114 protein-coding genes, 1 tRNA gene and 1 pseudogene (2 of these 116 cut by a window edge) are annotated in these 111,376 nt (G+C 65.7%); 57 read left to right on the top strand and 59 right to left on the bottom strand.

Annotated features, from left to right (window positions below; genetic code table 11):
- The 4 genes from ugpC to EN786_RS18015 form a co-directional block, all read right to left on the bottom strand.
- A protein-coding gene (ugpC, locus tag EN786_RS18030; protein ID WP_127311733.1) for a sn-glycerol-3-phosphate ABC transporter ATP-binding protein UgpC crosses the window boundary here: on the bottom strand, positions 1–967 show its 5' portion. The gene continues 119 nt to the left of window position 1, outside the view; only the first 967 of its 1,086 coding nucleotides appear in the window; its start codon is at positions 965–967; its stop codon lies beyond the left edge, outside the window.
- Positions 968–977: 10 nt separating this feature from the next.
- Entirely contained in the window at positions 978–1,814 is an 837-nt protein-coding gene (locus EN786_RS18025) for a carbohydrate ABC transporter permease (RefSeq protein WP_135908700.1), read from the bottom strand.
- Positions 1,811–2,671, bottom strand: coding sequence for a sugar ABC transporter permease (locus EN786_RS18020; RefSeq protein ID WP_126057345.1), 861 nt, complete (start codon positions 2,669–2,671; stop codon positions 1,811–1,813). The genes EN786_RS18025 and EN786_RS18020 overlap by 4 nt, the downstream gene beginning before the upstream one ends.
- Before the next feature lie 320 nt (positions 2,672–2,991).
- Positions 2,992–4,260, bottom strand: coding sequence for an ABC transporter substrate-binding protein (locus EN786_RS18015; RefSeq protein WP_127286635.1), 1,269 nt, complete (start codon positions 4,258–4,260; stop codon positions 2,992–2,994).
- A 106-nt stretch (positions 4,261–4,366) separates the two neighbouring features.
- On the opposite strand from EN786_RS18015, the gene EN786_RS18010 reads away from it, so the two are divergent.
- Complete coding sequence (locus EN786_RS18010) at positions 4,367–5,233, top strand: helix-turn-helix domain-containing protein (protein ID WP_127309155.1); 867 nt, start codon at positions 4,367–4,369, stop codon at positions 5,231–5,233.
- Positions 5,234–5,265: 32 nt separating this feature from the next.
- Here the strand turns inward: EN786_RS18010 and doeB are convergent, their stop codons facing one another.
- The 10 genes from doeB to EN786_RS17960 all read right to left on the bottom strand — a co-directional run bounded on the left by doeB (position 5,266) and on the right by EN786_RS17960 (position 15,061).
- Positions 5,266–6,267, bottom strand: coding sequence for a N(2)-acetyl-L-2,4-diaminobutanoate deacetylase DoeB (gene doeB, locus EN786_RS18005; RefSeq protein WP_127309137.1), 1,002 nt, complete (start codon positions 6,265–6,267; stop codon positions 5,266–5,268).
- 5 nt (positions 6,268–6,272) lie between these two features.
- A complete protein-coding gene (doeA, locus tag EN786_RS18000) occupies positions 6,273–7,451 on the bottom strand; it encodes an ectoine hydrolase DoeA (protein ID WP_127309138.1) in 1,179 nt (392 codons plus the stop codon).
- Between the two features lie 83 nt (positions 7,452–7,534).
- Positions 7,535–8,527, bottom strand: a complete 993-nt coding sequence (locus tag EN786_RS17995) for a cyclodeaminase (protein WP_127309139.1) — start codon at positions 8,525–8,527, stop codon at positions 7,535–7,537.
- A complete protein-coding gene (eutB, locus tag EN786_RS17990; RefSeq protein WP_189340251.1) occupies positions 8,524–9,519 on the bottom strand; it encodes a hydroxyectoine utilization dehydratase EutB in 996 nt (331 codons plus the stop codon). The genes EN786_RS17995 and eutB overlap by 4 nt, the downstream gene beginning before the upstream one ends.
- Positions 9,516–10,295 (bottom strand): ectoine utilization protein EutA, encoded by a 780-nt coding sequence (eutA, locus tag EN786_RS17985; protein WP_127309140.1) that lies wholly within the window; start codon positions 10,293–10,295, stop codon positions 9,516–9,518. The genes eutB and eutA overlap by 4 nt, the downstream gene beginning before the upstream one ends.
- Before the next feature lie 5 nt (positions 10,296–10,300).
- Positions 10,301–10,960, bottom strand: coding sequence for an ectoine/hydroxyectoine ABC transporter permease subunit EhuD (gene ehuD, locus EN786_RS17980; protein WP_127286487.1), 660 nt, complete (start codon positions 10,958–10,960; stop codon positions 10,301–10,303).
- Entirely contained in the window at positions 10,960–11,619 is a 660-nt protein-coding gene (ehuC, locus tag EN786_RS17975) for an ectoine/hydroxyectoine ABC transporter permease subunit EhuC (protein ID WP_127309141.1), read from the bottom strand. Before ehuC ends, ehuD begins: the two co-directional genes overlap by 1 nt.
- 165 nt (positions 11,620–11,784) lie before the next feature.
- The gene (gene ehuB / locus EN786_RS17970; protein ID WP_127309142.1) at positions 11,785–12,636 is read right to left on the bottom strand and encodes an ectoine/hydroxyectoine ABC transporter substrate-binding protein EhuB; all 852 of its coding nucleotides are present in this window, start codon (positions 12,634–12,636) and stop codon (positions 11,785–11,787) included.
- A gap of 117 nt (positions 12,637–12,753) precedes the next feature.
- Positions 12,754–13,539 (bottom strand): ectoine/hydroxyectoine ABC transporter ATP-binding protein EhuA, encoded by a 786-nt coding sequence (gene ehuA / locus EN786_RS17965; RefSeq protein ID WP_127286484.1) that lies wholly within the window; start codon positions 13,537–13,539, stop codon positions 12,754–12,756.
- A gap of 136 nt (positions 13,540–13,675) precedes the next feature.
- Positions 13,676–15,061, bottom strand: coding sequence for a PLP-dependent aminotransferase family protein (locus tag EN786_RS17960; RefSeq protein ID WP_127309143.1), 1,386 nt, complete (start codon positions 15,059–15,061; stop codon positions 13,676–13,678).
- 82 nt (positions 15,062–15,143) lie between these two features.
- Between EN786_RS17960 and EN786_RS17955 the strand changes: the two genes are divergently transcribed.
- The 8 genes from EN786_RS17955 (at position 15,144) to EN786_RS17920 (ending at position 25,072) form a co-directional block, all read left to right on the top strand.
- Positions 15,144–15,635, top strand: coding sequence for an Lrp/AsnC family transcriptional regulator (locus EN786_RS17955; RefSeq protein ID WP_127309144.1), 492 nt, complete (start codon positions 15,144–15,146; stop codon positions 15,633–15,635).
- Between the two features lie 245 nt (positions 15,636–15,880).
- Positions 15,881–17,374 carry an NAD-dependent succinate-semialdehyde dehydrogenase gene (locus tag EN786_RS17950; protein WP_127284797.1) on the top strand — a complete coding sequence of 498 codons (1,494 nt, stop codon included), beginning with the start codon at positions 15,881–15,883 and terminating at the stop codon, positions 17,372–17,374.
- A gap of 179 nt (positions 17,375–17,553) precedes the next feature.
- Positions 17,554–18,933 carry an aspartate aminotransferase family protein gene (locus EN786_RS17945; protein WP_127309145.1) on the top strand — a complete coding sequence of 460 codons (1,380 nt, stop codon included), beginning with the start codon at positions 17,554–17,556 and terminating at the stop codon, positions 18,931–18,933.
- Between the two features lie 166 nt (positions 18,934–19,099).
- On the top strand, positions 19,100–20,194 hold the full coding sequence (locus EN786_RS17940; RefSeq protein WP_127309146.1) for an alcohol dehydrogenase family protein: 1,095 nt from the start codon (positions 19,100–19,102) through the stop codon (positions 20,192–20,194).
- Positions 20,195–20,388: 194 nt separating this feature from the next.
- A complete protein-coding gene (locus EN786_RS17935) occupies positions 20,389–21,360 on the top strand; it encodes a sugar ABC transporter substrate-binding protein (protein WP_127284794.1) in 972 nt (323 codons plus the stop codon).
- A gap of 142 nt (positions 21,361–21,502) precedes the next feature.
- Entirely contained in the window at positions 21,503–23,005 is a 1,503-nt protein-coding gene (locus EN786_RS17930) for a sugar ABC transporter ATP-binding protein (RefSeq protein WP_127284793.1), read from the top strand.
- The gene (locus EN786_RS17925; RefSeq protein ID WP_127284792.1) at positions 23,002–24,018 is read left to right on the top strand and encodes an ABC transporter permease; all 1,017 of its coding nucleotides are present in this window, start codon (positions 23,002–23,004) and stop codon (positions 24,016–24,018) included. The genes EN786_RS17930 and EN786_RS17925 overlap by 4 nt, the downstream gene beginning before the upstream one ends.
- 52 nt (positions 24,019–24,070) lie before the next feature.
- Positions 24,071–25,072, top strand: coding sequence for a substrate-binding domain-containing protein (locus EN786_RS17920; RefSeq protein ID WP_127284791.1), 1,002 nt, complete (start codon positions 24,071–24,073; stop codon positions 25,070–25,072).
- Between the two features lie 282 nt (positions 25,073–25,354).
- Here EN786_RS17920 and EN786_RS17915 read toward each other — a convergent pair whose 3' ends face one another.
- Positions 25,355–26,413 carry an ornithine cyclodeaminase gene (locus EN786_RS17915; protein ID WP_127284790.1) on the bottom strand — a complete coding sequence of 353 codons (1,059 nt, stop codon included), beginning with the start codon at positions 26,411–26,413 and terminating at the stop codon, positions 25,355–25,357.
- 2 nt (positions 26,414–26,415) lie between these two features.
- Complete coding sequence (gene rocF, locus EN786_RS17910) at positions 26,416–27,348, bottom strand: arginase (protein ID WP_135908698.1); 933 nt, start codon at positions 27,346–27,348, stop codon at positions 26,416–26,418.
- 131 nt (positions 27,349–27,479) lie between these two features.
- Between rocF and EN786_RS17905 the strand changes: the two genes are divergently transcribed.
- Entirely contained in the window at positions 27,480–27,920 is a 441-nt protein-coding gene (locus tag EN786_RS17905; protein WP_127309148.1) for an Lrp/AsnC family transcriptional regulator, read from the top strand.
- A gap of 16 nt (positions 27,921–27,936) precedes the next feature.
- Here EN786_RS17905 and EN786_RS17900 read toward each other — a convergent pair whose 3' ends face one another.
- A complete protein-coding gene (locus EN786_RS17900) occupies positions 27,937–28,473 on the bottom strand; it encodes a hypothetical protein (protein WP_127309149.1) in 537 nt (178 codons plus the stop codon).
- Positions 28,474–28,748: 275 nt separating this feature from the next.
- On the opposite strand from EN786_RS17900, the gene EN786_RS17895 reads away from it, so the two are divergent.
- Positions 28,749–29,042: a hypothetical protein gene (locus EN786_RS17895; protein ID WP_127309150.1), complete on the top strand. Its 294-nt coding sequence runs from the start codon at positions 28,749–28,751 to the stop codon at positions 29,040–29,042.
- Between the two features lie 68 nt (positions 29,043–29,110).
- On the opposite strand, the gene EN786_RS17890 is transcribed toward EN786_RS17895, so the two are convergent.
- Positions 29,111–29,185 (bottom strand) — tRNA-Gly (locus EN786_RS17890).
- A gap of 226 nt (positions 29,186–29,411) precedes the next feature.
- Here EN786_RS17890 and EN786_RS17885 point away from each other — a divergent pair.
- The 4 genes from EN786_RS17885 to EN786_RS17870 all read left to right on the top strand — a co-directional run bounded on the left by EN786_RS17885 (position 29,412) and on the right by EN786_RS17870 (position 32,315).
- Positions 29,412–29,909, top strand: coding sequence for a prolyl-tRNA synthetase associated domain-containing protein (locus EN786_RS17885; RefSeq protein WP_127309151.1), 498 nt, complete (start codon positions 29,412–29,414; stop codon positions 29,907–29,909).
- An 85-nt stretch (positions 29,910–29,994) separates the two neighbouring features.
- On the top strand, positions 29,995–30,966 hold the full coding sequence (gene trxA / locus EN786_RS17880; protein ID WP_127309152.1) for a thioredoxin: 972 nt from the start codon (positions 29,995–29,997) through the stop codon (positions 30,964–30,966).
- 188 nt (positions 30,967–31,154) lie between these two features.
- Complete coding sequence (locus tag EN786_RS17875) at positions 31,155–31,826, top strand: LON peptidase substrate-binding domain-containing protein (RefSeq protein ID WP_127309153.1); 672 nt, start codon at positions 31,155–31,157, stop codon at positions 31,824–31,826.
- A 246-nt stretch (positions 31,827–32,072) separates the two neighbouring features.
- On the top strand, positions 32,073–32,315 hold the full coding sequence (locus EN786_RS17870) for a Trm112 family protein (protein ID WP_127309154.1): 243 nt from the start codon (positions 32,073–32,075) through the stop codon (positions 32,313–32,315).
- A 452-nt stretch (positions 32,316–32,767) separates the two neighbouring features.
- Here EN786_RS17870 and EN786_RS17860 read toward each other — a convergent pair whose 3' ends face one another.
- The 4 genes from EN786_RS17860 to EN786_RS17845 all read right to left on the bottom strand — a co-directional run bounded on the left by EN786_RS17860 (position 32,768) and on the right by EN786_RS17845 (position 39,267).
- A complete protein-coding gene (locus EN786_RS17860; RefSeq protein ID WP_127308901.1) occupies positions 32,768–36,046 on the bottom strand; it encodes an error-prone DNA polymerase in 3,279 nt (1,092 codons plus the stop codon).
- Positions 36,043–37,518: a DUF6504 family protein gene (locus EN786_RS17855; RefSeq protein ID WP_127308902.1), complete on the bottom strand. Its 1,476-nt coding sequence runs from the start codon at positions 37,516–37,518 to the stop codon at positions 36,043–36,045. Before EN786_RS17855 ends, EN786_RS17860 begins: the two co-directional genes overlap by 4 nt.
- Positions 37,460–38,470, bottom strand: coding sequence for a hypothetical protein (locus EN786_RS38665; protein WP_127286467.1), 1,011 nt, complete (start codon positions 38,468–38,470; stop codon positions 37,460–37,462). The genes EN786_RS17855 and EN786_RS38665 overlap by 59 nt, the downstream gene beginning before the upstream one ends.
- Before the next feature lie 164 nt (positions 38,471–38,634).
- Positions 38,635–39,267, bottom strand: a complete 633-nt coding sequence (locus EN786_RS17845) for a LysE family translocator (protein ID WP_127286466.1) — start codon at positions 39,265–39,267, stop codon at positions 38,635–38,637.
- A gap of 135 nt (positions 39,268–39,402) precedes the next feature.
- Between EN786_RS17845 and EN786_RS17840 the strand changes: the two genes are divergently transcribed.
- A complete protein-coding gene (locus tag EN786_RS17840; RefSeq protein ID WP_127286465.1) occupies positions 39,403–39,834 on the top strand; it encodes a metallopeptidase family protein in 432 nt (143 codons plus the stop codon).
- A 264-nt stretch (positions 39,835–40,098) separates the two neighbouring features.
- Here EN786_RS17840 and EN786_RS17830 read toward each other — a convergent pair whose 3' ends face one another.
- Together EN786_RS17830 and EN786_RS17825 are read right to left on the bottom strand one after the other, a co-directional pair.
- Positions 40,099–40,305, bottom strand: coding sequence for a DUF1737 domain-containing protein (locus EN786_RS17830; RefSeq protein ID WP_127286464.1), 207 nt, complete (start codon positions 40,303–40,305; stop codon positions 40,099–40,101).
- Between the two features lie 37 nt (positions 40,306–40,342).
- On the bottom strand, positions 40,343–41,218 hold the full coding sequence (locus tag EN786_RS17825; protein ID WP_127286463.1) for a CoA ester lyase: 876 nt from the start codon (positions 41,216–41,218) through the stop codon (positions 40,343–40,345).
- A 534-nt stretch (positions 41,219–41,752) separates the two neighbouring features.
- Here EN786_RS17825 and EN786_RS17815 point away from each other — a divergent pair.
- Genes EN786_RS17815 through EN786_RS17800 form a run of 4 tightly spaced genes read left to right on the top strand, consistent with a single transcriptional unit; the run spans position 41,753 to position 46,779 of the window.
- Entirely contained in the window at positions 41,753–43,306 is a 1,554-nt protein-coding gene (locus EN786_RS17815) for a DUF4173 domain-containing protein (protein ID WP_127308904.1), read from the top strand.
- 3 nt (positions 43,307–43,309) lie between these two features.
- Positions 43,310–44,002, top strand: a complete 693-nt coding sequence (locus EN786_RS17810) for a response regulator transcription factor (RefSeq protein ID WP_127308905.1) — start codon at positions 43,310–43,312, stop codon at positions 44,000–44,002.
- The gene (locus EN786_RS17805) at positions 43,990–45,582 is read left to right on the top strand and encodes an ATP-binding protein (RefSeq protein ID WP_127308906.1); all 1,593 of its coding nucleotides are present in this window, start codon (positions 43,990–43,992) and stop codon (positions 45,580–45,582) included. Before EN786_RS17810 ends, EN786_RS17805 begins: the two co-directional genes overlap by 13 nt.
- Positions 45,583–45,612: 30 nt before the next feature.
- Complete coding sequence (locus EN786_RS17800) at positions 45,613–46,779, top strand: FAD-binding oxidoreductase (RefSeq protein WP_127308907.1); 1,167 nt, start codon at positions 45,613–45,615, stop codon at positions 46,777–46,779.
- A gap of 245 nt (positions 46,780–47,024) precedes the next feature.
- Here EN786_RS17800 and EN786_RS17795 read toward each other — a convergent pair whose 3' ends face one another.
- Entirely contained in the window at positions 47,025–47,450 is a 426-nt protein-coding gene (locus EN786_RS17795) for a GNAT family N-acetyltransferase (protein ID WP_127285505.1), read from the bottom strand.
- A 146-nt stretch (positions 47,451–47,596) separates the two neighbouring features.
- Here EN786_RS17795 and leuD point away from each other — a divergent pair, with 146 nt between their 5' ends.
- The 6 genes from leuD (at position 47,597) to EN786_RS17760 (ending at position 52,450) form a co-directional block, all read left to right on the top strand.
- Entirely contained in the window at positions 47,597–48,202 is a 606-nt protein-coding gene (leuD, locus tag EN786_RS17790; RefSeq protein ID WP_127285506.1) for a 3-isopropylmalate dehydratase small subunit, read from the top strand.
- A gap of 73 nt (positions 48,203–48,275) precedes the next feature.
- Positions 48,276–49,211: a hypothetical protein gene (locus EN786_RS17785; RefSeq protein ID WP_127308908.1), complete on the top strand. Its 936-nt coding sequence runs from the start codon at positions 48,276–48,278 to the stop codon at positions 49,209–49,211.
- 314 nt (positions 49,212–49,525) lie between these two features.
- Positions 49,526–49,909 carry a RidA family protein gene (locus EN786_RS17775; protein ID WP_127308909.1) on the top strand — a complete coding sequence of 128 codons (384 nt, stop codon included), beginning with the start codon at positions 49,526–49,528 and terminating at the stop codon, positions 49,907–49,909.
- A gap of 56 nt (positions 49,910–49,965) precedes the next feature.
- Entirely contained in the window at positions 49,966–50,316 is a 351-nt protein-coding gene (locus EN786_RS17770) for a VOC family protein (protein WP_127308928.1), read from the top strand.
- Positions 50,317–50,856: 540 nt separating this feature from the next.
- Positions 50,857–51,960, top strand: coding sequence for a 3-isopropylmalate dehydrogenase (gene leuB, locus EN786_RS17765; protein WP_127308910.1), 1,104 nt, complete (start codon positions 50,857–50,859; stop codon positions 51,958–51,960).
- A gap of 4 nt (positions 51,961–51,964) precedes the next feature.
- Positions 51,965–52,450, top strand: coding sequence for a GNAT family N-acetyltransferase (locus EN786_RS17760; RefSeq protein WP_127308911.1), 486 nt, complete (start codon positions 51,965–51,967; stop codon positions 52,448–52,450).
- Here the strand turns inward: EN786_RS17760 and EN786_RS17755 are convergent.
- Both EN786_RS17755 and EN786_RS17745 read right to left on the bottom strand, forming a co-directional pair.
- Positions 52,440–53,150: a DUF805 domain-containing protein gene (locus tag EN786_RS17755; RefSeq protein WP_127308912.1), complete on the bottom strand. Its 711-nt coding sequence runs from the start codon at positions 53,148–53,150 to the stop codon at positions 52,440–52,442. The genes EN786_RS17760 and EN786_RS17755 overlap by 11 nt on opposite strands.
- 377 nt (positions 53,151–53,527) lie before the next feature.
- Entirely contained in the window at positions 53,528–55,396 is a 1,869-nt protein-coding gene (locus EN786_RS17745; RefSeq protein WP_135908696.1) for a DEAD/DEAH box helicase, read from the bottom strand.
- Between the two features lie 646 nt (positions 55,397–56,042).
- Here EN786_RS17745 and EN786_RS17740 point away from each other — a divergent pair.
- Entirely contained in the window at positions 56,043–57,077 is a 1,035-nt protein-coding gene (locus tag EN786_RS17740) for an aspartate-semialdehyde dehydrogenase (RefSeq protein ID WP_127283946.1), read from the top strand.
- A 304-nt stretch (positions 57,078–57,381) separates the two neighbouring features.
- Here EN786_RS17740 and EN786_RS17735 read toward each other — a convergent pair whose 3' ends face one another.
- Positions 57,382–57,789: an ACT domain-containing protein gene (locus EN786_RS17735; protein WP_127308914.1), complete on the bottom strand. Its 408-nt coding sequence runs from the start codon at positions 57,787–57,789 to the stop codon at positions 57,382–57,384.
- Between the two features lie 186 nt (positions 57,790–57,975).
- On the opposite strand from EN786_RS17735, the gene EN786_RS17730 reads away from it, so the two are divergent.
- The 6 genes from EN786_RS17730 to EN786_RS17705 all read left to right on the top strand — a co-directional run bounded on the left by EN786_RS17730 (position 57,976) and on the right by EN786_RS17705 (position 61,421).
- Positions 57,976–58,881 carry a bestrophin family ion channel gene (locus EN786_RS17730; protein WP_127308915.1) on the top strand — a complete coding sequence of 302 codons (906 nt, stop codon included), beginning with the start codon at positions 57,976–57,978 and terminating at the stop codon, positions 58,879–58,881.
- A 139-nt stretch (positions 58,882–59,020) separates the two neighbouring features.
- Positions 59,021–59,368 carry a metalloregulator ArsR/SmtB family transcription factor gene (locus EN786_RS17725; RefSeq protein ID WP_127283949.1) on the top strand — a complete coding sequence of 116 codons (348 nt, stop codon included), beginning with the start codon at positions 59,021–59,023 and terminating at the stop codon, positions 59,366–59,368.
- Between the two features lie 55 nt (positions 59,369–59,423).
- Complete coding sequence (locus EN786_RS17720; RefSeq protein WP_127308916.1) at positions 59,424–59,915, top strand: SRPBCC domain-containing protein; 492 nt, start codon at positions 59,424–59,426, stop codon at positions 59,913–59,915.
- A gap of 139 nt (positions 59,916–60,054) precedes the next feature.
- On the top strand, positions 60,055–60,465 hold the full coding sequence (locus EN786_RS17715; protein WP_135908694.1) for a DoxX family protein: 411 nt from the start codon (positions 60,055–60,057) through the stop codon (positions 60,463–60,465).
- Positions 60,466–60,486: 21 nt separating this feature from the next.
- On the top strand, positions 60,487–61,011 hold the full coding sequence (locus tag EN786_RS17710; RefSeq protein WP_127308918.1) for an SRPBCC family protein: 525 nt from the start codon (positions 60,487–60,489) through the stop codon (positions 61,009–61,011).
- Positions 61,012–61,157: 146 nt separating this feature from the next.
- Entirely contained in the window at positions 61,158–61,421 is a 264-nt protein-coding gene (locus EN786_RS17705; protein WP_126086823.1) for a glycine zipper domain-containing protein, read from the top strand.
- Positions 61,422–61,492: 71 nt separating this feature from the next.
- Here the strand turns inward: EN786_RS17705 and rpsP are convergent, their stop codons facing one another.
- The 8 genes from rpsP to EN786_RS17665 form a co-directional block, all read right to left on the bottom strand.
- The gene (rpsP, locus tag EN786_RS17700) at positions 61,493–61,894 is read right to left on the bottom strand and encodes a 30S ribosomal protein S16 (protein WP_127283954.1); all 402 of its coding nucleotides are present in this window, start codon (positions 61,892–61,894) and stop codon (positions 61,493–61,495) included.
- Between the two features lie 49 nt (positions 61,895–61,943).
- Positions 61,944–62,270 carry a chorismate mutase gene (locus tag EN786_RS17695; protein ID WP_127283955.1) on the bottom strand — a complete coding sequence of 109 codons (327 nt, stop codon included), beginning with the start codon at positions 62,268–62,270 and terminating at the stop codon, positions 61,944–61,946.
- Positions 62,271–62,277: 7 nt separating this feature from the next.
- On the bottom strand, positions 62,278–63,888 hold the full coding sequence (ffh, locus tag EN786_RS17690; protein WP_127308919.1) for a signal recognition particle protein: 1,611 nt from the start codon (positions 63,886–63,888) through the stop codon (positions 62,278–62,280).
- Between the two features lie 280 nt (positions 63,889–64,168).
- The gene (locus EN786_RS17685) at positions 64,169–65,110 is read right to left on the bottom strand and encodes a glycosyltransferase (RefSeq protein ID WP_127308920.1); all 942 of its coding nucleotides are present in this window, start codon (positions 65,108–65,110) and stop codon (positions 64,169–64,171) included.
- On the bottom strand, positions 65,110–66,051 hold the full coding sequence (locus tag EN786_RS17680; protein WP_127308921.1) for a type II CAAX endopeptidase family protein: 942 nt from the start codon (positions 66,049–66,051) through the stop codon (positions 65,110–65,112). The genes EN786_RS17685 and EN786_RS17680 overlap by 1 nt, the downstream gene beginning before the upstream one ends.
- Before the next feature lie 168 nt (positions 66,052–66,219).
- A complete protein-coding gene (locus EN786_RS17675) occupies positions 66,220–66,822 on the bottom strand; it encodes a DUF1236 domain-containing protein (protein WP_127283959.1) in 603 nt (200 codons plus the stop codon).
- A gap of 64 nt (positions 66,823–66,886) precedes the next feature.
- Positions 66,887–67,984: a putative zinc-binding metallopeptidase gene (locus tag EN786_RS17670; protein ID WP_127308922.1), complete on the bottom strand. Its 1,098-nt coding sequence runs from the start codon at positions 67,982–67,984 to the stop codon at positions 66,887–66,889.
- An 84-nt stretch (positions 67,985–68,068) separates the two neighbouring features.
- Positions 68,069–69,316, bottom strand: a complete 1,248-nt coding sequence (locus EN786_RS17665; RefSeq protein WP_127283961.1) for an NAD(P)/FAD-dependent oxidoreductase — start codon at positions 69,314–69,316, stop codon at positions 68,069–68,071.
- Between the two features lie 163 nt (positions 69,317–69,479).
- Here EN786_RS17665 and EN786_RS17660 point away from each other — a divergent pair, with 163 nt between their 5' ends.
- Entirely contained in the window at positions 69,480–70,277 is a 798-nt protein-coding gene (locus EN786_RS17660) for a lytic transglycosylase domain-containing protein (protein WP_127283962.1), read from the top strand.
- Between the two features lie 96 nt (positions 70,278–70,373).
- Here the strand turns inward: EN786_RS17660 and EN786_RS17655 are convergent, their stop codons facing one another.
- The 3 genes from EN786_RS17655 to EN786_RS17645 form a co-directional block, all read right to left on the bottom strand.
- A complete protein-coding gene (locus EN786_RS17655; protein ID WP_127308930.1) occupies positions 70,374–70,841 on the bottom strand; it encodes a hypothetical protein in 468 nt (155 codons plus the stop codon).
- 167 nt (positions 70,842–71,008) lie between these two features.
- Positions 71,009–71,587 carry a hypothetical protein gene (locus EN786_RS17650; protein WP_245478114.1) on the bottom strand — a complete coding sequence of 193 codons (579 nt, stop codon included), beginning with the start codon at positions 71,585–71,587 and terminating at the stop codon, positions 71,009–71,011.
- Positions 71,588–71,775: 188 nt separating this feature from the next.
- On the bottom strand, positions 71,776–72,999 hold the full coding sequence (locus tag EN786_RS17645) for an argininosuccinate synthase (protein WP_127283964.1): 1,224 nt from the start codon (positions 72,997–72,999) through the stop codon (positions 71,776–71,778).
- 185 nt (positions 73,000–73,184) lie between these two features.
- On the opposite strand from EN786_RS17645, the gene EN786_RS17640 reads away from it, so the two are divergent.
- Positions 73,185–73,826 (top strand): LysE family translocator, encoded by a 642-nt coding sequence (locus EN786_RS17640; RefSeq protein WP_127308924.1) that lies wholly within the window; start codon positions 73,185–73,187, stop codon positions 73,824–73,826.
- On the opposite strand, the gene EN786_RS17635 is transcribed toward EN786_RS17640, so the two are convergent.
- Both EN786_RS17635 and rlmN read right to left on the bottom strand, forming a co-directional pair.
- Positions 73,798–74,274, bottom strand: a complete 477-nt coding sequence (locus EN786_RS17635) for a hypothetical protein (protein ID WP_127283966.1) — start codon at positions 74,272–74,274, stop codon at positions 73,798–73,800. The two genes, EN786_RS17640 and EN786_RS17635, sit on opposite strands and share 29 nt — an antisense overlap.
- Positions 74,271–75,506 (bottom strand): 23S rRNA (adenine(2503)-C(2))-methyltransferase RlmN, encoded by a 1,236-nt coding sequence (gene rlmN / locus EN786_RS17630; protein WP_127308925.1) that lies wholly within the window; start codon positions 75,504–75,506, stop codon positions 74,271–74,273. Before rlmN ends, EN786_RS17635 begins: the two co-directional genes overlap by 4 nt.
- Positions 75,507–75,772: 266 nt before the next feature.
- On the opposite strand from rlmN, the gene EN786_RS17625 reads away from it, so the two are divergent.
- On the top strand, positions 75,773–76,072 hold the full coding sequence (locus EN786_RS17625) for a hypothetical protein (RefSeq protein WP_127286660.1): 300 nt from the start codon (positions 75,773–75,775) through the stop codon (positions 76,070–76,072).
- A 172-nt stretch (positions 76,073–76,244) separates the two neighbouring features.
- A pseudogene (locus EN786_RS17620) lies at positions 76,245–77,592 on the top strand (chloride channel protein).
- 1 nt (position 77,593) lies between these two features.
- Here the strand turns inward: EN786_RS17620 and EN786_RS17615 are convergent.
- The 4 genes from EN786_RS17615 to EN786_RS17600 form a co-directional block, all read right to left on the bottom strand.
- Positions 77,594–77,842 carry a hypothetical protein gene (locus EN786_RS17615; protein ID WP_127286661.1) on the bottom strand — a complete coding sequence of 83 codons (249 nt, stop codon included), beginning with the start codon at positions 77,840–77,842 and terminating at the stop codon, positions 77,594–77,596.
- 12 nt (positions 77,843–77,854) lie between these two features.
- Positions 77,855–78,358 (bottom strand): invasion associated locus B family protein, encoded by a 504-nt coding sequence (locus EN786_RS17610; protein WP_126057419.1) that lies wholly within the window; start codon positions 78,356–78,358, stop codon positions 77,855–77,857.
- A gap of 249 nt (positions 78,359–78,607) precedes the next feature.
- Positions 78,608–78,970: a YkvA family protein gene (locus EN786_RS17605; RefSeq protein ID WP_127286662.1), complete on the bottom strand. Its 363-nt coding sequence runs from the start codon at positions 78,968–78,970 to the stop codon at positions 78,608–78,610.
- 85 nt (positions 78,971–79,055) lie between these two features.
- Positions 79,056–79,352: a 4a-hydroxytetrahydrobiopterin dehydratase gene (locus EN786_RS17600; RefSeq protein ID WP_127286663.1), complete on the bottom strand. Its 297-nt coding sequence runs from the start codon at positions 79,350–79,352 to the stop codon at positions 79,056–79,058.
- A 107-nt stretch (positions 79,353–79,459) separates the two neighbouring features.
- Here EN786_RS17600 and EN786_RS17595 point away from each other — a divergent pair, with 107 nt between their 5' ends.
- On the top strand, positions 79,460–79,978 hold the full coding sequence (locus tag EN786_RS17595) for a low molecular weight protein-tyrosine-phosphatase (RefSeq protein WP_127286667.1): 519 nt from the start codon (positions 79,460–79,462) through the stop codon (positions 79,976–79,978).
- Here the strand turns inward: EN786_RS17595 and thpR are convergent.
- Positions 79,882–80,478 (bottom strand): RNA 2',3'-cyclic phosphodiesterase, encoded by a 597-nt coding sequence (gene thpR / locus EN786_RS17590; protein ID WP_127286664.1) that lies wholly within the window; start codon positions 80,476–80,478, stop codon positions 79,882–79,884. The two genes, EN786_RS17595 and thpR, sit on opposite strands and share 97 nt — an antisense overlap.
- A gap of 118 nt (positions 80,479–80,596) precedes the next feature.
- Complete coding sequence (locus EN786_RS17585) at positions 80,597–81,241, bottom strand: arylesterase (RefSeq protein WP_127311025.1); 645 nt, start codon at positions 81,239–81,241, stop codon at positions 80,597–80,599.
- A gap of 131 nt (positions 81,242–81,372) precedes the next feature.
- Between EN786_RS17585 and EN786_RS17580 the strand changes: the two genes are divergently transcribed.
- From EN786_RS17580 to EN786_RS17565, 4 genes are all read left to right on the top strand, one after another.
- A complete protein-coding gene (locus EN786_RS17580; RefSeq protein ID WP_127311026.1) occupies positions 81,373–82,071 on the top strand; it encodes an ABC transporter ATP-binding protein in 699 nt (232 codons plus the stop codon).
- Positions 82,071–84,620: an ABC transporter permease gene (locus EN786_RS17575; protein ID WP_127311027.1), complete on the top strand. Its 2,550-nt coding sequence runs from the start codon at positions 82,071–82,073 to the stop codon at positions 84,618–84,620. Before EN786_RS17580 ends, EN786_RS17575 begins: the two co-directional genes overlap by 1 nt.
- A 230-nt stretch (positions 84,621–84,850) precedes the next feature.
- A complete protein-coding gene (locus EN786_RS17570; protein WP_127286705.1) occupies positions 84,851–85,630 on the top strand; it encodes a Bax inhibitor-1/YccA family protein in 780 nt (259 codons plus the stop codon).
- 105 nt (positions 85,631–85,735) lie between these two features.
- A complete protein-coding gene (locus EN786_RS17565) occupies positions 85,736–86,314 on the top strand; it encodes a GNAT family N-acetyltransferase (RefSeq protein ID WP_127286706.1) in 579 nt (192 codons plus the stop codon).
- Between the two features lie 120 nt (positions 86,315–86,434).
- Here the strand turns inward: EN786_RS17565 and EN786_RS17560 are convergent, their stop codons facing one another.
- Entirely contained in the window at positions 86,435–86,824 is a 390-nt protein-coding gene (locus tag EN786_RS17560) for a DUF2794 domain-containing protein (protein WP_126057429.1), read from the bottom strand.
- Positions 86,825–87,405: 581 nt separating this feature from the next.
- Between EN786_RS17560 and EN786_RS17555 the strand changes: the two genes are divergently transcribed.
- A complete protein-coding gene (locus EN786_RS17555; RefSeq protein ID WP_127311028.1) occupies positions 87,406–88,077 on the top strand; it encodes a DUF938 domain-containing protein in 672 nt (223 codons plus the stop codon).
- 133 nt (positions 88,078–88,210) lie between these two features.
- Here EN786_RS17555 and EN786_RS17550 read toward each other — a convergent pair whose 3' ends face one another.
- On the bottom strand, positions 88,211–88,999 hold the full coding sequence (locus EN786_RS17550; RefSeq protein WP_127311029.1) for a thioredoxin family protein: 789 nt from the start codon (positions 88,997–88,999) through the stop codon (positions 88,211–88,213).
- Positions 89,000–89,465: 466 nt separating this feature from the next.
- The gene (acnA, locus tag EN786_RS17540; protein ID WP_127285881.1) at positions 89,466–92,156 is read right to left on the bottom strand and encodes an aconitate hydratase AcnA; all 2,691 of its coding nucleotides are present in this window, start codon (positions 92,154–92,156) and stop codon (positions 89,466–89,468) included.
- Between the two features lie 284 nt (positions 92,157–92,440).
- Here acnA and ccmA point away from each other — a divergent pair, with 284 nt between their 5' ends.
- From ccmA to EN786_RS17515, 4 genes are all read left to right on the top strand, one after another.
- A complete protein-coding gene (gene ccmA / locus EN786_RS17535) occupies positions 92,441–93,049 on the top strand; it encodes a heme ABC exporter ATP-binding protein CcmA (protein WP_127285882.1) in 609 nt (202 codons plus the stop codon).
- Positions 93,050–93,245: 196 nt separating this feature from the next.
- On the top strand, positions 93,246–93,911 hold the full coding sequence (gene ccmB / locus EN786_RS17525; RefSeq protein ID WP_127285880.1) for a heme exporter protein CcmB: 666 nt from the start codon (positions 93,246–93,248) through the stop codon (positions 93,909–93,911).
- A gap of 113 nt (positions 93,912–94,024) precedes the next feature.
- Positions 94,025–94,216 carry a heme exporter protein CcmD gene (ccmD, locus tag EN786_RS17520; RefSeq protein ID WP_127285879.1) on the top strand — a complete coding sequence of 64 codons (192 nt, stop codon included), beginning with the start codon at positions 94,025–94,027 and terminating at the stop codon, positions 94,214–94,216.
- Complete coding sequence (locus EN786_RS17515; RefSeq protein WP_127285878.1) at positions 94,213–94,797, top strand: DsbE family thiol:disulfide interchange protein; 585 nt, start codon at positions 94,213–94,215, stop codon at positions 94,795–94,797. Before ccmD ends, EN786_RS17515 begins: the two co-directional genes overlap by 4 nt.
- A gap of 161 nt (positions 94,798–94,958) precedes the next feature.
- Here EN786_RS17515 and EN786_RS17510 read toward each other — a convergent pair whose 3' ends face one another.
- Positions 94,959–95,126 carry a hypothetical protein gene (locus EN786_RS17510; RefSeq protein ID WP_127285877.1) on the bottom strand — a complete coding sequence of 56 codons (168 nt, stop codon included), beginning with the start codon at positions 95,124–95,126 and terminating at the stop codon, positions 94,959–94,961.
- Positions 95,127–95,397: 271 nt separating this feature from the next.
- Here EN786_RS17510 and EN786_RS17500 point away from each other — a divergent pair, with 271 nt between their 5' ends.
- Positions 95,398–96,318 carry an SMP-30/gluconolactonase/LRE family protein gene (locus tag EN786_RS17500; RefSeq protein ID WP_127285875.1) on the top strand — a complete coding sequence of 307 codons (921 nt, stop codon included), beginning with the start codon at positions 95,398–95,400 and terminating at the stop codon, positions 96,316–96,318.
- A gap of 143 nt (positions 96,319–96,461) precedes the next feature.
- Here the strand turns inward: EN786_RS17500 and EN786_RS17495 are convergent, their stop codons facing one another.
- Genes EN786_RS17495 through dapF form a run of 6 tightly spaced genes read right to left on the bottom strand, consistent with a single transcriptional unit; the run spans position 96,462 to position 102,479 of the window.
- Positions 96,462–96,998 carry an NADPH-dependent FMN reductase gene (locus EN786_RS17495; RefSeq protein ID WP_127310856.1) on the bottom strand — a complete coding sequence of 179 codons (537 nt, stop codon included), beginning with the start codon at positions 96,996–96,998 and terminating at the stop codon, positions 96,462–96,464.
- A gap of 32 nt (positions 96,999–97,030) precedes the next feature.
- Entirely contained in the window at positions 97,031–97,651 is a 621-nt protein-coding gene (locus EN786_RS17490; protein WP_127285873.1) for a pyridoxamine 5'-phosphate oxidase family protein, read from the bottom strand.
- 19 nt (positions 97,652–97,670) lie between these two features.
- Positions 97,671–98,336 carry a septation protein A gene (locus tag EN786_RS17485; RefSeq protein WP_127285872.1) on the bottom strand — a complete coding sequence of 222 codons (666 nt, stop codon included), beginning with the start codon at positions 98,334–98,336 and terminating at the stop codon, positions 97,671–97,673.
- 42 nt (positions 98,337–98,378) lie between these two features.
- Positions 98,379–100,298, bottom strand: coding sequence for a signal recognition particle-docking protein FtsY (gene ftsY / locus EN786_RS17480; RefSeq protein ID WP_135908691.1), 1,920 nt, complete (start codon positions 100,296–100,298; stop codon positions 98,379–98,381).
- A gap of 13 nt (positions 100,299–100,311) precedes the next feature.
- Positions 100,312–101,595 carry a tRNA (N(6)-L-threonylcarbamoyladenosine(37)-C(2))-methylthiotransferase MtaB gene (gene mtaB / locus EN786_RS17475; RefSeq protein ID WP_127282105.1) on the bottom strand — a complete coding sequence of 428 codons (1,284 nt, stop codon included), beginning with the start codon at positions 101,593–101,595 and terminating at the stop codon, positions 100,312–100,314.
- Positions 101,595–102,479: a diaminopimelate epimerase gene (gene dapF / locus EN786_RS17470; RefSeq protein WP_127282104.1), complete on the bottom strand. Its 885-nt coding sequence runs from the start codon at positions 102,477–102,479 to the stop codon at positions 101,595–101,597. The genes mtaB and dapF overlap by 1 nt, the downstream gene beginning before the upstream one ends.
- 15 nt (positions 102,480–102,494) lie before the next feature.
- Between dapF and EN786_RS17465 the strand changes: the two genes are divergently transcribed.
- Positions 102,495–102,704: a hypothetical protein gene (locus EN786_RS17465; RefSeq protein WP_127282103.1), complete on the top strand. Its 210-nt coding sequence runs from the start codon at positions 102,495–102,497 to the stop codon at positions 102,702–102,704.
- Here the strand turns inward: EN786_RS17465 and EN786_RS17460 are convergent.
- Entirely contained in the window at positions 102,697–102,858 is a 162-nt protein-coding gene (locus tag EN786_RS17460) for a DUF1328 family protein (protein ID WP_135908689.1), read from the bottom strand. The two genes, EN786_RS17465 and EN786_RS17460, sit on opposite strands and share 8 nt — an antisense overlap.
- Positions 102,859–102,939: 81 nt before the next feature.
- Complete coding sequence (locus EN786_RS17455) at positions 102,940–103,950, bottom strand: MBL fold metallo-hydrolase (protein ID WP_127282102.1); 1,011 nt, start codon at positions 103,948–103,950, stop codon at positions 102,940–102,942.
- 44 nt (positions 103,951–103,994) lie between these two features.
- Between EN786_RS17455 and EN786_RS17450 the strand changes: the two genes are divergently transcribed.
- From EN786_RS17450 to EN786_RS17415, 8 genes are all read left to right on the top strand, one after another.
- Positions 103,995–105,536: a hypothetical protein gene (locus EN786_RS17450; protein WP_127282101.1), complete on the top strand. Its 1,542-nt coding sequence runs from the start codon at positions 103,995–103,997 to the stop codon at positions 105,534–105,536.
- Positions 105,537–105,578: 42 nt separating this feature from the next.
- Positions 105,579–106,022 carry a VOC family protein gene (locus EN786_RS17445; protein ID WP_127282100.1) on the top strand — a complete coding sequence of 148 codons (444 nt, stop codon included), beginning with the start codon at positions 105,579–105,581 and terminating at the stop codon, positions 106,020–106,022.
- A gap of 215 nt (positions 106,023–106,237) precedes the next feature.
- Positions 106,238–106,777: an AprI/Inh family metalloprotease inhibitor gene (locus EN786_RS17440; RefSeq protein ID WP_127282099.1), complete on the top strand. Its 540-nt coding sequence runs from the start codon at positions 106,238–106,240 to the stop codon at positions 106,775–106,777.
- Between the two features lie 113 nt (positions 106,778–106,890).
- On the top strand, positions 106,891–108,090 hold the full coding sequence (gene zapE / locus EN786_RS17435; RefSeq protein WP_127282098.1) for a cell division protein ZapE: 1,200 nt from the start codon (positions 106,891–106,893) through the stop codon (positions 108,088–108,090).
- A gap of 396 nt (positions 108,091–108,486) precedes the next feature.
- Positions 108,487–109,455, top strand: a complete 969-nt coding sequence (gene mdh, locus EN786_RS17430; protein ID WP_126057450.1) for a malate dehydrogenase — start codon at positions 108,487–108,489, stop codon at positions 109,453–109,455.
- A 29-nt stretch (positions 109,456–109,484) separates the two neighbouring features.
- Positions 109,485–110,678, top strand: coding sequence for an ADP-forming succinate--CoA ligase subunit beta (gene sucC / locus EN786_RS17425; protein WP_127311017.1), 1,194 nt, complete (start codon positions 109,485–109,487; stop codon positions 110,676–110,678).
- A gap of 4 nt (positions 110,679–110,682) precedes the next feature.
- The gene (locus EN786_RS17420) at positions 110,683–111,054 is read left to right on the top strand and encodes a cupin domain-containing protein (protein ID WP_127282096.1); all 372 of its coding nucleotides are present in this window, start codon (positions 110,683–110,685) and stop codon (positions 111,052–111,054) included.
- Positions 111,055–111,056: 2 nt separating this feature from the next.
- A protein-coding gene (locus EN786_RS17415) for a DUF1579 family protein (protein ID WP_127282095.1) crosses the window boundary here: on the top strand, positions 111,057–111,376 show its 5' portion. The gene runs 175 nt beyond the window's last position; only the first 320 of its 495 coding nucleotides appear in the window; it begins with the start codon at positions 111,057–111,059; its stop codon lies off the right edge, out of view.

The following is a 111,376-nucleotide window of genomic DNA, read 5'->3' as shown; positions in this document are numbered from 1 at the left end:
CGTCTCCGGCACCGGCGTAGACGTAGCTCACCGATCCGAGATGCTCGGCGACATCGGCCTTGACGGCGATGTCGCATTCGCCTTTGCCGGCATCGAAGAAGTGTTCCGGCCTGACCCCGAGCACGACCTCGGCGCCGACAGCCGGAGGCGCGCTCTGGAGCGGCTTGCTCAGCCGCGCGCCGGCGTGATTGACGAGCTCGACCGTCGCCGCGCCCTGCCCGGTCTCGACCACCTTCGCCGGCATGAAATTCATCTTCGGCGAGCCGATGAAGCCGGCAACGAAGCGGTTGGCCGGGTCGTCATAGAGATCGAGCGGCGCGCCGATCTGCTCGACATTGCCGGCCTTGAGCACGACGATCCGGTCGGCCAGCGTCATCGCTTCGGTCTGGTCGTGCGTCACATAGATCATGGTGACGCCGAGCTCCTTGTGCAGCCTGGATATCTCGACCCGCATCTGGACGCGCAGCTCCGCATCGAGATTGCTGAGCGGCTCGTCGAACAGGAACACTTGCGGCTCGCGCACAATGGCGCGGCCGATGGCGACGCGCTGGCGCTGGCCGCCCGACAATTGCTTCGGCCGCCGGTGCATCAGCTCGTCGATGCGGAGAATCTCGGCGGCGCGCCTCACCCGCCGCTCGGTGTCGGCCTTGGGGTTGCCGTTCATGCGCAGGCCGAAGCTCAGGTTCTGCTCCACCGTCATGTGCGGGTAGAGCGCGTAGGACTGGAACACCATGGCGATGCCGCGCTCGGCCGCCTCGACATCGTTCACCACCTTGCCGCCGATGGCGATCTCGCCGGCGCTGATGTCCTCCAGCCCGGCGATCATGCGCAGCAGCGTGGACTTGCCGCAGCCGGACGGGCCGACGAAGACGACGAACTCGCCATCGGCGATGTCGATGTTGGCGCCATGGACGACGCCGAAGCCGCCGAAGCGCTTGACGACATTGGTAAGTGTGACCGCTGCCATATCGCCTTTCCTACTTGACCGCGCCGGCGGCGATGCCGGCAATGAAATGACGCTGCAGGAGCACGAAGACGACGAGCATCGGCACGGTCAGCATGACGGCGCCGGCCATGATGCCGCCCCAGGAGACCTTGGTCAGGCCGATCAGCGTGCCGAGCGCCACCGGCGCGGTCATCGAACCGGGCTGGCTGTTGATCAGCAGCGGCCAGAGATAATTGTTCCACGAGGCGAGGAAGAGGATGATGGCGAGCGCGGCCAGCATCGGCCGTGCCAAAGGCAGCGCGACGAACAGGAAGATGCGCCACTCCTTGACGCCCTCGACGCGGGCGGCGTCGAACAGATCGGCCGGCATCATCGAGAAGGCCTGCCGCATGAACAGCACGCCGAGCGAATTGAACAGCGGCGGCACGATCAGCGCGATCCAGGTGTTGGCGAGCTGGAAGTCGCGCGCCACCATGATGAACTGCGGGATCAGCACCACCGAATAGGGCAGCGTGATGGTGCCGAGGATGATCGCCACCACCGCGCCCTTGCCGACGAACTGATAGCGCGCCAGCGCCCAGCCGGCCATCGAGGTGAGCAGAACCGACAGGAAGGTGTAGGTCCCCGCCACCGAAACCGAGATGCCGATGGCGCCGACGAAATTGGTGTCGCGCTGCAGATTGTTGAAATTGTCGACGAAATTGTCGTGCGGCAGAAGCTCGATGCCGGGGCTGAAGATGCCGTTGTCGGGCATGGTCGAGAACACCACCATCATCCACAGCGGAAACAGCCAGATCACCGCCAGGGGCGTCAGGAACAGATGCAGCGCGATTGCGCGGCCGAGCCGGCTTTGCGAGCGCGAGGTCATTTCGGGTCTCTCGTCAGCCAGAGCTGCACCAGGGTGATGGCGATCGCCAGCCCCGCCATGGTGTAGGCGACGGCCGAGGCATAGCCGAAATTGAGCGAGCGGAAGCCCTGGCGGTAGAGCAGCAGGCCGAGCGTCTCGGTGCCGCCGCCGGGGCCGCCGCGTTCGGTGATCAGGAACGGCTCGGTGAACAGCTGCATGGTGCCGATGATCGACAGCACGGCGCAGAAGACGATGATCGGCTTCAACAGCGGCAGGGTGATGTAGAAGAACTGCTTGACCTTGCTGACGCGGTCGAGCGTGGCCGCCTCATAGACGTCGTCCGGGATGGACTGCAGGCCGGCAAGCAGGATGATGGCGTTGTAGCCGGCCCAGCGCCAGGTCACCGCGATCATGATCAGCGCCATTGCCGGCGTGACGTTGGAGAACCAGTCGACGCTGGGCAGGCCGACGCTGTTCAAGAGCTTGTTGATAATGCCGAAGTTCAGATTGAACATCAGCCGGAACACCGCCGAATAGGCAACCTCGCCGACCACCACCGGGGCGAAGAAAGCAAAGCGGTAGAGGCCGCGGACTTTCAGCAGCGGCGAGTTCAACAGCACCGCCATGACGATGGCCAGCGAGATCATCACCGGCACCTGGATGACGAGGATGAGCAGCGTGTTCTTCAGCGCGTTGTAGAAGGCCGGGTCGCCGATCAGCCGGCCCCAGTTGAAGGTCGGCGCGAAGCGCCACGGCACGGTGCGCGTCGCCTGGAAGGAGATCAGGAACGAGCTGATGATCGGCCAGACCCAGAAGATGGAAAAGATCAGCAGATAGGGCGTGAGGAAACGATAGGCCGTGGCGTTCTGATGGCGCATCGTTTCCTCCTTCGATCGGTTGCCGCCTGTTGTGGCGGGCAGTGTTGATATGGATGCAGCCGGTGGGGGCAGCATGATTTGGCCAGGTCAGCGCCGCCCCTCATCCCCTTGCCGGGACCTTCTCCCCGTATAGTGACGGGGAGAAGGGGCTAGCCGCGGCCTTGGCATCCTGCTTTGCAACGCTGGCGATTGGCGAAATCGCTGGCGGCAGCGTCCCTCTCCTCGTCACTATACGGGGAGAGGATGCCGGCAGGCAGGTGAGGGGCAGCGCCAACAGTCCGGCAAGGTGCCCTATATCTGGCCCACCAGCATCTCTGCCTTCACTTCACCGGCAACCCAGTCGCCGAGGCGATCTGGCTGGCGGCGTCGTCGAGCGCCGCCTTGGCGTCCGGATAGCCGCCGCCCAGATATTTGGTCTGCACGGCGCGCATGATGAGCTCGGCATCGCTCTGGAACTGCGTGCCGCGGCTCGGCACGACCTTGGGCAGGGTGGCCAGGATATCCTTCCACACCGCCTGGCCGCCCCAGTAAGGCAGGCCCTGCGAGACATAGGGGTCGTCGAGCGCCGAGATCAGCGACGGCACCAGGCCGAAATCCTTCAGCATGGTGATCTGGCCTTCATTGGTCTCCAGCGTGTATTTCAGGTAGGCGTAGGCCGCTTCCTTGTTCTTCGAGGCCGAGGTGATGGCCAGCGACGAGCCGCCGAGATTAGCGGCGCGCGGGCCGTCGGCGGTCAGGCTCGGCATCGGATAGACGCCCCACTTGCCGTTTTCGCCGGCCGATTCGGTGCGGATGGTGCCCTCATACCAGCCGCCATAGACCTGGGTGGCGACGGCGCCGGCGGTGTTGTTGGTGATCTTGGTGCCCCAGTCGGCCGAGGCCATGATGCCGGCGTCCTTCATCTCCTTGATCTTGGTCAGCGTGTCGACGCATTTGGGCTGGTTGACCGTGATCGACTGGCCGTCCTCGGCGAAATAGCCGCAGCCCTGCTCGTTGGCGATCATGCGGAAGAATTCGGTGTCGCCGTTGAAATCGGCGTTGGTCATGGTGACGCCGGGATTGGCGGCCTGGATCTTCTTGCCGGCGGCGATGAAATCGTCCCAGGTCTTGATCGAGGCGGGGTCGACACCGGCCTTCTCGTAGAAGTCGCGGCGGTAGAAGGAGGCGACCGGGCCGGAATCCCAAGGCATCGCATAGGCCTTCTCGCCGACCTCGAGCTCGGTGCGCTTGAAATCGGGGAATTTCTTCTGGTCCTCGGCGGTGTAGCCCAGCGTATGCAGGTCGACGAAGCAGTCGGGGAACTGGCTCCAGTAGTTCTCGGCCTCGCCATTCTCGATCGAAACGATGTCCGGCAGACCGACGCCGCCGGCGGCGCAGCCGGCAATCGACTTGTCATAGGTTGGCTGGTTGCCGAGATCCTCGACGGTCACCTTGATGTCGGGGTATTTCTTGTTGAAGCCGGCGACGGTGGCCTTCAGCGACGAAGCCGCGATGTTCCAGCTCCAGATCGTGATTTCGCCGGATTGCGCCATGGCCGGGCCGGAGCCCAGGGCAAGCGCGAGCGCGGCGCAGGTCAGTGTGGTGCGCATTGAACTCCTCCCATTTCATTTGCTCTCTCACAGTGAGCGTGGCTAGATTATGCAGCGCGGAAGGCTTGTCCCGGACAAAGGGAAAAGAAAATTGGCGGAAAGTAAGATGCCGGAACGGCCGTTCTACCAGCCTGGCGCCAGCAGCGTGGAAGGCATGCCGCTGATGCTGCAGATGTTCCACACACAGCCGCTGGTTATGCTCAAGCCGCATTGGCACGCGCAGGTGGAAGTCAATTTCATCGTGCGCGGCAGCGTGCACTATTTGATGAATGATCACGAGATCTCGCTGTCGGCCGGCGAGATGTGCCTGTTCTGGGGCGGCCTGCCGCACCAGATGGACGATCTCAGTGACGATGCCGTCTATGCCGGGGCGCATCTGCCGCTGGTGCATTTCTTCCGGCTGCATCTGCCCACCGATGTCCGGCACCGGCTGATGACGGGCGCCACGCTGGTGACGTCGGCCACCGACCAGGCCGACAACCACAATTTCGAGCGCTGGAACAGCTACGCCCGCTCGGGCGACGCGGCCAAAGCCGAGCACGCGGTGAACGAGCTGCTGCTTCGGCTGGAGCGGGTGAGGTTCGAACCCTACCGGCTTGTTTCGAGGGCTCCCGCCGCACATTCGGCGGGCAGCCCCTTCGACCAGCAGTCCTCGCGCAATGTCGGACGCATGTGCGACTTCATCGCCGAGAATTTCCTCTATGAGATCGACTGCGTCGACATAGCGGCTGTCGTCGACATCCACCCGAAATACGCCATGAGCATCTTCAAGAAGTCGACCGGGATGACGCTCAACGAGTATGTCAACCTGCTGCGGCTGAGCTATGCGCAGGCGCTCTTGATGCATGAAGACGCCAATGTGCTGCGCGTCGCCATGGATTCGGGCTTCGGCTCGCTCAGCGCCTTCAACAAGTCGTTCCGCAAGCTTGCCGGCATGTCGCCCTCCGACTTCCGCCGGGCCGGCGTCAAATAGCCGAGGATCACTTCATGGGTGCGCGCGTCGCGTCACCCCACCTCGACCGCCACCACCGAAACGCAGTCGCCGGCCTTGACCAGGCCTGGAAAATGCCGCGCCGCGAGCAGGCCCGACATTTTCGCCCCGATCTCCTGCGGCGCGACGCCGGTGCGGCCGATGCCATGAATGCGAGCGACGACCTGTCCCTCCTCGACGGGCTCGCCGAGATCGACCATCGTCTCGATCATGCCGTCGTCCTCGGCGAAGGCGAAGCAGTCGCCGGAAGGCATGTCGAGCCAGCGGGTCTTTGCCAACTCGACCGCACCGGCGACGATGCCGGCATGCTTGAGCACGTTGCGCACGCCGCGGCGCGCGATGCGCACCGTCTCGGCGCGGGAGGTGCCGCCGCCGCCGAGCTCGGTGGTGATGAACAGCTTGCCCATCTCCTCGGCAGCGGTGTCGAACATGCCGACGGCGTCGATCTCCAGCATCTTCATCGACCACGGCGCCGAGAACGCCTCGACCGCGTCGAAGCCCTTCGCTTCCAGGTCCTTGTCCGGCCTTATGTGGGCGGCGCAGAACGGCACGAAGTCGAGCGTCCTGCCGCCGGAGTGGAAGTCGAGCGCGATGTCGGTGCGCGGCAGGAGCTCACGCTGGAAATAGTCGGCTATCTTTTCCGTCACCGTGCCGTCGGGGCGGCCGGGGAAGCTGCGGTTGAGATTGCCCTTGTCGATCGGCGAGGTGCGGGTGCCGGCGCGGAAGGCCGGGTAGTTCATCGCCGGCACGATGATGACGGTGCCAGAGACGTCCCTGGGATCGAGCGTGCGGGCAAGGTCGTAGAGCGCCAGCGGCCCCTCATACTCGTCGCCGTGGTTGCCGCCGGTGAGCAGCGCCGTCGGCCCGTTGCCGTTGCGGATGACGCAGACCGGGATCATCACCGAGCCCCAGGCCGAATCGTCGCGGCTGTAGGGCAGGCGCAGGAAACCGTGCTGGACGCCGTCCTTGTCGAAATCGACGGTCGGGGCGATCGGTGAGGGACGCAAGGCCGGCATCGCGATCAATCCTTCGCGACCAGCTTGCGCGGCACATTGGCCAGGCACTCGACGCCGGTCTCGGTGATGAGAATGGATTCGGTGATCTCCAGCCCCATCGTCTCCAGCCAGAGGCCCGTCATGAAATGGAAGGTCATGCCGGGCTTGAGCTCGGTGCGGTCGCCGGGGCGCAGGCTCATGGTGCGCTCGCCCCAGTCCGGCGGATAGGAGATGCCGATCGGATATCCGGTGCGGTTGTCCTTGACGATGCCGTATTTCTTCAAGACGGCGAAGAAGGCGTTGGCGATGTCCTCGCATGTGTTGCCGGGCCTGGCGGCGGCAAGACCTGCCTCCATGCCTTCCAGCGTCGCCTTCTCGGCATCGAGGAAGGCCTGCGTCGGCTTGCCGAGGAAGACGGTGCGCGACAGCGGGCAATGGTAGCGGTTGTAGCAGCCGGCGATCTCGAAGAAGGTGCCCTCGCCGGCCTGCATCGGCCGGTCGTCCCAGGTCAGATGCGGCGCCGAGGCATCGGCGCCCGACGGCAGCAGCGGCACGATCGCCGGATAGTCGCCGCCGATCCCATCGACGCCGCGCGTGCCGGCATCGTAGATCTCGGCGACCAGATCGCATTTGCGCATGCCGACCTCTATTTTGTCGACGATGCGCTGGTGCATGGCCTCGACGATGCGGGCGGCCTTGCGCATGTAGTCGATCTCGGTCGGGCTCTTCACCGCCCGCTGCCAGTTGACCAGCGCGGTGGCGTCGACGAACCGGGCGTTGGGCAGGTGCTTCTGCAGGGCGGCGAAGGCGGCGGCCGAGAACCAGTAATTGTCCATCTCGACGCCGATGGTGAGCTTCTCCCAGCCGCGATCGGAAAGCACGCTGGACAAGAAGTCCATCGGGTGGCGCTCGGTCGACTGCACGTAGCGGTCGGCGTAGCCGATGATGTTGTCATGGGCGAGATAGGCGGTGCGTTTGGCGCCGTTGGCGTCCTGGCCGCGGCCATACCAGACCGGCTCGCCGGAGGGCGGCACGATGACCGCCTGATGGACATAGAACGACCAGCCGTCATAGCCCGTCAGCCAGGCCATGTTGGAGGGATCGCTGACGATCAGCAGATCGACCCCCTTGGCCGCCATGGCCTTCCGCGTCTTGGCGAGGCGCTCCGCATATTCGCCGCGCGTGAATTTCAAATTCGGCTGCATTGTTCTTGGTCCTCGTTTGTTGGGCCTTGCGGCCTTTTCGGAAAGCAGGTTTCCACCTTTCCGGATCACGCCTTGGCCAGGCATCAGCTTTCGAAAATGGTCCCGGCATTGGCCGCTTGGGCGCGGTCCCGGGCCAAGGTGGCGATCGCCGTGTCCTGCACGCCGGTGCCGGTGAGGTCGGCGATGGTGATGTCGCTGTCCGAGCGCCGTCCGTGCTTGTCGCCGGCGATGATCTGGCCGAGTTCGGTAACGTCGGCGTCGGCCGTCATCACCCCGGTCGCGATGGCATGATGCAGTTCGCCGAGCCGCTTGGTTTGCCTGGCGCTGTCGGCGACATAGAGATCGGCCATGCGCAGGATCGCCGGCGCGATCTCGTTCTTGTGCTCGGCATCCGAGCCCATGGCGGTGATGTGCTGGCCGGCCACGACGAAGCCGGCCTTGATCAGCGGTTCGGTCGACGGCGTCGTGGTGACGATGATGTCGGCGCCGGCGGCCGCCTTCGCCGCGTCCGGCTCGGCGCGCACCATGATGCCGAACTTCTCGCGCAAGCGGGCAGCGGTGGCGTCTGCCTTGGCGGCATCGCGCGCCCAGATGCGGGCTTCCCCGATCGGCCGCACCAGGCGCAGCGCCTCGAGCTGCAGCCCGGCCTGAAGGCCGGCGCCGAAGATCGCGGCGACGGCCGAGTCCGGCCGCGACAGGTGTCTGGCCGCGACCGCGCCGGCGGCGGCGGTGCGGATGTCGGTCAGATAGCCATTGTCGAGCAACAGCGCCTCGACCTGCCCGGTCTTGGCCGAGAGCAGCACCATCATGCCGCCGCCGCTGGGCAGGCCGAGCTTCGGATTGTCGAAGAAGCCGGAGCTGATCTTGACGGCGAAGCCGTCGATGCCAGGTACATAGGCGGATTTGACGTCGACCTCGCCGTGATGCTCGGGAATGTCGAGGCGCAGGATCGGCGGCATCGCCACCGGCAGCGTGGCCAGCGCGCGAAAGGCGTTCTCGACGCAGGCCACGGCATCGAGATCCAGGGCAACGATCTGGCGCAGCTCGGCCTCGGTGAGGATCATCATCCGGCTCATGCGGCACGCTCCACGGTTGATGGCGCCTCGCCGCAGACGATTCTTCTGTGCAGCGCCATGTCGATGTTGCGGCCGGACAGGATGAGCACGGCAGGCCCGGCCGTCTTGACCTTGCCGGCAAGCAGCGCGGCGATGCCGACCGCGCCGGCGCCCTCGACGATCTCGCGCTCCTCTTCATAGGCATGACGGATGCCGGCGGCGATCTCGCCCTCGGAAAGCAGGATAACATCGTCGAGCAGGTCGCGGCACATGCCAAAGGTCAGCCGGTTGTCAAGGCCGATGCCGCCGCCGAGCGAATCCGCCAGCGTCGGCAGTTCCTCCACCTCGACTGGCCGGCCGGCGTCGAGGCTCGCCTTCATCGCGGCGCCCCGCGCCATGGTGACGCCGATGACTTTAGTGTTCGGGCTGACGCCCGTGACGGCGGCGGCGACGCCCGAAGCCAGCCCGCCGCCGGACAGCGGCACCAGCACGCTTGCTGCGTCCGGCACCTGCTCGATGATCTCCAGACCGAGCGTGCCCTGGCCGGCAATGATGTCGGGGTGGTCGAAGGGCGGCAGCATGACCAAGCCCTGTTCGGCGACCAGTTTCTCGACCTCCTTCTGCGCATCATCCTGACTGTTGCCGACGATGCGGATCTCGGCGCCGAGCCGACGGATCGCGTCGAGCTTGTTGTCGGGCACCAGCCGCGACATGCAGATCACGGCGCGGATGCCGTCGAGCCGCGCCGCATGCGCCAGCGCGCGGCCGTGATTGCCGGTCGAGGCGGCGACCACGCCGCGCGTCTTATCCTCAGGGCTTAGTGAAGCGATCGCGTTCGAGGCGCCGCGCAATTTGAAGGCGCCGGTGGTCTGATGGTGTTCGAGCTTGAGGTGGACGGGGTGGCCGATGCGATCCGTAAGGCTTTGCGACTGCACGTTCGGCGTGCGCTCGACCTTGCCGGCGATGCGCTCGCGGGCGGCGCGGATGTCGGCGAGGGTGATGGCGCTCGTCATGATTGGCTCAGCGACTTCGTCATCAGCCGGCCGAACTGAGGCCGCGCCGTGTCGTCGCCACACAGCCGCAGGCAATTCCAGGCCGTGGCCTGGTTGCTGGTGACGACCGGGCGGCCGATCGCCTGCTCCATGCCGGCGACCGCGAGCGCCGAGCGCAGCGCGGTGCAGGACACGAACAGCGCATCAGCCTCGGCATCGGTTGCCTTGCCGGCCAGTTCGACGAGCGCGGCCGGCGGGATGCGCGCCATCTCACGGTCGTCCTCGAAGCCGAGGCAGGTGAAGCTCACGATCTCGAAGCCGCGCTCGGCGAAATAGGCCGCCATCGGCCGGCTGGTCTCGACCGTGTAGGGGGTGAGGATGCTGATCCGTCTCGCGCCCAGCGCCTTCAGCCCGTCGACGCCGGCCATCGGCGGCGTCACCACGGCAACGCCGGGCCTGGCGGCCCGTATCGCCGCCTCGATCTCGGCGTCGCCGATCACCACCGAGGCCGAGGTGCAGGAATAGCAGATGGCGTCGAGCGGCTCGTCCGGCAGGATGAGCGCGGCGGCGGCCTCAAGCTCAGGCTGCATCCTGCGCAGATTCTCCGGCGTGGTCGGGTTCTTGTAGGGGATGCGGGCGACATAGACGCCGATCCGCTCGCTCGCCACCATGCGGCGGAAATCCGGCTCGCTGGTGTGGTCGGTGGCAAGGATGATCAGGCCGACGCGCTTTTCCAGCGGGCGCGCATCGAGGGCCGGCCTTGTCGGCAACAGCCTGATTTCGGGCAGCGGTTGCATCAAAACTACCTTTCGATCTTGCCGTAGCGGTGTTCCAGCCAGCGCAGCAGCACGACCGAGAAAAGGCTGATGATCAGGAAGAAGGCGCCGACCAGCGTCATCGGCTCGACGTAGCGGTAATAGGTGTTGGCGACGCTCTTGGCTTGGTTCATCAGCTCCAGCACGGTGATCGCCGAGAGCAGCGGCGTCTCCTTGAACATGGCGATGAAGTAATTGGCCAGGGCCGGGATCATCGGCGGGATCGCCTGCGGCAGGATGATGTGCGTCCAGGTCTGGCCGGCGCCGAGATTGCAGGCCTTGGCGGCTTCCCACTGGCCGCGCGGCACGTTGTCGATGCCGGCGCGGTAGACCTCTGCCGTGTAGGTGCCGTAGTGCAAGCCGAGCCCGATGACGCCAGCCACCAGCGGCGGCAACAGGATGCCGAAGTCGGGCAGCACGTAGAAGATGAAATAGAGCTGCACCAGCAGCGGCGTGCCGCGGATGAATTCGGCGAGGAAGCCGACGGTGCGCGACACGGCCCGGTTCTCCGAACGCCGCGCCAGCGCGATGGCCAGGCCGACGATCGCCGCCAGCACCGAGCCGAGCAGCGTCGCCAGGATGGTGATCTTCACCCCCTGGATCAGCGTCGGCAGGATCTCCCTGACGAAATTCCAATCCCAGTCCATCAGACGCGCACTCCGTCGATGCCGCGCGCCATGCGGCGTTCCAGCGAGCGCACGCCCCAGGAGATGACCAGCGCAAGCACGAAATAGATGACCAGGATGGTGGTGAATGGCATCAGCGTGTTGCCGGTCTGCGAGCGCACCACCTGCGCCTGGAAGGTGAGATCGGCGAGCGAGATCAGCGAGACCACCGAGGTCGCCTTGAGCAGTTCGATGGCGTTGTTGCCGAAGGTCGGCAGCATGACCAGCAGCGCCTGCGGCAGGATGACATGGCGCATGCCTTGCCAGCGGCCGAGATTGAGCGCGGTGCAGGCCTCGTACTGCTCGCGGCCGATCGACTGGATGGCGCCGCGCACTACTTCCGCCGCGTAGGCGCCGACATTCAGGCCCAGCGCCAGCACGCCGGCCTGCAGCGGCGTCAGCGAAATGCCGGCAAGGGGCAGCACGAAGTAGGCCCAGAACAGCTGCACGAAGATCGAGGTGCCGCGGAAGAACTCGATATAGGCGGTGGCCAACGCGCGCACGATGAAGAAGCGCGACAGCCGCCCCATGCCGGCCAGGAAGGCCATGATCAGCGCCAGCACCGACCCCATCAGCGTCAGCTCGATGGTGACAAGCGCTCCCTGCAATATCAGGCCGAGATAGCCGGACCACTGGGTCATCTGGGTTCCAACGTTGGCGGTTAGCTTTCTTCTCCCCGTTCTACGGGGAGAAGATGCCGGCAGGCAGATGAGGGGCGGAGCCACCTTCTGATATCTTGGCGCTGCCCCTCATCCGGCCCTTCGGGCCACCTTCTCCCCGTGAACGGGGAGAAGGAAGAAAGCGCCCTACTTCGCCGCGCAGAGCTTTTCGCGCGTTGTCGACATCGCGGCGGCCGCCGAGAAGCCGTAGGGCTCGATGATCTTGGCGAACTCGCCCGACTTCTTCAGCTTGGCGAGCTCGACATCGTAGGCATCGCGCAGCGCCTCGTCGCCCTTCTTGAAGGCGGCGCCGTCGCAATAGACCGGCGCGCCCATCACCGGAGCGATGACTTCGAGATTCGGATCGTTGGCCTTCTTGACCAGGTCGTTGATCGACAGCACGGGCAGCGAATAGGCGTCGATGCGGCCGTCCTGCAGCATCTTCAGGCCGCTCTGGCCGTCCGGCACGACGATGACGCGATCGCGCGGCACGCCGGCATTGAGCGCCAGCTTCTCCTCGGTGCCGCCGCCCGGCGCGCCGATGGTGGCGGAGCTATCCTTGGCGACGTCCTCATAGCTCTTGAAACCCTTCGGATTGCCCTTCTTGACCAGCATCGCCTCGGCGTCGCACAGCACCGGCTCGGAATAGGCGACCGCCGCGCAGCGTTCCGGCTTCATGAACAGGCCGGCGGTGACGACGTCGAAGCGGCCGGCCTGCAGGCCGGGGATCATGGCGCCATATTCGGAGATCGAGGCGACGATGTCATTGACACCCAGGCGCTTGAAGATCTCGCGCGCCACGTCGGGCGCGGCGCCCGAGACCTTGCCGTCGGCGGCGACCGCCGTGTAGGGCGGCTCGTTGGCGATGGCGACGCGGGCGAAGCCCTGCCCCTTCAATTGCTCGAGCTTGGCGTCGTCGGCCGAGCGCGCGCCGGAGGCAAGCAGCATCGTGGTCACCGCGAGGCCGGCGACGCCGGCCAGAATGGCAAGTTTCTTCATTGTTCCCAACTCCTTGTTGTTATCCTGGTTTGCGTTGTTTCAGGACGACTGCGTCGCCCGTCTAGGATGGTCTCGTCGCTTCGGGCTTCGTCGCCCGCGGGACGACTTCGTGGCCCGTTAGACGCGGTGTCCGGCCGCGATGATCTTTTTCAGGAAGCCTTGCGTGCGCTCCTGCTTGGGGTGGCGGAAAATCTCGTCGGGCTTGCCTTCCTCGACGATGCGGCCGCGGTCGAAGAACAGCACGCGATCGGCGAAATCGTGGGCGAAGCCCATCTCGTGGGTGACGAGCAGCATCGTCATGTCGGTCTCGGCGGCGAGCTTGCGCATGACGTTAAGCACCTCCTCGACCAGCTCCGGGTCGAGCGCCGAGGTGACCTCGTCGAACAGCATGATCTTCGGCGACAAAGCGAGTGCCCGGGCGATCGCCACGCGCTGCTTCTGGCCGCCGGAAAGCTGCGCCGGCATCGCCTTGGCCTTGTCGGCCATGCCGACCATGTCGAGCAGTTCCATCGCCCGCTTTTCGGCTGCGGCGCGCGCCACGCCCTTGGTCAGCATCGGCGCCAGCGTCACGTTGTCCATGACGCATTTGTGCGGAAACAGATTGAACAGCTGGAAGACCATGCCGATCTTCTGGCGCATTTTCGCCAGATGGCGCTCGTCGGCGGGCAGGAGCTGGCCGTTGCGCTCCATGTGGTAGAGATGCTCGCCATCGACCTGGATGTGACCGCCGTCGATCTTCTCCAGCGTCATCAGGATGCGCAGGATCGTCGTCTTGCCGGAGCCGGACGGGCCGATCAGCGCCAGCTTCTCGCCGGGCATGACCTGCATCGACAGGCCGTCCAGCACCTTGAAGGCGCCGAAGCTTTTGGAAATGGCGTCGACCTTGATGATGGGCGCGGGCAATCAATTTCCCCGTTCTGGAGAAGCCTATGCCCTTAACGATGCGGAACGCGCTAAATCATGTCAATTAGGAAAATAATATCATGACAATATTTCCGACGCGGCACAATTTCAGGGCAATCTGAACTCCGCTTGTGCATCAGATGGCGAGCAGGAGATGCTCCGGATCGCCAAGCAGCAGCTTGGCGACAACGCTCAAGCCGGCGCGCAGTTCCGCCTCGGCGGTCGAACCCAGCGAAATGCGCACCGCGGGATGCCAGGATGCCTCGGCGATGCGGAAAGAGCTGCCGGGCGCGATCGCCACGCCGCGCAGGCGGGCCTGCGACACAAAACTCTCCTCGGCGCGGTCGCCGGGAAGCTCGAGCCACAGGTGCAGCCCGTCGCGGTGGACGCGGTAGTCGATGCCGGCCAGCACCTCCGCGGCGATGTCCTGGCGCCGCCTGAGCGCGGCGCGCTGCCAGTGGACCAGCTCCATCGCCGTGCCGTCGGTGACCCAGCGCGTGGCGATCTCGGCCACCATCGGCGTCGCCATCCAGTTCGAGACGAGGTGACGGTTGGCCACCGCCGCGACATAGCGGTCGGGCGCGGCGAGGTAGCCGATGCGCAGGCCGGGCACGGTGATCTTGGTGAAGGAGGTGACGTAGAGCGTGCGCTCCGGCGCGAAGGCGGCGACCGGCGGCGGCCGGTCCTCGACCAGCGGGCCGAGCACGTCGTTCTCGATGATGGCGATGTCGTGCTTGCGCGCCACGGCCGCGATCTCCTCGCGCCGCCTGGCATCCATCAGCGTCGCCGTCGGGTTGATCACCGAGGGCTGCACGAAGACGGCGCGGATGTCGGAGTGCCGGCAGGCCTCATCGAGCGCCTGCGGGATCAGCCCGTTCTCGTCGATCGGCAGGCCTTCGAGGTTGAAGCCGAGATAGCGGGCGAGCGGCACCAGCGTGTGGTGGCCGATGGCCTCGGTGGCGACCGTCGAGCCGGGGGGCGCCACGCTCATCAGCGCCACCGTCATGCCGGCGGTGGCGCCGTTGGTCAGGCTGATGTTCTGCGGCGAGGCGTCGAGGCCGCAAAGCCGCAGCCATTCGACCGCCACGGCGCGGTGGCGCGGAAACACCATGTTCGGGCGGAAGGACAGCGCCGAGCTCGACGGGAGGTTTTCGGCCAGCCAGCCCAGCGCCTGCCTCAGCCGCTCCAGATGCATCGGTTCGCAGACCGGCTTCAGGATCGAGAGGTCGATGACCTCGCCCAGGCGCTCGGGAATGTAAGGCGGATCCTCCTCGCGGCGCTGCGTCTGGACGAAGCTGCCGCGGCCGATCTCGCCGGAAATCAGGCCGCGCCGGATCAGTTCCTCATAGGCGCGGCTCACCGTCTGCACCGACAAATTCAGGTCCTCGGCGAGCCTGCGGTGCGTCGGCAGCCGGGCGCCATTGGCGAGCCGTCCGTCATGGATGGCGCGGGCGAACTGGTCGGCCAGCGACTGGTAGGCCGGGCGGCGAATGAGGGTGGGATCTGGCTGCCACAATGTCATGACTTATTAGAGATCGAAATCAGTGCAATTGACAATCGAAATCATGCGCCCCCATGGTGGCGGCAGCAAAAAGTGGACGCCCATGACCGCGGTGAAACTCGACCCGATCGACCTCAAGATCCTCGACGCGATCCAGCGCGACGGGCGCATCACCAAGCTGGCGCTGGCCGACAAGGTCGGCCTGTCGCCGACACCGTGCTGGATGCGGCTGCGCAAGCTGGAGAAGGCGGGCATCGTCTCGGGCTATCATGCCTCGGTCGCCATGCGAGCGGTGGCGCCGGTGGCGACCGTGCTGGTGGAGGTGACGCTGGCCAGCCACCGCCAGGCCGATTTCGACCGTTTCGAGCGCGTCATCCGCGACATTCGCGAGATCGTCGCCTGCTGGTCGGTGGGTGGCGGCGTCGACTACGTGCTGAAGGTGATGGCGCGCGACATCGACGCCTATCAGCGGCTGGTCGACAGCCTGCTCGAGCGCGAGATCGGCATCGACCGCTACTTCACCTACATCGTCACCAAGACGGTGAAGGAGGAGACGGTGCTGCCGGTGGCGGATCTGCTGCCGGGGCAAGGTTGAGTCGGTCTCGCGATCAGCTTGGAGATTGGCCGAACGTCCGCTGCTTCGCCCCAGGGTGACGAAGCGGAGGAGGCTCGGCCAGTTTTCACGGTTCGGGCTGACCGCCGGCCGTCGCGCTAGAGAGATCATCTGCGCCCAAGGGTCATTAGAGACAATCTCTCTACCTGCGGCTGCCGAAACAGCCTCTCTGTCTCGACCGCGCGGCTAGTCTCTCCGTATCGCCTCGGCACCGGGAGACCTGATCGATGTCCGCGCATCTTGCCCGCACGAACCGCCATGAAGCCCTCGACGGCCTTTCCGACCGCCGGCTGCTGCGGGCGCTCGCCTATGTCGACAGCCACTGGACGGCGAGCGAGGCGGCGGAAAGTTTCGCGGTCACCGATCCGGCGACTGGCTCAGCGATCGCCTTCGTTGCCGCGCTCGATGCAGGGCAGACCACGAAGGCGATCGATGCCGCGTCCCGCGCCTTTCCGGCGTGGCGGGCGCTGCTGCCGCAGGAGCGCTCGAAGATCTTGCGAAAATGGTTCGAGCTGATCATCGCCGCCAAGGACGATCTGGCGCTGCTGATGACGCTGGAGCAGGGCAAGCCGCTGAAGGAATCGCTGGGTGAGATCGACTACGCCGCATCCTTCGTCGAATGGTATGCCGAAGAAGCCAAACGCCTCAACGCCGAGAGCGTCAGCAGCCATCTGCCGAATGCCGAGATGACCGTGCGGCGCGAGCCGCTCGGGGTCGTCGGCGTCGTCACGCCGTGGAATTTTCCCTCGGCGATGCTGACCCGCAAGGCGGCGGCGGCGCTTGCCGCCGGCTGCACCATCGTCGCGCATCCATCCTCGGAAACGCCGCTCTCGGCGCTGGCGCTGGCCGAGCTCGGCGAGCGCGCCGGGCTTCCCACCGGCGTGTTCAACGTCGTCACCGGCGAGGCGCGCAAAATCGTCGGCGCGATGTGCGCGGATGCCCGCGTCCGCGCCATGAGCTTCACCGGCTCGACCGAAGTCGGCCGGCTGATCGCGGCGCAGAGCGCGCCGACGATGAAGCGGCTGGTGATGGAGCTCGGCGGCCATGCGCCGCTGATCGTGTTCGACGATGCCGACATCGACAGGGCTGTGACGATTGCGCTCGACGCCAAATTCGCCACCTCAGGCCAGGATTGCCTCGCCGCCAACCGCATCTATGTGCAGCGGCCGATCTACGAGCGGTTCTGCGCCGCCTTTGCCCGCCGCATCGAGGCGCTGAAAACCGGCAATGGGCTTTCCGGCGATGCCGACATCGGGCCGCTGATGCACGAGCGCGCCGTCCAGAAGGTGGAGGAGCAGGTCGCCGACGCGCTCGCCCGCGGCGCGCGCTGCCTGGGCGGCGGCGGGCGCCATGCCGCCGGGCCGCTGTTCTATCAGCCGACGCTGCTCGTCGATGTGCCCGACGAAGCGCTGATCATGCGCGAGGAGACGTTTGGCCCGGTCGCGGCGGTGACGCCCTTCGACGACGAGGCGGAGGTTGTCGCCCGCGCCAACGCCACCGAATACGGCCTGGTCGCCTATGTCGTGACCGAAAATGGCGCCCGGCAGGCGCGCATGGGCCGCGCGCTGGACTACGGCATGGTCGCCATCAACCGGGTGAAGATCACCGGCGCGCCAATCCCGTTCGGCGGCGTCAAGCAATCCGGGATCGGCCGCGAAGGTTCGCGCCACGGGCTCGAAGCCTTTACGGACCTCAAATATCTTTGCCTGGACGTGGCGTAAGGCGCGTCGATATTCAGGTGATGCCGGCCTGCAAATGGCGGCTTCCTGCGCTTCCGGTGCTCACGTACCAAAGGTACGCTCCGCTCCGGTTCTCGGAATCCACCATTTTCGACTCGGCCTGACCTGAATCTCGACGCACCTTGGGCCGCGCAAGGCGATCTTTCTCAAGGAGTCAAAAAATGCTTGAACAGTCCAACGAACTTGCCGCCTGGGATCGCGACCACTTCTTCCATCCCTCGACGCATATGGGCACCCACGCGCGGGGCGAGTCGCCGGCGCGCGTCATGGCCGGCGGTGAGGGCGTCACCGTCTGGGACAATACCGGCAGGAAGAGCATCGACGCCTTCGCCGGCCTCTATTGCGTCAATGTCGGTTACGGCCGCCAGAAGATATCGGATGCGATCGCCGAGCAGGCGAAGAACCTCGCCTATTACCACGCCTATGTCGGGCACGGCACCGAGGCCTCGATCACGCTCGCCAAGATGATCGTCGACCGTGCGCCCGAGGGCATGTCGAGGGTCTACTTCGGGCTCTCCGGCTCGGACGCCAACGAGACCAACATCAAGCTGATCTGGTATTACAACAACGTGCTCGGCCGGCCGGAGAAGAAGAAGATCATCTCGCGCTGGCGCGGCTATCACGGCTCCGGCGTGATGACGGGCTCACTGACCGGGCTCGACCTGTTCCACAATGCCTTCGACCTGCCGCGCGCGCCGATCCTGCACACCGAGGCACCCTATTATTTCCGCCGCGCCGACCGCGCGCAGAGCGAGGAGCAGTTCTCGCAACATTGCGCCGACAGGCTGGAAGAGATGATCCTCGCCGAAGGGCCGGACTCGGTCGCCGCCTTCATCGGCGAGCCGATCCTGGGCACCGGCGGCATCGTGCCGCCGCCGGCCGGCTATTGGGAAAAAATCCAAGGTGTGCTGAGGAAGTACGATGTGCTGCTGGTCGCCGACGAGGTGGTGACCGGCTTCGGCCGTCTCGGCACCATGTTCGGCTCCGACCATTACGGCATCAAGCCGGACCTGATCACCATCGCCAAGGGGCTGACCTCGGCCTATGCGCCGCTTTCCGGCGTCATCGTCTCCGACAAGGTCTGGCAGGTGCTGGTCAAGGGCGCCGACAAGCTCGGCTCGCTCGGCCATGGCTGGACCTATTCGGCGCATCCGATCTGCGTTGCCGCGGGTGTGGCCAACCTTGAACTGATCGACGAGATGGACCTGGTCACGAACGCCGGCGAGACCGGCGCCTATTTCCGCGCCGAGCTGGCCAGGGCCGTCGGCGGCCACAGACATGTCGGCGAGGTGCGCGGTGACGGCATGCTGGCGGCGGTCGAGTTCGTCAAGGATCGCGACGACCGCGTGTTCTTCGATCCGGCGCTGAAGGTGGGGCCGCAGATAGCCACGGCGCTCGCGGCCAGCGGCGTCCTCGGCCGCGCCATGCCGCAGGGCGACATCCTCGGCTTCGCACCGCCGCTCTGCCTGACGCGCGAGGAAGCCGACACGGTGGTGGCGAAGACGGCCGACGCGGTGAACAGCGTGTTCGCCGGACTCTAATTTGACCGTCGCCGCCGCCCCTCATCCGCCTGCCGGCACCTTCTCCCCGTATAGTGACGGGGAGGGGGGAGAAGCTTCGACGCTGGAGCCCCCTCTCCCCGTCCTTCACGGGGAGAGGGTAGGGTGAGGGGCAGCGCCAACCTATATTGAGTTGGAGCCAACATTCATGACATCCCATCTCCCCATTCCAGCCACCATGGCCGCCGTGCAGCTCACCGGCCATGGCGGTCCGGAAAAGCTCGTCTACCGCACCGATGTGAAGGTGCCCGCGCCGGCCGCCGGCGAAGTGCTGGTCAAGGTCAGCGCCTGCGGCATGAACAACACCGATGTCTGGGTGCGCCAGGGCGCCTATGGCACGGAAGAGGACGCGGCGGCGGTGTCGACCTGGCGCCGGCAAGGCAACACGCTTGTCTTCCCGCGCATCCAGGGCACCGACACGGTGGGAACGATCGCCGCCGTCGGCGACGGCGTGTCTGCCGACCGCATCGGCGAGCGGGTGATGGTCGACTTTTCCATCTACAACCGCGACGACGATTCGCTGGCCGACATCGACTATATGGGCCACGGCCGCGATGGCGGGTACGCCGAGTATCAGACCCTGCCGGCCGAGAACGCGCATGTCGTCGACACCGATATGAGCGACGTCGAGCTCGCCACCTTCTGCTGCGCCTATCTCACCGGCGAGCAGATGCTGGAGCGCGCGGCTTTGAAGGCCGGGGAGCGGGTGCTGGTCACCGGCGCTTCGGGCGGCGTCGGCTCGGGCATCGTGCAGCTGGCGCGGGCGCGCGGCGCCATCCCCTATGCCATTGTCGGCAAGGGCAAGGAGCAAGCGGTGCTCGATATCGGCGCCGAGAGGGTGATTACGCGCGGCGTCGCGGATCTGCCGGCCGCCGTCACCGAGGCGACCGGCGGGCAACCCATCGATGTCGTCGCCGACCTGGTCGGCGGCGCGATCTTCAACGATTTGCTGCGCATTCTTCGGCCGGAAGGGCGCTACACGACGGCGGGCGCCATCGCCGGGCCGGTGGTGCAGCTCGACCTCCGGACGATGTACCTCAAGCAGTTGCAGCTCAACGGCTCCAGCCAGGGCACGCGGGCGGACTTCCGCCGCATCGTGCGCTACATCGAGGACAGGAAGATCAAGCCGCTGGTCGGCGGTGTCTACAGGCTGTCGGACTTCCACCGCGCCCAAGCCGATTTCATCGCCAAGGATTTCGTCGGCAAGCTGGTGGTGGTGCCGGACGCGATGTGGGCTCGCTGAGCGCGAGCCGCCCGTCGCCCGACCGCTTGCCGGCGCATAGGCGCGCCCTAGATGCCGCCCCTAGCTACGGGGGCGGCCGGCAAGAGATGCCTCAAGCCTCCATGCTGATATTGACATCGGTCAAAGTTGCACACTAAACCTTGCTGCGTAATCGGTTACGTAACCGATTACGGATCAATCAAGTGGAGGAAAGCATGAGCAAGGATCCAAACGCGTCCGGTCTCGATCTAGGCCAGTTCTCGCGCCGTCAGTTCCTCAAGACCAGCGCATTGGCGGCCGGCGCCCTGGCGCTGCCGTTCGGGCGGGCGCTCGCCGCCGACAAGCCGAAGGTCGGCCTGGTCATGAAGTCGCTCGCCAACGAGTTCTTCAAGCAGATGCAGGCCGGCGCCGAAGAGTACGCGGCCAAGAACAAGGACAAGTTCGATTTCGCCGCCGTCGGCATGAAGGACGAGCGCGACTTTGCCGCGCAGGTCGACGCCATCGAGAACTTCATCACCCAGAACTTCAACGTCATCGTGGTCGCGCCGGCCGATTCGAAGGCCATGGTGACGCCGATCGCCAAGGCGCTGAAGGCTGGCATCAAGGTCATCAACATCGACGTCTCGCTCGATACCGAGGCCAAGAAGAAGGCCGGCATCGACCTCGCCTTCTTCGGTCCGGACAACCGCGCCGGCGCCAAGCTCGCCGGCGATGCGCTCGGCAAGGCGCTGGGCAAAGGCGGCAAGGTCGTCATCCTCGAGGGCAATCCCGAGGCCGACAACGCCAAGGAACGCAAGCTCGGCTTCGACGATGCGGTGAAGGAACACGGCCTCGACCTGCTCGATTCGAAGACCGCGCATTGGGAGACCGAGGAAGCCAACACGCTGATGACCAACTTCATGACCCAGCACCCCGACATCCAGGGCGTGATGGCGGCCAATGATTCGATGGCGCTCGGCGTCGTCAAGGCGATCGACGCGGCCGGCAAGTCCGGCCAGATCAAGGTGGTCGGCTTCGACAACATCCCGGCGGTCGGGCCGCTGCTGAAGGAAGGCAAGATGCTGGCCACCGTCGAGCAGTATGGCGCGCAGATGGCCGCCCTCGGCATCGACTACGGCCTGCGCGAGCTCGCCGGCGAGAAGTTCTCCGGCTGGGTCAAGACCGACATCAAGCTGGTCACCGGCTGAGGCGGGCGAAGAGGCACCGGGCATTTAATGGCTGGTGCCATCGCTGCGCTTACCTCATCATCGCCGCCGGCAATTCCGGCGGCGGTGACGGCGCGCCGACGCCGCCTTGGCGGCCGAACGGCGCAATCCAGGATTTTGCTGCATGGATGACGCGATTCTTTCCCTTCAAGGGGTCGGGAAGATCTTTCCCGGCGCCGTCGCGTTGAGCGACGTCTCGCTGTCGATCGCGCGCGGCGAAACCCATATCGTGCTCGGCGAGAACGGCGCCGGCAAGTCGACGCTGATCAAGCTGCTCGCCGGCATCCACCAGCCGGACAGCGGCGCGATCGCCTTCAACGGCCAGCCCTACCAGCCCAAGACGCCGCATGACGCGCATCAGACCGGCATCCGCATCGTGCATCAGGAGCTAAACCTGCTCCCCTATCTCAGCATCGCCGAGAATCTGATGCTGGAAAGCCTGCCGCGCCGCCGTTTCGGCATCGTCGACGGCAAGGCGCTCAACCGGCGCGCCCTGGCGCTGCTGAAGGAGGTCGGGCTCGACATCGATCCGCGGACGCGCGTCGAGGCGCTCGGCGTTGCCCAGATGCAGCTGGTCGAGATCGCCAAGGCGCTGAGCTACGACAGCAAGCTTCTGGTGCTCGACGAGCCGACGGCGACGCTGACGCCGCCCGAGATCGAGCGCCTGTTCGCCATCATCAAGCGGCTGAAGGCCAAAGGCGTCACCATCATCTACATCTCGCACCGCCTGCACGAGGTGTTCGAGATCGGCGACCGGGTGACGGTCCTGCGCAACGGCAGGCTGGTCGCCACCCGCGACCTGCACGGCCTCACCGTGCCCGACCTGGTGCGCATGATGATCGGCCGCGACATCGCCGACGAATACGGTTTCGACACTTCGATCGTGCCGGGCGAGGTCGCGCTCAGCGTGGCGAACCTGAAGCGCGACGCCACGACACCGGCGATTTCCTTCGATGTGCGGCATGGCGAGATCCTCGGCGTCGCCGGGCTGGTCGGCAGCGGCCGGACGGAAGCCATGCGCGCCCTGTTCGGGGCCGATCCGAAACTCGATGGCGTCGTCGCCATTGACGGCAGGCCGGTGGCGATCACGGCGCCCAAGGACGCGGTCCGGCATGGCTTGAGCCTGCTGACCGAGGACCGCAAGGGGCAGGGCCTGCTGCTCGACCTGCCGGTGGACAAGAACATCACCATCACCGATCTCGGCAAGGTCTCGCGCCACGGGCTGGTCAACCGCAAGGCGGAGGCGGTGGCGGCGACCGACCTGGTCGGCCAGCTGCGCGTCAAGGCAAGCTCGATCGAGCAGGCGGTGCGCAACCTGTCCGGCGGCAACCAGCAGAAGGTGGTGTTGGCCAAATGGCTGTTCCGCGGCACCTCGACGCTGATCCTCGACGAGCCGACACGCGGCGTCGACATCGGCGCGCGGCGCGAGATCTACCAGCTCTTGTGGATGCTGGCGGCGGCTAAGAAGGGCATCATCATGGTGTCGTCCGACCTGCCCGAGCTGATGGGCATGTGCCACCGCATCGTCGTCTTTTCAAAAAACAGAATTGTCGGCGAGGTGCCGCGCGCCGAATTCGACCAGGAGCGCATCCTGTCGCTCGCCTATCAGGAGTATGTGCGACCATGAGCGAGACGTCCGAAGCAACCGTGTCGGCGCCTGTTTCCCCCGGCCGGGCGAAATTCCTGCGCTTCCTCATCCGCGATGCCGGCGTGCTCCTGGCGCTGGTGCTGATCACCGTGTTCTTCTCGGCCAGCGCGCCCTATTTCGCGACGCCCGGCAACGCGCTGAAGATCTTCGTGCAGATCGCCATCAACACGGTGCTGGCGGCCGGCATGACCTTCGTCATCCTCACCGGCGGCATCGACCTGTCGGTCGGCTCGGTGCTGGCGCTGTGCACGGTGGTGGGCGCCACCATCATGATCAACGAGAGCCTGTCGCCGGCGGTGGCGATCACGCTGGCGCTGCTGGCCTGCATGGCGACGGGTGCCGCCTGCGGACTGCTCAACGGCTGGATCTCGACGCGCTGGAAGATCCCCTCCTTCATCGTCACGCTCGGCATGCTCAACATGGCCGCAGGCGCGGCGCGCGTGGTCAGCGACAATTCGACCATCACCGGCCTGCCGCAGAGCTTCGTCGATTTCGGCAATCTGATCATCGGCGGCTTCCTGCCCTCGATCTTCCTGGTCGCGGTGCTGGTGATCGCGGTCGGCTGGTTCGTGCTGCGCTTCACCGTCTTCGGCCGCATGATCTTCGCCGTCGGCACCAATGACGAGGCGGTGCGGCTCTCGGGCCACAATCCGGATTTCTACAAGGTCGCGGCCTTCACCATCAGCGGCCTGACCGCCGGCATCGCGGCCATGGTCTATCTGCTGCGCCTCAACATCGGCAGCCCGATCGCCGGCGTCGGCTACGAGCTCAACGCGATCGCCGCGGTCATCATCGGCGGCACCAGCCTCAGCGGCGGCAAGGGCTCGATCATCGGCACGCTGGTCGGCGCCTGCATTTTGCAGGTGCTGAGCACCGGCCTGCAGCTTCTGGGCGTCGGCGACAATTTCAAGCCGATCGTGATTGGGCTTGTCATCGTGCTCGCCGTCATCCTAGACGCATATAGGGAGAGGCTGTTGCGCAAGATACGCTAGGCTTTCCGTCCGGATTTGCGTGGGAAATGTAGGAGCGCTGGGACCAGGGGCCATGACAACGATCGCCGATGTCGCGCGTTACGCGGGGGTGTCCGTCGCAACGGTCTCGCATGTGATGAACCGCACGCGCCATGTCGAGCCGGAGACGGCCGAGCGCGTGCGCACGGCGATCGCCGCCCTGCGCTACAGCCCGAATTCGCTGGCGCGGAGTCTCAGGCGCGGCGAGACCAAGACCATCGGCCTGCTGCTCCCCGACAATTCCAACCCGTTCTTCGCCAGCGTCGCGCGCCAGATCGAGGATGCCGGGTTCGTCGCCGGCTATACGGTGATCCTGTGCAACTCCGACGGCAGCGCCGAGAAGGAGGAGCGTTATCTGTCGGTGCTGATGGCCAAGCAGATCGACGGGCTGATCTTCGCCGGCTCGTCCGACCATGCGGGGGTGTTCTCGCGCCTCGCGCCCGACGTGCCGGCGGTGCTGCTCGACCGCGAGATCCATTCCGTCCATGTCGATTCCGTGCTGGTCGACCACGATCACGGCGGCTATCTCGCCGGCCAGTATCTGGTCGGGCTCGGGCACAAGCGGATCGGCGTCATCGGCGGCCCGCGCGATTCGAGCTCCAGCCCGGCGCGCCTGCGCGGCTTTACCCGGGCGCTGCAGGAAGCAGGCGTCGACCTGCCGGCTTCAGCAGTGGTCGATTCCGACTACCATTTCGCCGGCGGCCGCCTGGCGATGGAGCGGCTGCTGACGCAGGCACCCGACATCACGGCGGTGTTCGCCTGCAACGATCTGATGGCGATGGGCGCGGTCACGGCGCTGCGCTCACGCGGATTGCGGGTTCCCGACGACATGTCGATGATCGGCTTCGACGACATCCCCTATGCGGTCACCACCTGGCCGCCGCTGACGACGATCGCGCAGCCGGTGGAGAAGATCGGAACGCGGGCGGTCAGCCTGCTGCTGGAGCGCGTCGCCGAGCCGGCCGCGCACTCGCGCCGCGAGATCCTGATGCCGGTCCTGGTCGAGAGGGAAAGCTGCGCACCATTGCGTGGGTAGCGCTGTCAATTATCGACGCCAGCGCTGCCCTCATCTGCCTGCCGCCTTGGCGCTTATCCTGAAACGTTGGCGGTTGGCGAAATCAAGCGTGGCGGCACTTTCCCCCGTCGCTATACGGGGAGAAATGCCCGGCAGGGCAATGAGGGGCGGCGCCGAGGCTGCGAGATTGCATTTCGGAAGCCATCCGAGGAGGTCGCGACGCGCGCTCATCTTCCACCGCTGCGCCGCCCCTCATCCGCCCTTCGGGCACCTTCTCCCCGTGAAACGGGGAGAAGGAAAGGCTCAAGCCGCCGGCTGCAAACCTGCTCTCAGCAGCATGCCGAACAGGTCGCGCGGCTCGTCGGGGTCGGCGAGCAGGTCGAGCTCCTCATAGAGGCCGGTGGCCTGGAGCTGGTCGCGGACATAGCGCAGGGCGGAAAAATCCTCGGTGGCGAAGCCGACGGAATCGAACAGCGTGATCTGCTCCGGCGCCTTGCGCCCTTTGGCCTTGCCGGTCATCACCTGCCACAGCTCGGTCACCGGATGGTCGGCGTCGAGCTGCTGGATTTCGCCCTCGATGCGGGTCTGCGGCGGGAACTCGACGAAGATGTCGGAGCGCAGCAGGATGTCGCGATGCAGCTCCGTCTTGCCGGGGCAGTCGCCGCCGACGGCGTTGATGTGAACGCCGGAGCCGACCATGTTGTCGGTGAGGATGGTGGCATACTGCTTGTCGGCGGTCACCGTGGTGATGATGTCGACGCCTTCGACCGCGTCCTGGCCGGTCGCGCAGATGGTGATGTCGAAACCCTTGCCGGCGAGGTTGCGGGCGCATTTTTCAGAAGCCGAGCGGTCGATGTCGTAGAGCCGCAGCCTGTCGATGCCGAGCAGCGCCTTGAAGGCGATGGCCTGGAATTCGGACTGGGCGCCGTTGCCGATGATGGCCATGGCGCGGGAACCCTTCGGCGCCAGATATTTGGCCGCGACGGCGGAAGTGGCGGCGGTGCGCAGCGCCGTCAGGATGGTCATTTCGGTCAGCAGCATCGGATAGCCGGAGCCGACATCGGCCAGCACGCCGAAGGCGGTGACCGTCTGGCGGCCCTCGCGCATGTTCTTCGGATGGCCGTTGACATATTTGAAGCCGTACATCTTGCCGTCGCTGGTCGGCATCAGCTCGATGACGCCGTCATGGCTGTGCGAGGCGATGCGCGGCGTCTTGTCGAACAGCTCCCAGCGGCGGAAATCCTCCTCGACATAGGCGGCAAGCTCGGTGAGGAAGCGCTCGACGCCGATGGCGAGCACCAGCTTCATCATGCGGTCGACGCTGACGAAAGGGACGATGGCAAGGCGGGACGGCTGGGTCATGATCAGAGGCTTCCGGAATGGCTGCGGGTCGGGCGGTCCATGATGCGGCGGCCCATCAGGCTGGCGGTGAGGTCGACCATCAGCGTGGCGGTGCGGCCGCGCTCGTCGAGGAACGGGTTGAGCTCGACGAGGTCGAGGCTGGTGACCAGGCCGCTGTCGGACAGCATCTCCATCACCAGATGCGCCTCGCGGAAGGTGGCGCCGCCGGGCACGGTGGTGCCGACGGCCGGGGCGATCGACGGGTCGAGGAAATCGACATCGAGGCTGACATGCAGCAGGCCGTGTTCCTGCTCGACCTTGGCCAGGAAGGCGCGCAGCAAGGGCGCAATGCCATGCTCGTCGATGGTGCGCATGTCATGCACGGTGACGCCCGCCTCGTTCAGCGCGCGGCGCTCGGCCGGATCGACGCTGCGCAGGCCCATGGCGCAGATGCGGGCAGGATCGACGGTCACAGGTAGATCCGGGAAATAGCCCTTGAAGCCGGCCTGCCCGCTCGCATAGGCGAGCGGCACACCGTGCAGATTGCCGCTGGTGGTGGTGTCGAGCGTATGGAAATCCGGATGCGCGTCGAGCCACAGCACGAAGAGCGGCCGGCCGAGTTCCGCCGCCCGGCGCGCGACCCCGGATACCGTGCCGGCGGAGATCGAATGGTCGCCGCCGAGGAAGATCGGCATCGCTTCGCGGGACGCCGCGTAGGCGGTGTCGGCGATCGCCGCCGTCCAGGCGGAAATCTCCGGCAGCGCTTTCAGCGCAAGATTGCCGTGGACAACCGCGCGCGCCTCGGCCTTCTCGACCGCACCCCAGTCCTCGACCTGATGGCCGAGTTCCGACGGCACCGAGACCAGCCCGGCCGTGCGCAGCGCGCTCGGCCCCATCTCGCATCCCATTCTGCCCGCACCGTCCTGCACCGGCGCGCCAACGATCCTGCAGCGCATGATTTTATCCGTCCTTGCGATTGATCGCAGGAATGAACCATCATCCGGTGGCGGTTTGAACAGGCGAAATTGGCATTTCGAGAAGGCTGATCTATCATATTGGATAAATGGGTTGATCGAAATGGGCAATCATGGATGCGCTTGACGAAAGGCTGGTGACGCTGCTGAGGCACGATGCACGGCGCAGCGTCTCCGATCTCGCGATCGACCTCGGCGTGTCGCGCGCGACGGTTCGATCGCGCATGGCGCGGCTGGAAAAGTCGGGCGATATCATCGGCTACACGGTGGTGCTGCGCGCCGACGCGGTCGACCAGCGCATGCGCGGCGTGATGATGATCGAGATCGAGGGTCATGCCGCCGACCGCGTGATCCGGGCGCTGGGCGGCTTTCCCGAGGTGTCGACCATCCACACCACCAACGGCCGCTGGGACCTGGTGGTCGAGCTTGGCACCGCGTTGCTGACCGATTTCGACGCGGTGCTGCGGCGGATCCGGCTGATCCCGGGGATAACGGGGAGCGAGACCAGCCTGCTGCTGGCGACGCCGAGGACGACGCGAGCGAGGCTGGCTTAGCCCGGCAGGGTATTGGTCAACGGCTGGTCGTGGCCGCCACTTTGCGAAGCTGGCCAAGGCTCGACGCGAGTTTCTGCCCGTCTCGTTTTAGGACCGCCAGTTTGGCTTCGGCTTCGGACTGCTCTAACGCCAGTGTGGTGAGGTCAGGCTGACGCGAGCGGATCGACAGCGAACGAATGAGTAAAATCCATCGGCAGTTATGCTCGACCGTCACCTTGACCGTCCCGTGACACAGCAAGGTCCGGAACGCCTCATGCTTTTCGCGATACTGTGAAAGTTCACCAAGGGCGTGCCGGCCGGCCTCCTCAAACGGGCCGCCGGGGCTGATCGCTGCCGCCAAATCTTCGAACCTTTGCCCGATGAGGTGACGCAAGCGCACTGCGATCCCGCCCTGTGCCGTGGCGCTCAACGCAAGCAGTGTCTCGGTCACCGCCATTTCGACCATCGAGAAATGGTGCATACAGGCGCCACGCCAGGAATTGACCTCGCAGAAAGTCGCATCCCAATCAATTGACTGCAGCGATGGTGTTGTTTCGTCGGAGGTAACGGTCATTTATTCTTGATAGCATCAGATAAACAGTCCTGACAGCTTTGCCCCGACCATGGATGACCAAACCGGCGCGTGGCCGGCTTGCCCCGAGGGCGCTGTGCTGCCGGCATCCGCTCGACGCCGCGTTTCCACACTGTGTTGGCGGACGGCGCGGGCGCGGTTGGCATGGTAGAGGCGGCAGACGTCAGGAGTGGACGGCGACGCGGTTCCTTTGCGTCGCGACTTTCCCCTATTCTCCGGGGTATGAGCCGAGCCATAAAATCGTGGGAACCAGCGCGATGCTGAAGATAATCGCGGCCGGGGTCGGCCTCGGCCTTGTCGGGTTCCTCGTCGCGATTTTCACCATGGGCGCCGGGCACGGAACGAATGTCCCGGGTTTCATCGTGGTCCCTTGGGTGATGCTGCTGATGATGGCTGGCGCTGGCGCCTTGCCCGGGTTGCTCAGCGCCTGCGTCCAATTCACGATCTATGTTGCGCTGATCCGCTTCAGGCCGCTGCTTGCGCTGCCCATCGGGATCCTTCATTGCGTCGCCGCGGTATGGGGAATGGCGCGCAACGGTATCTTGTTCTGAAGGGCCCAAAACGCGAAAAAGCCGCGGCGAACCGCGGCCTTTCGTTTGCTTGATCCCCGGAGGGAAACTGGAGCGGGTGAAGCGATTCGAACGCTCGACCCCAACCTTGGCAAGGTTGTGCTCTACCCCTGAGCTACACCCGCTCACGCGGCTTTGGGCCGCAAGCCGGGCCTATATGGCTGAAGAGCGCGGCGATTGCAACAGGGAAATGACGGGCTTTTTTCACCTAGCTCGACAGGGCTAGAAGCGCCGTTACCGCAGATGCGGGGATTCGTCGGCTTGCCCCGGCGACGGTCTTGTCTCGGTGCGGTGATTGGCCGTAAACGGCGTAGCCGGAGCCGAGACCAAGCGCGACAGAAGTGAGGACCGATGCCGAAGACCGAAGCCGAGCTCAATGCCTTTCTTGCCGACCTCGGCATCGGCGTGTCGACGATCCGCCATCCGCCGCTCTACACGGTCGCCGATTCGCAGGCGCTGCGCGGCGAGATCGCCGGCGGCCACACCAAGAACCTGTTCCTCAAGGACAAGAAGGACAATTTCTTTCTCGTCACCGTGGATGAGGAGGCGGAGGTCGATCTCAAGCAGATCCATCATCTGATCGGCGCCGCCGGCCGCGTCTCGTTCGGCAAGCCGGAAATGCTGATGGAGCTGCTCGGCGTCATTCCGGGCGCAGTCACCGTCTTCGGGCTGATCAACGACAGCGAGCGGCGGGTCAAGGTCTTTCTCGACCAGGAGTTGATGAGCCATGCGGTCATCAATGCGCATCCGCTGACCAACGAGGCGACAACTTCGATCGCATCGGCCGATCTCGTCAGATTCGTCGAGGCAACCGGACACGATGCTGTTATCTTGAAAGTCACGTCATGATCGCCACATGGATGGCGAAACCTGACCTCCAGCAAGAATTGTCGCGCCTCCCGCTGGCCGGCGGCGCGACCGGAAGGGCAATGACATGAGCGACAACAATCCATTCGGCAGCAGTGGCGGCCAGTATGCCACGACGGTGCAATATGGCGGCGGCGAGCCCAAGCTCTCGCTCGGCGAGGCGCCGGCCGACCTGATCAAGGACACGACGACGGCCGGCTTCGCCGCCGACGTCGTCCAGGAATCGCGCCGCCAGCCGGTGCTGGTCGATTTCTGGGCGCCGTGGTGCGGCCCCTGCAAGCAATTGACGCCGCAGCTCGAAAAGGCGGTCAAGGCCGCCGGCGGCTCGGTCAAGCTGGTCAAGATGAACATCGACGACCACCCCTCGATCGCCGGCCAGCTCGGCATCCAGTCGATCCCGGCGGTCATCGCCTTCAAGAACGGCCAGCCGGTGGACGGCTTCATGGGCGCCATTCCCGAAAGCCAGATCGCCGAGTTCATCAAGAAGGTCGGCGGCAAGAACGGCGCCGGCAACCAGGTGGCGGAGGCGCTGGCGGCGGCGGCGGAAGCGCGCGGCGCCGGTGACGCGCAGACCGCGGCCGACATCTACGACGCCATTCTCGAGCAGGCGCCGGAAACGATCGAGGCGATCGCCGGGCTCGGCGAACTGCTGTTCGAGGCAGGCGACACGGAAGGCGCCGAGGCCATTCTGGCGCGGGCGCCGGAAGACAAGAAGGACGCGCCGCCACTTGCCGCGCTGCGCGCCAGGATCGCGCTCGCCGCGCAGGCCGCCTCGCTCGGCAATCCGGCCGAGTTTGAGCGCCGCCTTGCCGCCAATCCCGGCGATCACCAGGCGCGCTTCGACCTGGCGATGATCCAGAATGCCCGCGGCGAGCGGACGCAAGCCGCCGACAATCTGCTGGCGATCATCAAGGCCGACCGGAGCTGGAACGACGACGGCGCCAAGGCGCAGCTGTTAAAATTCTTCGAGGCCTGGGGCATGACCGACGAGGCGACGCTTGGCGCACGGCGCAAACTGTCGTCGCTGCTGTTTTCCTGAGGCGGTTCGCCGGCTGTTTTTGCCGCATGGGCTTGCGGCCTGTCGCGAATGCGCCAGATTAAGCTGGGTTGATTTTTCAGGTGAGGCCGGCCTGACCTGAATCTCGACACAGCTTGGAGGCACGAGTAGCCTTTGGCGGCGAGGAGGAGATCGCGGCTTTGACACGCTTCAGGCGATCGGAGGGCTGATTGCAGGCGGGAAACGCGCATTACCGGCGTGGCGCCGATCTGCCGGCGACGATCCCGGTGTTTCCGCTTGCCGGCGCGCTGCTGTTGCCGGGCGGGCGCATGCCGCTCAACATTTTCGAGCCGCGCTATCTGCAGATGGTCGATGAGGCGGTCGGCGGCGCGCGGCTGATCGGCATCATCCAGCCCAGTCTCGACGGTGCCCTGCGCGACGACGGCGAACCGGAACTGTGCAGCGTCGGCTGCGCCGGGCGCATCATCTCGTTGGCCGAGAGCGGCGACGGCCGCTACCTGATCTCGCTGCAAGGCGTCTGCCGCTTCCGCATCACGCATGAGGCCGCCACCAAGACGCCGTTCCGGCAATGCCGGATCGCGCCCTTCCTCGCCGATCTCGATGAAGACCGCGCCGGCGCCGAGGTCGACCGACCGTCGCTGCTGAAAGCGTTTCGCGCCTATCTGCAGGCCAACGATCTCGAAGCCGACTGGGAGAGCGTCAGCCGCGCCGAGAACGCCATGCTGGTCAACGCGCTGTCGATGATGGCGCCCTATGGGCCGGCCGAGAAGCAGGCGCTGCTCGAAGCGGCGGACCTGAAAACGCGCGCCGAAACGCTGATCGCCATCACCGAAATGGCGCTGGCGCGCGAGGGTGAGGATTTTGGCTCGAGCCTGCAGTAGGTGTATCGTTATTCAGGTGAGGCCGGCCTGCAAACGGCGGCTTCCTGCGTGCGTGAGCAGGTCGACCCCCACTCCGTCGAGCTTCGCTCGACACCTCTCCCCCGATCGACGGGGAGAGGAAAGGCGCTTCCGGCGCTCACGTACTTCAAGTACGCTCCGCCCCGGTTCTCGGAAGCCACCATTCTCGACTGGGCCTGACCTGTATCTCAACACACCTTAGGCACCAGTCGGACAGGGAAAAGTGCAATGGCTGCGGAAGGACGTGACGGACAGAAGGCCAGTGTCGATCCGAAGCTGCTGGAGCTGCTGGCGTGCCCGCTGACCAAGGGTCCGCTGACCTGGGATGCGGAGCGCGGCGAGCTGATCTCGCGCGTGGCCAAACTTGCCTATCCGGTGCGCGACGGCATCCCGATCATGCTGCCCTCGGAGGCGCGGACGATTTCCGCCGAGGACCTGCTGTCGCCGCCGCGGCTCGGCGGGCCGGCGTGAGTGGGTACGGCGAATTGAGGGTCGCATCCGGTCGAACCGACCCCCTCTGGCCTGCCGGCCATCTCCCCCTCGAGGGGGGAGAGATCACGCGCAGCAAAGGCGGCCCCCTCCCATTTTTCTGGATTGAAAGGCCGGCGGCGAAGTGAGGGCGCCTTTCCTCTCCCCCGTCGATCGGGGGAGAGGTGTCGAGCGAAGCTCGACGGAGTGGGGGTCGACCTGCTCACGCGTCTTTGTTTCAAGCCGGGGTGATGCCTCGCCTTGATTGAGGCCTGGTGCTGAATTGTCAGCGACGGCGCATTTGAGGACCGCCTTCCCCCACTCCGCCGCTGCTTCGCAGCGTCACCTCCCCCCCTCCGGAGGGAGAGGAAAGGCGCCAGCCGTCGGGCGGGATGAGCTGGCGGAGAGGGGGAGCGCGATATGGGATTGCGTAATCCCGCGAAGGCGTAGGCCGCCTACTGAAAATTCCGCCCCCTGGGCATGACGCTTTCCGCCTTGTCCGATAGCACGGCGATGTCCGGCGGGGCGGGCAGAGCCGGGGTCATCTCCTCCAAAAGCATGGTCAGCCACGGCGTCAGGTCCTCGATCTTCTCGGCGACGATGTGGATGACGCCTGATTCCTGCTGCAGCTTGCCGGTGACGCGCACGAAGCGGGCGCCCATGACGATCGGGCGGAAGCGGGTGAAGGTCCTCTCCCAGAAAATGACATTGGCGACGGAGTTCTCGTCCTCCAGCGTCAGGAAGATCGCGTTGCCCTTGCCGGGGCGCTGGCGCACCAGCACGAGGCCGGCGACGGAGACGCGCCTGCCGTCCTTGACGGACGGGAGACGCGCATTGGGGGTGACGCCGGCGCGGTCGAGCCGCTCGCGCAGGAAGGCCACCGGATGCGCCTTCAAGGACAGGCCGAGCGAGCGGTAGTCGTGGATGACATGCTCGCCGAGCGGCATTGTCGGCAGCCGGGTCTCCGGCTCCAGCTCGCGCAGGCGGACCCTCGGCTGGTCGAACAGCGGCAATCTCTCGGCGGCGCTCTTGCCGTCGAGCGCGCGCACCGCCCAGAGCGCGGCGCGGCGGTCGAGGCCGATCGAGCGGAAGGCGTCGGCCTCGGCCAATCGTTCGATCTCGCCGACATCGAGGCCGGAGCGCAGCCAGACGTCTCGCACGGTCTCGTAGCCGGCGCCGCGCCGCTCGACGAACAGCGTCATGCGCTCCTCCGACAGGCCCTTGATCTGGCGAAAGCCGAGGCGGACGGCATGGCCGGTCTCGATCACGCCGCGCATTTCGGCATGGCGGGCAAGCACGCGAGCCGGATCGAAGGCGGTCTGCTCCAGCGTGCAGTCCCAGACGGAGAAGTTGATGTCGACCTCGCGCACCTCGACGCCATGGTCGCGAGCGTCGCGAACGAGCTGCGCCGGCTGATAGAAACCCATCGGCTGCGAATTCAGGATCGCGGCGCAGAAGACATCCGGGTAGAAGGTCTTGAACCAGCAGGAGGCGTAGACCAGCAGCGCGAAGGAGGCGGCATGGCTTTCGGGAAAGCCGTATTCGCCAAAGCCTTCGATCTGCTTGAAGCAGCGCTCGGCGAAGGCCTGCTCGTAGCCCTTGCCGACCATGCCGTCGATCATGCGCTGGCGGTAGTTGCCGATCGTGCCGGTGCGCTTGAAGGTGGCCATGGCGCGGCGCAATTCATCGGCCTCGCCCGGCCGGAAACCGCCGGCGACGATGGCGATCTTCATCGCCTGTTCCTGGAACAGCGGCACGCCCAGCGTCTTGCCGAGGATCTCCTCCAGCTCCGGCTTGGGATATTCGGCCTGCTCCTTGCCCTGCCGGCGGCGCAGATAGGGGTGCACCATGTCGCCCTGGATCGGACCCGGCCGCACGATCGCCACCTCGATGACCAGGTCATAGAACGCGCGCGGCCTGAGGCGCGGCAGCATCGACATCTGGGCACGCGACTCGATCTGGAAGACGCCGAGCGTGTCGGCGCGGCAGATCATGTCATAGACGCGGTGATCCTCCTCCGGAAGCGAGGCCAGCACATAGGGCCGGCCATAGGCGTCCCGGGCGTCCGGATAATGTTGCGTGAGAAGTGTGAAGGCGCGCTTGAGGCAGGTCAGCATGCCGAGCGCCAGCACGTCGACCTTGAGGATCTTCACCGCGTCGAGGTCGTCCTTGTCCCATTCGACCATCTTGCGCTCGTCCATCGCCGTCTTGACGATGGGGACGACCTCGTCGAGGCGGTCCCTGGTGATGACGAAGCCGCCGACATGCTGGGACAGATGCCGGGGAAAGCCCATGATCTCGTTGGCGTGTTCGATCACCTGCCTGGCCAGCGGATCGCTGCGGTCGATGCCGCCGGCGGCTGCCTCCTTCTCGCCGAGCTCGGAGGTCGACCAGCCCCAGATCGAGCTGGTCAAGGCGGTGCGGACATCCTCGGACAGGCCCATGGCCTTGGCCACCTCGCGCAGCGCCGAGCGGCCGCGATAGCTGATGACGGCGGCGGCGAGCGCGGTGCGCTTGGCGCTGTATTTCTGGTAGATATAGGCAATGACTTCGTCACGCCTTTCATGCTCGAAGTCGACGTCGATGTCGGGCGGCTCGTTGCGCTCCTCGGAGATGAAGCGCTCGAACAGCGTGTCGATCCGGTCGGGGCCGACCTCGGTGATGCCGATGCAGAAGCAGACGATGGAATTGGCGGCGGAGCCGCGCCCCTGGCACAGGATATGCTGGCTGCGGGCATATTTGACGATGTCGTAAACGGTGAGGAAGTAGCGCGCATAGTTCAGCCGCTCGATCAGGGCGAGCTCTTCCCCGATGCGTTTCATCACGGCGGCGGGGACGCCGGCCGGATAGCGCGTCGCGGCCCCTTCCCGGGCCAGGCGCTCGAGCTCGGCCTGCGGCCCCAGGCCGGATTCGGTCGGCTCGTCCGGATAGTTGTATTCGAGGTCGCTGAGCGAGAAGGTCAGCTCGCCGGCGAAGCGCAGCGTCTCCGCCAGCGCTTGCGGGTGGCGCCGGAAAAGCCTGGCCATTTCCTGCGGCGGCTTCAGATGGCGCTCGGCATTGGCCGCCAGCTCCAGCCCGACCTGGGAAACGGGCGTGTTGAGGCGGATCGCCGTCAGCACGTCCTGCAGCGAGCGGCGGCCGGGGCTGTGATAGAGGACGTCGTTGGTCGCCATCAGCGGCACGGCCAGCCGGTCTGCCATCGCCGCCGCCTGCTCGACGCGGAAACGGTCATGGCCGCGATAGTCGGGCGCCACGGCGAGCCGCAGCGCCGCGCCAAAGCGATCCTTAAGCAGGCTAATCATTGCGAGATTGCCATCCGGATCCGACGACAGTTCGGGCAGCACCGCCAGCGACATCAGATCCCCCCATTCGAGGAGGTCGCTCAGCTTCAGCAGCGTCGCCCCCTTCTCGTTCTCGTCGCGCAGATTGGCCTGCGTCAGCATGCGGCACAGATGCCCCCAGCCGGCGCGGTCGCGCGGATAGGCGAGGATGTCGGGGGTGCCGTCGCCGAACACCAGGCGGCAGCCGGGATGATAGGCAAGCGTCTCCACCCTGGCCTGCTGCCAGGCGCGCACGACGCCGGCCACCGTGTTGCGGTCGGCAAGCCCGATCGCGGCGAAGCCGAGGTATTTCGCCGCGACCACCAGTTCCTCCGGCTTGGAGGCGCCGCGCAGGAAGGAGAAATTCGACTGGATGCCGAATTCGGCATAGGCGGTGGCGGCGAGCGCGTTCATGCGAAGACCCCGTGCATGAACCAGCGCGGCGGCGCCTCCGACGCGCCGTAGAGGCCCTGGCGGTAGAGCCAGTAGCGGCGGCCATCGCTGTCCTCGATACGGAAATAGTCGCGGGTCGGCGCTTCCTCCTCGCCGGGAAGCCTTCGCCACCATTCCGCGGCGATGCGTTCCGGCCCTTCAGCGCGGGCGACGCGGTAGAGCGCGCGCCGCCAGCGGAAATTCATCGGCGGGCCCTCGGGCATCTCGGTGGCCGGCACCTCGATCGGCTCGGGCGAACGGAACAGGCGGATCGGCCGTTCCGGCGGATAGATGGTCACCGGCGGAACGGCGCGCTCCGGCCGCTTGAGCGGCGCGCGCCTTTGCGGCGCCTCGGAGAAGGGGACGATGGCGACGGCGCGCTCCGGCAAATGGCTCTCGACGGCAACCGGCCGCAGCACCGCGGCCTCGCCGAACCGCGCGCGGACGCGGTCGGCGAATAAAGCGATATCGGCGTCATCGTCGTTGGCCTCGCCGGTGAGATCGGCCTGCTGCATGTCGAAGGCCGCCGCCGACAGTACCGAAAGGCGTACGAGGTCGAAGCCGTAGCCGGCGTCGATGTCCTGCTCGAGTGCGGCAAGCCGCTCGTGGAACAGCCTGCGGATCAGCGATGGCTCGCGCAGCGGGCGCGAGGTGCCGACGGCGATGCGGCTGACGGCGCCGTCGACGCGGAAGAGCAGCAGAGCGAGCGCCCTCGCGCCCTCGCCGCGCCGCTCGAGGTCGCCCTTCAGCGCCGTGGCCAGCCGGCTCACCAGCCGCTCGATGTCGTCGGTCAGCACGACCGGCTCGGCCAGGTGGCGCTCGACCGAAAGCGGCGCCACCGGCAGGCGCGGCGACACCGCCTCGTCGAGGCGGCCGAGCGCCTGGTCGAGGCGCAGCAGCAAAGAGGCGCCGAAGCGGCGGGCAAGCGGGGCGCGGGGCGCCGCCATCACCGCGCCCGCCGTGCGCAGGCCGACGCTTTCCAGGCTGGCGCGCGTTTCCGGCTCGATGCGCAGTGCCGAGAGCGGCAAGGGCGCCAGCAGCGTCTCCTCCTCGCCGCCGGCGACGATGCGGTCGCCGTGAAAATGCGCCGCCGCCCAGGCGGCGCCCGGGGTCGAGGCGAGCCCGGCGCGGACATCGAAACCCTGCTCAAGGAAGCGCGACAGGATCTCGTCCTGCATGGCGCGTTCGCCGCCGAACAGATGGGTGCAGCCGGTGACGTCGAGGAACAGGCCGTCGGCGCCGTCGATCGCCACCAAAGGCGTGTAGCGGTCGCACCAGTCGGCGAGGCCCTCGAGCAGGCGGCGGTCGGCCTCTGGATCGGCCTCGACGATGTCGATCGTCGGGTGCATGGCGCGCGCGTCGGCGATGCCCATGCCGCGCTTCAGCCTGAGCGCCTCAGCCCGCTCGTCGAGGGCGGCGATGCGCTGGGCGTTCATGTCGCGGTGGCTGATCACCAGAGGCAGGTGCTGCGACGGCCGGGAACGCCAGGACCGCCCCAGACGCTGGCGCAGGATGCGGTCGGCGGCGAGATGCGGAAACCACAGCGACAGGATTCGTTGCCCGTTCTTCCTGGGTCCTTCTTTCCTCGAAAACATGTTCATCGGGGTTCCACTCCAGTGTGAATTGTCCGGGGAGCGCGGTGCGGCTCTTGCCGATGTTGACGGTGAAGGCGGGACGGCCGATCGAGCCGGCCAGCGGCCCGGCGATCGTCGCGCGGCTTGCCGAGGGCGCGGCCGACACGATGAGGCGCACGGGCGCGGCGGTCGGCTCGGCCTCGCCAGCCTGGCGCAGCAGCAACACCGGCCGGCCGGCGTCCTGGGCGCGGGCGTGCAAACGCCGCGTCGCGGTGAGGTCGAGAGGCCGCGGGCTGCCGCGGATTTCGAGGATGACGGCGGCGAGCGCCGTCATGCGGGCGGCTTCCTCGGCGATCCACAGCGCGTCGAGCAGCCTCGGCGTCTCGGAAAACAGCAATTGCTCGGGCGCGATGCCAAACAGGCTCCGAAGTCCGCCGGCATAGGGGAAGCCGGCCTCGCGGAAGATTTCCGAGGTGCCGACCCACAGCACCGGCAGTCCCGGCTGCCGCGTCAGGATCAGGCCGGCAAGCGACAGGGCAAAGCCGGCGACGGCTCCGGCGTCGCGGGTCTCGACGCCATGGATCTCGCTCAGCGCCGCCTTCGGCAGGCCGCCGCCGAGGGCGTCGTCGAGCGGCTCGATGCCGGTGCGCAGGAAGGCATCCGGCGCGGCAACGGCAAGGCCGCGCCGAACCACCGTGACATCGGCGATGTCGCGGTCATCAGGCGACGCGCCGGCCGGCGCCGCCAGGCGCTCGGGCAGCGTTCCCTCGATCTTCGCGATCTGGCGGCGCAGGGCAAAAACAGTCTCCCGCGCCACGGCGGTCATCGCCATGACGGTCAACTTTCAGCAGCATTGTTCCTGTTATGTTCCTATAGATTCCAGAGGGTGCCGGAAGAGTCAAGCAGAGTCATTGTGAATTTATTCCTCTGTCATTGTGCGCTTTCGTTTGACGCAATCCGGATGGAAAACCGCTTCACAGTTTTCCTGGAATTGCTTTAGCGCTGGCCACCGAAGGCCAGCCGGGCCGCAAGCCCGGCAAAGACGGTTCCCAGCAACAGCTGCGGCGCCCGCTGAAACCGCGTCCGTCTCGACAATGCCGCGCCGATCCGGCTGGCGGTCAGGATGACCAGGCCGTTGACGACCAGCCCGATCAGGTTGAGCACTGTTGCGAGCACCAGTATCTGCCCCGCCACGGACCCGGCCTGCGGCTGCACGAACTGCGGGAACAGCGCCAGCACGAACAGCGCCATCTTCGGGTTGAGGAGATTGGTCAACAGCCCCTGCCGGACGATGCGCGCTTGCGAGTGGCGCGCAAGGCCGGCGACCGGCGCAAGCGCTGCCCCGTCGGAGCGGAACGCTTTCCAGGCGAGATAGGCCAGATAGGCAGCGCCGGCGTAACGCACGATGTCGTAAGCGATGGGCGCGGCAAGGAACAGTTGCGACAGGCCGAAGGCAGCGGCCAGCGCATGGCAATAGGTGCCGGCGGCGATGCCGACATAGGTCGCCAGGCCAGCCGCGCGCCCCTGGCTGGCGCTGCGGGAAGCGATCAACAGCATGTCCGGCCCCGGCGTCGCGGTCAAAGCGAGGCAGGCAATGGCGAAAAGTCCAAGGGTGGAAAGGTCCGGCATGAGGAGCTCCTGATACATGGCCGGAACCGACGGATAGCCGATTCCCCGGCAGCGGCAAAGGATATGCAACGGAATTGCCGCATCATTTGCCTCGACCGGCGCGAAAGCCTATATGCCGGGATCAAAGGACAAAGAATGGCCCGCATCTACAAGACCCGCACCTGGCACGACCAGCTTTCGCCGTCGATGGAGGAAATGGAGTTCCTGGCGCTGGAGACTTACGCCCATCTGCCGGAGGATTTCCGCAAGCTGACCGGCGAGATCGTCATCCAGATCGCCGACTTCCCGACCGACGAGATCATGGACGATCTGTCGCTGGAAACGCCGTTCGACCTGCTCGGCCTGTTCGAGGGGCGCGGCATCGCCGAGCGCTGGAACCCGCAGACCGGCGAGGGCCCGAACCGCATCACGCTCTACCGCCGCGCCATCCTCGACTACTGGGCCGAGAACGAGGAGACGCTGGGCGACATCGTCACCCACGTGCTGATCCACGAGATCGGCCACCATTTCGGCCTGTCGGACGACGACATGGAGCGGATCGAGGAAGCGGCGGAGCAGACGGCCTAGGGCCTTTTCGCGAAACCGCATCGCGCCTTTCCTCTCCCCCGTCAATCGGGGAGAGGTGTCGAGCGAAGCTCGACGGAGTGGGGGTCGACCTGCCGGGCGTTGCTATTCAAGCCTGGGCGGTGTCGCGCCTTGACTGAGGCGCTGTGGTGAATTGGCGGCGCCGCCGCATTTTGAGGACCGGCTTCCCCCACTCCGTCGCTGCTTCGCAGCGCCACCTCTCCCCCCTCCGGAGGGAGAGGAAGGGTGCCGGCTGGAATCCCGCGTCTACCAATCGCTCAGCTTGGTGTCGGGCGTGTAGTCGTGGCCCTCGACATCCTTCACCACGGCCTGACCGCAGCGCATCGACTTGGTCTTCTTGTCGTAGGCGTAGGTCGGCGAGCCGAACAGGTGCCAGCCCTTGTTCAGCGCCGCCGTCACCTTGTGGCAGAAGCTGGAATCGTCGGGAGCGGACAGGAAGCGGTAGAGTTTCATGGTTCGTCTCTGTGGTGGGTGATTTCGTTTAGGACCATCATGCGCCGATGGCGGCGGCCTTCGCCAGCAGTTTCTCGGCCTGGGCGAGATGCAGCCGCTCGACCATTCTGCCATCGAGCGCGATGACGCCCTTGCCGGCATTTTCGGGAAGCGCGAAGGCCGCCTTCACCGCGCGCGCCTGCGCAAGAGCCTCGGGCGCCGGCGCGAAGGCGCGGTTCGCCGCCTCGATCTGCGCCGGATGGATCAGCGACTTGCCGTCGAAGCCCATGGCGGCGGCTTCCACGCATTCGCGGGCAAAGCCATCGGCATCGCGAAAATCATTGAAGACGCCGTCCAGCACATCGAGACCGCCGGCACGCGCGGCCAGCACCAACTGCATCAGCCAGGGCATGAGATAACGCCGGTCCGGCGTTGCCAGGACGCCGGTCTCCTTGACCAGATCGTTCGTTCCGGCAACGAAACAAGTAAACCGCGAGGCCGGGTCGCGGCCGAGTTCGGCAAGCGCGCCGATGTTGAGCAGGGCCTTCGGCGTCTCCACCATCGCCCATAGTTTCACCGTGTCCGGCGCGAAATTGTCGTCGAGCAGGTCGCCGGCCTCCAGCACCTCGCGCGGCGTGACGACTTTGGACAAAAGGATGCCGTCGGCCTCGCCTTTCGCCGCCGCCAGCACGTCGTCGATGCCCCATTCGGTTCCCAGCGCGTTGACGCGCACGATCATCTCGCAGCGCCGGTTCGGACGTTCGGTCAGGATGCCCGCCAGCTTTTCGCGCACCGCGACCTTGTCGGCGGGCGGCACGGCGTCTTCCAGGTCGATGATCACGGCATCGCAGGCAAGCGTCGCGATCTTGGCCAGCGCCCTGTCATTGGAGGCCGGGATGTAGAGCACCGAACGGCGCGGGCGGTAGGTTTGCATCCGCGATCTATGCCGCCTGTGGACAATGGAGGCAAGCCGTGCGGCGCAGCCAATCGTCGGAAGTCGGCGCCGCCCCTCATCGCCCTGCCGGGCACTTCTCCCCGTATAGTGACGGCGAGAAGGGGCTGGCCGCGGCCCTGGCGTTTTTTCTGCAACGCTGGCGATTGGCGAACTCGGCGATGACAGCGCCCCTCTCCCCGTCGTTATACGGGGAGAAGTGCCCGGCAGGGCGATGAGGGGCGGCGCCAACGTTTGGGACGGGCGCGGGGCCAGCGCAATTTGAAGCGATTTGCCCTGCACGAAATCTGCAAATCATTGCTGAAAATCTCAGGCGGCCCGCCCCGCTCTCTCCTCGCCTGCTTGCGAGACAGGCCGCATGCAAGCACGCGAAAATCCCCGTTGGTCCCTGCCCTACCGGCTGCGCAGCGATGGCTGGTGGCTCGCCCCGAAGTCGCGGCCGACCGCGACGCTGTTGCCATTCGTCCCTAGATCGCCGCCGCGCCACGCCCCGGCCAAAGCGAGGAAAACCCGCTCATGACACATCTCCTCGCGCCGGCGCCGAGCTACTGCCGGCGCTTCGGCGTCGCCGTCCTGCTGGTCGCGCTGGCGGACTTTTTCTTCTATGGCCAGCCGGCCGGCATCACGTGGTTCCTGTTCGGCATCGCGCTCGCCGCCGCGGTTGCGGCCCTCAATCCCCTGTCCCTCGCCTCCAACGACCGCTGGCTCTGGATCAGGCCGGCCGCCCTGCTCTGCGCGCTGCTGCCGCTGGTCGAGAATGTCAGTCCGCTCTCGGTCTCGGTCGCGCTGGCGGCAATGGCGGTGTTCGCGCTTTCGCTCGCCGGGCGGCTGCGCTCCAGCGTTGCCCGCATCGCCAGGCAGCTCTTGGCCTTCGTCATCGCCGCGCCGTTCCGCTTCGTGGGCGACTTCCTGCGCTGGCGCAAGGCGGCGCGGCGCCATGGCCGGCGGCGCATCCGGCTGGCGGCGATCGCCGTATGGGCGATGCCGCTCGGCCTCGGCCTCGTCTTCCTCGCCTTGTTCGGCGCCGCCAATCCGGTCATCGAATACTGGTTCTCGCTGATCGACCTTTTTGCACTCCTCAACCTGATCCAGCTGCCGCGGCTGATCTTCTGGCTCGCCGTGCTCGCCGGCGTCTGGGCCTTCCTGAGGCCGCGCCTGCCGCGCTTCCTCCGCCGTCTGCCTCGGCCGGCGCGGCCTGTTCGCGTCGAACCGGCGGCGCCGGCAAGGACGGCAATCGAGGACGTTCTCTTCGGCAAGGCGGCGATCCTGCGCGCGCTGGTCGTGTTCAACCTCCTGTTCGCGATGCAGACCGGGCTCGACGCCACCTATCTGTGGGGCGGAGTGGCGCTGCCGGACGGGCTGACCTACGCGGCTTACGCGCATCGCGGCGCCTATCCGCTGATCGTCACCGCGCTGCTTGCCGCCGGCTTCGTGCTGGCGGCGCTGAGGCCGGGCAGCGAAACCTCCGGGGATCCGCTGATCCGCCGGCTGGTCTACGCCTGGGTGGCGCAGAACATCATGCTGGTCATCTCCTCGATGCTGAGGCTCGACCTCTATATCGGCATCTATGCGCTGACCTATCTGCGCATTGCCGCCTTCGTCTGGATGGGGCTGGTGGCGGCGGGGCTGGCGCTGATCATCGCCCGCATCGCGCTCGGAAAATCCAGCGAATGGCTGCTCTCCGCCAATCTTCTGACGTTATCGGCGACGCTTTATGCGTGCTGCTACGTCAACTTCGCAGCAACGATCGCCAACTACAATGTCGACCATTCCTACGAGATGACCGGGCAAGGCGTTCCGCTGGACACGCAGTATCTGCGCTCGCTCGGCCCGGGCGCGTTGCCAGCGCTCGACCGGTTCCTCGCGCACCAGGCGAACGCGCCCGCTACCGATGAGCCCTGCCGGCGCGACCTCGCCATCGCGCACGCCGGGGACGAGGCCGCTTACCGCGCCGAACAGAAAAACTGGCGCGCCTGGAGCTTTCGCGACTGGCGGCTCATCCGCACTCTCGACAAAAGAGGCCCGCTCGTGGTTCCTCAGCCTTCGCAACCTTCCGTGCCGGGCCGCTGATCGATGCCGCATCAAATCCTCGTCGCCGATGACGATCCGCATATCCGCGAGATCATCTGCTTCGCGCTGGAAAAGGCCGGCATGAGGACGCAAGGCGTCGCCGACGGCGCGGCCGCCCTGCAGGCGGTCGAGCGCCGCGCGCCCGACCTCGTCGTGCTCGACATCGGCATGCCGGAGATGGATGGGCTGGAAGTGTGCCGGCGGCTGAGGCAGACCTCCGATGTGCCGGTGCTGTTTCTGTCGGCGCGGGATGAAGAGATCGACCGCATCCTCGGGCTGGAAATGGGCGGCGACGACTATGTGACAAAGCCGTTCAGCCCGCGCGAGCTGGTCGCCCGCGTCAACGTCATCCTGCGGCGGGCCCGCCCGGTTGCGGCCGAGACCGACGAGCGGCAGTTCGCGCATGGCCGGCTGGTGCTGACGCCGTCCAGCCACGGCGCCAGCTTCGACGGCCAGCCGCTGGCGCTCACCTCGATCGAATTCTCGATCCTGAAAGGGTTCCTCGCGCGCCCCGCGCATGTGCTTGCCCGCGAGGCGGTGATGGCCAATGCCTATGCCGCCAACATCCATGTCTCGGAGCGCACCGTCGATAGCCATATCCGCAACATCCGCGCCAAGCTGGCGGCGGCCGGCTGCACGGACGCGATCGAGACGGTACACGGCGTCGGCTTCCGGCTCGGCCGATGCGGCGGCTGAATTCCCGGGACTGGACAGGCAAGAAATGGCGGCCGCGCCTGGCCACGGTGGTGGTCGCCATCCTGATCGTGGTGATGGCGCTGCCGCTGGTCGGCCTGTTCTTCTTCCGCCTCTATGAGAACCAGCTGATCCGCCAGACCGAGGCGGAACTGATCGCGCAAGGTGCGGTGCTGGCCGCCATCTATGCCGAGGATGTGCGCGCGGCGGGGATCGCGCCGGACAAGCTTGGCGCGCCGGTGGCAATCGACGCCGAGCGGAGCGCCAGCACGAACGAGCCGTACCAGCCGCTCGAGCCGCGCCTCGACCTTGCCTCCGACACTGTGCTGCCGACGCGGCCCGCCCCGGTCGCGGCAATCGCCGATCCGGCCTTCGCGGCAATCGGCGCGGGGCTTTCCGGCATCCTCGCGGAAACGCAGAAGACGACGCTGGCCGGCTTCCGGCTGCTCGATCCAAGAGGCGTGGTCATCGCCGGGCGCGAGGAGATCGGGCAGTCGCTGGCCGATGTCGCGGAGGTGCGCGCAGCACTTGCCGGCCGCTACGCCAGCGCGCTCCGGCTGAGGATCCCCAACCAGCCGGCGCCGCCGCTCTATTCGGTCAGCCGCGGCACCAGGGTGCGGGTCTTCGTCGCCATGCCGGTCGCGGTCGAAGGCCGGATCGCCGGCGTGGTCTACCTGTCGCGGACGCCGAACAACATCGTCAAGCATCTCTATGGCGAGCGCGGCAAGGTGACGCTCGCGGCGATCGCGATTGTCGGCGGCACGCTGCTGATCGGGCTGGTCTTCCTGCGCACGGTCAGCCGGCCGATCTACGGGCTGATCGAGCGCACCAAGCGCATCGCCGCCGGCGACCGCGAAGCGATGAAACCGCTCGACCATCACGGCACGCGCGAGATGGCCGAGCTGTCCGCCGCCTTCCTCGACATGGCGCAAAAACTGCAGGCGCGGTCCGACAGCATCCAGACTTTCGCCACCCATGTCTCGCATGAGCTCAAATCGCCGCTGACGGCGATCCAGGGCGCGGCGGAACTGCTGCGCGATTCCGGCGAGGCGATGGACGAGGCCGAGCGGAAGCGGTTTTCCAACAATATCGTCACCGATGCCGGGCGGCTCAATCTGCTGGTCCGCCGCCTGCTCGAGCTGGCGCGCGTCGAAAACCTCGCGCCCAGCGGCGAAAGCACGTCGCTCGATGCGGCGCTGGCGCTGCTGCCCGCGGACACCCGGCTGACGGTCCGCGTCGAGGCCGGCGGCGGGACCGGCTTGCGCATCTCGGCCGAGAACGCGGCGATCGTGCTGGCCAATCTGATCGACAATTCGGCGCGGCATGGCGCCAGCCTGGTCTCGATTTCCGCCGCGAGCGCGGCGGAACGGGCAACCATCGTGGTCAGCGATGACGGCGCCGGCATTTCGCCGAGCAACCGCGGCAAGGTGTTCGAGCCGTTCTTCACCACGCGGCGCGAGACCGGCGGCACCGGCATGGGCCTGGGCATCGTGCTGGCCCTCCTGAAAGCGCATGATGGCACGATCAGGCTGGTTGACAGCGAGCGCGGCACGCGCTTCGAGATCAGCCTGCCTGCGGCGTGAAGGATGCCACTGGGCGGATCGGAGACAAAAGTGCGCTACGACATCGTCATCATCGGCGGGGCCATCGTCGGATCCTCGGTCGCCTACTATCTGCGCGAGGAGGGTTTTTCCGGCTCGATCGCGCTGGTCGAGCGCGATCCGCAATTTTCCCATGCGGCGACGACGCTCTCCATGGCCTCGATCCGCCAGCAATTCTCGATCCCGGAAAACATCCGCCTGTCGCAGTTCACGCTGAAACTGTTCCGGCGGCTGAAGGAGACTTTCGGCGCCGATGCCGATATCGGCTTCCGCGAGGGCGGCTATCTCATCCTCGCCGGCGAGGCCGGGCTGCCGATCCTCAAGGCCAATCATGCGGCGCAGATCGCCGAGGGCGCCGACATTCTGCTGGAGGACGCCGAGCAGCTGACGCGCCGCTTCCCCTGGCTGTCGGCCGAGGGCATTTCCGCCGGCGCCTATGGCCGCAGCGGCGAGGGCTGGTTCGACGCGCATGCGATGCTGATGCTGTTCCGCAAGGCGCTGCGCGACAAGAAGATCGATTTCATCACCGCCGATGTCACCGGCATCGCGCGGCAGGGCGACCGCGTCACCGGCGTGAGCTTCGACAATGGCGAGACGCTGGAAGCGGGCATCGTCGTCAACGCTGCCGGCCCGAATGCCGGAAAGGTCGCGGCTTTTGCCGGGCTCGTGCTGCCGGTCGAGCCGCGCAAGCGCAACGTCTTCGTCTTCGAGGCGCGCGAGAAATATGCCGACATGCCGCTGCTGGTCGATCCCAGCGGCATCTATGTGCGGCCGGAAGGCTCGGTCTACCTCACCGGCGGCGCCGAACCAGAGGAAGGCGATCATGCTCCCGATCCCGCGGATTTCGACGTCAACTGGCCGCTGTTCGAGGAGGTGATCTGGCCGACGCTGGCGACCCGCATCCCCGCCTTCGAGGCGATCAAGCCGATGCGCGCCTGGGTCGGTCATTACGACTACAACACGCTCGACCAGAACGCGGTGATCGGGCCGCATCCGGAGGTCGAGAACTTCCTCTTCGCCAACGGTTTTTCCGGCCACGGCTTGCAGCAGGCGCCGGCCGTCGGCAAGGCGCTCTCCGAGCTGATCGTGCATGGCGGCTACCGAACGGTGGATTGCTCTGCGTTCGGGTACAGCCGGGTGGCCGAAGGGCGGGCGTTCCGGGAGTTGAATGTGATTTAGTGTTGAAGTTTCTCTTCGACGCTGGCGGGACAGCGCCCCCCTCTGTCCTGCCGGACATCTCCCCCACGAGGGGGGAGATTAGCAGCTTCGCCGAACGTGCCATTCCTGCAACGTTGGTGATTGGCGAAAGCCGGCGCGACATCTGATCTCCCCCCATGTGGGGGAGATGCCCGGTAGGGCAGACGGGGCGCGAAGGATCGCGACGCTTGCCGGTCTCAAGCAGGACTTCAGGGTCGCCAGCCGGATCAGCCCTTGCGGGAGAACCAGAAGGCGTCCGGCATGCGCGCCATGCCGATGCGCTCGTAGAAGCCGACGGCGTCGGGCATCGAGATCAGGCTGATGGCGACTGCGGGACCGAGCTGGCGGCGCGCCTCGTCCATCAGACCCTTGCCGACGCCGAGCCCTTGCGCGGATCGGGAAACGGCAAGCTCGGAAATGTAGCAGACCCAGGCAAAGTCGGTGACGCCGCGCGCGACGCCGATCAGCGGCTTGCCCTCTGTGTCGAGGCGCGCCGACAGCACCAGGTTGGCGTTGCCGAGCATGGTCGTCAGCCGGGCCTCGTCGTCGACGGGGCGCGTCTCGCCGAGGCCGGATTCCACCAGCACGCGGCGGAACTCGGCGACGCCGACCGCCGGCTCGCTGGCATAGAGGACGCGGGATGGTTCGGTCATGGGCGCCAGACTGCACCAAGGGGCCAGGATTTCGAAGTCTTTTCTGACCGCCGATCCGCGCACGAACAGTTGCCTTTCATTTGCCGCCGGCTTTGTGTAAACCGTGCGCCAGCAAATCCCCCGCAACGAAAAACGGGCAAAAGCCAATGGACAAATTCACCAAGCTGACCGGCGTCGCCGCGCCGATGCCGATCGTCAACATCGACACCGACATGATCATCCCCAAGGATTATCTGAAGACGATCAAGCGCACCGGGCTCGGCACCGGCCTGTTCGCCGAGATGCGCTACAAGGAGGACGGCTCGGAAAACCCCGACTTCGTGCTCAACAAGCCGGCCTATCGCAAGGCGCAGATCCTGGTCGCCGGCGACAATTTCGGCTGCGGCTCGAGCCGCGAGCACGCGCCGTGGGCGCTGCTCGATTTCGGCATTCGCTGCGTCATTTCGACCTCGTTCGCCGACATCTTCTACAACAACTGCTTCAAGAACGGCATCCTGCCGATCACCGTCAGCCCGGAAGACCTGGACAAGCTGATGGACGACGCCTCGCGCGGCTCCAACGCCACGCTGTCGGTCGATCTCGAGGCCAAGGAAATCCGCGGGCCGGATGGCGGCGTGGTCACGTTCGACCTCGACGACTTCAAGCGTCACTGCCTGCTCAATGGGCTGGACGACATCGGCCTGACCATGGAGAAGGCCGGCGCCATCGCCTCGTTCGAACAGAAGAACGCCGCGCAGCGCCCCTGGGCCTGATCGTCAATATCTGAATGCTTAAGCCCGGCCACGACAGGCCGGGTTCGTGCTGCGGCTGAACGGAGGGACAGTCATGACACGCTCGCTTCTGGCCGGCGCCTGCGCGCTGGCGCTGATCCTGCTGCCGATGGCGGGCGCGCATGCCCAGACCGACCCGGTGCTGGTGCCGGCCGACGATGCGTCCGGCGGCGCCGCCGACCAGGGCGCGTCGAGCACCACCGATGCGGCGCCGGCCGACGACGACAAGCAGGCGCCGATCCCGTTCGAGGGCGGCCAGTTCACCATCACCCAGCAGGAGGAGTATGGCGAGAAGGTGCTGGCCTATGACGGCAAGCAGCTCGCTGACAATTACGACGTCTTCTTCGACAAGATTGTCGAGGTCGGCGGCGTCAAGATCGCACTGTTCGATGTCGGCGATGGCGGCAATCAATGCGGGCCGGCGAGCGTCATCGCCTGGAAGCCGGAAGGCGGCGAGATCCAGACCACCACCGTCGAACAGGACGAATGCGGCGCGCCGCCGGCCGCGGTCTCCGACAGCGCCATCTACTATGTGCCCTTCCTGCTACCGGGAGAGACGAGAGCGGCGCTGCAATGGTCGCCGACCGAAGGGCTGACCACCTCCGGCAACCTCACCTACACGCCGGAATCCGGCACCGACTGGAAGGATGTCGACCCGTCGAAATATGACAACATCATCGACGCCTTCCACAACGAGGCCGTCTACAAGGCGGCGCAGGCGGTGCTCGGCGACACCATGCCCGACATGGCGACCAGCCTGCTGGTCGGCGGCGGCACCGAAAAGACCGCATCCGGCGCCTTCTACGCCACCGGCTGCGTGCCGCACGATTGCGGCGGCAATGACGGCTTCATGGCGGTCGACCCGGTCAAGCACATGGTCTATTTCGCCCGCCGCGGCGACAATGGCGAGCCCGATGCTCGGCCGCCGCTGAAGGATTGGCCGGCGGATATCAAGAAAGCATATGACGACGCGCAGGGGTCGGGGAATTAGGTTCTTGCCAGACGGCGCGTGAGCGCCTTCTGCTTCGCCGCGATCCTTCGCGCCCCCCTCTGTCCTGCCGGACATCTCCCCCACGAGGGGGGAGATTGGCTGTTTCGGCGCCCCGCTTGTTTTGCAACGCTGGTGATTGGCGAAAACCGGCGTGACATCTGATCTCCCCCCAAGCGGGGGAGATGGCCGGCAGGCCAGAGGGGGGCGCTGGCCCGCCAGCATCAAATGTCTTTGCACCGCCAACGTGCATCCCTTGGCCTATGGCCAGACGCCACCTTTCCCCTCAGGATAACCGCAACAACTGCGAGGTTTGCATGCGCACACTCATCTCCACCGGCTCGCCCTTCGAGAAAACCGCCGGCTATTCGCGCGCCGTGGTGCAGGGCGACTGGTGCTTCGTCTCGGGAACCACCGGCTATGACTATGCCACCATGACCATGCCCGACACGGTCGAGGCGCAGACGCGCAATTGCCTCGCCACCATTGCCAAAGCCCTGGCCGACGGAGGCTTCGAGATGGCCGATGTGGTGCGGGCGCATTACTACATCACCGACCAGGCCTATGTTGACGTGGTGTTCCCGATCCTCGGCGAGGCGTTCGGTGATATCCGGCCGGCGGCGACGATGATCGTCTGCCAGCTCAACAAGCCGGAGATGAAGATCGAGATCGAAGTGACCGCGCTCAAGCGCACGGCCTGATGCAGGTCGCGCAAGACCCGGGGCGCCGGCTTGCACAAAGCGAGGATCAGCCGATGGTGAAGGTCAAGCGCGTCGTCGCCAACATCGCCACGCAGGACACCGCCGCTGCGCAGCATTTCTATCAGGACGTGCTCGGGCTCGATGTTTTGATGGATCAGGGCTGGATCGTCACCAGCGGCTCGGCCGAGACGATGACGGTGCAGATCAGCTTCATGACCGAGGGCGGCTCCGGCACGCCGGTGCCTGATCTTTCGATCGAGGTCGACGACGTCGACGAGGCGCTTGCGGCCATGCGCAAGGCCGGCTTCGCCATCGAATACGGCCCGGCCGACGAGCCCTGGGGCGTGCGGCGCTTCTTTGTGCGCGACCCGTTCGGTCGGCTGGTGAATGTCCTTTCGCACCGGTAGGCGCGCCGCTATTCCAGCTTGGGTTTCTCGCCCCACACAGTGGGCTATGGCATGCACGCATTTCCAAGCGGCTGGTTTTTGCGATAGCGTGCATGGCAGCTTGGCGCATGGATTGTCTAATGTAGCGCTGGTCGACCCCCACTCCGTCTCGGCTTCGCCGAGCCACCTCTCCCCCCGATCGACGGGGTAGAGGAAAGACGCCAGGCCTTTTGCCGTCAACGCTCGTCCAGCAATGCTCCCTTCCTTTCCCTCCGGAGGGGGGAAAGGTGGCGCTGCGAAGCAGCGACGTGTGCATTCCCTAGACGTGGGGAGAGGTGGCTCGGCGAAGCCGAGGCGGAGCGGGGGCAGCACCCTACGAAGACCCCCTCTCCGTCCGCTTCTCGGCCACCTCTCCCCCGCCTCTGGCGGGGGCGAGGAACCCAGTTCCTGCAGGGCCGGCAGGTGCAAGGGGCGTCGCGGCCTTCTGCATCCCCTTGCGTACGGACCACTTGGCGTTTAGCAAGGCCGCGGTTTCTCCAAACACTATCGGGACGGTTCTCCATGGCTTCGAAAAATCTCCTCCTGCTCGCCGGCGACGGCATCGGCCCCGAGGCCATGGCCGAGGTGAAGAAGCTGATCGCGGCCATGAACGAAAAACTCGGCAGCGGTTTTGCCACCGACGAGGGGCTGGTCGGCGGCTGCGCCTACGACGCGCATGGCGCGGCGATCTCGGATGCCGACATGGAAAAGGCGATGGCAGCGGATGCCGTGCTGTTCGGAGCCGTCGGCGGGCCGAAGTGGGACAAGGTGCCTTACGAAGTGCGCCCCGAGGCCGGGCTCTTGCGCCTGCGCAAGGACATGGAGCTGTTCGCCAATCTGCGTCCAGCGATCTGCTACCCTGCGCTCGCCGCGTCCTCCTCGCTGAAGCAGGAGGTGGTCGAGGGCCTCGACATCCTGATCGTGCGCGAGCTCACCGGCGGCGTCTATTTCGGCGAGCCGAAGCAGATCATCGATCTCGGCAACGGCCAGAAGCGCGGCATCGACACGCAGGTCTACGACACGTTCGAGATCGAGCGCATCTCCGGCGTCGCCTTCGAGCTGGCCCGCACGCGCAAGAACCACGTCACCTCGATGGAAAAGCGCAACGTCATGAAATCCGGCGTGCTGTGGAACGAGGTGGTCAGCCAGACGCATCAGGCAAGATTTTCAGACGTCAAGCTCGACCATATGCTGGCCGACGCCGGCGGCATGCAGCTGGTGCGCTGGCCGAAGCAGTTCGACGTCATCGTCACCGACAATCTGTTCGGCGACATGCTTTCCGACATCGCCGCCATGCTCACCGGCTCGATCGGCATGCTGCCGTCGGCCTCGCTCGGCGCGCCTGACGTCAAGACTAAGAAGCGCAAGGCGCTCTACGAGCCGGTGCACGGCTCGGCGCCCGACATCGCCGGCAAGGGCATCGCCAACCCGATCGCCATGATCGCATCCTTCGCCATGTGCCTGCGCTATTCCTTCGGCATGGTGGCCGAAGCCGACAAGCTCGAAGCGGCGATTGCCGCCGTGCTCGACGACGGCCTGCGCACCAAGGACGTCATGTCCGAAGGCATGACCGAGGTCGGCACGGTGCAAATGGGCGACGCCATCATCGCCAAGTTCCTGGGCTGATCCCATGGCGGTCGACGTCCGCTGGGCGACGACTGAAGACGCGGCGGCGCTCGCCACCATCCTTTGCGAGATGGCGGCGCATTACCGGCAGACGCAGCTCGATCACGACCGGGCGCTGGCTGCGGCGCGGCAGTGGCTCACCGATGAAAGCCCGGCCTACCCGCATTTCGCGCTCGCTTTCGCCGGCTGCGAGGTTGCCGGCCTGGCTTCGGTGGCGATCGCGCATCCCGGCATCGATCTCGAACGGCTGATGTTCCTGAAGGATCTTTTCGTGCGCGAAGGCGCCCGCAACCAGGGCGCCGGCCGCGCGCTGATCGCGTTTCTCGCCGGTCATTGCCTGAGCCACGGCATCGGCCGCATCGACCTGACCACCGAGGACTGGAACGACGGCGCGCGGCGCTTCTACACGCAGCTCGGTGCCGAGCGCCACGGCCAGAAGATTTTTCTCCGGTTGTCGGGCGAGGCGCTGAAGACGGCCGCTAAATCCTGACGCCCTGCGGCACCGGGCCCCACTGGTTCTCGCGGGTTTGCGTCGGGATCAGCGCGAAGACCAGCGTCGCGAGGCCGCCAATCGTCGGGATGAAGCAGAGGATGGCGAGCCAGCCGGTGAGGCCGATGTCGTGCAGGCGGCGCACGATCAGGCCGATCCAGGGCGGGATCGACGCAAGGATGAACAGGCCGCAAAGGCCGACCGTCATCGCCGGCATTTCCTGGCCGGGCTCGAGATCGCCGATCGCCGCGTCGGCGGCGAGGCCGATGGCGACGACCGCGATGACGCTGATGGTCCAGAACAGGCAGAAGGCCCAGAATTCCTTGCGGCGGGCGCGGTCGGCGAAGTTGAAATAGTTTCGCGTCACCCCCCGCCAGAAATAGTCCCACAGACCGGTGGACTGAGCTGGGCCTGCGTCGGCCGCGCGGCCGAAATGCTGTGCGGCCGCCGGCCTGAGGGCGGCTTGCTGCGGCGGCGCGGCGGTTGGGGCGGTGGCGCCTGGGGAGGCCGAGGCCTGTGGACGGACCGAGTAGACGTTGCGCGCCTGGCCGCGATCCGGCTGGAACTCGACCACAGCGCCCTTGGTCAGCGAGGTCTCGCGGCGCATGTCCTCGCGCGCGAAGCTGTAGCGGTTCCCGTCGGCTCCGGTGAGGAAACCAAAACCCTGGTCCTCGTCATAGTGCAGAATTTCGCCGCGCATGGCCTTGCCCCCAAAGTTGCGCCTTGCCCAGACTGTTCAAAGTCGACGCGGATCGCAAGAGGCATGCCGGACATGGTGAGCAATCGTTTCAGGTCTGCCCCCCGTTCCTTTGCCTATCCGAGGTGGGCGCCGCCCCTCACCTGCCTGCCGGCATCCTCTCCCCGTATTGTGACGGGGAGAGGGGCGCTGCCATCGCCGATTTCGCCAATCGCCATCGCAGGATGGGCGCCAAGATCGCGGCCAACCTTCTTCTCCCCGTCACTATACGGGGAGAAGTGCCCGGCAGGGCGATGAGGGGCGGCGCCGACTTCGGCAATTGGTGCGATTGCATCAACGAATCGCTGGATGGGCCCACGGACCACTGAATCCGGAGACGCTCAGCCCGGCCACTTCTTCGGCTTCTTGTGCTTTGCCGGCGCGTCGGACCTTGGCTTGTCGAATTTCGGCTTGCCGGGCTTTTTCGCCCAGGGCTTGGTCTCCGTCGCGCCGGTGCGTTCGGGCTGCGCGCGTTTTTCGAATTTCGGCTTGTGAGCACCTTGGGGCGCGTTCGCCTCGAAGGGCCGCTTGCCGCGATGCGGCTTCTTGTCGGGCCTCGGTGGCTGGTAGCCGGCCCGCGACAGGTCGGGCGTGCCGTCGAGCCGCTTCACCGCGATGTTGTTCTGCAATTTGCGGTCGGGGCCAATAGCGGCGAGGAAACGGTCGGCCCAGTCAGCGGCGATCTGCACGAAGGTCTCTTCCGGCTGCATCTTGATGGCGCCGATTTCGCGCTTCGAGATATTGCCGGTGCGGCACAGCATCGGGATCAGCCAGCGCGGCTCGGCATTCTGCCGGCGGCCGACCGACAGCGAGAACCAGACGCTGTCGCCGAAATCGTCGCGGCGGCTGGGCTGCTCGTCGCGCCGCGCCGGCCTGTCGCCCGATGGCGTGAAGGGCGCAACGTCGAGCAGGTCTTCCGGCGCCGAGCGGCTGCCGCGGCAGAGCCGCACGAAGGCGGCGGCGACGCGTTCGGCGCCGTGGCGCTCGAGCAGGGTTTCGACGAAACCGCGTTCGTCGTCGCTCACCGGCTCGCCGAAGGCCGGGTCGGCGAGGATGCGCTCGTCGTCGCGGCGCAACACCTCGTCGGCCGAGGGCGGGCTCGCCCAGGTCGCGGTCAGGCCGGCATTGTTGAGCAGGCGCTCGGTGCGCCTGCGGGCGTTGTTCGGCACGATCAGCGCGCTGACGCCTTTCCGCCCGGCCCGTCCGGTGCGGCCGCTGCGGTGCAGCAGCGTTTCAGGGTTGGTCGGCAGGTCGGCATGGATGACCAGGTCGAGATTGGGCAGATCGATGCCTCGCGCCGCCACGTCGGTGGCGATGCAGACTTTTGCGCGGCCGTCGCGCATCGCCTGCAGCGCGTGGCTGCGCTCGTTCTGGCTGAGCTCGCCGGACAGCGCCACGACGGCGAAATTGCGGTTGTTGAAGCGCGCGGTGAGGTGGTTGACGGCGGCGCGGGTGTTGCAGAACACCATGGCGTTGGTCGCCTCGTAATAGCGCAGCACGTTGATGATGGCGTTCTCGCGGTCGGCGGGTGCCACGGAGAGCGCCCGGTATTCGATGTCGAGATGCTGCTTTGCCTCGCCGCCGGCGGAAATGCGCACGGCATCGCGCTGGTAGCTCTTCGCCAGCGTCGCGATCGAGCGCGGAACGGTGGCGGAAAACATCAGCGTGCGGCGCTCGGCGGGCGCTGCGTCGAGGATGAATTCGAGGTCCTCGCGAAAACCGAGATCGAGCATCTCGTCGGCCTCGTCCAGCACCACCGCCCTGAGCGCCGACATGTCGAGCGCGCCGCGGGTGATGTGGTCGCGCAGTCGGCCCGGCGTACCGACGACGATGTCGGCGCCGCGCTCTAGCGCCCGCCGCTCGCTGCGCATGTCCATGCCGCCGACGCAGGAGGCTATCTGCGCCCCGGTCAGCTCATAGAGCCATTCGAGCTCGCGCCGCACCTGCAGCGCCAGCTCGCGCGTCGGTGCCACCACCAGGCCGAGCGGCGCGCCGGCATCGGTGAAGCGCTCCGCGCCGCCAAGCAGGGTCGGCGCCAAGGCAAGGCCGAAGGCGACCGTCTTGCCGGAACCGGTCTGGGCCGAGACCAGCGCGTCGGCCGCGCCGAGCTCGGTCGCCAGCACCGCCTGCTGCACCGGCGTCAGCGCGGTATAGCCGCGTTTTTCCAGCGCCTCTGCAAGCGCAGGCACGATCGTTTCGAAACTGGACATTTTTCTCTTTCGGAATTCGGGGTTTTGTGCCCGTCGTGGAGCACAAGGCCGGCATGCGCCGGGCAAACGGTATTTGGGCGTTCCTACTTCCTGCGGCCGCCATTGTACAGGGCAGTGCGCAGCGCGGCGATTGGCGAAACCGCTGGCGAGAGCGCCCCTCCCCCCGTCACTATACGGGGAGACGATGCCGGCAGGCAGGCGAGGGGCAGCGCCAACGCTGAGTAGGGAAAGGGGCGAGGCGCCGGGCCCCTTACTTCCGGACGAGCCAGCTCGAAGTCAGCGCCGCCCCTCATCCGCCCTTCGGGCACCTTCTCCCCGGAAAGTGACGGGGAGAAGGGAGAGCGCTGCCGCCAATTGACTCTTTTACCAAACCGCGTAAAAGCCCGCTTCGAACGGGATTGTCTTCGATGCGCGGCCTTCTGATGGCTCTTCTTGCCTTCGATGCCCCCAGCCACGATGCTCAGCATCGGGCCGGGCGCCTCGGCGCGCCTGCCCGTTCCAGCAAAACTACGGCCAAAACCACCACCAAAACGGTGTGATTCCCTTGGCCTAACCACCCTCTCCCGGGTTCGGCCCGGGGGACAGAACCCGCATGAGGCCGGCGGGTTTTCTCCAACAACCAAGCGGAGAGGGACAGGAGATCTTTATGAGTTTCAAGGTTGCGGTAGTCGGCGCCACGGGCAATGTGGGCCGCGAAATGCTCAACATTCTGGACGAGCGCGGCTTTCCGGTAAGCGAAGTCGTGGCGCTGGCCTCGCGGCGCAGCCAGGGCACCGAAGTGTCCTTCGGCGACCGCACGCTGAAGGTCAAGGCGCTCGACACCTACGACTTTTCCGACACCGACCTCTGCATCATGTCGGCCGGCGGCAACGTCTCCAAGGAATGGTCGCCGAAGATCGGCAAGCAGGGCTGCGTCGTCATCGATAATTCGTCTGCCTTCCGCTACGACCCGGAGGTGCCGCTGATCGTGCCGGAAGTGAACCCGGACGCGGTCGAGCAGTTCTCGCGCAAGAACATCATCGCCAATCCGAACTGCTCGACGGCGCAGCTGGTGGTGGCGATGAAGCCGCTACATGACGCGGCGACCATCAAGCGCATCGTCGTGGCCACCTACCAGTCGGTGTCCGGCGCCGGCAAGGAAGGCATGGACGAGCTGTTCACGCAGACCCGGGCGGTCTTCGTCGCCGATCAGGTCGACGTCAAGAAGTTCACCAAGCGCATCGCCTTCAACGTCATTCCGCATATCGACGTCTTCCTCGACGACGGCTTCACCAAGGAAGAGTGGAAGATGGTGGCCGAGACCAAGAAGATGCTCGACCCCAAGATCAAGCTGACGGCGACCTGCGTGCGCGTGCCGGTGTTCATCGGCCATTCGGAAGCGGTCAACATCGAGTTCGAGAAGCCGATCACGGCGGACGAGGCGCGCGAGATCCTGCGCGAGGCGCCCGGCTGCCAGGTCTTGGACAAGCGCGAGAACGGTGGCTACATCACGCCGCTGGAATCGGCCGGCGAGGACGCCACCTTCATCTCGCGCATCCGCGAGGATTCGACCATCGACAACGGCCTGTCGATGTGGATCGTCTCCGACAATCTGCGCAAGGGCGCGGCGCTCAACGCGGTGCAGATCGCCGAGCTTTTGGTCGAGCGCGGCCTGATCCAGCCGAAGAAGAAGGCGGCCTGACGGCTGGTTTGTTTTCGCTCACGGGCCGCACCGCCGCTGCCGCGGCTGGCCCTGCGCGGGCGCGCCGGACGACCGGCGGCCCGCGGTCGCGGGCTCGGCCTGCGGCCGGTTGATTATCGCTCACGGGCCGCACCGCCGCTGCCGCGGCTGGCCCTCCGCGGGGGCGCCGGACGACCCGGCGGCCCGCAGTCGCGGGCTGGGCCTTCGGCCGGGTAGCTTCCTTCTCCCCGTTCACGGGGAGAAGGTCCCGGCAGGGGGATGAGGGGCGGCACCGGCATCTCAAGCAGGCGGCGGAGAGCCGGCATCACAACCGATTTTGCTCCGCCAATTCCATCAACATCGCCATCGCCTCCTCCGCCCGATCCGCCGGGACGAACAGATGGTCGTGGTAAAAGGCCGAGACCGGATTGACGCCCATGCCGGCCGAGGCCAGGCGCGCGGTGATGGCGGCGAGGAAGCCGACGGCTTCCAGCGAGGAATGGATGTTCAGCGTGATCATCCGGCAGCGGAAGATGCCGTCGACGCCGGCCGCTCTCGCCTGGTCCTCCTTCACGATCAGCGTAAGGCCTTCCTGCTCGCGAAAGCTCATGACCGGATCGAGGCCTTCCGGCATGGCCGCGCCCGGCGCCAGCGTTGCGAAGACGTGGACATCGGGAAGCAGGTGCGGCGTCATCGACGCCAACAATCTTTGCAGATCGGTTTCGCCGGTCATCTTTCCTCCCTCGGGCGGCGCGCGGTCGCCAGTCTCGCGGGTCCACCCTCGTCATTAGACCGGCCGGATGAGCACCGGTAGTGCCAACCCGGGCGACACGGAAATGTCGCTGGCGGCCGAGCTTGCCTTGCCGGTGCATAGCACAATAGGGCATCGGGATCGCAACCGGTCCGTCTGGGGGTTTTGATGATCGTCCGCCCGCGTCCGCGCTTCCTGCATCTGTTCTTCATCATGCGCGGCTCGGTAGTGCCGCGCATCTTGCCGCAGATCTTCGGCTTTGCCGCCTATGGCGCGCTTGTGCTGCTGGTCGTAAGAGCCCTCAAGCTCGACTTCGGCAATGCCGGCACCGCACCCTTCGCCCTGCTCGGCGTGGCGCTGTCGATCTATCTCGGCTTCCGCAACAACGCCGCCTACGACCGCTGGTGGGAGGCGCGCAAGCTGTGGGGCCAGCTCGTCTTCGACATCCGCAACCTGGCGCGCGCCTCGACCGGCCTGATCGATGACCGGGCCGACCTGCGCGGCCTGTTGATGGAGGCGATCGCGTTCTGCCATTTCCTGCGCGGGTCGCTCAGGCGGGTGGACGCTGCGCCGGACGCGCGCGGCTTCATCGGCGATGAGGTCGAAGCGGTGGCCAAGGCCGTCAATTCCCCCGACGCCATGCTGCGCCGCATGGGCGCGCGCGTTGCCGGGCTGCGCAAGTCCGGCGCCATCGATACGATCGGCTACCGCATCCTCGACGAGCGCCTGTCGGAGATCGCCTCGGCGCAGGCCGGCTGCGAGCGCATCGCCGGAACGCCGCTGCCCTTCGCCTACACGCTGCTCCTGCAGCGCACCGCCTACGTCTTCTGCCTGCTGCTGCCGTTCGGGCTGGCCGCGCCCGCCGGCTGGGCGACGCCGCTGTTCACGGCGCTGATCGCCTACACCTTCTTCGGCCTCGACGCGCTGTCGGAAGAGCTCGAGGATCCGTTCGGCACCCAGCCCAACGACCTTGCGCTCGATGGCCTTTGCCGCGTCTGCGAAATCTCGGTGTTCGAGGCGCTCGGCGAGCCGGCGCCGAAGATGATCCCGGCCGAACGTTTCTACTTCTCCTGAGGCCACCAGGAGCCTTGCCGTCCGGTTTGCGAGCCGGATGGGGCGCTGCCCGCGCTCCCCTCGATACCGCGCCGCTTGACTCGGCCGGCGGCCTCTCGTATGGAACCAAAAGGTTATATAACCATCTGGTTCAATAAACATGACGACGGATAGCCTCAGCCTGACCCTCGCGGCGCTTGCCGACCCGACCCGGCGCGCCATCCTGGCGCGGCTGGCGCTCGGCGAGGCCTCGGTCACGCAGCTGGCCGAGCCGTTTGCCATGAGCTTTCCGGCGGTGTCGAAGCACCTCAAGGTGCTCGAGCGCGCTGGCCTGGTGGCGCGCGGCCGCGACGCCCAGTTTCGGCCGCGCCGCTTGCAGCCGGAACCATTGCGCGAGATCGACGAATGGCTGGAGTCCTATCGCGCGCTGTGGGACGCCCGCTTCGACCGGCTGGAGACCTATCTGCAGGGTCTGCAGGCCGGAGAGCCCGGCGGAGGCCGAAATTGAAGCCGGCTAACCAGTTTGCGCTCGACGCGCGGCAGCACAATCCAGAGAGGGAAACGTGACGGATCAGAGCATCGACACACCAGCCGATGACCCGGTGATCATCATCACCCGGACCTTCGATGCGCCTCGCGCGCTGATGTTCAAGCTGTTCACCGATCCATACCATCTGGTGCGGTTCTGGGGACCGGAAGGCTCGACCTATCCGGTCTGCGAGATGGATGTGCGGCCGGGCGGGCAATTCCGCCTGACCATGCGCTTTGCCGACGGCAGCGAGTATCCGACCAACAGCGTCTATCTGGAAATCGCTCCGCCGGAGCGGATCGTCTATCGCGACGCGCCACTCGACCGCGGCCAGTGGCAGGACACTCTGCCGCCGCCCAACATGGTGACGACCATCCTGTTCGAGGATGCCGGCGGCAAGACGCGGATCGTCGCCAACATCCGCGCCAATTCGATCGCTGCCCGCGACATGGCGGTGAAGATGGGCTTCGGCCAGATGGTCATGGCGAGCTACGCGCGGCTGGAAGCCTATCTCAAGACACTCTGAACGAGGGTGTGATCACGCGCGCCCGCGCGCCGTTTGCGAAAAAGATACCGGGACGTGTCGGATCGTCGACCTGTCCGGCGTCCTTGGTTCGAGCCCTGGCAAGGATGGCCAGCGCCCAGGATACCAGGAGGAAACGTCAATGATCATTACGCAAACCGCGCCCGTCTCGTCGGGCGCCCTGTGGACCGGCCGCGCGCTCAGCGCCATCATCGTGCTGTTCATGATCTTCGACGGCGTCATCAAGCTGCCGCCCATGGATATCGTCACCCAGACCATGACGCAGCTCGGCTGGCCAGCCGATCCCAATTCCGCGCGCCTGCTCGGCGTCATCGGGCTGGTCTCGACCGCGCTCTATGCGCTGCCGCGCACTTCGGTGCTCGGGGCCATCCTGCTCACCGCCTATATGGGTAGCGCCATCGCCACCCATGTGCGCATCGGCAGCCCACTGTTCTCGCACATACTGTTCGGCGTCTATCTCGGCATCATCCTGTGGGGCGGTCTGTTGCTGCGCGACCCGAGGGTGCGCGCCCTGCTTTCGTTCACCCGCTAAGCCATTGGAAGGATAGGCACAATGCTTACAGCCGTCGTCATCATCCTGGTCATAATCGCCGCCGTGCTCATCTATGCCGCGACCCGGCCGAACGATTTCGTCGTCAGCCGCTCGGCCAGCATCGCGGCGCCGTCGGAAGCGATCTTTCCACTGATCAACGACTTCAGGCGCTGGCCCGAATGGTCGCCTTACGAAAAACTCGACCCGGACATGAAGCGCACGCTGTCCGGCGCCGAAAGCGGCAAGGGCGCCGCCTATGCCTGGGAAGGCAACGGCAAGGCAGGCGTCGGGCGGATGGAGATCACCAGCTCGGTTCCGTCGTCGCTGGTGGCGCTGAAGCTCGATTTCGAGAAGCCGTTTCGGGCCAGCAACAGAGTCGACTTCACCCTGACGCCGTCCGGCGAAACCACGACGGTCACCTGGGCGATGCGCGGCGGCCGGCCGTTCGTCGCCAAGCTGATGGGCCTGTTCATGAATTTCGACACGCTGATCGGCAAGGATTTCGAGACCGGGCTCGGCAATCTGAAGCGCGCGACCGAACCGTAAAACGACAATAATTTCAATGATATCCAGGTGAGGTGAGGAGCCCTGCGCCGGCGCTGGCATCGGCAATCTTCGATGTCCTCGGGATCAAATTAGCCGTCCGAGAGTTAACGGCATGGCGGCGAGGACGGCGTGTGAGAGGAACGACAATGAAGAAAGCGATGATCATCCTGGCGTTGGCGACGGCACTCGGTGCCTGCTCGCAGACGGAAAAGGGTGCCGCAGTCGGCGGCCTGGGCGGCGCGGCCGTAGGTGCCGCCGTGGCAAATGACCCGGTGGAAGGCGCTGTGGTCGGTGGTGCCGTCGGCGCCGTCGCGGGCGCGCTGATCGGTCGTGCCAGCGAACCGGACCGCTGCCGCTACCGCGATCGCTACGGGCGCGTCTACATCGCCCGTTGCCCGCAAGGCTACTGATTCCTTCCGGGACGCCTGAAACAAGAACGGCGGGCAAAGCCCGCCGTTTTCGTTAACCGATTCGGGCCGGATTACTCGGCCGTGGCGGCTTCCGCCTCGGCCGGCGCGGCGGCTGCCGCGGCAACAGCGGCGGCGGCATCTTCCTGCGCCTTCTTCAGCAGGGCGGCGCGCTCCTGCGCCTTCTTGCCCGGCTCGGCCTTCTGCGGGTTCGAGCGGGCCGGACGCTTGGCAAGGCCGGCCTCGTCGAGGAAGCGCAGAACGCGGTCGGTCGGCTGGGCGCCGTGCGAGAGCCAGTGCTTAACGCGCTCGGCATCAACCTTGACGCGCTCGCCGTCCTTCGGCAGCAGCGGGTTCCACGAGCCGAGCGACTCGATGAAACGGCCGTCGCGCGGCGAACGCGCGTCGGCGACGACGACGTGGTAGTAAGGACGCTTCTTCGAGCCCGCGCGGGCCAGTCTGATCTTCAGTGCCATTGTTTTCTCCTAAAAAGCTCTGATTTCGTTTGATGGTCTGGGTTGGGTTTCAACCGGTTTTCGTCACGCCGTTGGATGCGGCGATCTGTTCGTGATGACGGATCACTTCGCGGACGACGAAGTTGAGGAATTTTTCCGCGAAATCGGGGTCGAGATGCGCATCCTTCGCCAGTTGGCGAAGGCGGGCGATCTGCTGCTGCTCGCGCGCCGGATCGGCCGGCGGCAGGCCATGCTCGGCCTTCAGCACGCCCACCGCCTTGGTGCAGCGGAAGCGCTCGGCCAGCATGTGGATGAGGGCCGCGTCGATATTGTCGATCGATGCGCGGTAGCCGGCCAGGATGTTGCGAGCGTCGGCCATGTCCTTGTCTTCGTTCATGGTGCCCTCACTTCTTCTTGCCAAGGCCCGGCAGGCCGCCGCCACCGAGGCCCGGAAGGCCAGGCAGCTTCATGCCGCCGGGAAGACCAGGCAGACCGCCGCCGGGAAGACCGCCGGGCAACCCGCCCGGCAAACCTTTGCCGAGACCGGCCGCCTGCGCCTGCTTCTGCAAGGCTTCGAGCTGCTTGGGATCCATCTTGGAGAGGTCCGGCATACCGCCGCCCATTAGGCCTCCGGGGCCGCCCGGCATCATGCCGCCAAGGCCCATTTTCGAGGCGAGGCCGCCCATCATGCCGCGCATCAGGCCACCGCCTTTGCCCTTGCCGCCCATCGCCTTCATCATGTCGGCCATGCCGCGATGCATCTTCAACAGCTTGTTGATCTCGGCCGCGTCGGTGCCGGAGCCGGCGGCGATGCGCTTCTTGCGCGAGTGCTTGAGGATGTCTGGATTGGCGCGCTCGGCCTTGGTCATCGAGGAGATGATGGCGAGCTGCCGGCCGAACATCCTGTCGTCGAGGCCGGCCGCGGCCATCTGGTCCTTCATCTTGCCCATGCCGGGCATCATGCCCATGATGCCGCCCATGCCGCCCATTTTCGACATCTGCTGAAGCTGCTGGGCCAGGTCGTTGAGGTCGAACTTGCCCGACTGCATCTTCCTGGCCATCGCCGCCGCCTGCTCGGCGTCGATGTTCTCGGCGGCCTTCTCGACCAGGCTGACGATGTCGCCCATGCCGAGGATGCGGTCGGCGATGCGTTTGGGGTGGAATTCCTCCAACCCGTCCATCTTTTCGCCGGTGCCGATCAGCTTGATCGGCTTGCCGGTGACGGCGCGCATCGAGAGCGCCGCGCCGCCGCGGCCGTCGCCGTCCATGCGGGTCAGCACCAGGCCGGTGATGCCGACGCGCTCGTCGAAGCTTTTCGCCAGGTTGACGGCGTCCTGACCGGTCAGCGAATCGGCGACCAGCAGGATCTCGTGCGGCGACGACACCTTCTTGATGTCGGCCATCTCGACCATCAGCGGCTCGTCGATATGGGTACGGCCGGCGGTGTCCAGGATGACGACGTCGTGGCCGCCTAGCTTGGCGGCCTGCACGGCGCGCCGGGCGATGTCGACCGGGCTCTGGCCGGCGATGATCGGCAGCGTGGCGACCTTGGTCTGCTCGCCGAGCTGGCGCAACTGCTCCTGCGCGGCAGGGCGCCGCGTGTCGAGCGAGGCCATCAGGACCTTCTTGTTCTGGCGCTCGGTCAGGCGCTTGGCGATCTTGGCCGAGGTCGTCGTCTTGCCGGAGCCCTGCAAGCCGACCATCATGACGACGACGGGCGCCGGCGCGTTGAGATCGACGGCGACGCCTTCGGCGCCCAGCATCTCGACCAGCTCGTCATGGACGATCTTGACGACCATCTGGCCGGGCTTGATCGACTTCAGCACCGCGGCGCCGACGGCCTTCTCACGCACCCTGTCGATGAAGGAACGCACCACTTCCAGCGCCACGTCGGCCTCGAGCAGCGCGCGGCGCACCTCGCGCAACGCCGCCGAGACATCCGCTTCGGACAGCGTGCCGCGGCCGGTCAGGCCATTCAGGATGGAGCCAAGACGCTCCTGAAGGGATTCAAACATCTGCGGTCCTTGATCTCGGTGGGTTCGACCGAGAGGTAGTGCGTTCGCGCCGGGTCGCCAAGCAAAGCCCAAAGCCAAAAAGCACCCGGGGGCGCATTGCGCTGCCGGGTGTTGGCCTCCAGGATCTCTTTACAGCTTCTGCCTCAAAGAGGCTTCGGCGTCCTGGTCGGCTTCGCGAGGGAAACTCGTCGCGGAATTCGTGCAGGTCTAGACAGGAAATCGCCCGCTGAGTCAAGGCTGAGGCCGGTTCAACGGCCAAAACGTCGCGCCCGGCCCGTGCTCAGGGCAGGCTTTCGCCGTCGAGGATGCGCGCATAGAGGTCGAGATAGCCCTTTGCTGTCCTCGACATGGGAAACCGGTCGGCGGCGGACTCGCGGCACCGTTGGGGTGAAAGCGCGGCGATATTGGCGAAAGCCTGCGCGAACTCGGCATCCGTCTCGAAAAGGCGCCCGGTGTCGGCGTCGACGATCTCCGGCAGGGCGCCGCGCGATGTCGTCAGCACCGGCGTTCCGCACAGCATCGCCTCGACAGGCGCCATGCCGAACGGCTCTTCCCAGGCGATCGGATTGAGGAAGGCTTTTGCCTCGCCTAGCAGGCGCAGTTTTTCGCCGCCGCCGACGATGCCGTGAAAGCGATAGCGGCCGCCAAGGCTCTTGAAGAAGACGCCCTGGCGCCGCACCTGGCTGCGCGTCAGCAGGCGCCAGCGCGAGCCGCCGGCAATGTCGAGCGCGAAATCGAATGCCTTGGCAAGGTCGACGGCGCGGTTGAGGTTCTTGCCGGCGCGGGCGATGCCGGCGAGGAACAGCAGGCGGTCGCTCTTTGTCGCCGCGAGCCGGTACTCGTCGACCGGAAAGCCGTTATGGACGAAGGTCTCGCGGCCATGGTTGCGGGCGTGGCTGGCGCTGACGAAGCTCCAGTTCGGGTGCAACCTCGGGGACTGGGGCGTAAAACCGTGCTCGGTGTTGAGGGTCGCAAAGGGCACCTCGATATACCGGCCGTTGAAATGGACGATGTCGGTATCCCGGGGGATGGCAGCGCGGCACTCGGCCCGCGACGCCGCCGGCCGCACCTCGCAAAGTGGATGGCTGGAGCCGGGCGCGGCGATGAGGACCACCCTGTGCCCGAGCCGCGCCAGTTCCGTCGCCAGCCAGTCGACCTGGCGTTCCGTGCCACCATAGCCTTTGCAGGGGATCGCCCCTTCCACCACCAGCGTGACGCGCATCAGGCCGGCCTGACCCTTAGCGGCGAGCGCGGGTGCAGCAGAAGCACTGCCGTCAGCAGGCTGCTGACGATGCCGATCGCCGCGATGAGGACCGCATCGAACCCGGTCCAACCGGGACCCTCCAGCGGCTTGGCGTTGAACAGGGCGAAGGAATTGTAGCTTTCCTGATGCGAGATCAGCAGGAAGCCGGTCAGATTGTTGCCGAGATGGGCGCCGAAGGCCACGCCCAGATTGCCGGTGGCGTAGACCAGAAGCGTCAGCACCAGCGCGAAGCTGGCGATCGAGACCAGCACGCAGGCATTGATGGCGAGCGTCGAGCTCGCGCCCCAGTGCAGCGCGCTGAACAGTAGCAGCGGCAGCCCTGCCCAGATCAGCGGGTTGCTGAACCGGTTGGCGAGGCCGCGCAGGAGATAGCCGCGAAACAGCGCCTCCTCGGACGAGGTCTGCAGCAATGCGAGCAGCACAATCGGGACCAGGAAAAGCAGCCAGGTCGACAGGCCGATGGCGCCGCGCGCGATCTCGGGCTGCAGCCAGTAAAGCAGGATTTCAGAGAAAAGCGAGGTGATCAGCACCGCGATCAGACCCTTGAGGAAGCCCGGCCAGGAAACGCGGCTGCTGTCCCCGACCAGCGCCGCGAGCGGCTCACGATGCACGAAGCGCATGGCAAACCAGAGGCCGATCCAGATGCCGGCGAAGGAGACCAGGGCGGTGAGGATGCCCTCGGGCGAGGCCAGGAAGTTTTGGACCGGGCCACCGGCTGCCGTGCCGCCGATCGAAGCCCGCCAGACGACAAAGGCATAGGTGCCGCCGAGCAGCACCGCCAGGGTCGTCGCCATCCAGAACAGCACGACGATGGCGGTTCCAAACAGGAGCCGGAGCGGGGTTGTCCTGGCGTTCGGCGAGCGCCGGTAGCGCTCGAACGCGGCTTTGTCGATGATCACGCGGTTTCCCTCAGCCGAACGCAAGCGCCGAACGCGTCCGGGTCCGCCTGATCTATGGGATCGGCGCTTTGCGCGCAATCATCCTCGCCACGGCTTGGGCTCGTGGTTTCGCATCTGTGAAGAGGGGCAAGCGGCCGCCGGCAGGCGGCCGCTTGCTGTCGGCATTTGTCAGCGCATGACGTAGACGATGCGCCGCGTGCCGGGATCGACCAGCGCCGGCTGGTTGTTCACATAGACATAGCGGTAGTCGTAATCGGGGATTTCGCGCAGCTCGACGCTGTCGGGCAGGGTCGCGCCGGTCACCACCTCGCCGTCGAGATAGACCGGATCGAGCCGGTGCGTGCTGACATAGGTGCCGACTTCGGCCGGCGGCCGCGCGATCGGATCGAGTGGCTCGTCGCCCGACACGATGGCGCCGGTATAGCTGTCCGAGTAGAGTTCGTCGGTCGGCGCCTCGACGACGGCAATGCCGGCATCGGCCGGGCGCCGTGTCAGCACGACAGCGTTGCCGCCGAAATCGGCCGTCACATAGTCGGAATAGACCCAGCCCTGGCCGTTGGCCTCGGCGATGGTGCACCATTTGCTGTTGGCGATACAGCCCTGGAGCGTCGCCGACTGGCCGGCGGCCAGCACGCCGATGACCGGATATTGCGGGCCGGGACCGGCGCGCACGTTGAGGTCTGTGACGGCCGAAACCGCGGTTTCGGCCAGGGCCGCACCCGACATGGCGACGAGCGCTCCAGCGATGGCGGGAAACAGTAAGGTTTTCATGGATTTCACTCCGTTTTCATGCTCCCTCGCGGACGAAAACGAAGCCGAGCCTTATGCGTTCCGGCTAAAATGCTTCTGCCGGCTCACGAATTGTTCCGTTTTCTTGCGGCAGGCCGGCCAGCAGTGCATGGACGAAGCCGAGCTTGTGCGCCGTCACGCCCGAGATGACGAAGGGGTAGAGGTCGGGCAGGCCCATGCAGCGGTTGATCGAGTTGGATGCTTCCGACAGCACCAGCCAGCGGTCAAGGATCCTTTCGAAAGGCTCGGGTTCGTGCCTTGGCTCCGCGGGCGCCGCCAGCAGCTCGCCGCCGGTGTCGCTGCGCGGCAGGGCGTCGGCATCGACCGTCTCCAGCCGGCCGAGCGGAAAGTTCAGCGCATGCACCATCTCCAGCGTGTCGGTGATGTGCAGATAGTGCGCGAAGGTCTCTGCCCAATCCTCCCATGGATGCGACGTTGCATAGGCCGAGATGTGAGCCTGCTGCCAGTCAGGCGCCGCGCCATTGGCATAGTAGGCCGTCAGCGCCTGTTCGTAGCCGGCGCGCTCGTCGCCGAACAGGGCGCGGAAAGCGGCAAGCCTTTGCGGGTCGTCACGGATCAGCCGGTCCCAATAATAATGGCCGAGCTCGTGGCGGAAATGGCCGAGCAGCGTGCGATAGTTCTCGCCCATCGCGACACGCCGTCGCTCGCGTTCGGCCGAATCCGCCTCGGCGACGTTGAGCGTGATCAGGCCATTGTCGTGGCCGGTGAGGATGCGCTCGCCGCCGGGGCCGCCGCCGATCGGATCGGCAAGGAAATCGAAGGCAAGGCCGGCCTCGTCGCCGGGGCCCTGCTTGGGCGCGACCGGCAGGCCGAAGGCGAGCAGCGAATAGATGGCGCGTTTCTTGGCAGCCTCGACGCGGATCCAGCGCCGGCGGTTGCCGTCGACGGACAGATTCGGAATGAGCTGGTTCAACGAGCAGGCGCGGCAAAAGGCCTGGCCTGGCTCCGTCCGCCAGTTGCAGGCGCATTCGTCGGCATTGGTGCAGTGGTAGGCGCCATCAACGTCCGACAGCGTGAAACGCGACAGCTGCGGATCGTAAAGCACGAGGCTGGCGCAGTTCAGGCACTGGGCGTTCTCGAAATAGAGGCGGTGGCCGCAATGCGGGCAGTCGAACAGCTTCATCTTGCACTCAAACCCATCAGCGCCCGCATATAGGGCGGGATCGCGCCCCACCCAAACGCCCGGTCGCGACCAGGCGTTCCAGCGCTATTTGGCCGCAAGCACGGCCGCCACCTGCCGCGCCACGCTCTCGCCCGACAGCCGGGCGCCGCCGCAGGTCTGGATCAGCGGTCCCGCCAGATGCTCGCCGGCGAAGAAGATCTTGTCCGCCACCGGCTGCATCAGCGTGGCGCGCGCCTCCGACCGCCCGGGCCGCGCCGCGGCATAGGCGCCGCGCACGTAGCGCTCGCCGCCCCAGTTGGTCATCATGGCGCGCCCGACATGCTTGCGGGTGTCGGCGCCGAAAATGTCGCACAGCCGGTCGACGACGAAGTCGATGCCCGCCGCCTCGCCGGCCGCCGACATCTCCCAGGCGAAGTCGCCGCCGACGAAGCCGACCATCAGATCGAGGTCGAAGGGAAAGCAGAGGAAATAGATGTCGTGCCTGGCCAGCCGCTCGATCAGCAGGTCGTCGAAGGGTTGCAGGCCGAGCCTGGTTGCGCTTACCTCGACCGGCAGTTTGGTCAGCATGCCCATCGGCAGATCGAAGAAGGCGGAAAAATGCGCGTCGGGAAGGGCCGGCGAGAAGGCGATCTCCTCGAAGGCGAGCACGGCCGGCGAGGCGGTGACGATGACCGCCCTGGCGCGAACGGTGCCGCGATCGGTGACGCAGGCGACATCCGGTCCGTTCCAGAAGATCCGGCGCACCGGGGTCGACAGCTCGACCGGCACGTCGGCGCCGAAACGCGCGACCAGCGCGCCGAACCCTTCCTTGCTGAAATAGTTCGGGTCGAGGTCGGCGGCGGCCTGGAAATCGCGGATCGAGATCTCGTCCTCGTCGGCGCCGAAATCCATCGGACCGGCAAAGGTGGCTGCGGCGCGCGGCGCCTGGCCCTTGGCGAGCAGCGCCGAAAGCCGGTCGTCGTCGCCTTCCTCGACCTTATGCGTGGCGAGCAGCTCGAACAGCCGCGCGTCGGCGGCCTTCATCTCGGCCTCTTCCGCCTCGCTCGCCTTGCGCTGGCGGTAGTAAAGATGGTCGACGTTCATATCGTGATGGTGCAGCGTCCACCCGGCGGCCTGCGCCTCGGGAAAATAGGGATTGCGGTCCGCGGCATGCAGCCAGGCGCAGCCAATGTCGAAGGGGACGCCGAAATGCCGGTCGCTGGTCCAGGCGCGGCCGCCGATGCGGTCCATCGCTTCCAATAGCTTGAAGGAGACGCCAGCGGCGCGCAGGGTTTTCGCGGCTGAGAGCCCGGCCGAGCCGGCGCCGATGATCACAACATCAACATCATCCATATGTATCGAGCCCCTCCGCCACAATAAATACTTGATCGTAGGCAAATTCCGCTTCATTCGCCAGCATCGAGCAACCAGTGCAGCCGCGGGGGCGGTGACAACCGGGCGTTTCACTGGCAAATTCGCAACCGGGACGTGATTCAGGCAATCAGGAGAGAACGAGATGGCATTTCTTGCCAAGGGAAAGATTTTTGCGGCCGCGGTGATGGCAGTGCTTGCGCTGGCGACGGGCGCGCAGGCGGCTGGCAGCTGTGGCAAGAACAGCGCCGGCTTCGACGCCTGGAAGCAGGACTTTGCCGCACAGGCCCAGGCCGAAGGTGTCGGTTCGAGGGGTCTGGCCGCTCTAGCAGGCGCGACCTACGCGACAAGGACCATCTCCGCCGACCGCGCCATCCACAAGGCGTTCAGCGGCTCGGTGGAAGATTTCATGAAGCGCCGCGGCGGGGCCGCGATCATTTCAAAGGGCCGTTCGCTGAAGAAGTCGAACGCGGCGCTGTTCGACAAGATCGAATCGACCTACGGCGTGCCGCCCGGCGTGCTGCTCGCCATCTGGGGCATGGAGACCGGCTTCGGCGCCTCCATGGGCAACCAGAACACGGTGTCCGCCATTTTGACGCTTACCTATGACTGCCGCCGCCCGGACTATTTCTACCCGCATGCCATTGCGGCGCTGAAGCTGGTCGATCGCGGAACGTTGACCTCAGCTTCCGTGGGCGCCATGCATGGCGAAATCGGCCACACGCAGTTCCTGCCCGGAAACGTCCTGAAGTACGGCGTCGGCAACGGCAACCTGCGCGACAGGAATACCGCGCTCGCTTCCACCGCCAACTACCTCAAGGGCCATGGCTGGCGGGCCGGCGCGAGCTATCAGGCCAATATGGGCGCCATTGCCGGCTGGAACTCGGCCAGCGTCTACCAGCAGGCCATTGCCCGCATCGCGGAAGCGATCGACGGCAATTGATGCCATCTCCACTCGACAGAAAAGCCCGGCCATGTGCCGGGCTTTTTGTTTATGGAGCAGGTGAAGCCCAGACGCTCGGAACGACCAGATACGCTCTCAGTAATGCGCGTAGCCGCTCAACGGGCATTTCTGGGAAATCGGAACCTGGAAGCTGCCGTCAATGCCGCTGCAGTTGCGGAATTTGGACGACCGCGGCGCCGTAGCCGCCTTTGAGCTGGCTTTAGTGTCCATTTTGGTCGGCTCGTCGGAATGCGCATAGCCGCTCACCGGGCATTTCCGGGAAAGGGGAACCTGGAAGGGGCCGTCAAATCCGCTGCAGGTACGGAACTTGGACGACCGCGGCGCCGTAGCCGCCTTTGACCTGCCCTTGGTGTCCATTTTGGTCGGTTCGTCGGAATGCGCATAGCCGCTCACCGGACATTTCCGGGAAACGGGAACCTGGAAGGGGCCGTCAAATCCGCTGCAGGTACGGAACTTGGACGTCGGTGCCGCCAGGGCTTGCGAGGACTGGCATCCGCCGAAGATGACTGCCGCTGAAAGCAAGAGAAAAATACCGTTCTTCATCGTCGAAGTCCCTCCATAGCTAGGATCAGGCTCGAAGCCCAATCACTCGGTCTCAATAATGCGCGTAGCCGCTCAATGGGCATTTCTGGGAATCGGGAACCTGGAAGGGGCGGAGGAGCCGCCCTTGGCCTGCCCTCGATCTCCAGCGGGACTCCGGCAACTTACGATTAGCCGCCGCCCAAGGGGCATTTCCGGGAAGCGGGAACCTCGAAGGTGCCGGTGAAAACATTTGAGCAGGTATGGAATCTGGCGTTCCGCGGCGCTGAGGTGGCCACGCTTGACCTGGCCTTAATCTCCCTTTGGGACGGCTGCTCGAAATGCCCGTAGCCGCCCGGCGGGCATTTCCGGGAGGCGGGAACCTGGAAGATGCCGTCTCTCCCGGTGCAATTACGGAAGTTGGACGTCCGCGGCGCCGGGGTTTTCGTAACCGCAGCCGGCTTTGGCTTGCCCTTGAGGACCATCCAGATTTCGGTCGGCTGGTCGAGCTGCAGGTTGTTGACATCGGAATAGGTGATGCGGCCGCTGCGCACGCCGGCGGCAAGGCGTTCGCAGAACAGGGCCGGCATGCGCTCCAGCGACACACCCATGAAACCGGCGATATCGTGCTTGAGCGTGATGTTCCATGCGCGGGCTTCGGCTATGCAGCCGTCCAGATCCGGCTTGGCCTCACGCTTCGCGGCCTGTGAGGCCTGGCACGCCGCGAAAGCGATAGCCGTCGCAAGCAGAACAGAAATAGCTTTTTTCACTGTCAAAACCCCGCCGATCCCGCGGCGGAACTTAGATGAAGCTGCCGAAAGGTCAAACGGGAACTTAGTCCGGTCGCTCTTATTTCCCTTATATTAGGAGATGGAAATAAAAAACCCGGCGTGTCCACCGGGTTTCTTGGTCGTTTCTGCCTTCGCGGGGACCGGCACAGCGTCCCGCAGCAACTATGTCAGCCCTTGCGCGTGCGCGCCGCGAGCGTCCTCAGCCGGAGCGCATTGAGGCGGATGAAGCCGGCGGCGTCCTTCTGGTCGTAGGCGCCGCGGTCGTCCTCGAAGGTGACCAGCGCGTCGGAATAGAGCGTCTTCTTCGACTTGCGGCCGGTGACCATCACATTGCCCTTGTAGAGCTTCAGCCGCACAGTGCCTTCGACATCCTCCTGGCTCTTGTCGATCATCGCCTGCAGCATCAGCCGCTCCGGCGAGAACCAGAAGCCGTTGTAGATCAGCTCGGCATAGCGCGGCATGAACTCGTCCTTGAGGTGGGCGGCACCGCGGTCGAGCGTGATCGATTCGATGGCGCGGTGGGCGGCGATAAGGATGGTGCCGCCGGGCGTTTCGTAGACGCCGCGCGATTTCATGCCGACGAAGCGGTTCTCGACGAGGTCGAGCCGGCCGATGCCGTTGTCGCGGCCGAGGTCGTTGAGCGCGGCCAGCATCGTCGCCGGCGACAGCTTCTTGCCGTTCAGCGCAATCGGGTCGCCCTTGAGGAACTCGATCTCGATCTCGGTGACCTTGTCCGGCGCGTCCATCGGCGAGACGGTGCGCTGGTGGACGAATTCCGGCGGTTCCGTCCACGGATCCTCCAGCACCTTGCCCTCCGAGGAGGAGTGCAGCAGGTTGGCGTCGACCGAGAACGGCGCATCGCCGCGCTTGTCCTTCGGCACGGGAATCTGGTGCTGTTCGGCGAAGTTCAGCAGGTCGGTGCGCGACTTGAAGGACCAGTCGCGCCACGGCGCGATGACCTTGATGTCGGGGTTAAGCGCGTAAGCCGACAGCTCGAAACGGACCTGGTCGTTGCCCTTGCCGGTAGCGCCGTGGGCAATCGCGTCGGCGCCGGTTTCCTTTGCGATCTCGACGAGGTGCTTGGAGATCAGCGGCCGGGCGATCGAGGTGCCGAGCAGGTAGGTGCCTTCATAGACGGCATTGGCGCGGAACATCGGGAAGACGAAGTCGGCGACGAATTCCTCGCGCACGTCGACGATGCGGATGTCCTTGATGCCCATCAGCTCGGCCTTGCGGCGGGCCGGCTCCAGCTCGCCGCCCTGGCCTAGGTCGGCGGTGAAGGTGACGACTTCGGCACCGAGCTCGGTCTGCAGCCATTTCAGGATGATGGAGGTGTCGAGGCCGCCGGAATAGGCGAGCACGACTTTCTTCACGCTTTTGGTCTTGGACATTTTTGGCGGTTCCGCGGGAAAGGTTTCGCGGGCGAGGTATCACGGCGTTTCCGGGCTGCGCAAGAGACGAACCGGCCTTTGATGCCAGCAAGGGCTGGACCAGACGCCGCGCCGGTCAGCCGCTGGCGAAGCTGAAATGGCTGCATTATAGGCTCCGCAATCCTTCTCTGGGGCGCGCGCGACCGATGTCCTTCCTTCCCGACGCAACGACGCTGATCCAGTTCGCCATCGCCACGGTGATCCTGGCGATCACGCCGGGGCCCGACATGACGCTGTTCGTGTCGAGGACGCTGAGCCATGGCCGCGCCACCGGTTTTGCCTCGATGGCAGGGGCGCTCTGCGGCACGCTGATCCACACCACACTGGTGGCGGTCGGGGTCTCGGCGCTGATCGTCGCCTCGCCGATGGCCTTTTTCGTCCTGAAAATCTTCGGCGCCGGCTATCTGGTCTTTCTGGCGTGGCAAGCGGTCAGCAAGGGCTCGGCCTTCTCGCCGGAGAAGAAGGCCGGCCCGCGTATCTCGCTGTTCCGCAGCTGGGCGGCCGGGCTCGGCGTCAATTTGCTCAACCCGAAGATCATCATGTTCTTCATGACGTTTTTGCCGCAGTTCGTCTCCGCGCACGACCCGAACGCGCCCGGAAAGCTGTTCTTCCTCGGCGTCATGTTCATCGTGCTGTCGACGCCTGTGGTGGTGCCAATGGTGCTGGCGGCGGAAAGATTTTCGGCGGCGATGAAGGCAAGCCCCCGCGTGATGCGGGTGGTCGACTATCTGTTCGGCGGCGTGTTCTCGGCCTTCGCGCTCAAGATCCTGACGGCCCAGGCGAAATAGGCTGGGTCTCGCGCCAGCTGCCGGCCCAGCGACCGGCGGCGAGCCAGTAGAAGATGCCACCGACCATGCCGGAGCCGATCACCGCCAGGATGGCGCTGGTATCGGTGATGACGAAGTCGGGATCGCCGCTCTGGCGGACGAAACCGAGGAAGGCCGCGGCGACGCCGCCGCCGGCGATCGCATAGAACAGCCAGTCGCGCCGTCCGAGGATCTCGGCGGCGACGATGACGACCGCCGCCGGCATGAAGGCGAAATAGGCGACGAACAACGCCACGACGGGGATCGAGAAATAGAGCGAGGCGGTCGCCGTCGGGTGGGCCTGGTCGGGCGTATAGCCGAGCGAGCCCAGGAACAGGATGTTGAGGAAGGCGCTGGCCGCCAACGAGGCGGCGATGTAGCCGACCAGGATGACAGCGAAGCGGATGAGGTAGGCGACGAAGCGGCTCACGCCTCGCCGTGCCCGGCGATCATCATCGCTTCCAGCGCCAGCCGGTCGACCTTGCGCATGCGTTCCGATTCCGACTTCAGCTGACCGCAGGCGGCGAGGATGTCGCGGCCGCGCGGGGTGCGGATCGGCGAGGCGTAGCCGGCATTGTTGATGTAGTCGGCGAACTTCTCGATCGTCTCCCAGTCCGAGCACTGGTAGTTGGTGCCCGGCCACGGGTTGAACGGGATCAGATTGATCTTGGCCGGGATGCCCTTCAAGAGCTTGACCAGCGCCTTGGCGTCGTCGAGGGAATCGTTGACGTCCTTCAGCATCACATATTCGAAGGTGATGCGCCTTGCGTTGGAGAGGCCGGGATAGGCGCGGCAGGCGGCGATCAGCTCCTTCAGCGGATACTTCTTGTTGATCGGCACCAAAAGGTCGCGCAGATCGTCATTGGTGGCATGCAGCGAGATCGCCAGCATGACGCCGATCTCCTCGCCGGTGCGGAAGATTTCCGGCACGACGCCGGAGGTCGACAGCGTGATCCGGCGCTTCGACAGTGACAGGCCGTCGCCATCGGAGGCGATCAACAGCGCCTTCTTCACCGCCTCGAAATTGTAGAGCGGCTCGCCCATCCCCATCATGACGATGTTGGAGACCTTACGTCCTTCTGCGGGCACGATGGCGCCGTCGGGCGTGTCGCGGTCTGGGAAGTCGCCGAGCCGGTCGCGGGCGGTGAGCAGCTGCGCCAGGATTTCTTCCGTGGTCAGGTTGCGCACCAGCTTCTGCGTGCCTGTGTGGCAGAACGAGCAGGTCAGCGTGCAGCCGACCTGCGAGGAGATGCAGAGCGTGCCACGGCCTTCCTCGGGGATATAGACGGTCTCGATCTCGACCGGGCGGCCGGCGCCGCGCGGCGGAAAGCGGAACAGCCATTTGCGGGTACCGTCGGCGGAGATCTGCTCCTCGACGATCTCGGGCCGCGCGACGGTGAAATGCCTGTCGAGTTCGGCGCGCAGGTCCTTGGAGATGTTGAACATGCCGGAAAAGTCGGAGACGCCGCGCACATACATCCAGTGCCAGAGCTGCTGGGCGCGCATTTTCGCCTGGCGCTCCGGCACGATGCCGGCCTCGACGAGGGCGGCGCCGAGCTCGGTCCGGGTGAGGCCGATCAGCGTCGGCTTTTCGGCCGGCGTGGCGCGGGCACGCAAGGCGTCGCGCGCGCCTTCGGCGGTAAGATCAAGTGAAAGGGTCATGGTTGCGCCAATATAAGCGGTTTGCGGCCGATTTCAGTATCGTGCCCGAAATGAAGCGCGGCGCATAGCACAGGTTCGGAGCGGAGTCATGCGGGGCGGGCGCGACCTTGCCAGTCGTGTCATCATTCGCTCGACCGCCGTGAGGCGGCGCCGCATCCCTCGCACTGCGCAAATCGATCACATATTCGTGTTGGCGTAACGACCCAAGGCGCCTTCGCGAACCCTGAAAGGGGCAACTGTGCCCCTGCAAAATGGGAGTATGCGGAATGCAATCGATCAAGCTTGTTGTCATCGCCGGCCTCCTCGGCCTTTCCGCGGCACAGGCATTTGCCGAAGACACGATGGGAACGATGACCATGATGAAGGCCGGCCAGGTAACGGCGATCACGCCCGACGGCCATATGGGCACGATGGTGCCGGACGCCAAGATGAGCGCCGAGATGATGAAGATGGCGAAGCCGATCAAGCACTGCATGATGATGATGACCGACGCCAAGGGCAAAGCCTACATGATCGACACGTCGACCAAGAAGGCCCAGGCCGAGTGTGAGAAAATGGCGATGTGAACATCGCCAAGCACGCACGCCGACCTTCCCGCCGGCCGGTGCGCCGGCGGGTATTCCGATCACATCTCCTTGAACCCCGTTCCGATGCGGTGCCGCATAGCGTCGGACTCGCCGCCCGGGTTGATCGGCTCCGTCATTATGCTAGGCCGGGCCTGTCACCACGAGGTTCGTCATGGCCGGCATATCCCGAAAATACCGCTTGCTGCGGCGTTCGCACGCCATGTGGGTGTCGCGGCGCGTCTGGCAGCCGCGTCTCGTCTTCTGGGCCGGCGCCATCTCGATCGGCCTGATCAGCGTCCTGTTCGCGCTGCTTGCCGACCGCGCGCAGGCTCTGTTCCATATCATGACCGGCAATGAGGGCGGCTGGCGCTTCTATCTGCCGCTCGTGGTGACGCCGCTCGGTTTCGTACTTTGCGCCTGGGTCGCGCATTCCTTCTTCCCGGGGTCGCAAGGCAGCGGCATTCCGCAGGCGATCGCAGCGCGGCATCTGCGCGACGAGGATGACCGCAGCCGCATCCTGTCGCTCAGGCTGGTGGCGGGCAAGATCGCGCTCACCGTCGTCGGCCTCGCCTGCGGCGCCTCGATCGGCCGCGAGGGTCCGACGGTGCAGGTCGGCGCCTCGCTGATGCTGCAGGCGGCGCGCTGGGGCGGCATGGCGCAGGCGCGCGGGCTGATCCTGGCCGGCTCCGCCGCCGGCATCGCCGCCGCGTTCAACACGCCGCTTGCCGGCATCGTCTTTGCCATCGAGGAAATGGGCCGGGCCTATGAGGCGCGCACCAACGGGCTGGTGCTGACGGCGGTGATCCTGGCCGGCCTCGCCTCGCTGGGGCTGCTCGGCAACTACACCTATTTCGGCGTCGCCAAGGACACGGTGGCGTTTGCCACCGACTGGCCGCTGGTGCTTGCCTGCGGCATCATCGGCGGCGGTGTCGGCGCGCTGTTCTCGCTGCTTGCGCTGAAGGTCATGCGCCGCATCCGGCGCTGGAACGCGCTGCAGCCGCTGCCGCGCGCGCTGGTGGTGGCGGCCGTCTGCGGGTTCGCCGTGGCGGTGATCGGCGTCGCGTCCGGCGGGCTGACCTTCGGCACCGGCTATGCGCAGGCGCGCGGCGCGATCGAAGGCACGCAGCTGCCGGCCCTCTTCTTCGTGGAAAAATTCGCCGCCGGCCTCTTGTCGATGGTATCGGGCATTCCGGGCGGTCTCTTCGCACCGTCGCTGGCGGTGGGCGCGGGGCTGGGCAGCACGCTCGGCCTGGTCTTCGGCACGGCCACCGGCACGGCGGCGCTGCTCGATGGCCGGTTATTTCGCCGGTGTCGTGCAGGCGCCGATGACGGCCTTCGTCATCATCCTCGAGATGACCGGCAACCACGACAATGTCATCGCGCTGATGTGCGCAGCGATGCTGGGCTACGGCACGGCGAGGCTGATCTCCAACGAGCCGCTCTATCATGCGCTGTCGCGCGTCTTCATCGCCGAGGCGATCCGGCGGCGCAGAACGGAGACGATGCCCGCGCCGGGCTGAGCTATCGTTCTTCCGCTTTCACTTGCGGGAGGCGGACCTCGCTGTTGTGCCAGAGCGTCAGGTCTCCCTGGCTTTCAATGTCGCCGCGCGCGTCGAGAGCTTCCAGTCGCCCGGCGATATCGTCCCAGGAAACCTGGACGCCCGCCTTGCGAAGCGCCTCTTCGGTCTTCGCGAGGACCATGGCCGTCTTCCGCCAGCGGTCCATCACCATTTGCATGATGGCGCGGTCGATGTCGCTGTCCGCCGTCAAGGGGGCCTCAGCCTATTTGCACTTGGCGATCGAGGCCAGCGCGGCCGAAATGCCCTTCAGCGAGAACACATAGGAGGTGGGGTTGCCGCGACCGGACTTGGCCTGCACCTTCATGTCGGTGCCGGTCTTCATGGCGGCGATCAGCACCGGCTCTTCCGCCGCGTTCTCGACCCAAGCCGACTTGCCGCGGGTGAACATCGAGAAGGTCTTCTTGTCGATGGTGACGGTGGCCTTGGAGCCTTCCTGGAAATTGTAGCCGGCGATGAATTGCGGCTCGTAGGACACCTGCTGGCCCGGCCGCTGGCTGACGAAGAAGAACATGTCGCCATGGTCGAGTGTCGCCGGCTGCTTGTCGGTCGGCACGGTGAGCACGTAGCAGACCTTGCCGCCGGATGCCTGGTAGCTGTAGGTCCCCCAGGCATTGTGCTGGCCGATCTTGGTCGCCGACTGCGCCAGCGCGGGCGCCGCCAGGGCCACCAGGACCAGGCTGGAAACTGTAGCAATCAATCCACGCATCGTTTTTCCCGTATTCCAAATGGTGCGGCGGCAGGCCGTTGCGGCGTCCTGCCCGTCGCTTCATTTTGATTTAATCAGGGTTACCAAACGGTGAATTTTCCTCAAGAAAAGGACCCTCACCCCAGGAAACCGCCGCCATTCCCGCGCCGTCGCCACAAAGGCGGCAGGCGGGACGTCCTGTGCCGACTTGGAGGATACGAAAGCGGCAAGAGTTTGACTTTTCAAACAAGCGCTTGCGCCGGTTCGGGCTCAGTCCTTGTCGGCGATCGCGTCCCTGGCAGCCTGCCTGTGCGCGGGCGTGATGTGGGCGCTGACGGCGGTGATCGCAGCGGTCAGCACGGCGAGGTCGTCGGTGAAGCCGAGGCCGAAGATGACATCGGGGATGAAATCGATCGGCAGCACGAAATAGCCGAGCGAGGCGAGCAGGATGCCCTTGGCGCGCATCGGCGTGTCCTTGTCCATGGCGCAGTAATAGGCGGCGACCACCTCTTCCATGAACGGGATCTGCCGGGCGGCCTTCTTGGCCGTGCGCCAGAATTTTTCGCGCACCTCACCTTCGCCGGCGAGCTTGTCGCCGAAGCCGAAGAAATCAAAACCGGGTTGCCGCGCCATCTTCTTCTCCTTGGCGCCGCGCGCTTGGTTGGGTGCACGGCCGCCGGGGGAAAATGTGGTGAAAGCGCCCCCCCATCACAAGAGTTCAGCCGCCAAAATAGCGGTTCATCTTCGTGGCCAGCTCGATGTCGAGTGCGGTGACGCCGCCGGCATCATGCGTGTTCAGCGTGACGTCCACGGTCTTGTAGACGTTCGACCAGTCGGGGTGATGGTCCATCTTTTCCGCCGCGAGCGCGACGCGGGTCATGAAGGCGAAGGCCTCGGAAAAGTTCTTGAAACCGAAGCTGCGCCTGATCGAGGCGCCGTCCTCGGCCAGCGACCAGCCGCCGAGTTCGGCCAAAGCGGCGAGGACGGCGTCCTTGCCCAGTTTTTCTCTCGTCATGTCTTTGTCCCGTGCTATTTCGGATTTTGACCCTCACCATAATGCATGTCGTCCGCAAGTGCGTCGCAGTTTTGGGACATGACATGCACAAAAACGGCGCCGGATCGATGAGCGCAAAGCCGATAAATTCCATCCTGTTCGTCTGCCTCGGCAATATCTGCCGCTCGCCTCTCGCCGAAGGCGTGTTGCGCGCCGTGCTGGCCGAGCGCGGGCTGGGCCGAACCATCATGCTCGATTCGGCCGCGACCAGCGGCTGGGAGGTCGGCTCCGCTCCCGATCCGCGTTCGATCTCGATCGCGGCGCATCATGGCATCGACATTTCCGGGCAAAGGGCGCGCAGGGTGGTGCCGGAGGATTTTTCCCGCTTCGACGTGATCCTCGGCATGGACCGGGCGAACGTCCGCGACCTCAAGGCGATCGCGCCCGCCGCGATGCGCGAGCGCATCCACCTGTTCCTTGAGTTTGCCGACGGCGCTGCGGGCGAGGTGCCGGACCCCTATTATGACGGGCCGGACGCGTTCGCCGAGGTCTATCGCATGATCCGCGAGGCGTCGGAGGCGCTGGCGAAGCGGCTGGCAGCGCGCGCGTCGGCGCCCGACAGCGGCCAGGCTTCCTCGACGATATAGGGGCCGCCGCCGACCGAATCGCGCGACGACATCAAAACGAAACGGCCGACGCGGAAGGGCAGCGCCGAGAAATTGCCGCGCGCCGAAAGATACTGCGCAACGTCGAGCGGACTTGAATTGCGCAGCCGCGCCAGCGTCACATGCGGCATGAACTTGCGCGGATCGGCCGGCAGGCCGAGCCGCTGGCAGATGCGGTCGATCTCGCCTTGCAGGGCGGTCAGGTCCGGCGAGACGGCGACGCCGGCCCATACGGCGTGCGGCTTCTTCTGGCCGAAGGCGCCGACACCGGAGAGCGTCAGCGAGAAGGACGGGCGGTGGACGCGGTCCAGCGCGTTGGCGATCTCGTCGGCGACATGGCCCTCGACATCGCCGATGAAGCGCAGCGTCAGATGGTAGTTTTCGACGTCGATCCAGCGGGCTCCGGGCAGGCCGCCCCGGAGCAGGGACAGCGAAAGAGCGGCGTCACGCGGAATTTCGAGGGCGGTGAAAAGACGCGGCATGGCAAGCCTCCTGTCCTCGAATCGAAACTCACGCCCCTAGCGAATCATCGATATCCAAGCGGGGCAAGCGGTTTATTGACCTCGCGGTTTCCCCAACGGCAACCGTGACTTTCCTGCCTCACGACGCGCCGCCATCCGCGGCAATCGACTTTTCCACCGTCGGTAGTATGCCTTCGACCATCCTGTCGACGCCCCTGGCGTTGGGGTGCAGCCCATCGCCAAGCTGCAGGCCGGGCACGCCGGCGACGCCGTCGAGAAAGAACGGATAGAGCGGAACGCCGTATTTCGCGGCGAGCTTCGGATAGATGGCGTCGAAGGCGTTCTGGTAGTCGGCGCCGAGATTGGGCGCGGCGCGCATGCCGGCCAGCAGCACGCCGATCTTGCGCGCCTTGAGCCTGGCCAGCATCTCGTCGAGGTTTTTCTCGGGGACGGCCGGCGCCACACCGCGCAGCATGTCGTTGGCGCCGAGCTCGAGGATCACCAGTTGCGTGCCGTCGGGCACCGACCAGTCGAGCCGCGCCAGGCCGCCGCTCGAGGTGTCGCCGGAGACGCCGGCATTGGCGACGCTGACATCGAGACCCTTGGCGCGAAGCGCTGCCTGCAGCCTATCGGTGAAACCCTCGCCGGGCCCGAGGCTGAAACCCGCCATCAGGCTGTCGCCGAAACCGACGATCCTGAACGTCTCGGCGCTTGCCGAGGAAACGGCGCTGCCGATCGCGGCGAAAAGAACGAGGGCTGCGGCCAGAGTGTGTTTGAAAGCCATGCGGCAGGCCCCATATGAGCGGAAATGGTCTTCAGGCGAAGGCGGGTTCCTTGTTGAGCATCGGATTTCCCCGGTCTCCACTTTGGCTCCGATGCTCTAGCCCTTCTCTACCCATATAGGACGCTTTCATTGTGACAGAAGCCGTCATCGTGCTGAAAGACGTATCGCTGACGCTCGGTGAAGGCGCGTCCTCCGTGCATGTGCTGAAGGGCGTCAGCCTCGATGTCGCGGCCGGCGAGGCGACCGGCATTGTCGGCCCTTCGGGTTCCGGCAAGTCGACGCTGCTGATGGTCCTGGCCGGCCTGGAAAGGGTCGATTCCGGAACGGTCCGCATCGCCGGCGAGCTGCTCAACGGTAAAAGCGAGGACCACATCGCATCGTTTCGGGGGCGAAACATCGGCATCGTGTTCCAGTCCTTCCACCTCATCCCCAATATGACGGCGCTGGAAAATGTTGCGGTGCCACTCGAGCTCGCCGGCCATGCCGACCCGTTCGGCGTCGCGGCGCGCGAGCTGGCGGCGGTGGGGCTCAGCGATCGCGTCACCCATTATCCCGGCGAATTGTCGGGCGGCGAGCAGCAGCGTGTGGCGATCGCCCGGGCGCTGGCGCCCTCGCCGCGCATCCTGATCGCCGACGAGCCGACCGGCAATCTCGACCAGGCGACGGGACGGCAGATCGCCGACCTCCTGTTCGCCAAGGCGGCCGAACGCGACATGACGCTGGTGCTGGTCACGCATGACCAATCACTCGCCGCGCGCTGCTCGCGCCAGGTGTCGATGCGCTCGGGCCGGATCGAGGACGCGCCGAAGCCGGTGAAGGTTTCGGCCTGATGGCGCTGTCGCAGACGTTGAAGCTCGCGGTCCGCTTCTCGCTGCGCGAGATGCGTGGCGGCCTCTCTGGCTTCCTGATCTTCCTCGCCTGCATCGCGCTCGGCGTCGCCGCCATCGGCGGCGTCAATTCGGTGGCGCAGGCGATCAGCGCCGGCGTCGCCAACCAGGGCCAGACGCTGCTTGGCGGGGACCTGCGCTTCCAGCTCAACCAGCGCGACACGACATCGGCCGAACGCGATTTCCTCGGCGGGCTGGGCGCGATCTCGCACAGCGCCAGCATGCGCTCGATGGCGCGATTGGAGGACGGCTCGGACCAGGCGCTGGTCGAAGCCAAGGCGGTGGATGACGCCTATCCGCTCTTCGGCGCGCTGGCGACCGAGCCGGCGCTGCCGCGCGCGGCGCTGTTCGGCGAGCGGTCCGGCGTATTCGGCGCCGCGGCGCCCGAGCTTTTGTTCGACCGGCTGAACCTCAAGCTTGGCGACCGGGTGAAACTCGGCGGCGCCACGTTCGAGCTGCGCGCGCGGCTGGTGAACGAGCCGGACGCGGTCTCCGACGGCTTCGGCTTCGCGCCGCGGCTGCTGGTCTCGACCGAAGGGCTCGCCGCGTCGGGCCTGATCCAGCCAGGGAGCCTGGTCGAGAACGCCTACAAGGTCCGGCTGCCCGCCGGCGCCAGCGGGGCCGATCTCAAGGCGATCGAGGATCGCGCGGCCAAGGCGTTTCCGGAGGCCGGCTGGTCGATCCGCACGCGCAGCAACGCTGCACCGGCGCTGTCCTCCAACATCGAGCGCTTCTCGCAATTCCTGACGCTGGTCGGGCTGACTGCGCTGGTGGTCGGCGGCGTCGGCGTGGCCAACGCGGTGCGCGCCTATCTCGACGGCAAGCGCGGCGTCATCGCCACCTTCAAGAGCCTCGGCGCCTCCGGCGGTTTCGTCTTCACCATCTATCTGGTGCAGATCCTGCTGATTGCCGGCGTCGGCATCGTCGCCGGCCTGATCCTCGGCGCGGCGATGCCGTTCGCGGCGAGCGCCGCGCTGCAGTCGGTCATCCCGGTGCCGGCGGAAGGCGGTTTCTATCCAGGCGCGCTCGCCATGGCGGCGCTGTTCGGCCTGCTGGTGACGCTGGCCTTCGCGCTGCTGCCGCTGGGGCGCGCCCGCGACGTGCCGGCAACGGCGCTGTTTCGCGAGATGGGTTTTGAAAGCCGCGGCTTCCCGCGCCTGCCCTATGTCGCGGCAGCGGTCGGCATCGCGCTGTTCCTGGCGGCGCTCGCCATCCTGTTTTCCGGCGACCGCCGCATCGCCTCGATCTTCGTCGGCGCCACGATCGTTGCATTCGTGGTGCTGCGCCTGGTCGGCGCGCTGGTGCAATGGGCAGCGCGGAAGAGTCCGCGTGTCCGCTCGGTCGCGCTCAGGCTGGCGCTGGGCAACATCCACCGGCCGGGCGCCCTGACGCCGTCGGTGGTGCTGTCGCTAGGGCTCGGGCTGACGCTTCTGGTGACGCTGGCGCTGATCGATGGCAATCTCAGGCGGCAGATCTCCGGCAGCCTGCCGGAACGGGCGCCGAACTTCTTCTTCGTTGATATCCAGAGCGGCGATGTCGACGCCTTCTCGGCGCTGATCGGCAAGGAGGCCCCCGGCGGAACGCTGGTCAAGGTGCCGATGCTGCGCGGACGGGTGATGGCGCTGAACGGCATCGATGTCGGCAAGGTGAGCGTGCCGCCGGAAGGCGCCTGGGTGCTGCGCGGCGACCGCGGCCTGACCTACGATGCCAAAATGCCCGCCAACGCGACGCTGACGCAAGGCGCGTGGTGGCCGCAGGACTATGCCGGCGAGCCGCTGGTGTCGTTTTCGGCCGAGGAGGGGCGGCAGATCGGGTTGAAGCTCGGCGACACCGTCACCGTCAATGTGCTGGGACGCAACGTGACCGCCAGGATCGCCAATTTCCGCCAGGTCGAATGGGAGACGATGGGCATCAATTTCGTCATGGTGTTCTCGCCCAACACCTTCGCCGGAGCCCCGCATGGCTGGCTGGCGACGCTGACCGACAAGAACGCGTCCACGGCGGACGACGCCCGTCTGCTCAACGCCGTCACCCGCGCTTTTCCGGCGGTGACGACGGTCCGGGTCAAGGATGCGCTCGACATCGTCAACCGGCTGGTGGGCCAGCTCGGCACCGCGATCCGCGCCGCCGCCGGCGTGGCGCTGATCGCATCGGTGCTGGTGCTCTCCGGCGCGCTCGCCGCCGGCAACCGGGCGCGCATCCATGATGCGGTGGTGCTGAAGACGCTGGGCGCGACGCGCAGGACGCTGATCACGGCGTTCTCGCTGGAATATGTGCTGATCGGCCTTGCCACGGCGGTCTTCGCGCTGGCGGCGGGCGGCGTCGCGGCCTGGTTCGTGGTCGCGCGCATCATGACGCTGCCATCGCATTTCATGCCGGAAGTGGCGATGGCGACGATGCTGTTTTCGCTGGCCGTCACGGTCGGCATCGGCCTTGCCGGAACCTGGCGGGTGCTCGGGCACAAGGCGGCGCCGGTGCTGCGCAATCTCTGATTTGCCGGGCTCGCGACACCCGCGCCGGGTTAAATCTTGGTAAGAATGCCCCCGAAAAAGGCCGTCGAAGCGGCTTTTTACCTTCTCACGAACCGTTACAGCCGGTTACGGACTTGTTCTTCAGGCGAAGAACCATCATATTCCGCGCAGGCATGCTGGAGCCCTGCCAGCGGCGCCTGGGCCAGAAAAGGCCGGACACCGGACGGGGCAGAAGCAACAGAGGAATTCCAATGGCTGATCCCATTCGCAACTACCAGACGCGCGCCGTGCCCGGCACCCGTGTCGATGCGGACATCGACCAGGGCCTGCGCGCCTACATGATCAAGGTCTACAATCTGATGGGGCTTGGCCTGCTCATCACCGGCCTTGCCGCTATCGGCACGATCATGCTGGCCACCACCACTGACCCGGCCTCGGCGGTCGCTACGCTGCCGAGCGGCGAGATGCTGACCTCCTTCGGCTATGCGATCTTCGGCTCGCCGCTGCGCTGGGTCGTCATCCTCGCCCCGCTGGCGCCGGTGCTGTTCCTGTCGGCCCGCATCCAGTCGATGAGCGTTTCGGCCGCGCAGACCACGTTCTGGGTCTATGCCGGCCTTGTCGGCCTGTCGCTGTCGTCGATCTTCCTGGTCTATACGAGCGCCAGCATCTCGCAGACCTTCTTCGCCACCGCGGCCGCCTTCGGCGCGCTGTCGCTCTACGGCTATACGACCAAGCGCGACCTGACAGCGTTCGGCTCGTTCCTGGTCATGGGCGTGTTCGGCCTGATCATCGCCATGGTGATCAACATCTTCCTGGCCTCGTCGGCGCTGTCCTTCGCCATCTCGGCGATCGGCGTGCTGATCTTTTCCGGCCTCACCGCCTACGACACGCAGAAGATCAAGGAGATGTATTTCGACGGCGACGCCAGCGATGTCGCCGGCCGCAAGGCGACTATGGGCGCCTTGAGGCTCTATCTCGACTTCATCAACCTGTTCATGTTCCTGCTGCAGTTCATGGGCGACCGCCGCTGAACGGCACTGGACTACTGAGTTCACGAGGGGCGGCCCAATGGCCGCCCTTTTCTTTTGCGCCTGCCTTTGCTGTTATGGAGGGCAGGTGAAAGATTTGCATAAATTATGAGCAGCATCACGATCAGAGCCGCCGGCGCCGCGGACCTCGACCGAATCACGGAAATCTACGCCGATGCGGTGACGCACGGCACCGCCAGCTACGAGCTGGAGCCGCCGAGCCGCGCCGAGATGGGCAGCCGATTCGACGGTCTGACGGCGGGCGGCTTCCCCTATCTGGTGGCGGAAAAGGATGGCGCGGTGCTCGGCTATGCCTATGCCGGTCCGTTCCGGCCACGCCCGGCCTATCGCTTCGTCGTCGAGGATTCCGTCTATGTCGCGCCCGAGGCGAAGGGCCAGGGTGTCGGGTGGCTGCTGATGCAAGGGCTGATCGACGCGGCCGAGGCGGCCGGCTTCCGCCAGATCATCGCCGTCATCGGCGACGGCCATGCCGACAGCGCGTCGGTGCGGCTGCACGAGAAGCTCGGCTTCCGCCATTCCGGGCGCCTGGAAGGGTCCGGCTACAAGCACGGACGCTGGCTGGACACGGTCTTCATGCAGCTGTCGCTGAATGGCGGGGCAGGACGTGCGCCGGATTCGGATTCGTGGCCGGAGCGGCGGTTCCGTGATGGACTAAGGGGGAACTGAGGAACTGGAGAATTGGAGAACAAAAGGAAGGCGGCGGTTGCACCAGGCGCTGAGTGCCTTCTTCCCTAATTCTTCAATTCGTCAGTTCCCCAGTTCCTCAGTTCCTCTTCGACTCCCAGCTCAAGCCTCGATAACCTTCAGCTTTGGATCGAAGACGCCGAGCACGCGGCCGAGCTCCTGGCCGCGCTTCAGGATGCGGCCGCCGGCGGCGATGACGGAGAAGGCGCCCTGGCGGCGCGCCAGCTTCGGATCCTTGACGATCTGGAACAGCGGAACCTCGCTGGCGCGGCGGAAGACGGAGAAGACGGCGCGGTCGGAGAGATGGTCGATGGCGTAGTCGCGCCATTCATTGGCGGCGACCATGCGTCCGTAGAGCCTGAGGATCTGATCGAGTTCGCGCCGGTCGAAGCGCACCGGCTGGTCGAGGCGCTCGCGTCGGGCCTCATGCAGCGGGATCAATATTGCGGATGCGTCCCCATCCTCCGTCCCACTGCCACCGCGATCGGTCATGCCTAGATCCTTCGAATGAATCTTCGCCTTCAGAAGTTGGCCCGTTCGCCATGGAATTGCAAGAGCCGGCGAAGCATGCCAGCGCAGCGCTGTTTCCGTCACGTCCAGTCACGTTTGTGAACCTCCTGTTGGAATTGGTGATGCTCTGCCACATTTCTGCCATTTTCTAACCGCGCTCATGCCCCAATGTCCGACGAGTTTACCGGCGTTGCCTGAGACGGTTCGGTCCGGCACCGGCTCGTAAACCCCAAGCCCCCCGCCCACGGGTCTGCGTCGGATCGAACCAACCTCGGTTTTCCCTCGGAAAATCGGGTGCGACGATCCCAAAACCTAAATGACCGGCGTCAGAAGCAAGCTGACGCCGGTTTTTACTGCTTGGCTTTCGTGATCCTTGGGTCTGCGCTGCGTCGCTTCGCTCCTAGTGATGAAGAAGCTGACGCTTGGCACACGACGCGAAGGACCAATTCCAACCATCCTCGGATATTCCTTCGACGAGGCCTTGCAGTCCAAAATCTTCGGGATCCGGTTCCATCATTTCAGCTATAAAGCGGGAAACGTCGGCCCCGGAGGATCTGCGGCCCATGCCCGAGGAGAATGACAACCGCTCGCCTGTTGCTCTTGAACAGCGCGGCATGAGCCCCGACCAGCGCATGTTCTCGCCTTCAGCTGCGCGAAATTTGGCACCGATCCTCGCGGTCCTAAAGCGTGTTCTTCCGACACATGGCGTGGTGCTGGAGATTGGCTGCGGGACCGGGGAGCACGCCGTGTGTTTTGCGGAAGCGATGCCCAACCTCACCTGGCAGCCAAGCGATCCTGATGCCGACGCACGCGCCAGCACCTCTAGCTGGATCAAATTTTCTGGGCTGAATAATGTGCTCGCGCCGCTTGAAATAGATGTGTGCTCGAGATTATGGGGCGTCGAGCAAACGGCGCCGTTTGACGCCATCGTGTCGATCAATATGGTTCATATCGCGCCGTGGGCGGCAAGTTTAGGATTGTTTGCAGGCGCTGGCCGTTTGCTCCGCACTGGTGGGCTTCTTGTTCTCTACGGGCCATTCATGCGCGACGGCACACACAACGCACCATCCAACGCCGCTTTCGACGCATCTCTAAAGGAGCGCAACCCATCTTGGGGTGTGCGTGATATTGCTGATCTTGAACGCGTGGGTGAGGCCTCTCGACTTAGTCTCCGCGAGGCGATCGAGATGCCTGCTAACAATTTGTCGGTTGTCTTCTCCTGCGATAGTGCCTGAACGACAATCGTCCCATTCTATTGGCTATTCATCGTTTCAGTGGAAACGCTGAACCGCTCTATCTCTTTGTTTTGACGCAATTCCGGACGCAAACCGATACGCACTTCCTGGAATGCTCTAGGACGAGGAAGCTCTAAAGCCGGTCGGGCTTGCGGATGAAGGCGGCGCCGAGGATCGGGCCTGGCATGCCGTCCTTGCCGACGGATTGCAGCAGCACCGCGCAGCCGGCCTTCTTGGCGATTTCGGTCATCGGCAATTCGTAGCGCTGCGGCTTGCCGTGCCACATGCCGGCGATCTGGATGTCGGAGACGGCGTTCCAATAGGTCAGGCTGCGGCCGCTGTTCTCGCCCTGGCCGATCTTCACCATCTGCGGCGGATCGAAATAGACGATCACCACATGGGCGTCGTTGGGGCCGTTGCCGGCGTCGCCGGCATCGATCATGACGCGGTCGCTGGTGCGGCTGACCTTGATGCCGACGCGCATGCCTTCGCCGGTCCGGTTGAGGCGCGCCAGCGTGCCGTCGACTTCCTTGCGGCTGGCGCCGTTGACGTGGCTGCGGCCGTTGATGACGGCTTGCGGCGTGTAGACAGAGCGGCTGCCGAAGGCGCGCATGTAGTCGTACTGCCGGTCGGTGTTTTCCTTGCTGCTCAGCGTGTCCTGCCAGCCGAGATAGTCCCAGTAGTTGACGTGATAGGCGAGCGCGACGAGGTCCTCCTTGCTGGCAAGCTCGGCAAAGAACTCGTCGGCCGGCGGACAGGAGCTGCAGCCCTGGCTGGTGAAAAGCTCGACCACGCCGAGCGGCTTGTCGGTTTGCTGTTTATCGGCCCGGGCGCTCTCTGGCTCGCTTGCAAGCACCGTGCCGGCGCTTGCCGACAGGGCCAGCGCAAGAACCGCGAGCCGCAAGGGTTTTGCAAATGCCATGGCCGTTCCGATTCCCGCCGGTGACGCCGGCCTTGTTCTGATTGCTAAAATATGTGGCAGAACCGCCAGTCAACGGGAAGTCACGTTGCGGTGAAATTTTCGGCGTTGCAAGCACGCCCAGGGCCGCAATAGGAAAGACCCCTCCACTTCATGCCGCGGTTCGATTAGGAGGGCGCATCATCGTCATGTGGCAAACTCTCCCGACGCCCGTCGATCTTTATTGCGAGCGGACCGGGCCGGAACTTTGGGCAGAGCCGGCTAATGCTTTGACCAACCTTGCCTTTATTGCCGCTGGATTGTGGGGCGTGCGGGAAGTGCGGAGGGGAATAGGGGAATAGGGGAATAGGGGAATAGGGGAATAGGGGAATAGGGGAATAGGGGAATAGGGGAATAGGGGAATAGGGGAATAGGGGAATAGGGGTGTCTCTTCCCTACTTCCTTACTGCCCTACTCCCCTACTCCCTTATCAAGCTGCCAGATCGCGCAGCACGTACTGCAAAATGCCGCCGTTCTTGAAGTAGTCGAGCTCGTCCAGCGTATCGATGCGGCAGATGATCGGGATGTTCTTCACCGTGCCGTCGCCGTAGGTGACCTTGGCGGTCATCTTCTGGCGCGGCTTGATGGCGTCCAGGCCGTCGATCTCGACCAGCTCGTCGCCCTTGAGGTTGAGCGAGGCCCATGAGGTGCCGTCCTCGAAGACGAAGGGGATGACGCCCATGCCGACCAGGTTCGAGCGATGGATGCGCTCGAAGGACTGGGCGATGACAGCGCGGACACCCAGGAGATTTGTTCCCTTGGCCGCCCAGTCGCGCGAGGAGCCGTTGCCGTATTCGACGCCGGCGAAGATGACCAGCGGCACGCCTTCCTTCTTGTACTCCATCGCGGCGTCGTAGATCGACATCTCCTCCTTCGAGGGATAGTGGATCGTGTAGCCGCCCTCGCGGCCGTTCTCACCCAGCATGTGGTTGCGGATGCGGATGTTGGCGAAGGTGCCGCGCATCATCACCTCATGGTTGCCGCGCCGCGTGCCGTACTGGTTGAAGTCGGCGACGCCGACGCCATGCTCGGTGAGGTACTTGCCGGCCGGCGAGGCGGCCTTGATCGAGCCCGCCGGCGAGATGTGGTCGGTGGTGATCTTGTCGCCGAAGAGGCCGAGCACGCGCGCGCCCTTGATGTCGCCGATCTTGCCGAAGCCCGATGTCATGCCGGCGAAATAGGGCGGGTTCTGCACATAGGTCGAGCTGTCGTCCCAGGCATAGGTCTGGCCCTCTGGCGCCTTGACCTTCTGCCAGTACTCGTCGCCCTTGAAGACGTCTGCATATTTGCGGGCGAACAACTCGCGCGTGACGTTCTTCTCGATGAACTCCTGGATCTCGGCCGCGCTCGGCCAGATGTCCTTGAGGTAGACGGGGTTGCCGTTCCTGTCCTCGCCAAGCGGCTCGGTGGTCAGGTCCTTGGTCACCGTTCCGGCCAGCGCATGGGCGACGACCAGCGGCGGCGAGGCGAGATAGTTCGCCTGCACGTCCGGCGAGACGCGGCCCTCGAAGTTGCGGTTGCCGGACAAGACCGCGGCGGCGATCAGGCCCTTATCGTTGATGGTCTTGGAGATCGGCGCCGGCAGCGGGCCGGAATTGCCGATGCAGGTGGTGCAGCCGAAGCCGACCAGGTTGAAGCCGATCTGGTCGAGCTCCTTCTGCAGGCCGGATTTTTCCAGGTATTCGGCGACCACCTGGCTGCCTGGCGCCAGCGAGGTCTTCACCCACGGCTTCTGCTTCAGGCCCACGCGGTTGGCGTTGCGGGCGAGCAGCCCGGCGCCGATCAGCACGCTCGGGTTCGAGGTGTTGGTGCACGAGGTGATGGCGGCGATGACGACGTCGCCATGGCCGAGATCGTGGTCGGTGCCTTCGACGGCGTAGCGCTTGGAGATATCGGCGGCCTTCTTATACTCGGTCTCCATCGCCTTGGCGAAGCCGGCCGGAATGCCTTCCAGCGCGACGCGGCCCTCAGGGCGCTTCGGGCCTGCCATCGACGGCACGACGTCGCCGAGGTCGAGCTCGAGCAGGTCGGTGAAGACCGGGTCGGCGGAGCCGGCGTCGCGCCACATGCCCTGCGCCTTCGAATAGGCCTCGACCAGCGCGATGCGGTTCTCGTCGCGGCCGGACATCGTCAGGTAGCGGATGGTCTCGCTGTCGACCGGGAAGAAGCCGCAGGTGGCGCCGTATTCGGGCGCCATGTTGCCGATGGTGGCGCGGTCGGCCAGCGTCATGTTGGAGAGGCCGGGGCCGAAGAACTCGACGAACTTGCCGACGACGCCCTTCTTGCGCAGCATCTGGGTTACGGTGAGCACGAGGTCGGTGGCGGTGACACCTTCCTTGAGCTTGCCGGTGAGGCGGAAGCCGATGACCTCCGGCAAGAGCATGGAGACGGGCTGGCCGAGCATGGCCGCCTCGGCCTCGATGCCGCCGACGCCCCAGCCGAGCACGCCGAGGCCATTGATCATGGTGGTGTGCGAATCGGTGCCGACGCAGGTGTCGGGATAGGCGGTGGTTTCGCCGTCCTCGCTGTTCGTCCACACGACCTGGCCGAGATATTCGAGGTTGACCTGGTGGCAGATGCCGGTGCCGGGCGGCACGACGCGGAAGTTGCGGAACGCCTGCTGGCCCCATTTCAGGAACTTGTAGCGCTCCTCGTTGCGCTCATATTCGAGCTCGACATTGCGGGCGAAGGCCATCGGCGTGCCGAACTCGTCGACGATGACGGAGTGGTCGATGACGAGATCGACCGGCACCAGCGGGTTGATCTTTTCCGGATCGCCGCCGAGCGCCTTGATGCCGTCGCGCATGGCCGCCAGGTCGACCACCGCCGGAACGCCGGTGAAATCCTGCATCAGAACGCGGGCCGGACGGTAGGCGATCTCGACGCCGGCGGTGCCCTTGTCGGTCAGCCAGCCGGCCACCGCCTGGATGCTTTCCTTGGTGACCGAGCGGCCGTCCTCGTTGCGCAGCAGGTTCTCCAGCAGCACCTTCATCGAATAGGGCAGCCGGGCGATGCCGGCGAGGCCGTTCTTCTCGGCCTCGGTGAGGTCGAAATAGACATAGTCAGCGCCACCCGCGGTCAGGGTGCGGCGGCATTTGAAACTGTCCAGGGATTTTGACACGTGCGATCCGTCCTTGTCTGTTCAGCCTGAAAGGGAACGGACGCCGATGGCATGCAATCACGCGCAAAGGTGCGGGTACGGCCATTTCCGCTGTCCGCTCCCAAGCAACCCGAGCCGTTCAAGGCGGCGCGTGCGCTGGTTCGGCGCTAATTCTGTTCCCGAGCCGACCGCTGGCACGGATGAACCGCATATAGAGAATTTCCTGGAATAGTTCTAGACAGTCGAAAGGCAAATTTGTGCGATGCGGCGACGGCCGCGAAACGGCGCTTTCGGAACGGGCAATGATGCGGCTGATCGCCGAAAATCTGGGCGGCGAGCGCGGCGGCGAGACGGTCTTTTCCGGCATCGGCTTTGCGCTCGAGAAGGGCGAGGCGCTGGTCGTCACCGGGCCGAACGGCGCCGGCAAATCGACGCTGCTGAGGGTCATCGCCGGTCTGCTGCGCGCCGCCGAAGGGCGGGTCCAGGTCGAGGCCGGCGGCGAGGCTTTTCCCACGGTCGCTGCGGCGTCACACTATCTCGGCCATCTCAACGCGATGAAGACGGCCTTGAGCGTGGCGGAGAATCTGCGCTTCTGGCGCGACTTCTGCGGCGAGCCGGCGCTCGGCGTCGACGAGGCGCTGGAGACCGTCGGGCTCGGCGGCATCGGCCATCTGCCGTTCGGCTATCTCTCGACCGGCCAGCGGCGGCGGGCATCCATTGCAAAACTCCTGGTCAGCCACCGGCCGATCTGGCTGCTCGACGAGCCGACGGCGGGGCTGGACAAGGCGTCCGAGGAACGGTTCGCGGGGTTGATGCGCGGGCATCTGGAGGAAGGCGGGATCATCGTGGCGGCGACGCATCTGCCGCTGGGGTTGGAGGGGGCGAAGGCGTTGAGGATGGGGGAAGCCAGTTGAGGTTGTCGCTCTGTCACCCCCCTCTCTGCCCTGCCGGGCATCTCCCCCTCAAGGGGGGAGATCGGCAGTTCGCGCGCCCCGCCAGCTTCCTTATGTTGAAAATTGGCGAAAGCCGAAGTGACATCCAATCTCCCCCCTTGAGGGGGAGATGGCCGGCAGGCCAGAGAGGGGGGCCTGGGCGCAGGCATCTCAACCCATGCTAGCCCTCTTCCTGCGCGACATCCGCCTCTCGATCCGCGCCGGTGGCGGGGCGCTGACGGGCGTCATCTTCTTCCTCGCCGTCATCGCCACCATCCCGTTCGGCGTCGGCCCGGATCTCAACCTGCTTGCCCGCATCGGCCCGGCGATCCTGTGGATCGCCGCCCTGCTTGCCTGCTTGCTCGGCCTCGACCGGCTGTTCCAGGCCGACCGCGAGGACGGCTCGCTCGATCTTCTGGTGCTGGGCCACGATCGCCACATGCTGGCGCTGATGGTGCTGGTGAAATGCCTGGCGCATTGGGCGGGAAGCGTGCTGCCGCTGGTGGTCGCCGCACCCTTGCTGGGGCTGTTCATGAACATGGAGGCGGCCGGCATCGGCGCCACGGCGCTCACGCTTCTCGTCGGCACGCCGGCCATCACCTTCATCGGCGCCGCCGGCGCCGCGGTCGCGGTGGCGCTGCCGCGCGGCGGGCTGCTGATCTCTGTGCTGGTGCTGCCGCTCACCATTCCGGTGCTGATCTTCGGCGTTTCGGCCAGCTATGGCGCGGTGGCCGACCCGGCGCCGTTCCTGCAGCCTTTCCTCATTCTTGCCGCGCTGACGCTGTTTCTTGCCGTGCTCGGACCGCTGGCGGCGGCTTTGGCACTGCGCCACGGGACGGACTGAGGCTGCGGCGCGGCGGCCGATTGCGAAGCTGGAACGGCAAGGCTAAGGGAAAGCATGATCGAACAGGGCAACATGGCCGGACCGGAAAGCCGCATCCACGTGGAGCGGCTGCCATGAGCGCGCATGCGCTCTATGTCACGGCCGCCTATGCCATCACGGCGCTGGTGCTGGCCGGGCTGGTCGCATGGATCCTCATCGACCAGCGCGGCCGCAAGCGCGATCTTGCCGAGCTGGAAGCCGCCGGCGTGCGCCGGCGCTCCGACAAGGGCGCCGAGGCCGTCAAGGACAAGGGCGCGAAATCATGAGCGGCGAGAGCACGGAGACCGCAACGCCGGCGCGGTGGCGGCGCCTGTTCGTGCTTTTGCCGCTGCTGGTGTTCCTCGGGCTGGCGGGGCTGTTCCTGTCGCAGCTTCTGTCCGGCCGCGACGTGTCGGAAGTGCCGTCGGCGCTGATCGGCCTGCCGGCGCCGCAGACCAACCTGCCGCCGCTGGAAGGCAGCGCCTTGCCGGGGCTCGATTCGAAGGCCTTCGCCGGCAAGGTCACGCTGGTCAACGTCTTTGCCTCGTGGTGCGCGCCGTGCCGCGACGAGCATCCGGTGCTGCTCGCTCTGTCGAAGGACAAGCGTTTCGTGCTGGCGGCGCTGAACTACAAGGACGAGCCCGCGAACGCCCGCCGATTCCTCGGCGAGGTCGGCAATCCCTACCAGGCGATCGGTGTCGACGAGGCGGGCCGGGCGGCGATCGACTGGGGCGTCTACGGCGTGCCGGAGACCTTCGTCGTCGGCAAGGACGGCAAGATCGCCTACAAGCATGTCGGGCCGATCACGGCCGAATCTGCGGAAACTCTGCTCTTGCCGCAGATCGAGAAGGCGCTGGCGGCGCATTGATATCAGGTGATGGCGGCCTGCGAATCGCGGCTTCCTGCGCGCTTCCGGTGCTCACGTACCTAAGTACGCTCCGCTCCGGTTCTCGGAATCCACCATTCTCGACTCGGCCTGACCTGAATCTCAACGCGCCTGACGGCGCGGAGCTGGTTGGGGCGAAAAACTCAGCCGTAGATCTGCTTGTGGATCTGGTAGAGCATCTCGGAGCGGTCGGCGCGCATGTCGGCCAGATCGCGGCTGGAGAAGCTGTCGATTTCGGCGACGAGGCGGTTGTACTGCTTGCGCTTGGCGATGCTGCTGCGAGCGCGGGAAACAAAGTTGTCGAAGATCATGACGAGGGTCCTTTCGTGCCGCGTTCTGGCGGCGAATTGTTCCTCCCTTGATCGATACGGAGCATGACATAGGAATAGTGCGTTGCAAAAAGAAGATGTTGCAATGCACCATTGCGCTGAACGCATAGCCGGTTAACCGGCCGTTGCCGCCGAGCAAACCTGATTGAAGGCCGCCAAGGCCTCAAGAGACGGTGAAGCCGTCATCACCGATCTTGCCATATCGCTCGCCGGCTGGCTTGATCGCGACCGACTGAATGCCGGGAGGAAATGCATGGCGGCCGCCGACTACTACGAAATCCTCGATCCGCGTTTCGCGCGGTTGTTCAACTCCAACGCGCAAGTTGAGAAGCTGTTCACCGGATGCCGCTGGGCGGAAGGCCCGGCCTGGTTCGCCGCCGGCCGTTATCTCGTCTGGTCGGATATCCCGAACAATCGCATGCTGCGCTTTGACGAGACCGACGGCGGCGTCAGCGTGTTCCGCCAGCCGTCGGGAAATTCCAACGGCAACACGGTCGACCGGCAGGGCCGGCTGGTCACCTGCGAGCATTCGGGCCGCCGCGTCAGCCGCACCGAGCATGACGGCTCGATCATCGCCATCGCCGACAAATGGCGCGGCAAGCGACTGAATTCGCCTAACGACGCGGTGGTGAAGTCCGACGGTTCGATCTGGTTCACCGATCCGAGCTACGGCATCGACACCGACTATGAAGGCGACAAGGCCGAGAGCGAGATCGGCGCCTGCAACGTCTACCGGGTCGATCCGGACAGCGGCGAGATCGATGCCGTCATCACCGACATGGTGAGGCCCAACGGGCTTGCCTTCTCGCTCGACGAAAGCAAACTCTATGTCGCCGACACCGGGCGCACCCACGGCGCCAAGAACCCTGCGCATATCCGCGTCTTCAACGTCGGCAAGGGCGGCAAGAAGGTCTCCGGCGAAAAGGTCTTCGCCGACTGCACGGCCGGCCTGTTCGACGGCTTCCGGGTCGACGAGGACGGGCGCATCTGGACGAGCGCCGCCGACGGTGTCCATTGCTACGATCCGGACGGCACGCTGATCGGCAAGGTCAAGGTGCCGGAGGTCGTCGCCAACTGCGTGTTCGGCGGCAACAAGCGGAACTGCCTTTACATCGCGGGCACGACATCGCTCTACATGGTGCGGCTGATGGTCAACGGCGCCAAGACGTATTGACGGCTCGCGGGAGAGCGCCCCTCCATGCCGTGACCTTCGACGTCGGTGCAACGGCGCAGAATTCTGTAACCGTTGCAATGCCTTAGCGTAGCGGCATGGCTCCTAGGGTCTGCGCTGCGTCGCTTCGCTCCAGGATGACGACCTCATGTTCGACTGCGTATAGACGCCGCGAAACCCTGCACCGCCGCGCGCATCGCCAGCCGGTTCTCGGCCGTCGTCAAGATCGCCTCCATCTCCGGCGGCTTCTTGCCGATCAGGACGATCTCCAGCGCCGTCTCCTCAAAGAGGACGAAAGACATGGTGCGCATGATCTCGCTGAGCGCGGCGCGGGCGTAGAGCGAGCGCGGCGAGGCGTGCACCAGCATGGCCGGCTTGGCGACGGCGGCGTCGCGCGACACCAGCCAGTCGAGCGCGTTCTTCAGACCGCCCGGCACGCCATGGGCATATTCCGGACAGGAGATGATGACGCCGTCGGCCGCCGTGACGGCCTCGATCAGCGCTGCCGCTTCCGGTGGCGTGCGCTCGCCCTCGTCATCCGGGTTGAAGATCGGCAGCCGGCCAAGTCCGTCATAGAGGGTCACGCGGCAGCCGGCCGGCGCGTTTTGAGCCAGCGCCGCGAGCAGCGCCGAATTGGTCGAGGCGGCGCGCAGGCTGCCGGAAATGGCAAAGATGTTGAGCAAGGGGGAACTGTCCGGGCGAATCGAGCCCGAGGCTACCACATGGTCTGCCGGTAATCCTGGTCCAGCTCGCGGTCGATGTCGCCGGCCGCCTCGGCGAGCGCCAGCTGGTCGCGGATGATCTGGCCGAGCGTCGGCAGCGTCGCGCGGTCGTACCAGGTCTCCGGCTTCCACAGATCCGAGCGCATGAAAGCCTTGGCGCAGTGCATGTAGGCCGCCTTGACCGACACCACGACGACGCTCTGCGGCTCCTTGCCGTCGACGGCCAGCCGCCCGCGCAGGCCGGCATCGACGGTGATGCGGGCGTCGCCGTTGACGCGTAGCGTCTCGTTCATGCCGGGAATGAGGAACAACAGCCCGACCGAGGGATTGCGGACGATGTTCTCCAGCGTGTCCAGCCGGTTGTTGCCGGGCCGGTCGGGGATGGCGATGGTGTTGTCGTCGAGGATGGCGGCGAAGCCGGGCTTGTCGCCTTTCGGCGTCACGTCGGCATTGCCGGCGCCGTCGGAGGAGCCGATCAGCACGAAGGGGCTCTTGCCGATGAAGGAGCGGCAGTGGCCGTCGAGCGCCTTCAGCTCCTTGCGGATGGGGCCGTCGGTCGGTCGGGGCGTCTTGTAGATCGTCCTCAGCTCGTCGCGCGTGGTGAGGAATTCCATGCCCGTCCCCCTCTCAGTTCTATTTGCCGGCGTTCTCTTCCTTGGCCTTTTCCTCCAGCGAATGGCGCATGATCAGCGGCATCTGGCTGAAGGTGAAGAGAAGCGTGATGGGCATGATGCCCCAGACCTTGAACGTAACCCAGGCATCGGTCGAGAAATTGCGCCAGACGACTTCGTTGACGATGGCCAGGAAGAGGAAGAACAGCCCCCAGCGGAAGGTAAGCTTCCTCCAGCCCTCGGTGTCGAGGCTGAAGGCGGAATCGAAGACGTAGCCAAGCAGCGACTTGCCGAAGAACAGGCCGCCGAGCAGCACGCCGCCGAACAGCGTATTGACGATGGTCGGCTTCATCTTGATGAAGATGTCGTCCTGCAGATAGAGCGTCAGTGCGCCGAAGACGAAGACCACGACACCCGACACGAGCGGCATGATCGGCAAGGTGCGGGTCAGCAGCCAGGACGCCATCAGCGCGATGGCGGTGGCGCCCATGAACAGGCCCGTGGCGACGAAAATCGGTCCGCCGAGCTCGCCCAGCGCCGGAAATTTCTGCACCAGCCATTCGCCGCGCGCATTGGCGAAGAAGAACACCAGCAGCGGGCCGAGCTCGAGCAGCAGCTTGAGCGCCGGGTTGACGCCTTCCTTCTTCTGTTTCTGCGGGTCGGACGGGTCGCGTTCGAGGATGTTCATGGAAGTCCTTGTTGTCCCGAAAGTCGGCGCTTTTGGGATCGTTCAAGCCACGCCAGCGATCGCCCTGGCGAATTCGCTGGCTGAAAAAGGTTCGAGGTCGTCGACCTGTTCGCCGACGCCGATGAAATAGACCGGCAGCCTGTGCTTGGCCGCGATCGCCACCAGAATACCGCCGCGCGCCGTGCCGTCCAGCTTGGTCATCACCAGGCCGTTGACGCCGGCGACGTTGCGGAAGATCTCGACCTGGTTGAGCGCATTCTGGCCGGTGGTGGCGTCGACCGTCTGCAGCACGGTGTGCGGCGCTTCCGGGTCGAGCTTGCCGAGCACGCGCACGATCTTCTCGAGCTCCGCCATCAGCTCGGCCTTGTTCTGCAGCCGGCCGGCGGTGTCGATGATCAGCACGTCGGAGCCGGCCTCCTTGGCCTTCTCGAAGGCGTCATAGGCGAGGCCGGCGGCATCGGCGCCGAGCTTGGAGGCGATGACCGGCGATTTCGTCCGCTCACCCCAGATCTTGAGCTGCTCGATCGCGGCGGCGCGGAAGGTGTCGCCGGCGGCGAGCATTACCGACAGGCCGCCATCGGTCAGCTTGGCGGCCAGCTTGCCGATGGTCGTGGTCTTGCCGGTGCCGTTGACGCCGACCACCAGGATGACATGCGGCTTGTGGCTGAGGTCGAGCTCCAGCGGCAGCGCGACGGGGGTCAGCACCTTCTCCACCTCGGCCGCCATGACCGAGCGCACCTCCGTGTCGGAGACGTCCTTGCCGTAGCGGCTGGAGGCCAGCGCATCGGTGACGCGGAGCGCGGTTTCCAGGCCGAGATCGGCGCGGATCAGCACGTCCTCCAGGTCCTGCAGCGTGTCCTCGTCCAGCTTGCGCTTGGTGAAGACGCCGGCGATGTTGCCCGAGAGCTCGCGCGAGGAGCGGGCAAGCCCGTCGCGCATGCGCTGGAACCAGGAACGCCGCGGCGCCGGCTCCGGCGCCTTTTGCACCTCGGCCTTCTGCTCGACCTTTTTCGCGACGGTTACCTTGCCGGCGGACGGCGCGGGCCTTGGCTGCGGCGCGGGGACGGCTTCTGGCTCGGGTGCAATCTCGGCAAGGATCCGCTCCGGTTCGACCGGCGCAGGCTGGCGAATAGGAGGAGAGATTTCCGCCGGCGGAGCAGGCTCCAGTGACGCCAAATCCTGTGGAGGTCGGCGCTGCCCCTCACCCTTACCCTCTCCCCGTGAAGGACGGGGAGAGGGGGGCGTCGGCGTTGGCACTTCTTCCTTCTCCCCGTCACTATGCGGGGAGAAGGTGCCGGCAGGCGGATGAGGGGCGGCGCCGACCTCTGAAAATGGCTCGATAGAAGATGCCTCGGCCGGTGGAATCTCGATCGGCGACGGCGTATCGGCAGGGACTTCGCTGGGCAGGGTCGGCACCTCGATCGGCGACGGCTCAGGCTGCGGTTCCGGATGCGACGGGACAATTTCCGGCTCGGCCGGCGCGGGTGCAGGCACCTCTTGGGGCTGCGGCTCGGGCGCTGGTTCCGGTGGTGCCGGCGGCACTTCTTCCGGCGCCGGTGGCTCGGGCGTTTGCGGAACGGGTTTCGGCTCTTCTTCCGGGCGGGGCTCCGGCAGAGGTTCCGGCTCGGACGGAACGATTGGCTCCGGCGGCTGTGGAATAGCCGGTGCGGGCTTCGGCTCTTGCGGAACCGGTTGGGGCGCGGCCTCTACCTCCCCCTCGATGGGGGAGGTCCCGAGCGCAGCTCGGGGGTGGGGGTGACTGGCACCAGCGTCGGCACTGTCACCCCGCGCCGCCACTTCGTGGGGACCCTCCCCATCAGGGTGGGGAGCCTGCTCGGCCGCCGGCTTCAGCGCCTCGAGCGCGTCCCATTTGATCGGCGGCAGCGGGGCGGTCTCGTCGACGCGTTCCTCGACGACTTCCTTCTTGCCGAACGAAAATATCTTCTTGAAGAAACCGGCCATGCTTTGCTTTTTCTCAGGCGGCGCGGGCGGCCAGGGGCGCCGCGATCAAGCGGGCACCGTCATGGCAGGTGATGATGGCCTCGACGATCTCGCCCGGCGTCCCGGCGTCGATGGCGGCCAGCGTAAACCCTTCGGTGCGGCCGAGACCGTCGCGCTCGACCAGGATCGACTGGCGCGTGCCGGCAAGGGCAGCGAGATGGCGGCGATAGGCCGCCTCGCCGGCGGCGCGGAGCCTGGCGGCGCGCTGCTTGACCACCTCGCGGCGGACCTGCGGCATGCGCGCAGCGGGCGTGCCTTCGCGTGGGCTGAACGGGAAGACGTGGAGATGCGTCAACCCGCATTCCTCGACTATTCTTTCCGAATTCTCGAACATCGCCTCGGTCTCGGTCGGGAAGCCGGCGATGATGTCGGCGCCAAAGACAATGCCGGGGCGCAACTTGCGCACGTCCTCGCAGAAGCGGATCGACTGGTCGCGCAGATGGCGGCGCTTCATGCGCTTCAGGATCATGTCGTCGCCCGACTGCAGCGACAGATGCAGGTGCGGCATCAGCCGGGGCTCGGTGGCGATGGCGTCCAGCAGATCGTCATCGGCCTCGATGGAATCGATCGAGGACAGCCTGAGCCGCTTCACGTCGGGCACCTGGCGCAGGATCGTCTTCACCAGCTTCCCAAGCTTCGGGGCGCCCGGCAGGTCGGCGCCAAAACTGGTCATGTCGACGCCGGTCAGCACGATCTCGGCATAGCCATTGCCGGCCAGCCGCTTGACCTGCTCGATCACGGCGCCCATCGGCACCGAGCGCGAATTGCCGCGGCCGTAGGGGATGATGCAGAAGGTGCAGCGGTGGTCGCAGCCGTTCTGCACCTGGACGAAGGCGCGCGCCCGGCCTTCGATCGCATCGACCATGTGGCCGGCCGTCTCGCGCATCGAGAAGATGTCGTTGACGCGCGCCTTCTCGGTGTCGTTGACGCCGAAATCGGGCAGCGCGCGATAGGAGTTCGCCTTCAGCTTCTCCTCATTGCCGAGCACGAGGTCGACCTCGCCCATGGCGGCGAAGTTCTGCGGCTCGGTCTGCGCCGCGCAACCGGTGACGATGATGCGGGCGTGCGGGTTCTCGCGGCGGGCCTTGCGGATCGATTGCTTGGCCTGGCGCACCGCTTCCGCGGTGACGGCGCAGGTGTTGAAGATGACGGCGCCGCCCTTCAGCGCGCCGAGGCCGGCGCTTTCCGCCTCCTTGCGCATCACCTCGGATTCATAGGTGTTCAAGCGACAGCCGAAGGTGACGACGTCTATTGCCATCAGGCCGCGCTTTCGGTGTCGCGGGCCCAGGTGCCGGTCGAGGGGTCGAAGCTGCCGGAGAATTCCCATTCGGCGGCACCGGTCAGGATGACGTGGTCGTCGTCGCGCCATTCGACATGCAGCGAGCCGCCGCCGGGCGTCATCAGCGAGACGCTGCGGCCGGTGCGCTTGGTGCGGGCGGCCGCCACCACGGCGGCGCAGGCCGCCGAGCCGCAGGCCTTGGTCAGGCCGGCGCCGCGTTCCCAGGTACGGATGACCATGGTTTCGGGCGAGGTGACCTGAGCGATGGTGATGTTGGCGCGCTCGGGGAAGATCGGATGGTTTTCCAAAAGCGGGCCGAAGCGGTCGAGCTCATAGGACCAGACGTCGCGGTCGACCCAGAAGATGGCGTGCGGGTTGCCCATCGAGACTGCCGAGGGCGAATGCAGCACCGGCGCGTCGATCGGGCCGATCTGCAGCTCGATCATGCGGGTGTCGCGGAACTCCTCGGCAAGCGGGATCTCCTGCCAGCCGAAGCGCGGCGTGCCCATGTCGACCGAGATCGTGCCGTCGGCATGTTCCGCGGCGTTGAGGATGCCGGCGCGGGTCTCGAAGGTGAAAGCCTTCAGGCCGGTCTCGGCGGCCAGCGCCTGCACCACGCAGCGTGTGCCGTTGCCGCAGGCCTGCGCGCCGGAACCGTCGGAATTGAGGATGTCGATATAGTAGGCGGTGCCGGGCGTCCTGGCGTCATGGATCGCCATGATCTGGTCGAACTTGGTCGCGGCGTCGCCATTGAGCGCGATCGCCGCCGCCGCCGTCACCCGATCGGCACGGCCGCGCATATCGGCAACGATGATCTCGTTGCCGATGCCGTTCATCTTGGCGAAGGGGGCGGTGCCTGCCATCTAGCCGGTCATTCCATGTCCGTTTGGCGCTATATGGCGGAAACGGGCGGGAATTACCAGTGCGGCGCGGTTGAAGCGGCGGCGAAGACGTCGCGCCTTGGCGACGACGAAGACGCCGCCGCTGATTACGGCAAAGATGCCGAACCGGCCACGACGAAGAGGTCGGGCCTAGCCCACGACGAAGACGACGCGGCTGGTTACGGCAAAGATGCCGAACCTAAGTAACCGCGAAGACGCCGAGCACGATCAGCAGGAAGATGACGGGGACGATGCCGATCAGGACGCGCGCGCCGGTGGCGGCCGCACCTGCCAATGCCGGCATGCCGAGCAGGCTCGCTGCGGCGGCGACAATAAGAAGGATGATGATCCACTTGATCATGGGAAGGCTCCCAGCCGAATTGCGTTGTGGGATCAACGCCTCTTGTCGGCTTGGGTTCCTGTGGTCGGCTCAGGTTCCGGGCTAGGCGGCCGGCACATCCCACACCTCGCCCGGCCGCAAGGCGCGGAAACGCTCGCGCGGCAGGCGCTCGGCGTCGAGCGCCTCGGCCAATTTGCGGGCAGGCTCGTCGATCGGTTCATTGGTGAGTTGAAAAGTGCCCCAGTGGCAGCCGGCGGCGTGGGCTGCGTTGCAGAGCTTCATGCCTTGCACCGCCTCCTCCGGATTCTGGTGCTGCGGCTCCATGAACCAGCGCGGCTCATAGGCGCCGATCGGCAGGATGGCGAGGCGGAAACCGCCATGCTTCTCCGCCATCAGCCGGTAGTTGGCGCCGCCATGGAAGCCGGTATCGCCGGCGAAATAGATTTTTGCGCTTGGCGTCTCGACCACGAACCCCGCCCAGAGGGCCATGCGCCGGTCGCGGGTGCCGCGGGCCGACCAGTGGTGCACCGGTTCGACATGGACGGCGGCATCCTTGCCGAGGTCGATCCTGCCGCCCCAGTCATGCGCGCTGAGCCGCATGCCGGGCACGGCGGCGTCGATAATGGCGTCGTTGCCGAGCGGCGTGATCACCAGCGGGTCGTGCTTTGCCTTCAGCCGCTTCAGCGTGGCGAGATCGAGATGGTCGTAATGGTTGTGGCTGACCAGCACGAGGTCGATCGGCGGCAACTGGGAAAAGGCGATGCCCGGCGCGTTGACCCGTTTCGGCCCGGCGAAGGAAAGCGGCGAGACGCGCTGCGACCAGACCGGATCGGTGAGGATGTTCAGCCCCGCCGTCTGGATGAGCAGCGAGGAATGGCCGACCATGGTGAGCCGCAGCGCGCCGCTGTCGACGCGCTCGTCGGGCCTCGCCTGATGGAACGGGCTCGGATTGGCCGCCGGCCATTTCGCGCGCTCGCCGCTCAGCTGCCATTTCAAGAGATCGGCGAAGCGGCCGGGCGGCTTGCCGTCGGGATTGAAGAACAGAGTGCCGTCGAAATGGTCGCTTGGCGGGCCGCTGTAATAGCGGTTGGCGGCTCTCTTTCTTGCGGCCAAGGTTGCGGCTCCGGCATGTTTCTGCTCCTTGCAAGATAGGATCGATGCCATCTGGCGCAAGCATTTGGGGACGGGTGCATGCCCTGGCCAAAGGCCGCGCGCTGGCGCCGGCGATGATTTCCGGTATACGATCGCTCGGCGGAATGGAGGGGGCCACCATGCGTCGGCAAGCAGTTCTTGCAGTCGTGGCGACGATCATGGGGATCGCGCCGATAGCGCCGGCTGCCGCGCAGACGCAGCCCGGCGCTTGTGCTCACACGCCAGCCATCCTGGACGCGGGCGATTTCCTGCTCGCCGAACCGGCAACGTTCCCGAATTTCTGGCGCGATCGTTTTGGCGATGACGCGGCCTATCTTAAGATACGCTATGGCGGCCTTGCCTACGCCGAGGGCTCGGCGCTTCTGGCGGGTTTGGAAAAACGCACTCACCCGCCGCTTCGCATTGTCGAACTCAGGCTTGCCTATGCAACAACGCCGGATCGGGCGGCGATGATTGCCGGCATGCAACCGCTGCCCAAGGCACAGTCGATTGTGCCACAGCTTGGCCAATCTGCCTGGCGCGCGCTTGTCACCGAAGATGGCGGCGAGTGGCTGCTGGGTGAACTGGCGCGCTGGCAGGCATCCGATGCCAACAACGCATCGGTCGGCGCGGCGGGGATTGCGCAGGCACTGGCCGACCTCGATGACGAGGCGAAGTCGCGTTTTGCCAAGAGAGCGGAAGATGCAGGAATTTGGCGGCTGGCCCTCGATGTGCGGGCGTTCGAGGACAATCTTACTGACTTCGTTTCCGCCCTCGATCGCCTTCCGGCCACGGCGCTTCCCAAAAAGGACGACCGCGCGCAGTTCATACGCAATGCGCTCCACGCGGCCGATCTTCGTCCTTCCTTCGATATTTCCAAACAGCCGGCGGAAGTCCAGGCGATCGACCGCAAGAATGATTTGGGCGCCGTTCTGCGGAAGGTCGGGCGGCTTGTAGCCTATGCTCCGCAAACCGCGATGCTGCTGCAGGTGATAAATTACAGCGGCGACCTGCGCGTCGGCACAACGGTGGCTGAAGGCCTCAATGCGCGGATCGCGGCAAAACAGCTCGACCCGATCAACAATCCCGATGCCGTCACGGCGGCCATGCTCGATGGGCTCGACTATGTTCTCGGTCGCAAAGACCGAGAGAGTATCCTGGCTGGCTTTGGCATCTCCGATGTGCAAGGCGAAATGGCCGAGTCTTTCGTCGAAAGGGCATTGGCGCGGTTTACTTTGGCGCCTTTCATGCAAGGCGGTGAGACCGAAGCGCCCCCTCGCCCGAAACAGCTGGCGGCGGCCTTCCCCTGGGAGCAGTGGGTCGGATTGGCCGGCAAGCTGAAGGCCGGCGAAACCATTTCACCAGACGATCGCATCGTCGCCGCAGATCTGATGATCGCGGCCGATCGCCCCGCAGACGCGGTGGGGTTTCTGAAAACAGCCGGCGACTGGAAGACGGCAGTGGGGAGAGCTCATCAGCTGGCGCTCGACCTGGACCGCCGCTGCGCCGACTTGCTGCGGCCCCCGGTGGCGCTCGCGCAACGGCTCTACCGGTTCGAACCGCGCTGAGACCGTTCCAGCGACATCCCTGTAATTTCCGAGGGCAGCACGATGGCAATGAAGCGGACCAAGACACCGTGGATGAAGGCCGAGGATTTCGGCCGCTCGCTGCCGCGCGGCATCGGCGTCAATCTTCTGGTCACCGACATGGCGGCGATGGAGGCCTTCTGCCGCGACGTGCTTGGCGCCCGTATCGTCTATGCCGACGAGGATTTCGCGGCGATCGAGCTCTTGGGCTCGATATTCATGCTGCATGCCGACCATTCCTATCTCGACAATGAGATGAGCGGCGTCATCACGGGCGCCGAGACGCGCGGGACGGGCATCGAGCTGCGTCTCTACGGCGCCGATCCGGATGCGATCGAGGCGCGGGCGCGCGATCTCGGCCACATCGTGCTCGCCGGCACGATCGACAAGCCGCATGGCCTGCGCGAATGCTATGTCGTCGGTCCGGACGGCTATGTCTTCGTGCCGAGCGCGGCGCTTTCCGCTTAGGGATGCGTCGGGCTTGCCGAGCACGACGGGCTTCTTCGGGGCGCGCCACAAGCAGGCCTTCGAGGGTCACACGCCTGTTGCGGTAAAATTGCAACAATTGCTCCGAAAACCCTATTTTAACCATATCGGGTTGAAATTCTGCCACCTTCTCCATCTTGGTGGAGGGAGAGATTGCGCGGACGGCGTCCCCCCAGCCGGATCCGACGGAGGCAGGAATGACTTTTTCGAAGACCGGTCTGGTGGCCGTATCGCTGGCCGCGCTGATTGCAAGCGGCTGCTCGACATCGCGATTCTCGTCGATGGATGACCAGCAGCCGGCGCCGCTGACTCCCGCGCCCGCCGGCACGGTGACCGGAAACCAGCTGCCGCCGCCGGCGGCTCCCGGCACCGCCGACGGCTCGCAGTTCCCAACCGCGCCGGCGAACAGCCAGGTCGCCTCGCTGCCGCCGGATGGAAGCGCGCCCGCAGGGGCGCCGGACCTGACCGCGGCCAGTGTCGCCGGTGTCTGGAACGCCAGCGTTTCCGGCCAGAGCTGCAAGGTGGCGACGCCGCAGACCAAGTTCGGCGCCGGCTACCGTGCCGGCCCGTTGCATTGCCCGGCGCCGATCGACGGCATCAAGTCCTGGAATGTCGCCGGCAAGCAGCTGACCCTCTATGACGAGAATGGCGGCACGCTGGCCAAGCTCTATTCCTCGGGCGGCGAGAAATTCGACGGCCAGACCTCCACCGGCCTGCCGATCTCGCTTACCAGGTAGGGCGAAACCGCCGCCCTTGAGGCGGTTCAGCGTTCGAAAGAGTCGCCTAACCGCTCCAATTGCGCGCGGAAAGCCGCTACTTTTCCTGGATGTGCTCAACAACGACGTGACCGATGCACCTGCGTGACGGCCTCCAGACCCATGCGACCGTCAGGCAGCGCTACGACCATCTGGTCGAGACGGGCGCCATCGCGCGCGACCCGGCGCAGGAGCGCATCGCCGCCGCGCTCGATCGGCTGACCGACGAGATCTCTGCAAAAAGACTGGCTCAGAAATCGAGCGCGCTGGGCTGGCTGTTCGCCCGCAAGCAGCCGCCGGCGGCGGTCAGGGGCCTTTACATCCATGGCGGCGTCGGCCGCGGCAAGACCATGCTGATGGACATGTTCTTCGAGCTGTTGCCGGTCAGGCGCAAGCGCCGCGTCCATTTCAACGACTTCATGGCCGATGTGCAGGACCGCATCCAGAAGCACCGGCAGGCGCGCAAGAACGGCGACGTCAAGGAGGACGACCCGATCCCGCCGGTGGCGCACGCGCTGGCCGAGCAGGCCTGGGTGTTGTGCTTCGACGAGTTCTCCGTCACCGACATCGCCGATGCGATGATCCTGTCCAGGCTGTTCTCGGCGCTGTTTGCCGACGGCGTCGTGCTGGTCGCCACCTCCAATGTCGCGCCCGAGAACCTCTATCGCGACGGGCTGAACCGGCAGCTCTTCCTGCCTTTCATCGGCCTCCTGGAGCGCAATGCCGAGGTGATGACGCTGGACAGCGACAAGGACTATCGCCTCGAGAAGCTCAGCCGCATGGCGGTCTACGTCTCGCCGGCGGATGCGGCCGCCGACGCCGCCCTCGACGAGGCCTGGCAAGCAATGACGCACGGCAAGCCGACGGCCGAGACGGCGCTGACGGTGAAGGGCCGGCAGGTCGCGGTGCCGCGCGCGGCCGGCGACGCTGCGCGCTTTTCCTTCGCCGACCTTTGCGAAAAGCCGCTCGGCGCGCGCGATTTCCTGGCCATCGCCGGCCGCTTCTCGACCATTTTCATCGACCATGTGCCGGTGCTCGGCGAAGGCAAGCGCAACGAGGCCAAGCGCTTCATCCTGTTGATCGACACGCTCTACGATCATCACATCAGGCTGGTGGTGAGCGCCGATGCTCCGCCGACCGGGCTCTATACGGCCAAGCGCGGCAACGAGGTGTTCGAGTTCGAACGTACTGCCTCGCGCCTTATCGAGATGCAGGGCCACGAATGGCTGGAGGACTGGGCGGAGAGGCGGAAGGTGGAGACGGTGGCGCCGGAGGCACAGCAGGCGCGGGCGTAGGCTGACGAAGCGCAACGGCTGCGACTTCGGCCAATCTCCGAAGCGCGCATCACCTTAATTGCGAGCGCCTTCGTTAACCCATGCCGCTCCCCGCGCGCCCACCGGGCATCGCCATCACAAGGGCGTCATCGCCGGCTGCCAGCCTTCAGATTTCCACCTTCATTGTATAAATTCTCCCAAGTCGGCTCAATAATTTTGACGTTTACGTAAAACCCAAATTATCTAACCGATTGAAAATGCTCGCTCCAAAATAATCGTTTGAATTTTCCATCCACCGGAGCTATTGGGTGCGGCGAAATCTCACGGGTTCCCCGCAGCATTCGGCCTCCTTCCTCGACGCCGTCAGCAAGTCGCAAAGATTTGGCGCCGTCACAGACAAAGGGAAAAAATCCTCACATGGCACGCAACAAGATAGCGCTTATCGGCTCGGGCATGATCGGCGGCACCCTCGCCCATATGATCGGCCTCAAGGACCTCGGCGACGTGGTTCTGTTCGATATCGCCGAGGGCATTCCGCAGGGCAAGGGGCTGGATATCGCGCAGTCGTCGCCGGTCGACGGCTTCGACGCCAGGCTGACCGGCGTCAACGACTATGCCGGCATCGAGGGCGCCGACGTCTGCATCGTCACCGCCGGCGTGCCACGCAAGCCGGGCATGAGCCGCGACGACCTGCTCGGCATCAACCTCAAGGTCATGGAGCAGGTCGGCGCCGGACTGAAGAAGTATGCGCCGAAGGCCTTCGTCATCTGCATCACCAACCCGCTCGACGCGATGGTATGGGCGCTGCAGAAGTTCTCCGGCCTGCCCAAGACACATGTCGTCGGCATGGCCGGCGTGCTCGACAGCGCGCGCTTCCGTTATTTCCTGGCCGAGGAGTTCAAGGTCTCGGTCGAGGACGTCACCGCCTTCGTGCTCGGCGGCCACGGCGATTCGATGGTGCCGATGATCCGCTATTCGACGGTCTCCGGCATTCCGCTGCCCGACCTCGTCAAGATGGGCTGGACCTCGAAGGAAAAGCTCGACCAGATCGTGCAGCGCACCCGCGATGGCGGCGCCGAGATCGTCGGGCTGCTCAAGACCGGCTCGGCCTATTATGCGCCGGCGGCTTCGGCGATCGCGATGGCCGAATCCTTCCTCAAGGACAAGAAGCGCGTGCTGCCCTGCGCGGCCCACCTGTCGGGCCAGTACGGGGTGAAGAACACCTATGTCGGCGTTCCCGTTGTGATCGGCGCCGGCGGTGTCGAGCGCGTCATCGAGATCGACCTCAACAAGAGCGAGCAGAAGATGTTCGACAGTTCGGTGGCGACGGTGCAGGGCCTGACCGAGGCCTGCGTCAAGATCGCGCCGCACCTCGCCTCGAAGTGATCCGCCAGCAGTTGATCCGGAGATAAGCCATGAACATCCATGAATATCAGGGCAAGGCACTGCTGAAGTCGTTCGGCGCGCCGGTGGCGGATGGCGTGCCGGTGCTGAAGGCCGGCGATGCCGAAGCCGCCGCCAAGGCGCTGCCCGGCCCGCTCTATGTGGTGAAGAGCCAGATCCATGCCGGCGGCCGCGGCAAGGGCAAGTTCAAGGAGCTTTCCCCCGACGCCAAGGGCGGCGTGCGGCTGGCGAAGTCGGTGGCCGAAGTGGTCGCCAACGCCAACGAGATGCTCGGCCACACGCTGGTCACCAAGCAGACCGGCCCTGCCGGCAAGCAGGTCAACCGCCTCTATGTCGAGGACGGCGCCGACATCGACCGCGAGCTCTATCTGTCCATCCTGGTCGACCGTTCGGTCGGCCGCATCGCCTTCGTCGTCTCGACCGAGGGCGGCATGGACATCGAGGCGGTGGCGCATGACACGCCGGAAAAGATCATCACCGTCGCCATCGACCCGGAAAAGGGCGTGACGGCGGATGATCTCAAGACGCTCAACGGCGCGCTGAAGCTCGACGGCGACGCCGCCAAGGACGGCGGCACGCTATTCCCGATCCTCTACAAGGCCTTTGTCGAGAAGGACATGAGCCTGCTCGAGGTCAACCCGCTGATCGTGATGAAGAACGGCCGGCTGCGCGTGCTCGACGCAAAAGTCTCGTTCGACAACAACGCGCTGTTCCGCCACCCCGATGTGATGGAGCTGCGCGACACCACCGAAGAGGACGAGAAGGAAATCGAGGCGTCGAAATACGACCTCGCCTATGTCGCGCTCGACGGCAATATCGGCTGCATGGTCAACGGCGCAGGCCTGGCCATGGCGACGATGGACATCATCAAGCTCTACGGCGCCGAACCGGCCAACTTCCTCGATGTCGGTGGCGGCGCTTCGAAAGAGAAGGTGACGGCGGCGTTCAAGATCATCACCAAGGATCCGGCGGTCGAAGGCATTTTGATCAATATCTTCGGCGGCATCATGAAATGCGACGTGATCGCCGAAGGCGTGATCGCCGCGGTCAAGGAAGTCGGGCTGAAGGTGCCGCTGGTGGTGCGGCTGGAAGGCACAAATGCCGAACTGGGCAAGAAGATCATCAATGACAGCGGCCTCAACGTCGTCTCGGCCGACGACCTCGACGACGCGGCCAAGAAGATCGTCAAGGCGGTGAAGGGCTGAGCGGATGCCCCCGCGCAAGATAAACCTGGTCGAGGCGGCGGACGCGAAGATCGCCAAGGTCTTCGATCCGCACATCGCCGGCGACGTCAATGACAGCCAGGCCAAGGTCGCCAAGTTCGGCGCGGCCTTCGACTGGCATGCGCATGACAATGAGGATGAAGCCTTCCTCGTATTGCGTGGGCGCATCGCCATCGATTTCCGCGACGGGCCGGTCGAGCTCGGCGAGGGCGATTTCATCGTCGTGCCGCGCGGCGTCGAGCACCGGCCGCGCTCGCTCACCGAAGAGCCTATCGTGCTGATGTTCGAGCCGGCGACGACCTTGAACACCGGCAATGCCAAGAGCGACCTCACTGTCACCGACCTGAAGCGGCTCTGACCATGAACGCGGCCTCTTTCTCCTCGCTCTCGGCCGATCACCAGCGCCTGCAGGCGCTGGTCGGCGCGTGGCGCGGCGAGGAGGACGTCGCGGCGACACAATGGGCCGATGAAGGCGCGGCAACGTCGGAAATCTTGGCGGAAGCGCAGTTCGGCGGGTTGTTCGTGGTGCAGCGTTACAAGCAGCGCCGCGACGGCACGGTCTCGTTCGGCTCGCATAATGTGTTCGGCTTCGACCAGCAGTCCAAACTCGTCACCATGCATCAGTTCGATTCCATGGGCTTCGTGCCGGCCTCGCCGGCCACGGGCACCTGGAATGGCGA

Source organism: Mesorhizobium sp. M4B.F.Ca.ET.143.01.1.1 (assembly GCF_004792275.1).
In the GTDB taxonomy this organism is placed as follows: domain Bacteria; phylum Pseudomonadota; class Alphaproteobacteria; order Rhizobiales; family Rhizobiaceae; genus Mesorhizobium; species Mesorhizobium abyssinicae.
The sequence above is the reverse complement of the archived record's forward strand: the minus strand, read 5'-3'. Positions and strand labels throughout refer to the sequence as shown.

Bases quoted from the DNA above. Each gene is read 5' to 3' on its own strand.
- EN786_RS18025 (WP_135908700.1), bottom strand. From the start codon at position 1,814: ATGACCTCGCGCTCGCAAAGCCGGCTCGGCCGCGCAATCGCGCTGCAT.
- EN786_RS18020 (WP_126057345.1), bottom strand. From the start codon at position 2,671: ATGCGCCATCAGAACGCCACGGCCTATCGTTTCCTCACGCCCTATCTG.
- EN786_RS18015 (WP_127286635.1), bottom strand. From the start codon at position 4,260: ATGCGCACCACACTGACCTGCGCCGCGCTCGCGCTTGCCCTGGGCTCC.
- EN786_RS18010 (WP_127309155.1), top strand. From the start codon at position 4,367: ATGCCGGAACGGCCGTTCTACCAGCCTGGCGCCAGCAGCGTGGAAGGC.
- doeB (WP_127309137.1), bottom strand. From the start codon at position 6,267: ATGCCGGCCTTGCGTCCCTCACCGATCGCCCCGACCGTCGATTTCGAC.
- doeA (WP_127309138.1), bottom strand. From the start codon at position 7,451: ATGCAGCCGAATTTGAAATTCACGCGCGGCGAATATGCGGAGCGCCTC.
- EN786_RS17995 (WP_127309139.1), bottom strand. From the start codon at position 8,527: ATGAGCCGGATGATGATCCTCACCGAGGCCGAGCTGCGCCAGATCGTT.
- eutB (WP_189340251.1), bottom strand. From the start codon at position 9,519: ATGACGAGCGCCATCACCCTCGCCGACATCCGCGCCGCCCGCGAGCGC.
- eutA (WP_127309140.1), bottom strand. From the start codon at position 10,295: ATGCAACCGCTGCCCGAAATCAGGCTGTTGCCGACAAGGCCGGCCCTC.
- ehuD (WP_127286487.1), bottom strand. From the start codon at position 10,960: ATGGACTGGGATTGGAATTTCGTCAGGGAGATCCTGCCGACGCTGATC.
- ehuC (WP_127309141.1), bottom strand. From the start codon at position 11,619: ATGACCCAGTGGTCCGGCTATCTCGGCCTGATATTGCAGGGAGCGCTT.
- ehuB (WP_127309142.1), bottom strand. From the start codon at position 12,636: ATGAAGAAACTTGCCATTCTGGCCGGCGTCGCCGGCCTCGCGGTGACC.
- EN786_RS17960 (WP_127309143.1), bottom strand. From the start codon at position 15,061: ATGACATTGTGGCAGCCAGATCCCACCCTCATTCGCCGCCCGGCCTAC.
- EN786_RS17955 (WP_127309144.1), top strand. From the start codon at position 15,144: ATGACCGCGGTGAAACTCGACCCGATCGACCTCAAGATCCTCGACGCG.
- EN786_RS17950 (WP_127284797.1), top strand. From the start codon at position 15,881: ATGTCCGCGCATCTTGCCCGCACGAACCGCCATGAAGCCCTCGACGGC.
- EN786_RS17945 (WP_127309145.1), top strand. From the start codon at position 17,554: ATGCTTGAACAGTCCAACGAACTTGCCGCCTGGGATCGCGACCACTTC.
- EN786_RS17940 (WP_127309146.1), top strand. From the start codon at position 19,100: ATGACATCCCATCTCCCCATTCCAGCCACCATGGCCGCCGTGCAGCTC.
- EN786_RS17935 (WP_127284794.1), top strand. From the start codon at position 20,389: ATGAGCAAGGATCCAAACGCGTCCGGTCTCGATCTAGGCCAGTTCTCG.
- EN786_RS17930 (WP_127284793.1), top strand. From the start codon at position 21,503: ATGGATGACGCGATTCTTTCCCTTCAAGGGGTCGGGAAGATCTTTCCC.
- EN786_RS17925 (WP_127284792.1), top strand. From the start codon at position 23,002: ATGAGCGAGACGTCCGAAGCAACCGTGTCGGCGCCTGTTTCCCCCGGC.
- EN786_RS17920 (WP_127284791.1), top strand. From the start codon at position 24,071: ATGACAACGATCGCCGATGTCGCGCGTTACGCGGGGGTGTCCGTCGCA.
- EN786_RS17915 (WP_127284790.1), bottom strand. From the start codon at position 26,413: ATGACCCAGCCGTCCCGCCTTGCCATCGTCCCTTTCGTCAGCGTCGAC.
- rocF (WP_135908698.1), bottom strand. From the start codon at position 27,348: ATGCGCTGCAGGATCGTTGGCGCGCCGGTGCAGGACGGTGCGGGCAGA.
- EN786_RS17905 (WP_127309148.1), top strand. From the start codon at position 27,480: ATGGATGCGCTTGACGAAAGGCTGGTGACGCTGCTGAGGCACGATGCA.
- EN786_RS17900 (WP_127309149.1), bottom strand. From the start codon at position 28,473: ATGACCGTTACCTCCGACGAAACAACACCATCGCTGCAGTCAATTGAT.
- EN786_RS17895 (WP_127309150.1), top strand. From the start codon at position 28,749: ATGCTGAAGATAATCGCGGCCGGGGTCGGCCTCGGCCTTGTCGGGTTC.
- EN786_RS17885 (WP_127309151.1), top strand. From the start codon at position 29,412: ATGCCGAAGACCGAAGCCGAGCTCAATGCCTTTCTTGCCGACCTCGGC.
- trxA (WP_127309152.1), top strand. From the start codon at position 29,995: ATGAGCGACAACAATCCATTCGGCAGCAGTGGCGGCCAGTATGCCACG.
- EN786_RS17870 (WP_127309154.1), top strand. From the start codon at position 32,073: ATGGCTGCGGAAGGACGTGACGGACAGAAGGCCAGTGTCGATCCGAAG.
- EN786_RS17860 (WP_127308901.1), bottom strand. From the start codon at position 36,046: ATGAACGCGCTCGCCGCCACCGCCTATGCCGAATTCGGCATCCAGTCG.
- EN786_RS38665 (WP_127286467.1), bottom strand. From the start codon at position 38,470: ATGGCGATGACCGCCGTGGCGCGGGAGACTGTTTTTGCCCTGCGCCGC.
- EN786_RS17845 (WP_127286466.1), bottom strand. From the start codon at position 39,267: ATGCCGGACCTTTCCACCCTTGGACTTTTCGCCATTGCCTGCCTCGCT.
- EN786_RS17840 (WP_127286465.1), top strand. From the start codon at position 39,403: ATGGCCCGCATCTACAAGACCCGCACCTGGCACGACCAGCTTTCGCCG.
- EN786_RS17830 (WP_127286464.1), bottom strand. From the start codon at position 40,305: ATGAAACTCTACCGCTTCCTGTCCGCTCCCGACGATTCCAGCTTCTGC.
- EN786_RS17825 (WP_127286463.1), bottom strand. From the start codon at position 41,218: ATGCAAACCTACCGCCCGCGCCGTTCGGTGCTCTACATCCCGGCCTCC.
- EN786_RS17815 (WP_127308904.1), top strand. From the start codon at position 41,753: ATGACACATCTCCTCGCGCCGGCGCCGAGCTACTGCCGGCGCTTCGGC.
- EN786_RS17810 (WP_127308905.1), top strand. From the start codon at position 43,310: ATGCCGCATCAAATCCTCGTCGCCGATGACGATCCGCATATCCGCGAG.
- EN786_RS17805 (WP_127308906.1), top strand. From the start codon at position 43,990: ATGCGGCGGCTGAATTCCCGGGACTGGACAGGCAAGAAATGGCGGCCG.
- EN786_RS17795 (WP_127285505.1), bottom strand. From the start codon at position 47,450: ATGACCGAACCATCCCGCGTCCTCTATGCCAGCGAGCCGGCGGTCGGC.
- leuD (WP_127285506.1), top strand. From the start codon at position 47,597: ATGGACAAATTCACCAAGCTGACCGGCGTCGCCGCGCCGATGCCGATC.
- EN786_RS17785 (WP_127308908.1), top strand. From the start codon at position 48,276: ATGACACGCTCGCTTCTGGCCGGCGCCTGCGCGCTGGCGCTGATCCTG.
- EN786_RS17775 (WP_127308909.1), top strand. From the start codon at position 49,526: ATGCGCACACTCATCTCCACCGGCTCGCCCTTCGAGAAAACCGCCGGC.
- leuB (WP_127308910.1), top strand. From the start codon at position 50,857: ATGGCTTCGAAAAATCTCCTCCTGCTCGCCGGCGACGGCATCGGCCCC.
- EN786_RS17760 (WP_127308911.1), top strand. From the start codon at position 51,965: ATGGCGGTCGACGTCCGCTGGGCGACGACTGAAGACGCGGCGGCGCTC.
- EN786_RS17755 (WP_127308912.1), bottom strand. From the start codon at position 53,150: ATGCGCGGCGAAATTCTGCACTATGACGAGGACCAGGGTTTTGGTTTC.
- EN786_RS17745 (WP_135908696.1), bottom strand. From the start codon at position 55,396: ATGTCCAGTTTCGAAACGATCGTGCCTGCGCTTGCAGAGGCGCTGGAA.
- EN786_RS17740 (WP_127283946.1), top strand. From the start codon at position 56,043: ATGAGTTTCAAGGTTGCGGTAGTCGGCGCCACGGGCAATGTGGGCCGC.
- EN786_RS17735 (WP_127308914.1), bottom strand. From the start codon at position 57,789: ATGACCGGCGAAACCGATCTGCAAAGATTGTTGGCGTCGATGACGCCG.
- EN786_RS17730 (WP_127308915.1), top strand. From the start codon at position 57,976: ATGATCGTCCGCCCGCGTCCGCGCTTCCTGCATCTGTTCTTCATCATG.
- EN786_RS17725 (WP_127283949.1), top strand. From the start codon at position 59,021: ATGACGACGGATAGCCTCAGCCTGACCCTCGCGGCGCTTGCCGACCCG.
- EN786_RS17715 (WP_135908694.1), top strand. From the start codon at position 60,055: ATGATCATTACGCAAACCGCGCCCGTCTCGTCGGGCGCCCTGTGGACC.
- EN786_RS17710 (WP_127308918.1), top strand. From the start codon at position 60,487: ATGCTTACAGCCGTCGTCATCATCCTGGTCATAATCGCCGCCGTGCTC.
- EN786_RS17705 (WP_126086823.1), top strand. From the start codon at position 61,158: ATGAAGAAAGCGATGATCATCCTGGCGTTGGCGACGGCACTCGGTGCC.
- rpsP (WP_127283954.1), bottom strand. From the start codon at position 61,894: ATGGCACTGAAGATCAGACTGGCCCGCGCGGGCTCGAAGAAGCGTCCT.
- EN786_RS17695 (WP_127283955.1), bottom strand. From the start codon at position 62,270: ATGAACGAAGACAAGGACATGGCCGACGCTCGCAACATCCTGGCCGGC.
- ffh (WP_127308919.1), bottom strand. From the start codon at position 63,888: ATGTTTGAATCCCTTCAGGAGCGTCTTGGCTCCATCCTGAATGGCCTG.
- EN786_RS17685 (WP_127308920.1), bottom strand. From the start codon at position 65,110: ATGCGCGTCACGCTGGTGGTGGAAGGGGCGATCCCCTGCAAAGGCTAT.
- EN786_RS17675 (WP_127283959.1), bottom strand. From the start codon at position 66,822: ATGAAAACCTTACTGTTTCCCGCCATCGCTGGAGCGCTCGTCGCCATG.
- EN786_RS17670 (WP_127308922.1), bottom strand. From the start codon at position 67,984: ATGAAGCTGTTCGACTGCCCGCATTGCGGCCACCGCCTCTATTTCGAG.
- EN786_RS17665 (WP_127283961.1), bottom strand. From the start codon at position 69,316: ATGGATGATGTTGATGTTGTGATCATCGGCGCCGGCTCGGCCGGGCTC.
- EN786_RS17660 (WP_127283962.1), top strand. From the start codon at position 69,480: ATGGCATTTCTTGCCAAGGGAAAGATTTTTGCGGCCGCGGTGATGGCA.
- EN786_RS17655 (WP_127308930.1), bottom strand. From the start codon at position 70,841: ATGAAGAACGGTATTTTTCTCTTGCTTTCAGCGGCAGTCATCTTCGGC.
- EN786_RS17645 (WP_127283964.1), bottom strand. From the start codon at position 72,999: ATGTCCAAGACCAAAAGCGTGAAGAAAGTCGTGCTCGCCTATTCCGGC.
- EN786_RS17640 (WP_127308924.1), top strand. From the start codon at position 73,185: ATGTCCTTCCTTCCCGACGCAACGACGCTGATCCAGTTCGCCATCGCC.
- rlmN (WP_127308925.1), bottom strand. From the start codon at position 75,506: ATGACCCTTTCACTTGATCTTACCGCCGAAGGCGCGCGCGACGCCTTG.
- EN786_RS17625 (WP_127286660.1), top strand. From the start codon at position 75,773: ATGCAATCGATCAAGCTTGTTGTCATCGCCGGCCTCCTCGGCCTTTCC.
- EN786_RS17610 (WP_126057419.1), bottom strand. From the start codon at position 78,358: ATGCGTGGATTGATTGCTACAGTTTCCAGCCTGGTCCTGGTGGCCCTG.
- EN786_RS17605 (WP_127286662.1), bottom strand. From the start codon at position 78,970: ATGGCGCGGCAACCCGGTTTTGATTTCTTCGGCTTCGGCGACAAGCTC.
- EN786_RS17600 (WP_127286663.1), bottom strand. From the start codon at position 79,352: ATGACGAGAGAAAAACTGGGCAAGGACGCCGTCCTCGCCGCTTTGGCC.
- EN786_RS17595 (WP_127286667.1), top strand. From the start codon at position 79,460: ATGAGCGCAAAGCCGATAAATTCCATCCTGTTCGTCTGCCTCGGCAAT.
- thpR (WP_127286664.1), bottom strand. From the start codon at position 80,478: ATGCCGCGTCTTTTCACCGCCCTCGAAATTCCGCGTGACGCCGCTCTT.
- EN786_RS17585 (WP_127311025.1), bottom strand. From the start codon at position 81,241: ATGGCTTTCAAACACACTCTGGCCGCAGCCCTCGTTCTTTTCGCCGCG.
- EN786_RS17575 (WP_127311027.1), top strand. From the start codon at position 82,071: ATGGCGCTGTCGCAGACGTTGAAGCTCGCGGTCCGCTTCTCGCTGCGC.
- EN786_RS17570 (WP_127286705.1), top strand. From the start codon at position 84,851: ATGGCTGATCCCATTCGCAACTACCAGACGCGCGCCGTGCCCGGCACC.
- EN786_RS17565 (WP_127286706.1), top strand. From the start codon at position 85,736: ATGAGCAGCATCACGATCAGAGCCGCCGGCGCCGCGGACCTCGACCGA.
- EN786_RS17560 (WP_126057429.1), bottom strand. From the start codon at position 86,824: ATGACCGATCGCGGTGGCAGTGGGACGGAGGATGGGGACGCATCCGCA.
- EN786_RS17555 (WP_127311028.1), top strand. From the start codon at position 87,406: ATGCCCGAGGAGAATGACAACCGCTCGCCTGTTGCTCTTGAACAGCGC.
- EN786_RS17550 (WP_127311029.1), bottom strand. From the start codon at position 88,999: ATGGCATTTGCAAAACCCTTGCGGCTCGCGGTTCTTGCGCTGGCCCTG.
- ccmA (WP_127285882.1), top strand. From the start codon at position 92,441: ATGCGGCTGATCGCCGAAAATCTGGGCGGCGAGCGCGGCGGCGAGACG.
- ccmB (WP_127285880.1), top strand. From the start codon at position 93,246: ATGCTAGCCCTCTTCCTGCGCGACATCCGCCTCTCGATCCGCGCCGGT.
- ccmD (WP_127285879.1), top strand. From the start codon at position 94,025: ATGAGCGCGCATGCGCTCTATGTCACGGCCGCCTATGCCATCACGGCG.
- EN786_RS17515 (WP_127285878.1), top strand. From the start codon at position 94,213: ATGAGCGGCGAGAGCACGGAGACCGCAACGCCGGCGCGGTGGCGGCGC.
- EN786_RS17510 (WP_127285877.1), bottom strand. From the start codon at position 95,126: ATGATCTTCGACAACTTTGTTTCCCGCGCTCGCAGCAGCATCGCCAAG.
- EN786_RS17500 (WP_127285875.1), top strand. From the start codon at position 95,398: ATGGCGGCCGCCGACTACTACGAAATCCTCGATCCGCGTTTCGCGCGG.
- EN786_RS17490 (WP_127285873.1), bottom strand. From the start codon at position 97,651: ATGGAATTCCTCACCACGCGCGACGAGCTGAGGACGATCTACAAGACG.
- EN786_RS17485 (WP_127285872.1), bottom strand. From the start codon at position 98,336: ATGAACATCCTCGAACGCGACCCGTCCGACCCGCAGAAACAGAAGAAG.
- ftsY (WP_135908691.1), bottom strand. From the start codon at position 100,298: ATGGCCGGTTTCTTCAAGAAGATATTTTCGTTCGGCAAGAAGGAAGTC.
- mtaB (WP_127282105.1), bottom strand. From the start codon at position 101,595: ATGGCAATAGACGTCGTCACCTTCGGCTGTCGCTTGAACACCTATGAA.
- dapF (WP_127282104.1), bottom strand. From the start codon at position 102,479: ATGGCAGGCACCGCCCCCTTCGCCAAGATGAACGGCATCGGCAACGAG.
- EN786_RS17465 (WP_127282103.1), top strand. From the start codon at position 102,495: ATGTCCGTTTGGCGCTATATGGCGGAAACGGGCGGGAATTACCAGTGC.
- EN786_RS17460 (WP_135908689.1), bottom strand. From the start codon at position 102,858: ATGATCAAGTGGATCATCATCCTTCTTATTGTCGCCGCCGCAGCGAGC.
- EN786_RS17450 (WP_127282101.1), top strand. From the start codon at position 103,995: ATGCCATCTGGCGCAAGCATTTGGGGACGGGTGCATGCCCTGGCCAAA.
- EN786_RS17445 (WP_127282100.1), top strand. From the start codon at position 105,579: ATGGCAATGAAGCGGACCAAGACACCGTGGATGAAGGCCGAGGATTTC.
- EN786_RS17440 (WP_127282099.1), top strand. From the start codon at position 106,238: ATGACTTTTTCGAAGACCGGTCTGGTGGCCGTATCGCTGGCCGCGCTG.
- zapE (WP_127282098.1), top strand. From the start codon at position 106,891: ATGCACCTGCGTGACGGCCTCCAGACCCATGCGACCGTCAGGCAGCGC.
- mdh (WP_126057450.1), top strand. From the start codon at position 108,487: ATGGCACGCAACAAGATAGCGCTTATCGGCTCGGGCATGATCGGCGGC.
- sucC (WP_127311017.1), top strand. From the start codon at position 109,485: ATGAACATCCATGAATATCAGGGCAAGGCACTGCTGAAGTCGTTCGGC.
- EN786_RS17420 (WP_127282096.1), top strand. From the start codon at position 110,683: ATGCCCCCGCGCAAGATAAACCTGGTCGAGGCGGCGGACGCGAAGATC.